The following is a 115,343-nucleotide window of genomic DNA, read 5'->3' as shown; positions in this document are numbered from 1 at the left end:
GGCGTTGGGGTTGGGCAAACTATTCGGCTGGGACATCGGTTTGACCGCTGGGATGCTGGCAGGATCAATGACCTCGACACCGGTTCTGGTGGGAGCAGGAGACACCTTACGCAGTACCATTGGTAATAATCCGGCACTGCAACATGCGCAGGATAACCTGAGTCTCGGTTACGCGCTGACCTATCTTATCGGGCTGGTCAGCCTGATTTTAGGTGCCCGCTACCTACCCAAACTGCAACATCAGGACTTACCGACCAGTGCCCAACAAATCGCTCGCGAGCGTGGGCTGGATACGGACAGCCAGCGCAAAGTGTATCTACCGGTGATCCGTGCCTATCGGGTGGGGCCGGAACTCGTCGCGTGGGCTGATGGTAAAAACTTACGTGAATTAGGTATTTATCGTCAAACCGGTTGCTATATTGAACGCATTCGCCGCAATGGTATTTTGGCCAACCCAGACGGTGATGCGGTGTTACAGGTGGGCGATGAGATATCCCTGGTCGGTTACCCGGATGCCCACTCCCGCCTTGACCCCAGCTTCCGTAATGGCAAAGAAGTCTTTGACCGCGACCTGCTCGATATGCGCATCGTGACGGAAGAAATTGTGGTCAAAAATAGCAATGCTGTAGGCAAACGCCTGAGCCACTTGAAACTTACCGACCACGGCTGTTTCCTTAATCGGGTGATCCGCAGCCAGATTGAAATGCCGATTGATGACAATGTGGTATTGAATAAAGGTGATGTGTTGCAGGTTAGCGGTGATGCACGCCGCGTTAAAAGTGTGGCCGAGAAGATTGGTTTTATCTCAATCCACAGTCAGGTCACTGATTTACTGGCTTTCTGCGCATTCTTTATTTTAGGATTGATGATTGGCCTAATCACCTTCCAGTTCAGTAATTTCAGTTTCGGTATCGGAAATGCCGCAGGCTTATTGTTGGCCGGTATAATGCTGGGGTTCTTGCGTGCCAACCACCCTACCTTTGGCTATATCCCGCAAGGTGCGTTGAATATGGTGAAAGAGTTTGGGTTAATGGTCTTTATGGCCGGTGTCGGGCTGAGTGCCGGGGGCGGAATTAATAGCAGCCTCGGTGCCGTGGGTGGGCAAATGCTAATTTCTGGTCTGATTGTCAGCCTGGTACCTGTCGTTATCTGCTTTATCTTTGGCGCTTATGTATTACGCATGAACCGTGCGCTGCTTTTCGGAGCCATTATGGGTGCTCGTACCTGTGCGCCCGCGATGGATATCATCAGCGATACCGCCCGCAGTAATATTCCCGCACTAGGCTACGCGGGGACCTACGCCATTGCGAACGTTTTACTGACGTTGGCCGGTTCGCTAATTGTTATTATCTGGCCGGGAATACTCGGATAGCGCTTTAACAGAGGAATTCGCGGCAAAGCTAAACATTATTTTAACCTTTTTTCATTTCACCAGAACTTTCTTACTGGGCTGGGGTCTGAATTAGTGCCACTGCTTTTCTTTGATATCCCCATATTGAGGAGCCCGATAGTCCCGCCTTCTTAGGTTCAAGACTATCGGGGTTTTTCTTGCCTGAAATTTGAGTTCGGCTCATCTTTCCCTGTGTTATCTCCCCTTAAGGCTTTCTTAAGACAGAGTTATTACAGTACGCACATTCCCTATTTCCGCTTCAGGTTACACCGTGAAGACCAGCAAAACCGCCAGCCAAACCGATATCGCAACGCCAACATTAAATAATGACTCAACAGCTCTGATAATTAGGACAAACTCCCTTTACTCATTGCCCTTATCCTTCTATTTTTGGCAGGCTTGCGGGCTGATAATCAGTGGATTGCTATTTTTATGGCTATCACGCAATGAGCAACTGGATTGGCTTATCAGTAATTATTGGTTTGATCCCGTCAGCCAAAGCTTCCCGTGGGAACATAATTACTGGTTAGATTTACTCAACCATCGGCTGTTGAAGATAACCCTGATCAGCGCCGCGGTAGCAGGGCTGTTATGGGGTATTTATCGCCGTAATAGTCGTTTGATTACCACTATGTTGCTGTTTGGTATCGGTCCTTTGGTTATCGGTATTTTAAAAGCCACCAGTGCGCATTCATGCCCATGGGACTTAGTTGAGTATGGTGGTAAAGCCCTTGGTTATGTATTGATGGGAACGGCACCGGACGGCGCAGGGCCGGGGCATTGCTTCCCCGGCGGTCATGCCTCCAGCGGTTTTGCCGTTATGGCACTATTTTTCCTGTTTTACCCAGAACGACCACGGTTGGCAACATGGTGCTGGTTGGCCGCTATAAGCCTTGGCATGTTGATGGGGTTGGGTCAAATCATGCGTGGGGCACATTTTCTTACTCATAACCTGTGGGCAGGTTGGTGGGTTTGGCTCAGTCAATTGGCTGTGTTTGGGATAATTAGCGGTTATTACAATCGCGATAAAGGTACAAGTTAATGGAACAAATGAATTATTTTTTCTTTTCCATGATCAATGCGACTCCGGCATCGTCACCGTGGATAATTTCTTTGGCAACATTTATTGCCCGCGACCTGATCATGATTGTTCCCCTTTTGTTGATCGGACTTTGGTTGTGGGGGCCGCAAAACAGCATGGATGCGCAACGAGCGGTGATTGTTAAAGCCGCGATTGCTCTGGCTTTCTCTATGCTGTCAGCCGCCTGTATAGGGATGCTTATTCCGCATGATCGGCCTTTTGTCGTCGGTTTTGGCTATAATTTTTTGAATCACGCCCCTGACAGCTCCTTCCCCAGTGATCATGGCACCGTGGCCTTTACCTTTGCTCTGGCTTTCGTGTTCTGGCACCACTTATGGTCCGGTATCAGTCTGATGATTGCAGCGATTGCCATTGCCTGGTCGCGAATTTACCTCGGCGTTCATTGGCCATTAGATATGGTTGGTGCTTTCCTGCTAGGGATTGTTGGTTGTCTGTTTGCACAATTGCTGTGGAACTTATTCGGTGAAAGTATCGCAACAGGAATGAAGCGCCTTTATCATTTCAGCTTTGCACTACCGATCAGCAAAGGATGGGTGCGAGGCTGATATCTGCATGTAACTTATTTCACATTGCCGATGGCGTCTAAAAGTCGGCAATAGACTTCTTTCTCTCCCCACATTTTAAAATCAAACAATTAACCAACATTATTTTTATAAATCACCTTCTCACCCACTGACAATGTCATAATAATAACAAAATAAGCCATCCAAAGTGTAATTTCGTGCGCGATGATGTTGTAATATTAACTTAATGTTACTATCATAACAATATTACTGACTGACAGATAAACTAAAGGATAGCCATCATGACGATTAATTACGCGAGCTATATTGACCACACCCTACTGGCAATGGACGCCACGGAAGCGCAAATCATCAAGCTGTGTGAAGAAGCAAAGCAAAACCATTTTTACGCCGTATGTGTTAACTCGGGCTATGTTCCGGTTGCCGCTCAACAGTTAGCAGACAGTCAGGTTAAAGTGTGTTCTGTTATTGGTTTCCCTCTGGGCGCGAGCCTGACTGAAGCAAAAGTTTTTGAAGCTCAGGCGGCCATCAACGCAGGCGCGCAAGAAATCGATATGGTGATTAATGTAGGCTGGTTGAAAAGCGGTAAAATCGCCGACGTTAAGGCAGATATTAAGGCAGTACGCGACAATTGTGCCGCTACCCCGCTGAAAGTAATATTAGAAACATGCCTACTCAGCGATGAGCAGATTGTACAAGTGTGTGAAATGTGTCGTGAGCTTGATGTGGCTTTTGTTAAAACATCAACTGGTTTCAGCACTGGCGGCGCGAAAGAAGAACATGTCAAACTGATGCGTGCCACAGTTGGCCCGGTAATGGGCGTTAAAGCCTCTGGTGCAGTACGTGATAGAACCACGGCCGAGACAATGATTAAAGCCGGGGCCACACGAATCGGTACCAGCTCAGGCGTCGCTATCGTTTCAGGCCAACAGGCAACAGCTTCAAGCTACTAACGTCGTGATAGTTTACTGATGATTTTGTAGCCCGGTAACCACCGGGCTTATTTATTGCAATACATTGTATTTTAATAAATTATACGGCATCGTGTTGAAAACAATTTGTCAGGAATCGCTTATGGAAACCCGCCGAGCAGAACGAATCAATAAACTTACTCAGGCTTTGAAGCGTGCCGATAAAATCCACCTGAAAGATGCCGCAAATCTGTTGCGTATCTCTGAAATGACTATCAGACGGGATCTCAGCGCCGAACCCAGTTCGGTTATTTTGTTGGGGGGCTACGTTGTAATGGACCCTAAAAGCAACAATGCCAATAACTATTTTGTTTCCGATCAACAGGCCAAACAGGTTGAAGAAAAGCGGCGTATCGGGCAACTGGCAGCACAACTTATTGCCGAAAATGACACGGTTTTTTTTGATTGTGGTACCACTATCCCCTTGATTATCGAAGAGATAGATGAAGAACTGACATTTACTGCTATTTGTTACTCCCTTAACACTTTTCTGTCTTTACAAGATAAGCCTAACTGCAAAGTTATCTTGTGCGGTGGGGAATTCAAGCCCAATAACTATATCTTTACCCCACTTAGCCAGCACTCTGAATTGGACAACGCCTGTCCGAACATAGCTTTTATCTCAGCAGCGGGCGTCTCCCTGGAATATGGTGCTACCTGTTTTAATTTCGATGAAATATTGCTCAAGCACCGCGCCATTACTCAATCTCAGCATAAGGTTCTGGTCGCTGATCACAGCAAATTTGGCAAAGTCAAACCAGCCAGTATCGGTGTATTGACACTATTTGATACCTTAATCACTGACCGTCAGCCGGATAATGCGTTCACCCATTTCTTTTCGCAACATGACATAAAAGTAAACTACTGACCCTGCCAGTAGCCGATCAGACTTGGCTGAACGCTACAAAAGTGTGCGTATTTGCAGCGTTCAGTGGACTCCCGACACTACGTTAGGCTTATTGTATTTTACCCCTTCCATACTCTTCACCCTTGATACAAATACTAAAAATCCTAGATAAAGACACTGGAAAGATAAATTTTCGCCCTTATTCCCCCGTGAATTATGGATTATATTTATGCAGCGGTTATCATCAATAAATGACCATAAGTAAATTATGGTTAAATATTATTCCTAACATTTAAATTTCAAAATACCATTTCATTGATTAATTAGCGCACAGAAAAACCATTATTTAAGCGAAATTAATTTAACATTTAGCATTATCTTAACGGATTCGAGTAAGCAGATGCGGCAACTTTAATTATCATACAAAATGTATGTAGCAAGAATTCATATGATAAATAAACTAGCTCATGTCATAAGTCACGTATTAGAATATAATATCAGGTCATACCACTGCCGGTTATTTATTATTCCTTCCATTAACTCCAATAGCAAAAGACAACCCAAAAACCCCAACAAAACCATTAAAAATCAATTAATTGACATATATCACCGTTGTTTTATTTATGATTTTCATCAATAAATTGACGAATAAAAATATTTTCACTAGATCCCATGACTCAGTTAAAATATATTGCCACTCCAGAAGTCAGGAGCAACACATCGTCTGTTTATTTATTCATCAGACTCACGGAACTCCTTTTAATTATGTTTGCCATTAGAAATAGATAAAAACATTTACGTAACAAATAGCCATAAATTCGCAACAAGAGATGACAAACGAGTTTATCAAGCATTTGAGAGCAGGATCACGGTAGTTTTCACTACAAATAGCTATCTTGCCGCCAGCAAAAACTAATGCTCGTATTAGAACGACGAAAATATCCGATGCAGAGATTTCACTCTCTAAATATCGGTTAAATTTTGCACTTTAAATTCCAAGTATGAATTTTAAGCGTTAGACAGAAAACTTGGACTTTAGACATAGCAGTATGACTACCGTATTAAAGTAATAACCAGGGCACCATTTTAAAGAATCGTTTTGACTGAATTTTTTACCTGATCGCGCAACTCAATAATGTGTGACAGGTTTCTAACTTTCGGCTCTTAATTTCAAATTAACGTGTTCACAATGGAGATCTTTATGGACACTACTCAAACTGCGGGCACAGTTGCCTCCACGGGAAAAACCTCAGCAAGTGCATGGCGTAAAAGTGACACCATGTGGATGTTGGGTCTGTACGGTACAGCAATCGGCGCAGGGGTTCTCTTCCTGCCGATCAACGCCGGTATCGGTGGCCTGCTGCCACTGATTGTTATGGCTATCATTGCTTTTCCAATGACCTTTTATGCTCACCGTGGCCTGTGCCGCTTTGTGCTGTCTGGTAAAAATGCAGGTGAAGACATTACCGAAGTGGTTGAAGAACACTTTGGTGTCGGCGCGGGTAAACTGATTACTCTGCTTTACTTCTTCGCAATCTACCCTATTTTATTGGTTTATAGTGTCGCTATTACCAATACCGTTGATAGTTTCATTACTCACCAGATGCATCTGCCATCACCACCACGCGCTATTTTGTCCCTGATCCTGATTGTGGGCTTGATGACCATCGTGCGTTTTGGTGAACATGCTATCGTTAAGGCGATGAGTATCCTGGTCTTCCCGTTTGTTGCGGTACTGATGCTGTTGGCTGTGTACCTGATTCCAAACTGGTCTGGCGCAATCTTCGAACATGTATCACTGGATGGTAATGGTACAGGCAGCGGCTTGTGGATGACACTGTGGCTGGTTATTCCGGTAATGGTGTTCTCGTTCAACCACTCCCCTATCATCTCCGCCTTCGCTGTTGCAAAACGTGAAGAATACGGTGTGGATGCTGAGAAAAAATGTTCCCGCATTTTATCTTTCGCTCATATCATGATGGTTGTAACCGTTATGTTCTTCGTTTTCAGTTGCGTACTGAGCTTGTCTCCTGCGGATCTGATGGAAGCGAAAAACCAGAACATCTCTATTCTGTCTTACCTGGCTAACCATTTTAATACCCCGATGATTGCCTACATGGCACCGGTTATTGCCTTTATCGCTATCACCAAATCTTTCCTGGGCCACTACCTGGGTGCGCGTGAAGGCTTCAATGGCATGATGATCAAATCTCTGCGCAGCAAAGGCAAAGAGATCAATCATGATAAACTGAACCGCATTACTGCGCTGTTCATGCTGGTGACCACCTGGATTGTTGCGACAATGAACCCAAGTATTCTGGGGATGATCGAAACACTGGGTGGCCCAATCATCGCGATGCTGTTGTTCCTGATGCCAATGTATGCAATCCACAAAGTCCCTGCGATGCGCAAATACAGCGGTCATGTCAGTAACGTATTCGTCGTAATCATGGGCCTGATTGCCATCTCTGCAATCTTGTTCAGCCTGTTCGGAAAATAATTCTCTGGCTGATGTTATATCCCTAAATAATTCGAGTTGCAGGAAGGCGACAAGCGAGAGACAAATGGGTTGTAACCATGTTGAACCCCGCTTGCACTGATCCACAGAGGTGAGGCCCAAGGATGGGCTGAGTAGTCAACCCACATGCAGCTTGAAGGATGGCGGGTCTAAATCGTTTCAAAAGCCGGTGCGTTCGCTCCGGCTTCCTACCTACGGCAATGTAAGCAATTTTAATAATTAGAACCGTTACGAGGCTAATATATGGTCAGCGTCTTTGACATTTTCAAGATTGGTATTGGTCCTTCCAGCTCTCATACTGTTGGCCCGATGAAGGCCGGTAAGCTGTTTACCGATGATTTAATCGAACAAGGGCATCTTCCTGCCGTCACCCGAATCACTGTGGATGTTTATGGTTCTTTGTCCCTCACCGGTAAAGGCCACCATACTGATATTGCTATCATTATGGGCCTGGCGGGGAACCTGCCCGACACCGTTGATATCGACACAATACCTGCGTTTATCCGTGATGTTGGGCTGCGGGAACGTCTGTTACTGGCTAACGGTCAACACGAAGTTGATTTCCCCGCTCAAGGGGGAATGAATTTCCACACCACCAATCTGCCGCTGCACGAAAATGGCATGACCATCAGTGCACACGCTGGTGATGAATGTATTTTCAGCAAAACCTACTACTCCATCGGCGGCGGGTTTATTGTTGATGAAGAGCACTTTGGTCAGCAGGACAACCAGGCGATTGCCGTTCCTTACCCATTCAGCTTTGCACGAGATTTGCAAAAGCACTGTAAAGACACCGGGTTATCTTTATCCGGTTTAGTGATGCAAAATGAACTGGCGCTGCACAGCAAAGCCGAGATCAGCGCACATTTTGCGGCAATCTGGGCGGTTATGCAGGCCGGCATTGAGCGTGGTATTAACACTGAAGGGCTATTACCTGGCCCGATGAAAGTGCCGCGCCGCGCTGCGGCGTTACGTCGTATGCTGGTTAGTACAGATAAAAATAATTCAGATCCAATGATGGTCGTTGACTGGATCAATATGTATGCCCTGGCAGTTAACGAAGAAAATGCGGCCGGAGGGCGGGTTGTGACCGCACCGACGAACGGCGCATGTGGCATTATTCCGGCGGTTTTATCTTACTACGACAAATTCATTCGTCCGGTAAATGAGAACTCTTACAGCCGCTATTTCCTGGTCGCTGGTGTCATTGGCGCGCTGTATAAGATGAATGCATCTATTTCAGGCGCTGAAGTCGGTTGCCAAGGGGAAGTGGGTGTTGCCTGTTCTATGGCCGCTGCTGGTTTGGCAGAATTGATGGGGGGCAGCCCGGCACAGGTTTGCATCGCAGCAGAAATCGCGATGGAACATAATTTAGGGCTGACTTGCGACCCGGTTGCCGGACAGGTTCAGGTGCCGTGTATCGAACGTAACGCTATTTCTGCGGTACAGGCGGTCAACTCTGCTCGTATGGCACTGCGCCGTACCAGCGAGCCGAGTGTTTGTCTGGATAAAGTCATTGAAACGATGTATGAAACTGGCAAAGACATGAACTCAAAATACCGCGAAACGTCCCGTGGTGGTTTGGCGATCAAGGTCGTTGCCTGCAACTGATTCTCTTTAGTAATCAAATGATAAAAGGGCTACGGTGAAGTAGCCCTTTTGACGTTATTGACAAGTGCCCGCGACGAAGAAAACAGGCAGGCTGTAACGACGCCATAACCCCTTACCTGGGGCTAGAGCCGCGCCATTTCTGGCACGGACGTTTTACTCTTCTGCCTATCCTCACCGTTCAAGATCGAGTCATCGGGGTTTGTCAGCAGCCTTTTGTTTCATTAACCTAGCTAAATAACTGACTGATTTTCATCATCAAAAAATCCCAGATGCGGCTGAAGAACCCACCCTCTTTGACTTCGTTTAATACCACCAAAGGGCGCTGATCAATGGTTTTCCCGTTCAGTTGAAAATCGATAGTCCCGACCACCTGATGCTTCGCCAGCGGCGCACGTAACTCCGCTTGATCCAGCTTATAACTGGCTTTCAGGTTTTTCATCTGCCCTTTCGGGATGGTAATAGCCGCATCTTCAGCCACACCTAAATCAACCTGACCGGTATCACCCAACCAGACTTTCTGTGTGATAAATGGTTTCGTGGTTTTAATCGGCACTACCGTCTCATAGAAACGGAAACCCCAGGTCAGCAGTTTTTCACTTTCATTGAAGCGAATCCGGTCACTCGGCGCACCTAATACCACAGAGATAAGGCGCATCGGCCCATCGGTTGCCGATGCAACCAGATTATGCCCCGCACCAGTGGTAAAGCCGGTTTTCATGCCATCAACGTTGAGATTTGTGCTCCACAACAAGCGGTTACGGTTGATCTGGCGAATTTTGTTAAAGGTAAATTCTTTCTCTTTATGCAGTGCATATTCGTCCGGCACATCACGTATCAGCGCCTGCCCCAACACGGCCATATCGCGCGCGGTGCTGTACTGCCCCGGCGCATCAAGGCCGTGTACCGTCATAAAATGGGTATTCGCCAAACCTAATGCTTTAGCGTAATTATTCATCAAACCAACAAAGCTATCTTGGCTGCCCGCGATATAGTCGGCTAATGCGATGCTGGCATCATTGCCCGACTGAATAACAATACCTTTATTTAAATCAGACAATCGCACCTGATCACCGGGTTTCAAAAACATGAGCGATGAGCCGCGCAGCGCAGGATTACCCGTGGCCCACGCATCCTTACCCACCGTCACTAAATCATCCGGATGCACTTTACCGGCTTTGAGGGCTTGCCCAATAACATAACTGGACATGATTTTCGTCAAACTGGCCGGATCAAGGCGCTGGTCACTATTGCCCTCTGCCAGTATTTTTCCGCTGTTGTAATCCATCAGCACATAGGCTTTGGCATCCACCGGAGGGGCTGTCGGGGCGTCAGCCGCGTGTACCGCAGGCAGTGCCAACAGGAGTAAACCCGCACTGAACGTTAAATTTTTAATCCTGAAAGGGAAAGTATATTTCATCATGAGGTCGCCAGAGTATCCTTGCAAATAATCGGAAATGAGTGGTATTCCCACAACTAGCCACTGTCCAATTAGCGAAAAAGTAACGTTTTTTCACTGATACTGAAGTATTAGCTTAGCCATATTTATGTACCTTTTCTAAATTTATCCCATTGGCGCGGCAATTGGGCAATGTTTTACGTTTTGTTTTGTAAAGAGTGGCAATCTGATTAGTTTTAATGGCTAAGCGGCTAAACGTCTTACCATTTAAACATCCTCACATCTAAGCCGCTAAACGTCTAAAAGAGATTAACATATTCCAAAAAGTAATATACACGGACTATTTGTTATTTTTAGAGTCTAAGTCAGCGGCGTTATTATCCCACAAAGTCTTCGTTAACCAATTAATGCTGCTAAATAATGGCTGGAGCAAATAATGGCTATTCCCCGTTCGGTGCTGGAACTTATCGGCCACACTCCTTTGTTGGAATTGACCCGCTTTGATACCGGCCCATGCCGGTTGTTTGTTAAGCTGGAGAACCAAAACCCCGGCGGTTCGATTAAAGACCGCGTTGCGCTCTCGATGATTGAACAGGCGGAAAAAGAGGGTTTTCTGCAACCCGGCGGCACCATTATTGAAGCCACCGCCGGGAATACCGGGCTTGGGTTGGCGCTGGTTGCCGCACTAAAAGGCTATAAGCTGATATTGGTGATGCCGGATAAAATGAGCCAGGAGAAAATTTTCCATCTGCGCGCATTGGGCGCGCAAGTGCTGCTAACCCGCTCTGATGTAGGTAAAGGCCATCCCGCTTATTATCAGGACTATGCTCTGCGGTTGGCGCAGGAGACTCCGGGTTCTTTCTATATTGATCAGTTCAATAACCCGGCTAACCCCGCAGCTCACCGTACCTCAACCGGCCCGGAACTGTGGCAGCAGATGAGCGCACACATTGATGCCATCGTAGTGGGTGTGGGTTCCAGCGGTACGCTGAGTGGCCTGAGTCACTATTTCTCCGAAGTTTCACCGACAACTGAATTTGTACTGGCCGATCCCGCCGGTTCCATTTTGGCGGATTTCGTCGACAGCAACCACATTGGCGATGCCGGTAGCTGGCTGGTCGAAGGGATTGGTGAGGATTTTATCCCGCCGCTGAGTAACTTCTCGCAAGTCAAAAAGACCTATCGAATTGATGATACTGAGGCTTTCAGCACCGCTCGCACCTTACTGCGGGAAGAAGGTGTGCTGGCCGGGTCATCGACCGGCACCTTGCTGGCTGCGGCATTGCGCTATTGCCGTGAGCAAACTGAGCCTAAACACGTGGTCACTTTTGTTTGTGACAGCGGTAATAAATATCTGTCGAAAATGTTCAATGACTACTGGCTGTTAGAGCAAGGTTTGCTAAGTAAACCGCAACAGGGCGATTTGCGTGATTACATCACCTATAGCCATGAGAATGGCGCGACTATTTCAGTTTCTCCACAGGATACGCTGGCCACCGCTCATGCCCGAATGCGCCTGTATGACATCTCCCAATTGCCGGTACTGGATGGCGAGAGGATCGTTGGATTAATCGATGAATGGGATCTCCTGAACGCAGTGCAAGCCGATGCTTCCCATTTCAAACACCCCGTCAGCCGCGCGATGACACCTCAGGTCAATACATTACAAAAAGAGGCCGATTACTGCTCTCTGCTGGCCACCTTTAATGAGGGGCATGTGGCGGTGGTGCTCGATGGCGAGCGATTCCTCGGCCTGATTACCCGTACTGATGTTTTGAATAGTTGGCGTCAAAAGCTAGCTTAACCTTCTCATATTAAGGATTTTTATCATGGCAAAGTTCGATACCTTAACCGTCCATGCCGGTTATACCCCTGATAGCACCGGTGCAGTGATGCCCGCAATTTACGCGACATCCACTTTCGCACAACCGGCCCCGGCGAACACACCGGGTATGAATATTCCCGCAGTGGTAACCCGACACGTACCGCGTTGGAAAAAGCAGTTGCAGAATTGGAAGGCGGTATTCGTGGTTATGCCTTTGCTTCCGGATTAGCGGCTTGCTCGACCGTTCTGGAACTGCTGGATCAGGGCAGTCATATCATTGCGGTGGATGATTTATACGGTGGAACCTATCGCCTGCTGGAGAAAGTACGCAGCCGCACTGCCGGTTTGCGCGTCACTTATGTCTCCCCTGCGGATACCGCAGCCTTGGAACAGGCCATTTTGCCTGACACCAAAATGATCTGGGTGGAGACGCCAACTAACCCATTGTTAAAATTGGCGGATCTGACGGCGATTGCTGCGATTGCCAAGAAACATCAATTGATTAGTGTGGCAGACAACACCTTTGCCTCGCCGTATATTCAGCGCCCGCTGGACTTAGGATTTGATATCGTGGTGCATTCAGCCACCAAATACCTTAATGGTCACTCCGATGTGGTCGCCGGTGTCGCGGCAGTAGGCAATAACCCTGAACTGGCGGAACAATTAGGCTTTTTGCACAATGCCATTGGTGGGATTTTAGACCCGTTCAGTAGCTTCCTGACATTGCGTGGTTTGCGCACTCTGGCTTTGCGCATGGCACGACATAACCACAGCGCCCAACGCATTGCTGAGTGGCTTGAACAGCAGCCACAAGTGGAAAATGTGTATTATCCGGGGCTGAAAAGTCACCCACAACATGCGCTGGCAGCCAAACAGATGACGGGTTTCGGCGGCATGATTTCAGTACGCTTGAAAGGGGATGATGAGTTTGCTCGCGCAGTCATTAAACGCTCACATTTGTTTACGCTGGCCGAGAGTTTGGGCGGTGTTGAGAGCTTGATTAGTCAGCCCTACAGCATGACTCATGCATCAATCCCGCTGGAAACCCGCTTAAAACACGGCATTACCCCGCAGTTACTGAGGTTATCCGTCGGGATTGAAGATACCGACGACTTGATTGCTGACTTGGCGCAGGCGTTAAACGGCTAAGGTTTAATCAGGCAAGAAAGCATGCGGGCCGGATCTGCCGCCACCCGCAGCGCCTCGACAGCCTGAGCAGTTAAGCTAAAAGAAGAGGCCAAAGCAATCAGCAAAGTCGCACTCCCAGGCCAGAAATACGTACTTTAGTCATTATCGCCATCCTCAAAATAGGTTTTTATTATTTAATATCAACAGGTTGATTAGGAATCTACTGATGGTATAACCACTTCAGGATAAAATTCCGCTGCAACATCCGGATGAGAGCGCAAGCGCCCTTTGAGGTAGTTCAGCCCAACATCGCGGAACAGCGGATTATCAAGGTCGCTCGCCGCGCCACGGGCCGCAGCCGCCAGTTCTGCCGTTAACGGGTACAATGGCACCACCGCATCTAAACGCGCACCGAGGAAGAATGCGATGGATAAGCGGTCAGTCCCCGCCGGTGGGGTTTCAACCCGATGCACCGTTGCGCGCAAATACCCATTACTGGCCAGCTCCAACAATTCACCAATATTGACCACAAAAGTACCGTCCTGCGGAACGGCATCAATCCACTGCCCCTCTTCCACTTCAACCTGTAAACCACGCTGCTTGTCTTGCAGTAAAAAACTGAGAAAACCTGAATCTTTGTGCGCGCCAACGCCCTGCCCGCTTTGTGTGGTTTCGCGCCCCGGATAACGAATCAGCTTGATATGTTCATTAGGTTTATCGCCATATAACTCATCAAAGGCGTTTTCATCCAGACTCAGCGCTTGAGCAAAAGCACGCAGTAGGCGTAAAGCCATCGCAGTCATTTCAAGCTGCCATTGCAATAATGCGGGTTTTAATTCAGGCAGTGCCTCAGGCCATTGATTCGGGCCTTGCAACCGCGCCCAAGTTGGCGTATCCGCCGTTTGTGGTAATGGATGCCTCTCGGCACCGATATCGAACTGTTCACGCCAATCTGGTTGGCCGCGCGTTAATTCGGAAGCGGCACGGTTGTAACCGCGAAAATGTGGAGAATGGAGCATCGCTACCGACTGTTTTTCCTCATCGGGTAGCGCAAAGAACTGCCGTGCTAGCGTTTGTATCTGTTGTAACAGTGTCGAGTCGATACCGTGGCCGGTAAGATAAAAAAAGCCGATATCCCGTGCGGCATCACGTAATGCGAGCAGAAATGCCTGACGTTCAGCATCACTGCCATTGAGTTGGGAAAGGTCTAATCGCGGTAACTGATTAATCGGTGCGGGGTTAGCCGCGAATGGCTTGCTTGATATTTGGTGAGTCATTTTTCACTCCAGAATTTTCAGTTGGTTTTTTTTCTCGCTCAGAACCAATGAAAACTGGACAACCATACAAACGGATAATTAGCATAATCAACTCCTGAGCTATGGGGTGAAAGCAGAGCGACGACAACCCCATTACAGCGTGGGTTGTTAAGCGCGTTATCGAGCAGATACTTAACAATCTATATCCAAACGATATAAATAATTAACACCCAAAGAGCACCCGTCACCAATATCAATCCGTTCTATGTTATTTCTTTCATCATTGACAACCACCGCAAACCAATCATTATCAGTGATAATAAATACAACCATCATCACTCTGTCTTATTTCGTGGCTAATCTGAACCCCTTTCATGTTTGACCTGAAAGTATTAGGTTAATGATTGATGCCCTTTATTCTGTCGGGGAATGTACTATGTTCGGCAAATGCATAACGCAGTTTTACCTTAGTCGTCTGGCTTACCAGGAGGGTCTTAATGGATTTGGCCCTATTTGATTTAGATGAAACGCTGATCAGCGACGATTGCTCGGGTTTATGGATGCGTTGGCTGGTTGATGAAGGGTATGCCCCGATCGAGCTGGCGGAACAAGAACAGCGTTTAATGAAGCAGTATTATCGCGGACAACTGTCAATGTCTTGCTATATGGAGTCGACACTATCGCCTCTGGCGGGGAGAGACACGACAGAAGTCGCAGCGTGGGTTGAGCGCTTTATCGAGCGTGATATTCTGCCGCGAATCTATCCGCAAGCCAGAAAGCAACTGGCCTGGCACCGTAAGCGCGGTGATTATATTGTGATCATTTCAGCCTCAGGCGAGCATCTGGTCACCCCGATTGCCAGGCATTTGGCTGCCAATACCGCGTTATCCATTGGTGTCACCGTAAAAGATAACCGTTATACCGGCCAGATCTATGGCACGCTGACCTACCGGGAAGGCAAAGTTGAGCGACTGAAACAGTGGCTATCCGCCTCGCCTCAGTTAGCCTTTCAGCACACCTACGGTTACAGTGATTCCATCAATGATAGGCCTTTACTGGAATACGTTGATCACGCGGTGGTAATCAACCCCGGCACTGAATTAGTGGATTTAGCTATTTTGCAAGACTGGGACATCTATCATTGGCAACAAAAATAGATAGCCCTAATTTCTAATAAATAGAGAGGCTTACATGTTGACTGTTTGGGGTCGTAATAATTCGACTAATGTCAAAAAAGTGCTTTGGTGTCTGGAAGAGCTGGAAATGGCTTATCAGCGAATTGATGCTGGCGGTCAATACGGGCAGTTAAATGAACCGCATTATCGCGCCTTAAATCCAAACGGCCTGATCCCCTGCCTGCAAGATGACGATTTTATTTTGTGGGAATCCAACACTATCGTGCGTTATCTGGCGGCACAATATGGCCAAAATACGCTTTTTCAGGCAGATATACAGCAACGTGCCGGTGCTGAAAAGTGGATGGATTGGGTGACATCAAGTGTCACCGAGCCATTTAAAACAGTGTTTATTGGCTTGGTACGAACCCCGTCAGAGCAGCAGGATAAAACAAAAATCGCGCAGGGCATTGTGCAGTTAAATCGCTTAATGACCATTGCGGATGAGGCGTTAGCCAGCCAGGCTTATCTTTCCGGCGATAAATTTGGTATTGGCGATATTCCGCCAGGCTGCCTGGCCTATGCCTGGTTTAACCTGCCAATAGAACGCCCACACCTGCCACACTTACAACGCTGGTATCACAATTTGAGCCAAAGAGTGGCATTCCAGAAAGTCATTGATATTGGATTGAGTTAATTAAATAGGGGTGAGCAAACGCAGCTAACCCCTGAAGCTTCAAGTACAAACCCTATTCCCAAGGTCATTGAAATCGCAGCTAACAACCTTGTAGCGTCAAGTACAAACCTACCCCCAACGTCATTGGGGTCACAGGTAGGCAGCAAGTGAGCACATCCCGATGAACTTACTCAAGTAAGTGATTCGGGTAAGTGAGTGCAGCTAACATCCCTGTGACTTCAAGGACGAAGGGGATTAGAAATCGTAGCTGGCACCGACCATATAACGACGCCCATCCAGAACTTTGTCGTTAACGTCGATATCCACACGTTTGTCTAACACGTTATATACCCCTCCCATCAAGCGAACTTCTTTCGTCAGTTGATAGTTCGCACCTAAATCGACAAAAGTATAAGACGGTGTACTCGCGCCCATACTGGTGCGACTGAGGTACTCCGAGGTTTTACCGCGATAGTTGGCGCGTATCCAGGTAGCCAGCTCTTCACTTGCCTGCCAGTTTACTGTGCCATTTATCATGTGTTTAGGCATCTGATTCAGTGGCTGGCCGGCAAACTGCCCACTCTTCTGTTCAGATTCAGTAAAGGTATAGTTAGAGGTCAGTGACCAGTCTTTATTAATTTCCCAGCCAAAGGTCGCCTCGACACCACGGGTAATGGCTTTATCGACATTAGTGCGATCACTGATAAATCGGTAAGAGGTGCCATTAATCATACATTGGCCGGAGGCATTACCGGTGGTATCAGTACAACGACGTACTTCAGTGATTTTATCTTTGAAATCAGTATTAAACAGTGTCACACCGGCATTCAGCCCTTCCTGGTCATCCCAAAGGATACCGATCTCCTCGCTGAGACTTCTTTCTGGTTTCAGGTTGGCATTACCGATAATGATGGCCGGGTCACCTCTTCCCCCACCGGTGATTTGCCCCCAGTTTTCCGTGGCCTGACGCAAATCAGGTGAACGATAACCACCGGACACCCCACCTTTTAACGTCCATTGCTCCGCTAAATGCCAAACACCGTATAGCCGTGGCGTCCAGTGCGTACCATAGTTTTCATCTTGATCCATACGGATGCCGCCGGTCAGGGCGAAATCGTTGGTCATCTGCCATTCGTCTTCAGCAAATAGCGCCCAGCTCCAGCGCGTCAGCTTGGTGAGGTCACTGGCTGAGGCTAACTGATTACCTTGGTCATTCAGCTCTTCATAACGATATTGTCCACCCAAACTGAGGGTATGGTTATCCAGCAAGAAAGAAGTTTGCGTATTGAAAATATTGTCGACACTTTTCATTTCACGCGAGGGATTGCGGGTTTCGTCGCGCTGAACATAACTGGTTGAATTACCAAAATCATAATAACCGTGGTGGGTTATCGCATAATTATTACGATCATATTGCACATCACTGCCAGTACGGTTTGGTGCCACTGAACGCCCGGCTGTTGAATTTCTATCTTGCACATAATGGCCAATATCGAAATCAAATTCGTTTTTATCATCCGGTGTCAGAGTAAAGGTTGCCGCACCATTTCTCAGACGCTGTTCATTATAACCATCGACAATTTTGTCTTCGCTACGATGAGAAAGCAGACCGCTGACTTTTAATCCCAATAAACCATCAATTAATGGACCGGAAGCGTAAGCATTGGTCTGGAATATATCGCCGGAATTTGAATCTTCCTGCAAAGTCGCATCCGCACGCACGGTTCCATGCCACAATTTACCCACTTTGCGGGTAATAACGTTAATTACGCCACCCATGGCATCCGAGCCATATAACGAGGACATCGGGCCGCGCACCACTTCGATGCGTTCTATGGCGGCAAGCGGTGGCAGCCAGCCCTGTTCAATGCCGGAGCCGTCGCTGTTCGGGCGAGTGCCACGGGTATCAATCCGTTTGCCATCCACTAGAATCAAGGTGTATTTCGCTGACATACCGCGAATACTGATATCGCTGTGGCTGCCACCGCCGGTAACCACTACGCCGGGCACATCTTTTAGTGCGTCAGTAATATCGGTATAGGCTTTATTCTCGATTTGCTCGCGAGTAACCACGGAAATAGAGGCGGCGGAATCTTGAATTCGCTGCTGGAAGCCCGATGCGGTGACAACCATAGTATCGGTTGACGTGGTGTTTTTTGTTTCAGTAATATTGGTGTCAGCGGCATAAGCCTGAGATGAGATAATTGCAGCGATGACCCAAGTCGCTGAGTTTGTTTTCCTAAATACCTGATTAACCTTAACCATTACACGTTCTCCGTGAGGTGTAAATTTATTCATAACCCTTTGTGCAGCCGATTTTTGCTTGCAGCAATACCGCCTGTCGGGCAGGTGAAAAATTATTATTTATAAATATCGGCAATAGCTCACTACAGCAGAAATATCGCCTCCGGCGCATCCTGCTTTATTATTATTTTATAAAACCTGCTACTTCTAAAAATATATGCCTTACGTTACATCGCTGATATGACACACAGTAAAATAAGGCATTTAAAAAATTCAGATCGACGGTTCTGTAACCAGCCCATCAATTAAAACTTGAGGTGTCCCTTGTGAGCAGTGCTCAATACGCCCTTTGACACCATAGACTTTGGCCAGACTATGCGGCGTAATCACCTCTTCCGGCAAACCGTTGGCAATCAACGCGCCATTTTGCAACATCAGCACATGGTCGCCATGCCGTAGCGCAATATTGATATCGTGAACCACCACCACCGTAATAATGTTGCGTTTGCGGGTTTCCTGACGCACCAAATCCATTACGTGAAACTGATAATTCAGATCCAGCGCACTGAGGGGCTCGTCCAGCAGTAACAGTGACGGCTGGCGGATCAAAGACTGCGCTAACCCTACCAGTTGCTTCTGCCCGCCAGAGAGCTGGTCCAGATAACGCAGCGCCAGATGCGCAATGCCCAATTGTTCCAACAACGCCATCACTTCCGCTTCACTGCTGGCATTACTGCGCCCGCCCGATGCACGCTGTGCCACAATTATCGACTCCAGCACATGCAGATGTACACCAGCAGGAAGTGATTGTGGCAAATACACCACTTTTTCTGCCCGCTGAGCAAATGGCATCAACATCAGATCACGATCATCCAACCACAATTGCCCTTGCGCGCGGTTTAACCCCGCCAGCGAACGCAACAATGTTGATTTGCCGCTGCCATTCGGCCCAAGTAGCACCGTGATTTTGCCACTAGGCAGCAACGGCACGTGTAAATTCTGAATCACCGGGTGTTTTGGGTAGCCTGCATTAAAATTTTCAATACGTAAGCCTGGAATCATACATTCCCCCGATGGCGCAAAATAATGCTCAGGAAGAATGGCACTCCCACCAGCGAGGTGACGATCCCGACCGGGATAATGATACCGGGAATCAGGTTTTTTGAGGCAATCGAGGCCATAGACAGCACCAACGCGCCAATCAGCGCACTGGCTGGCAGGTAGAAACGGTGGTCTTCGCCAAAAATCATGCGAGCAATATGAGGTGCGACCAGCCCGATAAAACCAATAGGCCCGACAAATGCAACTGCCAGCGCCGATAACATACTGATGCGCAGTAATGTGCCGAGGCGCAAACGGCGCACATCGATACCAAAACTTATCGCACGATCTTCACCAAGACGCAGCGCGGTCAGCTTCCACGAACTCATCATCGACAAGGGTAACATCAGCGCAAAGATGGCCAACATGATGCCCAGCTTGGTCCAGGATGCTCGCGCCAGACTGCCCATCGTCCAGAACACCAAGCCTTGTAACGTGTCTTCACTGGCGATGAATTGCATCATGGAAACCAGCGCATTAAAGGTAAACACCAAAGCAATACCGAACAGCACCACGCCAGAGGTGGCAACCCGCGTCCAGCGAGTGATACCGTCCAGCATCAATGCGGCAAACAAAGCAAAAATGAACGCATTAACCGAGATAAACCATTGGTCTGGCACCCCCGGAATACCTATCCCTGACACAATCGCCAGTGCCGCGCCAAAGGCCGCCGCAGAAGAGACACCAAGTGTAAACGGACTGGCCAGTGGGTTATTCAAGATGGTCTGCATCTCTGCCCCAGCCAGCCCGAGTGATAAACCAATTACCACGGCCATCAGCGCATAGGGTAAACGAATATCCCAAACGATAACCCGGGTGCCGGCATCTGCGCTGACCGGATCAATTAACGTCTGCCACAGCGACGATAACGTTAAACCGGAAGGCCCCATAGTGAAATCCAGCAGCAAGCAGCCAAAGATTGCCAGAATCAATACCCCTAGAATTAACAGGCGGTGGCGCACGATATTTTTATAACGTCCCATGACACTCGCGTCCATTGGCTGCGGAGTGTTGGTCATAGGTTCAGTGGTTATGCTCATTTCTTTGTTACCTGATACCTGTTCATCGCTTACGACGGCGCATGATTGCGGTTTAAAACTCACTATTTCCCGGCTTCAATCCAATAAGTGCCACTGGGTTCCACCGCAAGGAATTGCGCATACAAATCATCCATCGTTTTCTTGGGGTCAAGAGATGCAAATTGTTCTGGATAGAACCATTTGGCAAAGCTTTGAATAGCTAACAGGTTATATGGCGAATTGTAATAATTATGCCAAATCGCATAACTACGGCCATCTTTGACCGCACTGAGGGTATTGATCCCTTTACGATTGAGAATTTTTTGCAGTGAAGCTTGCGCCTGTTCTGGTGTAACTTGCGCGCCCAATGCCACTCCCGGAGCCTTGCTGTCAGGCGCTTTGCCGCCGCTGGCAATATAGATATCGGGATTCGCTGCCAGTACCTTTTCCAGATTGACGGTGCCTAACGCCCCCGGCAGTAGATTTTTAGCCATATTATTGCCACCGGCCTGATCGATAAAATCGCCCATATTGCCTTTTCCAGCGCTACCGCAGCACTCTTCCGATGACCCAGCGTGTAATTCAATAAAGACACTCGGCTGGTTATTTTTCGGGATTTTACTTGTAATATCAGTTACCTGACGAACCTGTTCCTGATAAAACTTGATGTAGTTTTCAGCTTGCTGCTCGCGATGCAGCACTTTACCCAGCACGCGCATACTTGGCAGGGTATTTTTTAGTGGCGAGGTACGAAAATCGACGAACACTACCGGGACACCCGCTTTTTCAAGTTGATTGACCAACTCGCTATTTTTACCGGGGCCATGACCTGATAAACCGAAGATGGCGATATCCAGATTTAGCGTCAAAACCTTTTCCGGGCTAATACTGTCGGCAGTCGTGTTACCAATCAATGGGATATTATCAATCTGCGGGAACTTAGCTTGATAGATTGCGTAGGTTTGCGTATCCAGCTTGCGAAAATCACCCTGCCAGCCAACAATGCGGTCAAACGGCTTTTTACCTTCGAGTAAGGAAACAGCATAAAATAAACGCCCTTCTCCCAGTAAAATTCGATCAACTTTTGCCGGAATCTCGACTGAACGGCCAGCCATGTCAGTGACCGTCACCGCCGAAGCACTAAACCCCGCCATCAAGGTGCTGACGAATAAGGCGCTAATACTTAGCCATTTCGCCATTTTCCCTGACACCATTGCCCGTAACTTAATTGTCCGTAACACAAGTTGCACACCAAACCCCTTATCTTTCTATATAAGATGGTGCTAACAATAAAGCAAATGATAATACTTATCAATAAGATTGCTATAAGTGATTGGATGTAAATCTATGTAAAAGCTTATTTTATAATATTATTTAAACAGTAGGGCTAAATCCGCCCCATTCTCAGATCAATAATGAACAAGATTTAGCGAAATTATTCGCGCATAGCTGCTCAAAAAACCACCAATTCGATAACGTAAAAAAGGGCGATGGCATTATCGCCCTTCTATCACTATAAGGTTACGTTGGCTACGACATCACTTTAGTCAGGAATCTGTACCGACTTTTTCGGTTCCAGGTCATCTTCACTGTCATCACGCCATTTTGGGAATTCCATATCTTTATATTTGATAACCTTAGTGCCACGAGTCAATTTGAAGCCGAACCAAATGATCAGGAACAATGGAATACCAATATAAGTTGCCGTCACACCATACCAATCAATCCTGTCTTGCAGGAAAGCCTGATAGTTCTGCCCCAAGGTAATGATCAAACACAATACAAAGGCAAAAATCGGCCCCACAGGGAAGAAACCAGACTGATAAGGTAAATCATTCAGATCACGGCCCTGCATCATGTAGCCACGGCGGAAACGGTAATGGCTGATGGCAATCCCCAACCAGGCGATAAAGCCGGTCATACCGGAGGTGTTCAGCAACCACAGATAGACGGTTTGGTTACCGAACATTGAACTGAGGAAACACAAACCCGCCACCACGGTGGTCGCATACAATGCATTACGCGGTACGCCACCCTTCGATAACTTAGCGAAAATACGTGGCGCTTTACCTTCGGACGCCAAAGTAAACAGCATCCGCGTGGAGGCATACATGCCTGAGTTACCCGCTGACAATACTGCGGTCAGAATAACCGCATTCATCACTGCCGCCGCAGATAACAGACCGGCATTCTGGAACACCAGCGTGAACGGGCTAACACTGATATCCTTAACGTCATTGCGTAACAGACTTGGGTCGGTATACGGAATAATCAGGCTGATAATCAGAATGGCGAAGATATAGAACAGCAGAATACGCCAGAAGACCTTGCGCACCGCGCGCGGAATATTTTTGCCCGGATCTTTTGATTCCCCGGCAGCAATACCAATAAGCTCGGTGCCCTGGAAAGAGAAGCCGACAATCATCGCCACGCCTATCATGGCGGAGAAGCCCCCGCGAACGGCGCATCACCGATAGTCCAGTTGTGCCAACCTGCGGTTTCACCGCCTTTCATGATACCGCTTATCATCATCACACCCACAATGATAAAGATAATCACCGTAGTCACTTTGATCAGTGAGAACCAATATTCCGCTTCACCAAAACCTTTTACTGAAATGTAGTTCAGCAAGAACATCAGGGCGAGGAACAGCGCACTCCAGATCCAGCCGGGGGCATCCGGGAACCAGTAATTCATTACCAGTTGTGCGGCGACCAGGTCAACGGCAATGGTTACTGCCCAGTTGTACCAGTAGTTCCAGCCGAGGGCGAAGCCGAAGCCTTCCTCAACATATTTGGAACCGTAGGTTGAAAATGAACCGGATACCGGCATAAAGGCCGCCAGCTCACCGAGGCTGGTCATCAGGAAGTAGACCATCAGGCCAATCAATGCATAGGAGAGCAATGCGCCCCCCGGGCCTGCTTGTGATACCGTCGCACCGGAGGCGACAAACAAACCGGTACCAATAGAGCCACCGATGGCAATCATGGCTAAATGCCGCGACTTAAGCTCACGGCGCAAACGCTGTGCGCCCTGCTGCACTGGGATTTTAGTATTCTGCTGAGTCATTCTTACCCTAATCCACCCTTAAAAAAATAAGGCGGGATTGTAACAAATCCCACCGTCCCGGATAGTAACAATGCGCTGATATAAGATACCTTCATGATCCCGACGTAATTATTAGCAAAAACGCCCTATGATCAGCCAAAGCGCAGGGAGGCTAGAGATTCTTCCCGCCATAGCGCACAACGCGGGTATAAAACACCAAAAACAGGAACATCCTCAAGCCTAATACGCTTTTGCTGACACCGCTTAGACCTCTTCCTGACAATAGCTGAGAAAACGCTGCAACGCATTGGAGATGTGCTTTTGTCGGTGATGAATCAGATATAGCGTGCGGGTAAGCGGCGGCATGGGGATTTGTAACTCAATCAATTCACCGCTGGCAAGTTGATCGGCAATGACTCTGCGCGACAAGCAACTGATGCCCATCCCATAGCGCACCGCCCGTTTAATGGCCTCAGAGTTACCCAATTCCATCACCAGTTTGAAATGCGGCAGTTGTGTCAGCAGCAGGTGATCTAACACTTCGCGGGTACCGGAACCACGCTCACGCAGAATCCAGTCAGCACCCGCCAGGTCTGTCAGCGTTAGCGCTTTATGGCACAAAGCACTATCAGGGGCGGCAAACACCACCAATTCATCACGCAGCCAGGCTTGGGTGACTAATTCGGGCATATGGCATGGCCCTTCAATCAAGCCCAGGTCGCCACGAAAATCGGCAACGGCTTCAATCACATCCTGACTGTTGCCGATATTCAGCTCCAGTGGCGTGCCGGGGAAATCATGTCGGTATTTGGCAATCATACCCGGCAGCATGTAATTGCCAATCGTGCTACTGGCCGCAATGCGCAGCGCGCCCAAATCCTGTTGAAAAAGTTGTTCTATCTCAATGGTCTGCTCAAGGAGCGCCAGCGCTTTGGGGTACAGCAGCCGCCCATGTTCATTAGTGACCAGACGCTTACCGACTCTATCAAAAAGTTGCACCCCCAATTGCCCTTCCAAATCTGCCAACGCAGCGCTGACTGCCGATTGTGAAAGCGCAAGCACAACCGAGGCTTGGGTCGTAGAGCCACTTTTCAGTACCTCAGTAAAGACTTCAAGTTGACGCAAGGTTATGTGCATAACGGTCTCTATAGTAAAAAATGGAGGACGCTATCATCACTCTGTTCGTCAGTTAGCGAAGGAATGAGCTGACTTATTAGTAGTGAATACAGTGACTGACGAACGAAATGTATAGCTTTACTGACATAAGACTAACACCTTTGAACAAAATCGGGAGGTTATTGGTATGGGAAATTAAGACGTAATAAGGCATCCATCAGTGAATCCAATTACCACTTATATCGATTAATTATAAATATATAATGAATTTATCTATTAGATTAAATGCCGTTAAACTGGACCTAATCTTTACCGGACACAGGAACACATCACATGGCGACTTATCATACAAAAGAACTGCCCCGCCCACAGCAGTTTACTCTGACCCGCTATATTCCGGGCCTGGCGTTAGCTGGCGTGATAACCGGGTTAGCGCTCAAAGTGGGTGACATGCCGTGGTTTATCGATATGGGGTTGGGAGCACTGACGCTGGCGATCATCTTCGGTATTGTCGTTGGTAACACCCTGTATCCGTGGGTAAAACCAGCCTGTTCCGATGGTGTGGTATTGGCTAAACAGCATTTGTTGCGTTTGGGGATCATTTTGTACGGTTTCCGCCTGACCTTCCAGCAAGTGGCGGATGTGGGAGCCACCGGGATGATTATCGACGTACTGACACTCGGTTCTACCTTTATGCTGGCGTGCTGGCTGGGCAAACGGGTGTTTGGCCTCGACCAGCAAACGGTGATGTTAATTGGTGCTGGTAGCAGTATTTGTGGAGCCGCTGCTATTATGGCCACCGAACCGGTGCTGAAAGCCGATGCCAGCAAAGTGGCCGTCGCCGTCGCAACAGTGGTGATTTTCGGGACATTGGCGATTTTTGTTTATCCGTGGCTGTATCAGCTCAACCTGCATTACCAGTGGTTGCCATTTAGTGAAGAAACCTTCGGTATTTTCGCCGGTTCCACTATTCATGAAGTGGCGCAGGTAGTTGCGGCCGGGCATACCATTGGCCCTGACGCCGAGAATGCCGCCGTTATCACCAAAATGATCAGAGTCATGATGCTGGCACCGTTCTTGCTGTTGCTTTCCGCGTATCTGGGCCGCAGCAGCATGAAAACCAGCGGTCAAAAACATGAGAAAAGTGCCATCACTATTCCGTGGTTTGCGGTGATATTTATTCTGATGGCCGGTTTTAACTCACTAAATCTACTGCCGGCCGCATGGGTCAACCACCTGATTATGCTGGATACTATTTTGTTAGCAATGGCAATGGCGGCGCTGGGGTTAACCACCCACATCGGTTCTATCCGCCAGGCGGGGGTAAAACCACTGTTACTGGCACTGATCCTGTTCATCTGGTTGCTGGTTGGCGGAACCGGTATCAACTTATTGGTGCAGCATATTGCGGCGTAAAGTCGATATCTAACATGGCTAATTATTACTTAAGGGTCGCCACTGCGGCCCTTTTCTTTTCCCGCAGTTTATACTCTAAATAATTCGAGTTGCAGGAAGGCGGCAAGTGAGTGAACCCCGATGAGTTGACGCCAATCATTGATTCGGGTGAGTGAAAGCAGCCAACGCACATGCAGCTTGAAGTATGACAAGTTTATCCCATTCAATCGCGCCGCTATCAGTGCCATAATGGCCGGGATATCAAAGGAGAATGGAATGAAATTTGTCGGTGCACATGTCAGCGCAGCAGGTGGAGTTGATCAGGCTGTGATTCGGGCGCACGAACTTGAGGCCACAGCCTTTGCCCTGTTTACCAAGAATCAACGCCAATGGCGTGCCGCGCCATTGGCGCAAGACGTGATCGAAAAGTTTAAGCAAGCTTGTGAACAATATGGTTATACCTCCGCCCAGATCCTGCCTCACGATAGTTATCTGATTAACCTCGGCCATCCGGTTACTGACGCGCTGGAGAAATCCCGCGAAGCCTTTCTTGATGAGATAATCCGTTGCCAGCAACTGGGGCTATCGTTACTGAATTTCCATCCCGGCAGTCATTTACTGCAAATTGATGAAGAGAAGTGTCTGGCACGCATCGCAGAATCGATCAATATCGCGCTGGATGCCAGTGAAGGAGTGACCGCTGTCATTGAAAATACTGCCGGTCAAGGCAGCAACCTCGGTTTTAAGTTTGAACATCTGGCCGCTATCATTGCGGGCGTGGAAGATAAAAGCCGCGTCGGTGTCTGCATTGATACCTGCCATGCTTTCGCCGCTGGTTATGATTTGCGCACTGAAGAGGATTGTGAGCATACCTTCAAGCAGCTCGGTGATATTGTCGGTTTCCAGTATTTGCGCGGTATGCATCTGAATGATGCCAAAAGTGAATTCAACAGCCGTGTCGATCGCCACCACAGTCTCGGTGAAGGTAATATCGGCAAAACCGTGTTCAGCTATATTATGCGCGATCCGCGTTTCGATAATATTCCGCTGATTCTGGAAACAGTCAATCCAGATATCTGGGCCGAAGAGATAGCCTGGCTGAAGTCGCAAGCCGAATAAGCATAAAAAAAACCGGCACTTAGAGGCCGGTTTTTCTTATTCACTGCGCTATCTGATTAACTGTACGTTCTCACTTATTACGCGGCTTTAGCCACGACCGCATCAGGGCGTTTCAGCATCGCGTACAGGCCACCGGCCAGAACAGTACCGGCAATAATTGCCACCAGATACAACAGCACCGGATGAATTGCCCCTGGGATTAACAGCACAAACAGCCCACCGTGTGGTGCCATCAGTTGCGCGCCAAAGGCCATCGACAGAGCACCGGTTAATGCACCACCGGCGATACAGCACGGCAAGACACGCATTGGGTCACGGGCAGCAAATGGAATCGCCCCTTCAGTAATAAAGCACAAGCCCAGAACCAGCGCCGCTTTGCCCCCTTCCTGCTCGCCTTTGCCGAACTTATGACGCGCCAACAGAGTTGCCAGGCCCATTGCCAGCGGCGGAACCATCCCCGCCGCCATAATAGCCGCCATCGGGGCATAAACTGACGAACTCAACAGCGCCACCCCAAAAGCGTAAGCCGCTTTGTTCACCGGCCCCCCCATATCGGTACACATCATCGCACCGAGGATGGCACCCAGCAGTACCGCGTTCGCTGTACCCATTGATTGCAGCCAGTTAGTCAGGCCAGTCATGATTTGCGCCACCGGTGTACCGACCACATAAATCATCACTAAACCGACGATTAAGCTGGCCACCAGCGGGATAATCAGTATCGGCTTAAGTGCTTCCATACTCTGCGGCAAACGCAGCTTGGTGCTGATCGCTTTGGCGACATAACCGGCCAGGAAACCGGCGATAATCCCACCAAGGAAGCCCGCACCGGTACTCACCGCTAACATACCGCCAATCAAACCCGGCGTCAGGCCCGGACGGTCAGCGATGGAGAAAGCGATAAAACCGGCCAACACCGGCACCATTAGGGCGAAGGCAGAACCGCCACCAATTTGCATCAAGGCCGCAGCCAGTGTGCCTTTGACTTCAAATGCTTTAATCCCGAACACAAAAGAAAGCGCAATACACAAACCACCGGCAACCACCATTGGCAACATGTAAGACACACCGGTCAGCAGGTGACGATAAGGGCCACCGGTTTCAGTTTTTTTCGTGCCGGTGCTGCTGCCAGTTTTTGGCTGATAAACTTCAGCTTCCACCAGTGCTTTATCCAGCTCTTGTACGGTCTTCTTCAGCGCCAGGCCGGTAGTAGTACGATACATCGGCTTGCCAGCGAATTTGTCCAAATCCACTTCAATATCAGCCGCCACAATCACTAAATCTGCCGCAGCCACTTCTTCTGGCGTGATAGCATTGCCCGCGCCAACGGAGCCGCGCGTTTCAACTTTTACCCACCACCCACGTTTTTTCGCTTCACTTTCAATGGCTTCAGCCGCCATAAAGGTGTGAGCCACACCTGTCGGACACGCAGTAATCGCCACAATACGTTTCGGGCCGGCCGCCGGTGTTACCGTCGCAGCCGGAACCGCCGCCTGATAAGGTTTAGCCTGTGCTATCGCCTGAGCGAGGAAGCCTTCAGGGTCACGCACCGCTTTTTCCACATCACCGATATAAAGATTCTTACCGTTCAACGCACTGTCGGCAGGGGCGGATTGCCCGGCGACAATCACCAGCTCTGCATCGGCTGCATTCTCAACCCAGCTCAGTCCCGCTTTTGCCGCCGCAGCACCCAGCATCAGTGTCGCGAGGTGGCCTCTGGCCTGCCCGAGCGAACTGTCTATTATTAGTAGCGTTTTCATTTCGCCTCCGGAGATTAATTAAAGGGTTTCAAATCAACTTTCGCCATCATGGCTGCCAATTGCGGGCGATCCGTAATACCGACATTGCTCTGGCTGACGGCCAGAGCAGCAACGGCTGTTGCCAAACGCAGCGTGTGTTCGCTGGACTCACGCATCAACAAACCATAAATCAAGCCACCCACCATTGAGTCACCCGCGCCCACCGTGCTTACCACTTCACAGGCGGGCGGTTTGGCGAGCCAGGCTCCGGAGGCATTGACCCACAGCGCCCCTTCAGCTCCGAGAGAAATCACCACATGGGCAATCCCCTGATCCCGCAAGGCATGTGCCGCTTCCACCACATCACCCAGTTCGGGTAACGGACGACCCGCCCAGATCTCCAATTCACGGCGATTGGGTTTAACCAACCACGGCGAGGCTTTCAAGCCCGCAACCAAGGCTTCACGGCTACTGTCGAAAATGATGCATGGGCATTGGCTACGCAGACGCTTCATCCAGTCGGTGAAATCATCAGGATTGACGCCCGATGGCAAGCTGCCACTGACTGCAACCATATCGAATTGCCCCAACCAGCTTAGGGAATCATTGACGAAACGATCCCAGTCGGGTTTGGTGACGTCAAAGCCGGAGAAGTTAAAGTCGGTGACTTCCCCCTCTTTTTCGGTCAATTTGACGTTAATGCGGGTACGGCCCGGCACCACCTGAAAACGGTTGGCGATACCTAATTCGCTGAAAAGCAGTTGGAAGCCATCTTGATTATCTTTACCAAGGAAACCGCCGACAGTGACATCAATCCCTAAGTCTTTCAGCACCTTAGCAACATTAATGCCTTTACCCGCAGCGTGCAGACCGGCAGTTTTCACCAGATTCACTTCACCACGTTCAATCTCAGGACAAAACCCCACCAGATCGTAAGCCGGGTTCAGCGTGATAGTTGCGACTCTTCTGCTCATGCTGCCCCCTCGCCCAAACCGGCAGCAATTGCTACACCAATCGCATCCAATGCGGCCTGTGCATCTTCACCGCTGGCGGTAAAGCGCAGGCGATTGCCTTTTTTAACCCCTAAAGCCACAACTTTCATCAGACTACGTCCATTAGCGGGTTTACCGGTGCCGTCCAGATTGGTTACGGTGATTTCACTGGTAAACTGTTTGATTGTATTGACTAAAACCGTCCCTGGGCGCGCATGTAACCCGTGCTCGTTGCGAATCGCAAACTCAGCGCTTAATACTTCATTTTGTTCAACATATTCGCAGGTCAGCAGCGCTAGCAGTGCGGCAGCATCGGCGTTCAGCAAGGCGTCAGCTTTTTTCGCCAATAGCAAGTCGCTGAGATAGTTCAGCACCGAGAGCGGCTGATCATCAGCTACAGATAATGTCAGCAACAGGGCAACTTTCTCCCCGTTATGTTCAAAAGCGCTTGCCGGGCGGCTGACCGTCGCAGCACTGACCAAATTACCTTCGGTGCTGTCACTCAGCCAGATCCCCTGCCCTAAGTTCAGCGGTTGGCGAGTAATCACATCGCTAACAAAACGGGCATCTACAGCGCCTGTTTGTTGTAAGCGGCCCGCATTCAGTGCTTGCAGCGTGATCAGATTGTCAGCAGCAACATCCAGGGCGATAAGTGAAGTGTCGAAATGGAACTCAGCGGACTTTTGCTCGCCCATCAGTAAACTGCGTAGCTCTTCAGCTGACGTGGTTTTTGCCAACTGCGCAGCAACCGCGTCGTCACTTAATACGTGTGTCAGTTGGCGCAGTAATGCCAGGTGCTCGTCAGAACGTGCGGCAATACCGATAACGATATAAGCAGTTTGACCTTCGCCCCAGGCTATCCCCTGCGGGAATTGGAAAACCTGAACGCCCGTGTTCAGCACCAAGTCGCGGGTATCAGTGGTACCATGTGGGATGGCGATGCCGTTGCCCAGGTAAGTGGACGTCTGTTGCTCACGCGCCAACATGCCATCGACATAAGCTGCGGCCACACAACCGGCTTGGGTCAAAGCCGCCGCCACTTGGGTGATAGCGTCATTTTTGCTGTCTGCCTGTGCAGCCAGATGGATATCTTGCGTAGATAACTGGAACATATATCTCCTCTCTTGCTGAATTGAATCGTTTCAGCTCTTATGAGAAAAAAGAGCGTTACCCTTTATCATGTAGTGACGAGATAACGCTGAAACGTTTCAATTAGTGTGTTTCTGACTCAAAACTTATGCAAGTTTTCTGCTTTTATTCTTGATGGATCTTTGAGGTTCCGCACATTTTTATGCTAAACAGGCTTTCGTCAGCCGCCAAAAACGTGATTAGCTGATAGTTGCTGACACATATTTAACAGGAGTCAAACGATGTCTGTCGTGGTCGGGGTTGGAGTCATTATTGTTAATTCGCAAGGTGATATATTACTGGGTAAGCGCTGCGGTCAACATGCGCCTTATTGGTCAATTCCCGGTGGTCATCTGGATGCCGGAGAGTCTTTTGAACACGCAGCCCTGCGTGAGGTTTTTGAGGAAACAGGCTTAATTATCAATCAAGTAGAGGTTGTCGGGCTGTGCAATAATATCGCCACCTGGCGCGAAGAAGGCAAACATACGGTATCAGTTTGTATGTTGACCCAACACCCCGGAGGGCAGCCAGAGCTGAAAGAGCCGGATAAATGTCAGCAATGGCTGTGGTGTCATCCGCGTGATTTACCTGAACCCCATTTTGAAGCCAGCCGCCACGCAATTGATTTATGGCTAAATCAGCAGTTTTACTTCCCCTACGACTAAAAAATAGCGTTATATAACCAAGCATATAACCAGGAAAAATCAGTTGGTTATATGTGCTATCTCACAAAAATTTATCCATTCATCGCATTTATATTCAGCAATTTGAACTAATATTGCTAAATAACCCTATAGAGTTAGTCATCAACAGAAAACCTCCCTACAATAGACCCACTTATTTTATGGGAAATACTTATCGCTGATAGATAAGGCTCTGTTGGCAGATTATCTGGCATTTTATACAGTCGTGCATTTGATTCGTCCGTTTTACCAATAATTATTATATATCTTATGTGGGTGCAATTATGAGCAAAAAACAAACTGGCTTCGTGAAAAGACGCCGGTGGGGATGGTTATGGATTCTGCTGATCGGCATTATTATCGGTGCCGCGCTCCTCGCAGGAACTGCCACTGTCTTCCATAAAACCAGCGATACTGCGTTCTGCGTTTCCTGTCACACCATGCAACAACCGCTTGCTGAATACCAGGGCAGCGTCCACTTCCAAAACAGTAAAGGTATCCGCGCTGAATGTGCTGACTGCCATGTTCCTCATGAGCCATTAGATTATCTATGGACCAAAATCCGGGCAGTGAAAGATATCTACGGCGAAATGGCCGGCACTATCAATACACCAGAAAAATATGAAGCGCATAAACTGGCAATGGCCCAATCGGTCTGGAAGACACTGAAAGAGAACGACTCAGCCACCTGCCGCTCGTGCCACAGCTTTGATGCGATGGATATCACCGCGCAAAGTGCTGAGGCCCGAATTCAGCATCCGGTGGCGATTAAAAAAGGTGAAACCTGTATCGATTGCCATAAAGGTGTCGCTCATATTCTGCCGGACATGAGTGAAGTGACTCAGGCCGGTGCTACTGAATTGGCCACCGCTGCGGCACAAACGCCAGCCACTGCCACCACCTTATATACCATCGCCACTGAGCCGTTCTTTATGAATGCCGGTGACAGCCATAACGCCGGTAATCTGATGCCATCGACCGAAGTGGAAGTGGTGAAACAGCAAGGTGACCAAGTGTTGGTGGATGTGAAAGGCTGGCAGCAAGATGGCGTGGCAGAAGTGTTCTATGCCGCCCAAGGGAAACGTATCCTCAGTGTGTTACTGGGCGAAGAAGCACAAAAAGCACTGAAAACATTAAATACCCAAACTGACCCGGAAACTAATTTGGTTTGGCATCAGGTGGCGCTTCAGGTGTGGTTACCGAAGAAACAACTGGTTAATGATCAACAGAAAATCTGGCGCTATGCCGCTGATATGATGTCTGCCAACTGTACCGGTTGCCACGGTTTGACCGCATTGGATCGCTTTAATGCAAACCAATGGATTGGAGTAATCAAAGGCATGGCACCACGTACCTCCCTGACTCAGGAACAGTTACGCGTGATGACACAATATGTCCAAAAACATGCCAGTGATATGCCGGCCAAGCTGTAAATAAGAGGCGAAAATGACTAAATTCGAACAACAACCGTTACAAATGAGCCGCCGTCGCTTCTTAATGGGCACCAGCGCGCTGGCAGCCCTGCCGTTAGTGGCTGGCTTGTGGCCGAAATCTGCACTGGCTCAAGCCATCAGCCAGGCATTACCGCAGTTTCTGGCATTACGTCAGGCACAGAAAGGTATCCTGACCGGCGCACATTGGGGTGCGTTTGAAGCCATCGTCGAAAATGGCCGCATGATAGGTGTGCAGCCAGTAAAAGATGATCCGTGGCCCAATGATCTGATCACTATGGCTCCCTATCAGGTACATGCGGAGAACCGTATTAAATACCCGATGGTACGAAAAAGCTGGTTGGAAGGCGGCCCCGGCAGCCATACCGAACTACGTGGCCGCGATGAATGGGTGCGCGTCAGTTGGGACAAAGCCACAGAACTGGTGTGTAACGAGATTGTGCGCGTACAGAAAGACCACGGCCCACAAGCGCTGTATGCCGGTTCTTATGGCTGGAAAAGTGTTGGGATGCTGCACAACAGCCGCACTTTGCTGCAACGCTTAATGAACCTGAGTGGTGGGTTCCTCGGTTATGCCGGTGACTATTCAACCGGTGCAGCACAGGTGATCATGACCCACGTTATGGGGTCGATGGAGGTTTACGAGCAGCAGACTGCCTGGCCAAATGTGGTCGAAAACAGCGAGCTGGTGATTCTATGGGGTTGTAACCCGATGATCACGCTGAAAAACAGTTGGAACGTTCCGGATCACGTCGGTCAAACTGGTTTTGAAGCGCTGAAGAACAAAGGCACCAAAGTCATTAGCATTGACCCGGTTCATAATGACAGTGCTAAATTCACTAATGCTCAATGGATTGCGCCGCGCCCATATACTGACAGCGCAATGCTCATTGGGATTGCCCACACCTTATTGACAGAAAAGCTGCACAATCCGGACTTTATCAAAACCTATACCATTGGCTTCGATAAATTCCAGGCTTATCTGTTAGGGGAAACCGACGGTCAGCCTAAAACGGCAGAATGGGCGGCAGATATCAGCGGTGTCGATGCTGATATTATACGCCAACTGGCGCGCGATATGGCGAAGCAGCGCACCATGATCATGGGCGGTTGGGGTATTCAGCGTCAGCATCACGGTGAGCAGCAGCACTGGTTGCTGGTGACGGTTGCCTCTATGCTCGGCCAAATTGGTTTGCCGGGTGGCGGTTTCGGTTTCAGCTATCACTACTCATCAGGCGGTAGCCCAACGGCGAAAGGCGGTATTTTACCGGGGATTTCTGCCGGGAATGCGCCGAAGAACTCGCCATCACCGATTCCGGTGGCGCGCATTGCCGAGTGTCTGGCAAATCCGGGTAAAACCATTGATTTCAATGGCACTAAAGTGACCTATCCCGATGTCAAAATGGTCTATGTGGCGGGCGGGAATACCTTCCACCAGCATCAGGATACCAATAATCTGGTGAAAGCCTGGCAGCATCCAGAAACCATTGTGGTGAATGAGCCTTACTGGACTGCCACCGCTAAACACGCTGATATCGTGTTACCGGCCACCACCAGTTATGAGCGTAACGATCTGGAGATGGGCGGCGATTACTCGCAGCTTTATGTCTTCCCGATGCATCAATGTGTGCCGCCGCAGCATGAATCTCGCAGTGATTTTGATATTTTTGCCGCGATGGCGACCAGGCTTGGGGTCATCGATGCCTTTACCGATGGCAAAGACGAAACCCAGTGGCTGAAATCGATGTATGACGATATGAAGTCGCAGGCACGTACTGCACGCGTCGCCTTGCCGCCATTCGATATGTTCTGGGAATCGAACAACTATATCCGTTTCCCTATCCCGGAAGCGAACAAACAGTGGGTGCGTTTCGCTGATTACCGTGAGAATCCATTGCTCAACCCACTTGGTACGCCATCGGGTAAAATTGAAATCTATTCCGATACCATCGCCAAAATGGAGTATGCCGATTGTCAGGGAATTCCCACCTGGATGCCACCTCATGAATGGTATCGCGGAGCCGAAGCGAAAAAATAATCCGCTGTCGCTGAACACTGCGCACCCAATCAACCGCCTGCATTCGCAATTGGATAACACACCACTGCGCGAAAAGTACGCGGTAGCGGATCGTGAAGCGATTCTGATTAGCCCACAAGATGCCAGTGCGCGTCAGATTGTGAATGGTGATTTAGTGCGGGCATTTAATGATCGCGGACAGATTTTGGTCGGTGCCGTGGTAACGGAAGATGTGCGGCCTGGCGTGGTACGGATAAGCGAAGGGGCATGGTTTGATCCCGCCGAGCCGTCTGTACCGGGTTCAATTTGTAAGAACGGTAATATTAATTGCCTGACTTTCGATATTGGTTCGTCCAGTTTGGCGCAAGGTAACTGTGGGCAGATGGCACAGCTTGAAATTGAAAAGTACACCGGGCCGATGCTGAAAAATACCGCTCACGCAGTTCCTGCTGGGGCTTAGTCTTTAGGTTTAATAACTGAGGGCAATATTATTATCGCCCTCATATTGCTGACAAATTAAACCAAGGGGAATCGTGCCGTTGGGGTCGTAACGGCGTAAGCCGTCGGAGCGCCCCTAGGTGCGGTAAACCCTTGGCTCACCGTGCTTTCTCGCCGAGCCAGTCATCGATTAAGGCGCAGTATCCGCTTCCAGTTTAATCAAATACACCAGCGCCTTTTCGCGCGTGTCAAAACACATTTCCGGCAATGCTTGCAGGCTGGCACAGACCGCCGGGCGGGATGGAGAATGGAAAATACCACAGCGCATATTGTCATCTAAATGCAGGCAACGGGTATTGGCGGGCTTGCCGAATGGCATACCGGGGATCGGGCTGGAAATCGAAGGAGCAATACAGCAGGCACCGCAATCTGAGCGACAGTCCATCAGCAAGCTCCTGTAGGCTGGTGGAATAACAGCGGACAATAGCAACCCCCCTGATGAACTACCAGCACTATCCATGTTCAACAGCTCAATAGCAGACCCAACGCACAGCTTTATTTTTTATAACTCATCATATTTAGTTTATTTTTCAACCTAAAAAACCCATTAGTACGATATTCAATCATAACCGAACGCCGAACCAAGACTAACCACTGACCAAACTATCCACATAAGCATATTCATCTGTTTACAGCATCGCCGCCATCGCGTACCATTAAGCTAGTACAAAAGAACTATTAACCATATTATTAATATCCAAAATAATTTGCGTTACAGTAAGGCGGCAAACGAACGAATCCCGATGAGCTTACAAAAAGTAAGTGATTAGGGTGAGTAAGTACGGCTAACGCAGCTGTAGCGTCAAGGATGAAGGATATTTGGAGCTATAAATGTCGATGGATATATCCCAACCCATTTCACGGCCTTCCATCCTTGGCGGTGCGATGATAGTCGCCGGAACCGCTGTGGGTGCAGGTATGTTCTCAATCCCAATCGTGACGGCGGGGGTGTGGTTTAGCGGTTCAGTGATATTGCTGATTTATACCTGGGCCTGCATGTTACTTTCCGGCCTGATGATTCTGGAGGCGAACCTCAACTACCCGCGCGGAGCCAGCTTCCACACGATGGTACAGGATTTACTTGGCAAAGTATGGAGTTCAATCAACGGGTTATCCATCACCTTTGTGCTCTACATTCTGACTTATGCTTATATCTCTGCGGGCGGTTCAATCATTTCTCATACGCTGCAAAACGTCGCAGGGATAAGTCAGACCAGCGCAGGTTTCATCTTTGCCATTTTAGTGGCATTTATTGTCTGGTTATCCACCCGTGCGGTCGATCGCTTAAGTACGATATTAATCGGTGGCATGGTGATCACCTTTGTTATGTCCGTCGGTGATATGTTCAGCCATGTCGAAGCGCGGGTGCTATTTAACCAGACCAATGGCAATGCCAACTACCTGCCCTATGCGCTCGCCGCATTGCCTTATCTGTTGACGTCATTTGGCTACCACGGCAATGTACCGGGGCTGGTGAAGTACTATCACAAAGACAGCAAAGCGGTGGTGCGCAGCCTGGTATATGGCACACTGATTGCTTTGGCGATTTATGTGCTGTGGCAGTATGCCATTCAGGGCAATATTGCCCGCGATGCATTCAAACAAGTGATTGCTGATGGCGGAAATATTGGCAGCCTGCTGAAACAGATGGATACCGTCTCTGCCAGCAGAGCCACCAGCCAGCTACTGAATGCTTTCTCTTATATGGCACTGGCCAGTTCATTCCTGGGCGTTTCCCTCGGTTTATTCGATTACATTGCTGATTTCTTTAAATTTTCTGATGACCGTAACGGCCGCACCAAATCCGCCTTAGTGACCTTTGTGCCACCGACCATTGGTGCATTACTGTTCCCCAATGGCTTTTTGTATGCTATTGGCTTTGCCGGTCTGGCTGCCACTATCTGGGCGGTTATTGTGCCCGCACTGATGGCGCGGGCCAGCCGTAAACGCTTCCCGCAAGCGACTTATCGGGCACCCGGTGGGCGCTTTATGATTGGCTTTATTATCTTGTTCGGCCTGATCAATGCCGTGGCCCATATTTCTGCATTATTGGGCCTGTTACCGGTGTATGCATAAGGCCGATTTTGTCGTGAAAATCTTACGCTTTTTTGCGCTAACATCTTGCCTGAATCACGCGGCGCGAGTAACTTGTCGCAACTTATCTTTAATCCTGATCGGCAGGTTAATAAATGGCAAGAGCTAACGAAATAAAACGTGGTATGGCAGTCAGCCTCAACGGTAAATTGCTGCTGGTGAAAGACATCGACGTGCAAAGTCCCAGCGCCCGTGGCGCGAGCACCTTGTATAAAATGCGTTTTTCTGATGTGCGTACCGGTTTAAAAGTTGAAGAGCGTTTTAAAGGCGATGAGATCCTCGATACCATCACTCTAACCCGGCGCTCAGTCAACTTCTCTTATATTGATGGCGACGAATACGTCTTTATGGATGATGAAGATTTCACGCCATACAACTTCAAAAAAGAGCAGATCGAAGAAGAACTGCTGTTTATTCCTGAAGGTGGGATGCCGGGGATGCAGGTTCTAACAATGGACGGTCAACTGCTGGCGTTGGAATTGCCGCAGACGGTTGATATGGAAATTGTTGATACCGCACCGAGTATTAAAGGTGCCTCTGCCAGTGCGCGTAACAAACCTGCGGTGATGAGTACAGGCTTATCTATTCAAGTGCCAGAATATATCAGTCCAGGCGAGAAAATCCGCATTCATATTGCGGAACGCCGCTATATGGGTCGTGCAGACTAATACCCTTCATCTTTCAAGTTGTAGGTGTGTTGGCTGCTTTCGCTCACCCGAATCACTTACTTGAGTAAGCTCATCGGGATTAATGAGCCTCATCCTTGAGGCTCACCCTATGGGCTAGCATAAATGCGGTTCAAATCGGTTCCCGACCAATTTGTATCTTGCTGGCCGCCTTCCTACATTTTGAAATCTATTGAGTATAGTTTGGATATACAATAATTAAGGGCCGATTTGCGGCCCTTAATATATTGAAAGATGACGGGTTATTTCAGTTCAGGGAAGAAAGTGCGTTTGAGCGCCAACTCCACACCGCGAACTTCTGCCAACCCTTTCAAGCGGCCAATCGCCGAATAGCCCGGATTAGTTTTCTTATGCAAATCATCCAACATCTGGTGACCGTGGTCAGGACGCATCGGAATCGGCCGCATATCACCGGCTGCCTGACGGCGCTGCTCTTCGGTCAAAATCGCTTTGACCACAGAGTACATATCGACATCACCTTGCAAGTGAGCACCTTCGTGGAAGGTTTTTGGGTTCCCTTCACGACAGGTCGAACGCAGATGGGTGAAGTGAATACGATCGCCAAAAGTCTCGATCATCTTCACCAAGTCATTATCTGCACGGACACCATAAGAGCCGGTACACATGGTGAAACCGTTATGAATACTATCGACCGTTTCTTTCAGCCATTGCATATCTTCAATAGTCGAAACGATGCGCGGCAATCCAAGAATAGGCCGCGGTGGATCATCCGGATGCACCGCCATACGCAAACCAACCTGTTCAGCAACCGGAATGATAGCCCGCAGGAAGTAAGCCATATTCTCACGTAACTGCGCTTTATCGATTCCGTCATACTCAGCCAGGCGCGCACGGAATTGATCCAGCGTATAGCCCTCTTCTGCTCCTGGCAGACCAGCAATAATATTACCGGTTAGCTTGGCAATCTCTGCCTCAGACATGGCATCGAAATAATCTGCCGCCTGCGCTTGTTCTACGGCGGTATAATCATTCACAGCACCTGGGCGTTTTAGAATATGCAGTTCAAAAGTGGCGAAGGCTATTTGATCAAAACGCAGTGCTTTGGAACCATCTGGCAGTTGATACTCCAGATCAGTACGTGTCCAGTCCAGCACCGGCATGAAGTTGTAGCACACAGTGTCAATACCACAGGCTGCAAGATTACGCAGGGTGTGTTTATATCTTTCAATGTGCTGCTGGTAGTTACCGCTATGAGTTTTAATCTCCTCATGAATCGGCACACTTTCCACAACCGACCATACCAATCCTTTAGCCGCTAATTCAGCCTGACGCTGTTCTATCTCGCTGACCGGCCATACTTCGCCATTCGGAATATGGTGTAATGCAGTCACTACTCCGGTCGCTCCGGCCTGACGAACATCATCCAACGACACCGGATCATTCGGGCCATACCAACGCCATGTTTGTTCCATTTATCTTTACCTTCTGCGTAAACTGTTCATGTGCCAGAAATGTTGTTATACCGATTTATAAGAGATATCACTCAGCTTCATCCTTACTCTTTACATGCTGTCTGTCAAAAAGCAAAACTTGATTGGTTGATCCAACTCACGAATATAACCAATATTGGACTTACCAATTTTATTTTCTGTCATATCGCTTTACACTGCAAGCCGATATTCATGGCAACGAACAAAAGAAAATGGTCAGTATTGTGTGGCTCGTTTCCGACAAACAGCCACACAAAACTGGTCTAACAACTTTTTATTTGCCACCTTTTATGTCAATCCCCGCCAGCACCCTGAGTATAAGTGGGGTTAATGATTCTGGAGCCAGGTATGAAAACAATTGCTAACAGCGCCCTTCCTTCAACCGTACAGCGCCCCACTTATGACCGAACGGCGCTGAAAAGCCGCATTGTTCATCTCGGTTTCGGCGCATTTCACCGTGCCCATCAAGCACTGCTCACTGACCGCGTACTAAACCAGCAAGGGGGTGACTGGGGTATTTGTGAAGTTAGTCTGTTTGGCGGCGATGTCCTGATTCAAGATCTTCGTCAACAAGACCATCTATACTCGGTGCTGGAAAAAGGCGCTCAGGGAAATCAGGCGATTATTATCGGTTCAGTCACAGAATCGGTCCACGCCCGCCTTGATGGTGTTATGCAAGTATTAGAGAAATTGGCCGAACCACAAGTGGCTATCGTCTCGCTGACCATCACTGAAAAAGGTTATTGTATCGAACCGGGATCAGGCCAGTTAGACCTGCAAAACGAATTTATCCGCGCAGATTTGGCGGTGCCTGATGCGCCAACCTCCGCCCCAGGCGTACTGGTGGAAGCGCTGCGCTTGCGCCGTTTACGTGGCCTGCCTCCTTTCACCGTGCTGTCTTGCGATAACATTCCAGAAAACGGCCATGTGGTGAGAAATGCAGTCCTCGGTCTGGCTACGGCTCGTGATCCGGAACTGGCCAATTGGATTAAAGATAATGTCACTTTCCCAAATACGATGGTCGATCGCATCGTTCCAGCTGCCACACCAGAGACATTGCACGAAATCGCCGTTGCATTGGGCGTAACTGACACTTGTGGTATTGCCTGCGAACCCTTTATTCAGTGGGTAGTTGAAGATAAATTTGTCGCGGGCCGACCGGATTGGCAAGTGGCGGGGGTGCAATTGGTCGATGATGTACTGCCATTTGAAGAAATGAAGCTGCGCATGTTGAACGGCAGCCACTCCTACCTTTCATATCTGGGATATCTGGCCGGCTATCAACATATTAACGACTGCATGGCCGATGAAAACTATCGCCTGACCGCACGCCGCCTGATGATGGATGAACAAGCGCCGACATTGCGCGTTACCGCGATTGACCTGAATGCCTACGCTGACCGGTTAATTGAACGCTACAGCAATCCGGCATTAAAACACCGCACTTGGCAAATTGCGATGGACGGCAGCCAGAAGTTACCACAGCGTATGCTGGATTCTGTGCGTTGGCATTTACAACATGGCGGAAGTTACCGCTGCCTGGCTTTGGGGATCGCCGGCTGGATGCGATATGTCAGTGGTGTGGATGATAACGGCCAGGCCATTGATATCCGTGATCCAATGGTGGACAGTTTTAAAAAATGCGTTGCAGCCAGTGAAGATGGCATCGCCAGAGTACAGAGTTTGCTGTCCCTGAAATCACTGTTTGGTGAATCCTTGCCACAACAACCCGAATTTGTTCAGGCCGTAACAGAAGCTTATCTCAGCCTTCAGCAGTTTGGTGCGAAAGAAAGTGTTAAGCGTTTGGCACAGCAGGATTAATTGAGTGAGCTTACACCGATAAGTGATTCAGGTGAGTTTGCGCAGCCAACACCCCTGCAACGTCAAGGCCAAAGGGTTTACCCAACGTCATTGGCGTTGCAGGTAGGCGGCAAGTATACGAATCCCGATGAGCTTACACCGATAAGTGATTCGGGTGAGTTTGCGCAGCCAACACCCCTGCAACGTCAAGGCCAAAGGGTAAATTACTCTTCGAGTTGATATGGCGCAGACTCAAACAAATAACCATCAAAGTCTGGATGGTCAGCATCAGACAGTTCTAATAACTTCTGTTTTACATTTTCCAAATGCTGCCACATGGCTTGTTTAGCCGCCTTACTGTCACGGCGTTGCACGGCTTGCAAGATTTTTTGATGATCTTCCAGCCATTGCCAGCGGTAACTGAAATCGAGGGTATGGCTATGAGCGCCCTGCCACATAGCGCTATTTTTCCGCGCTTGCCACGCTTCAGCGACCATATTTGCCAGCACACTATTTTGTGTCGCTTGCGCCAACAAGCAGTGGAAAAGCTCATCTGCACTTTCATCCACCGCACCGGCAGCCAAAGCTGCTTTTTCCTGCTCAATGGCCTGACGCATTTTAATGATATCGGCTTTGGTAGCCTGAATGGCTGCAAAAGCAGCAACTTCACTTTCTAATAACTGACGGGCTTGCAGCAACTCAAACGGGCCAAACCCGCTATCCGTTGATGCGCTATTGGCTGAGGCATCGGGGATATTAACCACATAAACACCAGAGCCTTTACGCACTTCCACCCATTTTTCCAGCTCAAGCATAATCAATGCTTCACGGACCACACTGCGACTCACACTGAAATTCTCAGCAATGTCGCGTTCTGGTGGTAAGCGATCACCCAAGCTGTATTGCCCACTGACAATCGCCACACGCAGTTGATTGCCGACTTCCTGATATAATCTCATTACCTTATTTCCTGCATCAGGCTTGGGGGAATAAAATAGAAATTGGCCTGACCAAAGGGTGTCTAAATGACAATGAGTATATCATGTGGTCAAATAACATTAGGTGATTTGTCACGGTTTATCTCTGCGATAAACCGTGTATAGGTAAATGAAGCATGATATCTCAAAAATTTAGAGGTAGGTGACGGTGAGAATTCCCAAACTGCGCTGTGGATTAAGCCATTCCATACGGGAAGAGGCTAAATTACCCGGCAATTTTGCGGTCAGAGGCATATTGGGTGAAACAGTTTGTCGTTGAGTGACCGTTTCACCATTGCGGTAACAATGGGTAGTAATGGTCTGATTTACTAATGTGCTATCACATGGGCTTTCCACGATAGCGCCAGAAAAGGTGATTGTTCCTGTCACGGACAGGGGACTTTGCGCACTACTTGCAGTAAAGGATAACATTGCTGAAAACGTTATTGCTACGATAAGAAGCACTCGATAACTTTTCATAACCACCTCAACTTTTATAGCTGACATTTTAAATGATAGAGGGTTTCAGAAAAAACAAAGGGAATGACAAAGCGTTATTTGTTGCTCTGTTCGGGCTATAAGCCCTCTGAATACCTCACATAAGTGAATTATAGAGTTTATGCGTGGTTATCTATTAGGCGGCGTTCCTAATACACCTAGGAAATAATCTACATTTGGAGTACTTTTTTGTTAAAAATTAGGTTATTTTAACTTAAACCCTAATTTAATAACAATTACAGGAAAAGCCCCATGATTATGGGAAGTTAAAATAAAGTTTATTTGTGGAGCATAATTATGACAAAAACCAACCTAATTACCGGCTTTCTGGGGTGTGGGAAGACCACAACAATCCGTCATTTATTGGCACAAAAACCGGCACACGAAAAATGGGCTGTTCTGGTTAATGAATTCGGCGAAATTGGTATCGACGGTGCGCTATTAGCAGACAGCGGGGCGGTGTTAAAGGAAATTCCCGGTGGTTGCATGTGTTGTGTTAACGGGCTGCCGATGCAAGTTGGTTTGAATATGCTGCTGCAACAAGCAAAACCTGATCGCCTATTAATTGAACCAACCGGATTAGGCCACCCAAAACAGATCTTATCGTTACTGACATCAGATGTTTACCAACCGTGGCTCACCCTGCAAGCCACTCTGTGTTTGCTGGATGCGCGACAGTTAAGTGAGCCTCGTTATACAGAAAATGAGAATTTCCGTGACCAACTGGCTGCCGCAGATATTATCGTGGCGAATAAGCAAGATACCTACACCGATTCCGACCGAACTGCATTACTGCAATGGCATCACAATCAGCCTAAGTCATGCCAGCTCTATTACGCAGAACAAGGGAAGATTGATGTCGCGCTATTGGATATGCCGCACAGCAATAATGATGAGCTACCCGATGGTGCGCATCATCACAGTGTCACACGACAAAAAGGATTGGCTGCATTAAGTTTGAAAGGCACAGAGCCTTGGCGTCGAGCGCTTAATCAGGGTCAAGGTTATCTTAGCTGTGGCTGGGTATTTAATGCCGATACTATTTTTGATACCGTCCCCTTACTCGAATGGGTGCGGTTAAATCCAGCCGAGCGAGTAAAAGGGGTTATGCGTATTACGGAAGGAACGTTAGTGATTAACCGGCAGGGAGCAGACTTAAAAATAGAAACACGGCAGACACCACCGCTAGATAGCCGAATTGAACTCATCAGTGCGACAGAGACTGATTGGAATACATTGCAGCATAAATTACTGAATATTCGGTTATCTAAATGAGTATAATGTACCCGCTTTATTATTTACCCAATTTGTACATTCATAATTTATAGGTTACCGCATGACCCGTCGTAATTTACCGACAATACTACTGCTCAATATGCTTGGAATTGTCCTGTTTTTATCTTGGTATATTCCTGTGAATCACGGATTTTGGTTTAAAATTGACTCGACAATCTTTTTCTATTTTAACCAACATCTGTTGTCCAGCCCCACATTTCTGCACCTGGTGGCTATCACCAATAATCGTGCTTTTGATGTTATTTCGCTGGTTTGTATGGGGCTGCTTTACGTGTGCTTCTATATAAAGGAAACACCAGTGGGTCGCCGCCGCTTGATAGTTATAGGGTTTGTCATGTTGTTAACTGCGGTGATTCTCAATCAATTGGGCCACATGCTGCCAGTTTCGCATCCCAGTCCTACTTTGGCCTTTGATAACATAAATCGAGTCAGCGAACTTACCGGTATCCCGACAAAAGATGCCTCCAGCGATAGTTTCCCTGGCGACCACGGCATGATGTTGATGATTTTTGCCTGTTTTATGTTGCGCTATTTTTCCTGCGGAGCCTTTGCTATCGCTCTGTTAATCGCCGCTATTTTCTCAATACCACGGGTGATGATTGGCGCGCACTGGTTTACCGATATTGCCGTAGGCTCCCTTTCGGTCGTGTTGGTGGGAATAAGCTGGGTATTACTGACACCTTTAAGCGATAAAATCATTGATGCTATTGACCAACGTTTGCCTAACCCCACGCACCAATAAGTTCTACGATTCGACGGTGAGGTAAGAAGCCCCCTTTTTGCCCCACCCTATTCCTTTACCGTCACCCTCATTTATCACAACAAAATGATTACAAAATAAGCCATGTGGTTTTAATATAAAATTTTACATTATGTTACATCAGAATTTCTTATAATAATCGGACTAAAAGCGCTCGCCTTTTATTAATCATTACGGTATTATTAGAACGTTTGTGTTCAGATTTAGGCCATTCGCCTCTTGCATGATTAATATTGTGCGTTCTAGCACAGTTATTCAGTTAAGTGATTGTCTAATCGGATCGCAATCAATAATCTCGATTCGTTTGGTTTTTTTTGGTAGCGACATCCGTCGTAAGGACAGCAAGGGAAAACATCAACAATGGTCAAGTCTCAACCTATTATGAGATACATTCTGCGGGTAATCCCTGCGGTTGCAGCAGCGGTAATGTTATCCGCGTGTAGTTCACCACAGACTTCGAACACACATAATACACAAACTGAGATGCGTGCAGTTAATGACAAAGATGGGCTTTTACTGCAAGCCTCTCAGGATGAATTCGAAGCGATGGTGCGCAACGTTGACGTCAAGTCGAAGATTTTAGAACAGTATGCAGGGTGGAAAGGTGTTCGTTACCGTTTAGGCGGTAGCACTAAACGCGGTGTTGATTGTTCCGCATTTGTGCAAAATACTTTCCGCGAGCAATTTGGTATGGATTTGCCACGCTCAACATCAGAGCAGCAGGATCTTGGCAAGAAAATCCAGCGTACTAAATTGCGCCCCGGTGACTTAGTGCTGTTCAGAGCTGGTTCGACAGGCCGCCATGTTGGTATCTATTTGGGTAACGATAAGTTTGTTCATGCATCGACCAGTGTCGGCGTGACAATTTCGAACCTAAATGAAGATTACTGGAATAAGCGTTATCGCGATGGCCGCCGAGTGCTAAGCAGCGGTTCACGTAGTTAGTTAAAATATTTATTCCTGTTGTCCGAGATTCCAAACGAAACTATAAAACGCTATCCAGGTAGCGTTTTTTATTATCTTAAATCACCTACCCCACTTTCTATCCAGCTTGTAGGAAATGTCCTTTTTTTCTGAAAATCGAGTAATTCGAGAATTATCTGTGTAGGATAACCAACGCTCAGACAAGAACTTTCTTGTGCTAAAGCGACGTGTGCTAGCGATTCACCTTTATAAAAAGAAGTGACTTGTGTTAATAAGCTGAAAATTTATTTTATTAAGCGTATTTCTAAAATACATTCATAAAAACGATCTCTTGTTTCCACTGTTTTGATGCATATATAAAGCATCTTTAGTTTATATGGGTATACCGTTAGTCCGATGGCCTAATTAGTCCTGTCGGCAAACTGGTAGCGCAATGCGGCTAACTTACTTATACTCATAAACACTTTATCGAACATGCTGGGGAGCGGCGGAACATGGGGTCAAACGGCGCGTTCTCTCGCAATATATTATCCAGACGCCACCTTGTAAAAAAAAGCGTCATCCTCGCACTCAGTTTCTTTATTTTTTTTGTTATTATTACTTTGTCATTACTTTATCGCAGCAGTGAACATAAATTAACGAAACAGAGCGATCATATAATATCCTATTCGTCACAGTTCCTTAATGAACTGACAACAACGATGTCTCAGCTTATCCCGTTGAGTGGTAAGACTTGCGAGCAAGCAAGCGCGGCACTGCATTATCGGGCGGCTTTTACCAATGGCGTCAGAGCTTTCTTATTAGTTAGAGATAGTCTTGTTTATTGCTCATCCGCGACGGGTGAAATGCATATGACAGCCAACGAAATATATTCCAGAATTAACTTATCTCAGCCATTAGATTTTAAAATTCAGCAAGGCACCCCGTTAATGCCGAATAAACCGGCTATCGCAGTATGGTTACGCCAAGCGGGTAGAGGTGATACCGGCGTACTGGCAACGCTGGAATTAACATTACATCCTTATTTATTACTTAATTATGCCGAAAGTGAAGTCAATGGGCTGGCAATCGTTATTAATGAGTTAGCTGTCACCACATTTGACGCTAAAGTGATACCCGTCAGTAAGTTACCTAACCGTGCCTCACGCGAGGTTCAACTGCCTGGTTACCCTATCAAGATTCTGATTTACCATAACAGCTTAACTGCAGATGACATCCGGATGACGCTTTTAGGTGGCCTGCTGCTGGCAGGTTTAGTTGGCATTCTGGCTTATTATATTTTAATCGCCAGCCGAAGCGCTGAAGCAGAGATTTTACGTGGCATCAAGCGAGGTGAATTCTTCGTAGAATATCAGCCAGTATTCCGTTCCCATGACCGTTCAATATCAGGGCTGGAAGCACTGATTCGCTGGGAACATCCAATTGAAGGGCGCATTTCTCCGGATCTTTTTATTCCCTATGCGGAAGCCCAGTATCTGATACAACCGCTGACAAAACATTTATTTGAATTAATCATCAGAGATACAAGTTTAATGACAAACCTGCTTCCTGCGGGAACCAAGCTTGGTTTTAATATATCACCCGTCCATCTTGCTGATGATGAGTTCCAAAAAGATGTCTCTCGAATGTTGCAGCAATTAAATACTGATGTTTTTTCTCCAGTATTTGAGATTACTGAACGAGGTATGGTAGAAGAACAAGTGGCAATTAAACAGTTCGACTGGCTACACTCCCAAGGGATACAAATTGCTGTCGATGACTTTGGCACTGGGCACAGCGCGCTAATCTATTTAGAACGCTTTACTCTGGATTATATTAAGATTGATCGTGCGTTTATCAGTACCATCTGTGTCAATACAGTGGCAGCACCAGTATTGGACTCGGTGTTAATGCTGGCGCATAAACTCAATATTGAAACCGTGGCAGAAGGTGTCGAAACTGAGCAGCAACTTGAGTATTTGGCACAACATGGCGTTAACTATCTGCAAGGATATTTACTCAGCAAGCCATTGTCTGTTGAAGATTTAGTCAGATTTTGCAATAAAAAATGAGTAACAAAAACTAATTGGCATAAAGTTTGCGTTAGTCCCCTGCAAACTGGTAATTTTAATTAAACTAAGTATGAGATTACTATTATCTGCATAATGAGCAGGAGATAACCGCCAATATGTTATTACGACTATTTGCTGCCGCGATGCTTTCCGCCCTGAGTTTTGGCCTTCAGGCAGAGACGATTAAAGAAGGTGTCTCTTTTGCCATTTTGGGCGAACCTAAATACTCATCAGATTTCAGCCACTTTGACTATGTTAATCCAGCGGCTCCCAAAGGGGGCGATATTACACTGGCGACCATCGGTACCTTTGATAATTTCAATCGTTATGCACTACGGGGTAACCCGGCGATCCGCAGCGAAAGGCTATATGACTCCCTATTTGGCACCTCAGATGATGAAATTGGCAGTTACTACCCGTTAATTGCAGAATCAGCGCGTTTTGCCCCCGATTTTCACTGGATTGAAGTGGATATTAACCCCCGCGCACGTTTTCATGATGACACGCCAATGACCGCTCAAGATGTCGCCTTCACCTTTAATAAGTTTATGACCGAAGGTGTGCCACAATTTCGCATTGTGTATAAGGGCGTTCAGGTGAAAGCTATTTCCCGCCTGACGGTGCGTTTTGAATTCCCCGAACCGAATAAAGATAAAATGTTGGGATTGTTTGGTTTACCGGTGATGCCTGCACATTTTTGGAAAAACCATAAACTGAGTGATCCACTCAGTAACCCCCCTGTGGGGAGCGGCCCTTACCGTATTAGTAAATATAAGATGGGCCAGTTTATTACCTATGAACGGGTGAGAAATTACTGGGCCGCCAACCTGCCGGTTAATCGGGGTCAATATAACTTTGATACCATCCGCTACGACTACTATCTGGATGATAAAGTCGCACTGGAAGCGTTTAAAGCCGGTGCTTTTGATTTTCGCGAGGAAACTTCACCCAAAAGTTGGGCGACACAATATGTCGGCGGAAATTTCGCGAAAAACTATATACTCAAACAGGATATTGTTGATAACTCGGCACAAAATACCCGTTGGCTGGCGTTTAATGTCCAACGCCCTATTTTTAGCGATCGACGGGTTCGTCAGGCATTAACTTTGGCTTTCGATTTCGACTGGATGAATAAAGCGTTTTATTTCAACAGTTATCAACGTACCAGCAGCTTCTTCCAAAACACAGACTATGCCGCCAAAGGGTATCCAGACAGTGCTGAACTGGCATGGCTGGCCCCGCTAAAAGACAAAGTACCGGCGCAAGTTTTCACGCAGATTTATCAGCCACCACAAACAGATGGCAGTGGCAACTCACGGGATAACCTATTAAAAGCGCGTGAATTGTTGCGTGAGGCAGGCTGGGAAGTCAAAAATCAACAATTGGTGAACAGCAAGACCGGTAAACCTTTTGTCTTTGAGCTGTTGTTACTCAGCGGCAGCAACTTCCAGTATGTGCAACCGTTCAAACATAACCTGCAACGCTTGGGCATTACCATGAATATTCGCGAGGTTGATAGTTCTCAGTTTGTGAACCGCCTGCGCAGCCGGGATTACGATATGATCCCGACAGTTTACAGTGCTTTCCTCTATCCAAGCCCCAATCTGCAAATCTTTTGGAGCTCGGCATATATAGATTCCAGTTATAACGCATCAGGCATAAAAGATCCGGCGATTGACCAACTGATAGCCCAGATTGTCAGCCATCAGGATCAACCGGAGGCGTTGCTCTCTCTTGGCCGTGCGCTTGACCGGGTATTGACCTGGAATCACCTGATGATCCCGATGTGGTATTCCAACCATGCCCGCTTTGCTTATTGGGATAAATTTTCAATGCCAGCAGACCGCCCCACCTATTCGCTAGGATTTGATAGCTGGTGGTTTGATGTCAATAAGGCAGCTCGCCTGCCATCAGAACGTCACTAAGGGGCTGCTGTGGGCGCATATCTATTACGGCGTTTATTACTGGTTATTCCCACCTTGTGGGCGATTATTACGATTAACTTTTTTATTGTGCAAATTGCACCAGGCGGGCCAGTTGACCAAGCTATCGCCAATATCGAACTGGGTCACTCCAGTGGATTTTCCGCCGGCGGCGGTGATAGTGGTTTGGGGGGGCGAAAGTCGGCCTGAATGCCGCACAAGTGGGTGATAGCAGCTATCGCGGTTCGCGCGGGTTAGACCCGGAGGTCATTGCTGAGATCAAGCAACGTTTTGGTTTTGACAAGCCACTCCATCAGCGCTATTTCGATATGTTATGGCGCTATGCTTGCTTTGATTTTGGTGACAGCCTGTTTCGCGGTGAGTCAGTTATGTCACTGATAAAACATAGCCTGCCGGTCTCTATTTCGCTTGGGCTATGGAGCACGCTGATTATTTATCTGGTTTCCATACCGCTTGGGATAAAAAAAGCGGTGCGCAGTGGTACCGCCTTTGATACCTGGAGCAGCACATTAATCATTATCGGTTATGCCATTCCCTCGTTCTTGTTTGCCATTCTGTTGGTAGTGCTGTTCTCCGGCGGCAGCTATTTTGATCTGTTCCCATTACGCGGGTTGGTGTCCAGCAACTTCGACACCCTGCCGTGGTACGGCAAGATAACCGATTACTTGTGGCACATCACCCTGCCGGTGCTGGCTACGGTCATTGGCGGCTTTGCCACACTGACCATGCTGACCAAAAACTCATTCCTCGATGAGATCCGCAAACAATATGTGGTCACAGCTCGCGCCAAAGGCTTACCCGAAGAGAAGATCCTTTATCGCCATGTGTTCCGCAATGCCATGTTACTGGTGATAGCAGGCTTCCCTGCCACCTTTATCAGCATGTTCTTTACCGGCTCACTGCTGATTGAGGTGATGTTCTCACTGAATGGTTTAGGGCTGCTGGGCTACGATGCGACCTTGCAGCGCGATTATCCGGTGATGTTTGGCACTCTTTATATTTTCACCTTGATTGGTTTGCTGCTCAATATCATCAGCGATATTACCTATACCCTGGTAGACCCACGGATTGATTTTGAGGGCCGCCAATAATGATAAAATTAAGTGCCATTAATCAGGCCCGCTGGGCACGTTTTCGCCATAACAAGCGGGGCTACTGGTCACTGTGGATCTTCCTGGCGCTATTTGTCATCAGCTTATTTGCCGAGTTTATCGCCAATGACAAACCGCTACTGGTGAGCTATCAGGGTAAGATTTATATGCCCTTCATGAGCAATTACAGCGAATCGACCTTTGGCGGTATTCTCACCACCGCAGCGGATTATCAAGACCCGTATGTGATTGGGCGAATTAACGATAATGGTTGGGCTATCTGGGCACCGATTCGTTTTAGCAATAACACTATCAATTTTGCCACCGATGTCCCCTTCCCTTCGCCGCCGAATCGCACCAATCTGTTAGGTACTGACAGCACCGGCGGGGATGTGCTGGCCAAAGTTATCTATGGATTTCGCATTTCGCTGTTATTCGGCCTGACATTAACGCTGTTTTCCAGTGTGATTGGCATCTGCGCGGGTGCAATTCAAGGTTATTACGGCGGGCGGATTGACCTGTGGGGACAGCGTTTTATTGAAGTCTGGTCTGGGATGCCAACACTGTTTTTAGTGATTTTACTCTCCAGTATCGTGCAGCCGAACTTCTGGTGGTTATTGGCCATCACCGTGCTATTTGGCTGGATGGGGTTGGTCGGCGTGGTGCGGGCGGAGTTTCTGCGCACCCGTAATTATGACTATATCCGCGCGGCAAGGGCGATGGGCGTCGGTGACCGGGTGATTATGACGCGGCATATGTTGCCCAATGCGATGGTAGCAACATTGACTTTCCTGCCCTTTATTTTGTGCGGTTCAATAACCACCCTGACCTCACTGGACTTCCTCGGCTTTGGCCTGCCAATGGGTTCACCCTCACTGGGTGGGCTGCTGCTTGAAGGTAAAAATAACCTTCAGGCACCCTGGCTGGGAATAACCGCATTTCTGGTACTCGCGATGCTGTTATCTCTGTTGATTTTTATCGGCGAAGCAGTCCGTGACGCCTTTGACCCAAGTAAGGCGTACTGATATGACGACTTCTCCACTTTTGGATATTCAGAACCTCAGTATTGCATTTCGTCAGGCTGGCGTTGAACGCGAGGTGGTCAGCGAGCTGTCGTTGCAAATCGCAACCGGTGAAACACTGGCATTGGTTGGGGAATCCGGTTCAGGCAAGAGCGTCACGGCGTTGTCGATACTGCGTTTACTCCCCTCACCGCCGGTAATCTATCCAAGCGGTGAAATTCTGTTTGCCGGTCAGTCACTGCTGCACGCCGATGAACCGACGCTGCGTAAAGTGCGCGGCAATCAGATTTCAATGATTTTCCAGGAGCCGATGGTATCGCTAAACCCGCTGCATACTATTGAGAAACAGTTGGCAGAGGTGTTGTCACTGCATCGTGGGATGCGCCAAGAGGCAGCCCGCGCGGAAATTATTCAATGCCTCGACAGAGTTGGTATTCGCAATGCTAAAGGGCGCTTGGGCGACTTCCCCCATCAACTTTCCGGTGGCGAGCGCCAGCGCGTGATGATAGCAATGGCGGTTTTGACGCAACCCAAGCTATTGATTGCCGATGAACCCACCACGGCGCTGGATGTGTCTGTTCAGGCTCAGATTTTGAGTTTGCTGAAAGAGCTAAAGCAAGAGATGGGCATGAGCCTGCTGTTTATCACCCATAACCTCAATATCGTGCGTCGTCTGGCAGATAACGTGGCGGTAATGCGCGAAGGGCGAAAAGTGGAGCAGAATAGCCGTCAGGCGCTGTTTAGCGCACCACAGCACCCCTATACGCGCCAGTTATTAGATGCAGAGCCACAAGGTGATCCGCTGCCCCTCACGCCGGGCCTAAAACCGCTGCTTGAAGTGAAAGGGCTACAGGTTGCGTTTCCCATCAAACGTGGTTTATTGCGACGTACCGTTGATTACCATTATGCGCTAAAAGACTTAAGCTTTACCCTCAATCCAGGTGAAAGCCTCGGGTTGGTCGGTGAATCAGGCTCAGGGAAAAGTACCTCAGGGCTGGCATTACTGCGTTTACTGCCCTCCAAAGGCGAGATTTGGTTTAGCGGACAACCACTGCACAAATTTACCCCCAAGCAGATGCTGCCCTATCGTAGCCGCATTCAGGTGGTGTTCCAGGACCCTTACTCAGCACTAAACCCACGGCTGAACGTTCAGCAGATTATCGCCGAAGGGTTAGAAGTCCATCAAAGACTGAGTGCCGCACACCGCGAACAACGGGTGATTAAGGCAATGGAAGAAGTGGGATTAGACCCGGTTAGCCGTTATCGCTATCCGACCGAGTTCTCTGGCGGACAGCGCCAGCGTATTGCTATTGCCCGCGCGCTTATTCTGCAACCTCAGTTGCTTATTCTCGATGAACCGACCTCTTCACTGGATAAATCGGTACAGGCGCAAATTCTGGCCTTGCTGAAATCCCTTCAGCAACGTCATCAGCTCAGTTACCTGTTTATCAGCCATGACTTACAAGTGGTGCGCTCGCTCTGCCATCAAGTGATTGTACTAAGACAAGGTGAAGTGGTGGAGCAAGGTGACTGCCAGGCGATATTTGCCGCACCGAAGCAGCAATATACTCAGCAGTTATTACAATTTGCCGACTGATCTGGGTGCGATGCGGATATCCAGGCAGGAAAAAACGCCAGCATGAAATGCCGACGGATTTTCAGTAACGGCTCAGAAGGGATAAAGCGCTGTCATGGTTTCGGCAATCGCCACGCCGACATCTTTCAGGCGGCACATAGTCGCACTCTCATCCTTGCAGTGAACAAACAGGCAAGGCTCCCCTTCCCAATCAATAATCGCCGAATCCACTTGGATCTCTTGTAGCGAAAGATTGAGCCGCTGCATGATAATCTGTGCATTATTACCGTCGTGACTGAGTAGTTTCAGCCCCATTAGGTCATTGGTATCGTCTATCGCGGCCAACGGAATCGGCTCAACTTTGACGCCGATAAACCCAGATAACCAACGGTAACTTTGCGGCAGACGATGTACCACCGAAAGTTGGATATTATTCACGTGTCTTTCCTAGTCAAAAATAAAAATTCAAAAGTTACAAAAACACCACAAGGCTCACACTTACTAAAGTTATAGTCGCTAAGTTATCATTGTGCTCAGCTCATATCTTATCAAAACACAACACTCATAACATTTTAGAAACTTATGTCTAACAAATATTTTTACACGCCCTTTTTGAGCATTTTTCAGCCAAAATGCAGCGACTGGATCTGTAGCTTTGGGATTTAGATCCCATTTTTCGTTATATTTAACCCTTTATCGCGCTCATCTCAACCATTTTTATTGCAAATCCATTACCTAACTCATGTCATTATTTTACATTTGAGGAACAAACACACAAGAAAAGAACGGAGTATTATCACCATAATTAATTGATAAATAACTACATTAGTGATCATTAGTCACAATTTAATTGGCATGAATAATAACGAAAAATCAGGTAATAAAACCGTCTGTTTTTTTATATCATTACGCGAAAGTTAACAATATGGTGTCAAATACAACTATGCAACATATAATAATAAACATGATTATTATATTGATGAAACTCAATATTTGCGCTCTTTTCAGGTGCAATTCGGGCGATATCACCCTCGAAAATAAGGATAAATAAGTATTATGAAGGAATTAATAAGGAGGGCAAAAGGAAGGCAATACTCGGTGCTGAAAGGAAACAACGAGGGAGGGAGAACCTGTCCCCTTCCCCGCATTGTGCGTTCAGCATCGACCATTCTAAAAAAGTAGCACTTTTACGACGTGGCACCCTTCGCCGGGCGGCTGGCGTAGAGATACAGTAACATCGCGGCAATAATACAAAATGCCATTGAGCTGACCATCGGCCAGGCGCTGCGCGACGGTGCCATCGAGAGCAATGTCCCGACCACCGCGCCAATCCCAAAGCGTAAGGTGCCCGCCAGAGAAGATGCCGTGCCCGCCATGTGCGGGAAATCATCCAAAATCACCGCCATCGCATTGGAGGTTATCATGGCGATACAGCCAACATAAGCCGCCACCCCCAGCACCAATGCCCAGAACCCCATGCCAGTGGCACACACCACCAGTAACCAAATTCCCATGACAAACTGCACGGTCATACCAAAACGGAACATCTTCAGCGCACCAAACCGGCGAACATTACGGGTATTAATCACCGTCATCAGGAACAAGAAGACAATATTCAGCGCAAAATAGTAACCAAAATGCTGTGGTGAAACCCCGTTTAACTCGATATAAACGAATGGGCCAGCGCTGAGGAATGAGAACATACCGGCAAAGGAGAAGCCACTGGCGAGCATATAACTCAATACCCGCTTGTGGCGGAACAAAGCGCCAAAATTGCCAATCGTGGTGCGCAAATGAAACTTCTGTCGTTTCTCTTTCGGCAAGGTTTCTTTAATAAATAACGCCACCAATACTGCCCCAACCAGCGCAGCACCCGCCATACTCCAGAAGATAGCGTGCCAACTAAACCACACCAACAACGCACCACCGATAATCGGTGCCAGCAGCGGGGCAATCGTCATCACCAAGACCACAAAAGACATCATGCGAGAAAATTCATCTTTGGTGAACATATCTCGCATCAATGCATTGATCACCACACTCGCAGCAGCAGCCGACAAACCATGCAAGAAACGTAAGTTAATCAATTGTTCGATTGATTGCGCCATTGCACAAGCCATACCCGCAAGAGCAAAAGTCAGCGTCCCCCAGAAGATGACCGGCTTACGCCCGATGCTGTCCGCCATTGGGCCATAAAACATCTGCCCAATGGCAAACCCTAGCACATAGGCGCTCAGCGTCATTTGAACGCTGCCACTCTCTACGCCAAACTCTTGGGCAATGATAGGCATACTCGGCAAATACATATCAATTGCCAGCGGCATCAACATCGATAGCAGGCCAAGAATAAAGATAAAGCCAATGTGGGATGTCCGGTTCTTCTCTTGCACTCACTTCACTCCTTCAATACCTTGCCCTGCAAAGCAGGCTGATAAGATGCCTTAACGCCACAGCAGAAAACCCGTTACAGCAGATGTGGCGCGCCTACGCTGGCAATCTCTTCTTCGGTCAACGGACGGTACTCACCGGGTGCCAAATCATCATCAAGTTTGATCTCGCCGATTCGCTCACGGTGCAGTTCCAATACCCGGTTGCCCACGGCCGCAAACATCCGTTTTACCTGATGATAGCGCCCCTCGCTAAGAGTCAAACGTACCAACTGCGGCTCAATAACCTCAAGCCGAGCCGGTTTGGTCAGAGATTCTTCATTGTGTAACTGCACACCATCAGTAAACTGTTGAGCAGTATCGTCAGCGAGTGGGTGCTCGAGCGTCACCAGATAGGTTTTTTCACAATGATGACGCGGAGAGGTGATCCGGTGCGACCACTGACCATCATCCGTCATCAGTACCAGCCCGGTGGTATCAATATCTAACCGACCGGCAGCGTGGAGTTTGTACGCCACTGGCTCATCCAAAAAGTAGAGCACAGTAGGGTGATCCGGGTCTTCCGTTGAGCACACATAGCCCTGCGGTTTGTTCAGCATAAAGTAACGTGGGCCAACCGTTTGTTGTAATGGGTTACCATCAAATCTCACGTCTTGCTCTGGTGTCAGCTTAATGGCACCACTTTTGACCACCTCACCATCAATGGTTACACGTTTAGCCCGCAGCTCGCGCGCGACTAACGCCCGGCTGACACCTAGTTGCTGAGATAAAAACTTGTCCAATCGCATTGAATCTACTTTGCCTGTAATAAAATCGTACCGCTGACGGGCACCATAGCCGCAATCACACCTGCCAACGACGGCAAAATGTTAATAGTACGGTGTGAAATGAATGAAGCAGTAAAGTTGTATAGGAGGAAATCATTTGCTGCCTAACCTACCAGACTGATCAGTATAGCGGTGGTTGCCGCATCATCCTAGGAACAGTTAGTTAAAATGCGGTTATTGGGAAACACGCGTTCCTCTTCTCAGTTGAAATTGCAGCATTAAGGCGCTCGCGCCATCGCCCTCAGGCAGGCATAATAATAGAAAGTTTTTAGCCATAAAGAGAGATAAATATCACTCCTATGGCACAGGAAATTGTTGCAAATGGTGAATGGATTGCAAGTGATCAATCGGTTAAATATCGCGAATGTCTTCATCTGGCAGGCCGCCTGATGGCCTTTACGTTACGTCCTTATCAACAAGAGGCTGTAGAGGCGACCCTCGCCCATTTTCGCCGCCACGCCGAACCCGCTCTGATTGTATTACCTACCGGCGCAGGCAAAAGTCTGGTGATCGCTGAACTGGCAAAATTAGCCCGTGGGCGTGTACTGGTTCTGGCCCACGTCAAAGAATTGGTAGCCCAGAATCATGCCAAATACTGCGCTTACGGCTTAGACGCCGACATCTTCGCCGCCGGGCTGCAACAACGGCAAAGCGCAGGGAAAGTGGTATTTGGCAGCGTGCAGTCCGTGGCACGTAATCTGTCACTGTTTGATAGTGCCTTTTCGCTGTTGATAATCGACGAATGCCACCGTATCAGCGATGACGATGACAGCCAGTATCAGCAAATTATTCAGCATTTACGCACCACCAATCCGCGCTTGCGCTTGCTGGGGCTAACCGCAACACCTTACCGGCTGGGCAAAGGCTGGATTTATCAATTCCACTATCACGGCATAACGCGGGGTGATGAGAAAGCCCTATTCCGTGATTGCATCTATGAATTACCCCTGCGTTATATGATTAAGCACGGCTTTCTGGTGCCACCGGAGCGGCTGGATATGCCCGTCGTGCAATATGATTTTAGCCGGCTGACCAGTAACAGTGACGGTATGTTTCGTGAAGTCGATTTAGACCGCGAACTCAAGCAACAACAACGAATTACCCCACATATTATCAGCCAGGTCATTGAATATGCTGCGAACCGCCGTGGGGTGATGATCTTTGCCGCGACGGTCGAGCACGCGAAAGAAGTGTATGGCTTGTTACCCAAGGGCGAGGCCGCGCTGGTCAGTGCCACAACCCCACCGGCCGAGCGGGATGCGCTGATTAATGCCTTTAAGCAACAACAACTGCGCTATCTGGTGAATGTGGCGGTGCTGACCACCGGTTTTGATGCGCCTCATGTGGACTTAATTGCGATTCTTCGCCCAACAGAGTCCGTCAGTTTGTATCAGCAAATCGTTGGGCGAGGGTTGCGGCTTTATCCAGGCAAAGAAGACTGCCTGATTCTGGATTACGCCGGCAACCCCCACGACCTTTTCACACCGGAGGTTGGCACCAGTAAACCCCACAGCGGCAGCCAGCCGGTACAAGTATTCTGCCCGGATTGCGGCTTCGCCAATATTTTCTGGGGGAAATGCACCGAGTCAGGCGAGATTATTGAACACTATGGTCGCCGCTGCCAGGGCTGGTTTGAGGATGATCAAGGTGCGCGAGCACAGTGTGATTACCGCTTCCGCTTTAAATCTTGTCCGCAGTGCGGCGCAGAGAATGATATTGCAGCCCGCCGCTGTCATCAGTGTCAGGCGGTGCTGGTCGATCCCGATGATATGCTCAAAGCCGCACTGAAATTAAAGGACGCACTGGTACTGCGTTGTGGTGGGATGAACCTGGAAAATGGCAATGATGCCAAAGGTGAGTGGCTGAAAATCACCTATTACGACGAGGATGGCACTAACACCAGTGAGCGTTTTCGGCTCACCACCCCCGCACAGCGCATGGCTTTTGAGCAAATCTTCTTGCGCCCACATCAACGGGCACCGGGTATTACATTGAAATGGTCAACCGCGGCTGATGTTATCGCGCAACAAGTGCTATTGCGTTACCCGGATTTTGTCGTCGCCCGCCGTCGAGGACAATGGTGGCAAATTAGAGAAAAGATATTTGATTATCAGGGCCGTTTCCGGCGAGCCGATTCCCTTGCCTGAGCCGCATTTAGCCTGATAAATTCGCAGTTTCGTTTGCTGTCTGCCCGATATTTCGCTAGAATGTCGCCCGCTTTGCTCTGGGTTTACCTAATCAAAGCCGAGTATCGAACCTGTTGCTGGGTCGCCTGTAGCAGGGTAAATTTTCTTTAAGAGAAAACAAAATGACCACTATCAATGTAGAAGTACGTAACGACCAGGGTAAGGGTGCGAGCCGCCGCCTGCGTGCAGCAAATAAATTTCCGGCAATCATTTACGGTGGTTCAGAAGCAGCAATCTCTATTGCTCTTGACCATGACACCACCAAGAACCTTGAATTGAAACCGGGCTTTTATGATTCCGTACTGACTCTGGTTGTTGACGGTAAAGAAACCAAAGTTAAAGTACAAGCTGTTCAGCGTCACGCTTTCAAGCCAAAACTAACTCATATCGACTTCGTTCGCGTTTAATCGCGTCGCTTTCGATATTCGGGACGCCGAAATAAAAAACGCCGCATCAGCGGCGTTTTTTATTGGCTATTCAAACGATTATGACTTGCCTGAATTGCGCTGTAACTGATCACGCAAATTCGGGGGCGTGCCTCTGATAGTCAGCGTATCGGTCGCTGCATCCCAGAAAATCCGCTCACCCAATAACAACGCATCAAAATTGATACTCAACCCACCGCCACTGCCAGCAAATTTGGTCAACTGACGCAACGTGCCACGATCCGCCGGAAAACGCTCTTCCAATGCATAACCCTGCTCAACTGAGAATTGCTGAAAATCTTTTTCGCCCAACTTTGGCAACTCTTGTGCAAGCTCCTGCAAGGCAATCTCTTCACCGGCCTGCAACTGCTCATTGCAATAGCTATAAACCTGCTGGCGATAAGCCTGACGTTCATTTTTGCCAAGTTCAGCATCCGCGCAGTAATCATCAACCGCCTGCAATAAACCACGGTTTTGCGCTTTGGTGTCCAGACCTTCACTTGCGGCCAGAAAATCCATAAAGAAATCAGATACTTTTCGCCCTACCCGCCCTTTAAGGAAAGTCAGGTAACGAGTGGACTCCGGGTTATTTTCCCATTCAGTTAAATCGATACGAGCCACAATATCAGCGCGATTGATATCGAGATAATGAGTGGAACTCAGATCAAGCTGTTCATTCACTCGCATACTGTTGCAACTGCTCAACACCGAGATCAGTAAATACTCTACCGCCAGATAACGGTACTGACAGAACAGCACCACACCGCCTTCGGCAAATGGGTATTTGGCTAACTCATCGCGCAAACGCCCGGTTGCAGCACGGCTAAAGCTGAGGAAATCTTCATCACCCTTACGGCTTCGCTTCAGCGCATCAGCCAGCTCACTTTGCTCATTAAACAGCCCATAGGCTTTGCTTTTGGCACTGTAAACGCGGTGCAACTCGGCCATCATTTCTTCAACGACAGCATTGGCAGGTAACAGAGAATCGCGCAACACCACATCAAGCGTTTGTTCATCACGTTTGATAAGCTGATGTAAGGCTATCTGGTCAATATCCAGACTCATGATAAATACTCCTTTTGGCTAGGGCCGTATTCAATCACTGATGCCTGAGAGCTGCAACCCAAAAGCTATCTCGGCCCTCAATTAATGGCTAATGATTCTTAATGCTATAAAATAGCGGAAAAGCGCGTCTCTATACGGTAAGATATGGGACTTTGTTAGATGTTGAGCACAATTTTTATGCCACAATCATCCCGTTATAGTGACGAACACGTTGAAAAATTGCTGTCTGAGTTAGTCAGCGTGTTGGAAAAAAACCGTACCCCAACCGATCTTTCTTTGATGGTGTTGGGAAATATGGTAACAAATCTGATCAATACCAGCATTGCCCCAGCGCAACGCAAAGTATTGGCACGTTCTTTCGCTGAAGCTCTTCAGGCTTCGGTACGTGAAGATAAAGCTCATTAATTTATCGGCCAAGACTGCAATCTCAATATGGTGACAAATCGTCAGCGCTATCGTGAAAAAGTCTCCCAGATGATCAGCTGGGGGCACTGGTTCGCCTTGTTTAATATCCTGTTCAGCCTGGTGCTGGGTAGCCGCTATCTGTTTGTCTCCGATTGGCCTTCGTCGCTCGTTGGCCGTATTTATGCCTTAGTCAACTGGCTCGGGCATTTTAGTTTTATTGTTTTCGCTGCTTATTTACTGGTGATATTCCCACTAACCTTTGTGGTGATGTCGCAACGGCTACTGCGCTTTCTATCTGCCGCGTTTGCTACTGCGGGGCTAACCCTGCTCTTGGTCGATACCGAGGTTTTCACCCGTTTCCATTTGCACCTAAATCCTGTGGTGTGGGAGTTAGTGGTTAACCCGGATCAAACTGAGCTGGCACGCGACTGGCAACTGATGTTTATCGCCGTGCCGGTTATTTTTCTGGCCGAGATGCTTTTTGGCACCTGGGCCTGGCAAAAACTGCGCAGCCTCAACCGACAGCGTTTTGTTAAGCCGTTGGTTGTAGTCTTTATTTCGGCCTTTCTTGCCTCACATCTGATTTATATCTGGGCAGATGCGAATTTCTATCGCCCAATCAGTATGCAGCGCGCAAACTTACCGCTCTCATACCCAATGACCGCACGAAAATTCCTTGAAAAACATGGCCTTCTCGATCAACAAGAGTATCAACGTCGGCTGATCGAACAAGGTAATCCGGATGCTTTGGCGGTTGAATATCCGTTAAGTCCGATAACATTTAGTGATAAAGGCAGCGGTTATAACCTGTTGCTAATTGTGGTTGATGGTATCCGAACCGATAGTTTGCCAAAAGACATGCCACAGTTGGCTGAATTTAGCCGCTCAAATATCCAGTTTAATCGCCACTACAGTTCGGGTAACCGTCTGGACACTGGTCTGTTTGGCCTATTCTATGGCATTTCACCAACCTATTTAGATGGGATACTCTCCGCCCGAGAGCCATCTGCGTTTATTAATGCGCTGGGCGCACAGGGATATCAGTTCGGCCTGTTCTCATCCGATGGTTTTGAGTCACCACTCTATCGTCAAGCACTGTTAGCCGACTTCACGCTACCGGCTGCGACAGAGCAAACAGACAGTGAAACCACGGCACAATGGCAACAGTGGCTGGGAAACCTTACCAGCAATGCTCCGTGGTTCTCATACATTAATCTGAGCGGTGCAGCCGAAGCACAAGACCCGGTAAGTGATAAGAAAGTGGCGCTACCTACTGACTTTATTCGTCACTATCAAGCGGGTGCAAAAGATGTGGATCAACAGATTGCCACTATTCTGGAAACGCTGAAACAACGCGGCCAGTTAGATAAAACCGTTGTTATCATCACCGCGGCTCATGGTGTTGAATTTAACGATAGTGGTGATAATAACTGGAGTGCAGGCAGTAATTTTAATCGCCAACAACTCCAGGTGCCTCTGGTCGTTCACTGGCCAGGCACGCCAGCGCAAGCAGTAAATAAGCTGACGAATCATGAAGATATCATGACCACATTGATGCAGCGCTTGTTGCATGTTAAAACTGCGCCAGAAGATTATTCCCAAGGCGAAGACTTGTTTTCCGCGACACGGAACAACAACTGGGTAGCTACCGGTGACAATGGCATGTTGGTTATCACTACGCCAACACAAACAATTGTGTTGGGCAACAACGGTGAGTACCGCACCTACGATGAGCAAGGCCATGAAATTAAAGACGAGAAGCCACAGCTCCCACTGCTGCTACAAGTTCTGACCGATGTAAAACGTTTTATTGCGAACTAGCGTAAAAAAGCGAACCTACCGCGATTAAAAAACCAGCAGTCGTTTGGCTAAGTCTTGCATTTATAACTACAAAATGTAGTATAAATGTCACTGTATCGGCATGTAGCGCAGCCTGGTAGCGCACCGTCATGGGGTGTCGGGGGTCGAAGGTTCAAATCCTTTCATGCCGACCAAATATCCCAAAGAAAACCAACCTGTTAGGGTTGTTTTTTTTGTTTGTGGAATTAGTCGTAGGGGAACTCAGGGGAAACCCAAGGGAAAAACCCCGACATGAAAGAGACTAGGATTATAGCTGATAGACCGGGCCAATAAGCCCGGTTTTGTGTTATTCCGGCGCTACCGGCCAATCAATATCAGGCGCTGTCGATGTGTCATTCAGTCGCCCCATTGCCGCCTTTCCGGGCCACTGTTTGCCTGTAATCTGACAATCTCACCACCCTACCCGCGTTGCCGCTTTCTAGCTGCCTTCATAGTGCCATCCTATTTTCAGAATTTTGCTCACCCTAATTGTTTGGAGTAATCATCTAAATCCAATATTCTTGGACGGGAATTAATGTGGTAATAACAAGGAAACGTTATGGATACGGTTGAAGAGCTAAATGGAACATATTTCTATAAAGGAATGATAAATCTTTCAGCTCCTGAGTTACTATTTTGGGTCATGATTGATGCCATAGAAGAACAATTGGGGGTGCAGGATATGGTTGCCGCTGCATCTCTAATTCTTGGTGGTAATTATATTTCTGTGCCTGGAAAACCGCTGACTGCTACACCAGGTACATCACCTGCATCACTTTTTTTTAGAAAAAATCTGCGCTATACCTTTAAACAACGAGTTCTTCCGACACTTACGCAAAAATCATTTAGCTTGAGAGGGATCAAGATATTTTGGGTGAACAATCTAGGTGCATTTGTTGGTCGTGCTGTCCCTGTTGTTGGGTGGATTATACTAGCTAACGATGTAACACAGATAAGTATTAAAACTGCTACGCGTTACAACAACATTGCACGTATAGAGGATCAATTATGGTAACTGATTCAGATATTGAACAACGAGTTATCGAGCTTTTTAAAAAAGAACTTCCCTTGGTAACAACAGTTACCCTCAAAACAATCCCTGTTGAAGTAGATTCTGTACTGCAAAATAATTTTAGCTTTGAAGACATAAGTGATGCCACAGACGCCTATTTCAGAGCATTTAACGTTACTTATGATAACTTCTATTGGGGTAATTACTTCCCCTGGAAAGGGAAAGGATTCTTTTCTAGTAAAGAGCCAGTCCAAGACAAAAAACCACTAACAATAAAAATGTTTATCGAATCCGCCAAAGCGGGTCGCTGGTTGTACGATTGAAACAGGCCGGACAATTAAGCCCGGCTTTGTATTATTCCGGCGCTACCGGCCAATCAATATCAGGCGCTGTCGATGTGTCTACCTCTTCCAGTAAATCCAGATAATCCAGCCAAGCGTTGTACTGTGCCTTTTCATCATCCTTCAGTCGCCCCATTGCCGCCTTTCCGGGCCATTGTTTACTGTTCATATAAACATTAGCGTCGTCAATGCGTCTTTGTTTTTCTGCCGTTGCGAAAGCAATTTGCTCGTCATGGGGTGTCGGGGGTCGAAGGTTCAAATCCTTTCATGCCGACCAAATATCCCAAAGAAAACCAACCTGTTAGGGTTGGTTTTTTTATTTGTAGGATTTACTGATGGTAAAACGATGGTGAAATCCCGGCGATATCTTTTCGTTATTGGCTCAATACTTCTATTTAGTATAAAGCCTTTAGTTGTCATCATCGGACAACCTGTACCCACAGTACCATCAGCATAAGCATCTGAAGACGTTAATTACCACATCAAATCATCGGGTACTTTAAAATCAGCATATGGATCGTCTTCATCTTGCTCTTCCTGACTAAGTGCACTATTTAATACAATACTGTTCGCATCTCGCTGCGCAATTTTATTAGCTACGCTCGCGGGGATAATGGCGTATTCACTCTCGCCACTGTTATCAACAACCAAGCGAGCAATGGCGAGACGGCCACTGATCAGTTGAGCTTGAGTCAGCTTATCCACAACTATTTTCTTAATTAAATTATTATCTGTGAAGTTAAAACCGATATTACCTTTTGAAATGTCGATTCTGTTCATTTCAATGAGCTGCTTCACCTGAGCTTTGTATTCTTTAGATAAAGCGGCTTGTTTTTGTTGTTCACTTAGCTGTTTATCACGCTCAAGTTGTGCTTTTTTATTTTCTTCCACCGCCTCTCTTGCCTCACGAGCCTGAACTCGTGATTTTTTAGCCGTTCTTTGGGCTTTAGCCACTTTTTTGCTGGTCACTAATCCAGCTTTTAGCATCTGCTCTTGTAAGGTGAGTTTTGTCATCTTCGTTTCTAAACCAGTTGAATAATTTGTGGGATTATACCTGTAATTTTTAAGGCTGTACCAGATTGCAGGGTCTGATCACTGTGTGGCTTAACTAAAATCGGGGTGTACGAATCAACGGGGAGCCTTGGAACGGGGATAGTGATGTTCTCTGCATCTTTATGGGTCAGTCAGATAACCAGGTTCGCCAGTCGGTTTAAAATTCGGTATCATCCGCTCCCACTCTTCATCCGGGTAGCCTGATGTCTAAGATTATCGATACCTTTATTGCCCCGCCGTGCCATGACAAGATCGAGAATCTCTATCAGGACGATCACCTACTAGTTATCAATAAACCCACTGGGCTACTTAGCCTCTCAGGGAAAAATCCGCAAAATCTGGATTCGGTACACCATCGACTGGTACAGATATTCCCCAGTTGTACCCTGGTCCACCGCCTCGATTTCGGTACTTCCGGGCTGATGGTGATTGCCCGCAATAAGGCTATCAATGCCGCTCTCTGCCAACAGTTCAGCCAACGCACCGTGACTAAAGTGTACAGCGCACTGCTCTGCGGACATCTGGATGACAACGAAGGGGTGATAGATGCAGCCATTGCTAAAGACCCGGCACTGTTCCCGCTGATGTCGATTTGTGCAATCCACGGCAAGCCTGCTCGTTCCTACTATCGGGTCGTTGAGCGTTTTTATCATAAATTGGAAGACGGGACATTACTGCCATTGACGCGGGTACAGCTAACCCCGGAAACCGGGCGCACTCATCAACTCCGTATCCACTGTCAGCAGTTGGGCCACCCTATTTTGGGCTGTGACCTGTATGGTGGCCGTCTGCTGCCTGGTACCGAACAGACTCCGCGACTAATGCTGCACGCCAGTGAGCTGCATTTTGTTCATCCCATTAGCGAAGAGTGGATCAAAGCCCATAATGCCAGCCCGTTCTGAAAAGAATCCTATAAAGCAATACGGGTCAAGTCTGACGTCAAACAGATAACTGTGACTAATGCCGCCGCCTTTGCAAAAGTGCTAAATGAACCCATCAGTAACTTTAGCCCTCAGGCATCAGCTTTCCCGAAAACATGATGATCCTGGTTGATCAAGAAAAAGAGCCGATGCCAGGAAACTTTGTGATTGCCAAACTCACGGACGATAACGAGGCGACATTTAAGAAATTAATCGTTGATGCTGGAATTAAGTATTTGAAACCATTGAATCCGGCATACCGTTTGATTGAATTGAATGGTAACTGCAAGATACTCAGCATCGTAGTTGACGCTCGTGGGTTACAGATAGATTAGTCACGCACCTCTATTACTGTAAAATGTGATTGCAGAAAAAATAACTAAATTGCGCTTATAAACAGTCAGATAGCTTTCCATACTGAAATAACCGCCAGTGATTAAACCATAAAATCACCTGCGGTTATTTAAATTTCGCTAAAATCCCGTGCCGACCCCCTTACATTCCATTTCTTTTGTTAAAACAACTTAAAACACGGTTGTTTGCCACCCACGATAACTGTATATTAATACAGCATTTACTTATCAGGAAAAAGCCATGCGAGTTGAATTGATTTATGACAAACGGAATGTTGCCGGCCTTGCCAATGCGGGCGAAATGATTAAGGCAGAATTGACTAAACGCGTGCACCGAGTCTTTCCAAATGCAGAGGTTAAAGTTAAAGCGATGCAAGCCAACGGCATCAATACCGACGCCAATAAACAAGAAAAATCAGTGCTTAATCGTTTAGTTGAAGAGATGTTTGATGAAGCTGATGAATGGCTCGTCAATGTGTTTAACAGTTAGCAGTATGGCATCAGGTTCCGGACAAATACGCCAGGCCAATACCATGAAGAAAATTGTCAGCAGCGTGTGTGATGTCGTCACCATGATGTCGGAGATAACCAACGCGGCGATGAATAAATACGGGGTATACATGAGATCAATAGTACTGTTGCGTAGCTGGATACAATCGTGCAGCAAAATATCGCACTGATGCAAGAGCCAACTACTGCGTCTGCCGCATTACAGGCTCAAGCAACTGATTTAACTGAAACCGTAGACTAATTCAGGAGCGAATCTATCCGTCAAATCATAGAGTTTTGTGTCAGCGGGAGAAGCCAACTCGCTGCCCCCCTACTCCAATAATATCCGAGCACCAATCTTGAGCGGGGTAAACTTATCTGATGCTACCCCTGCGTCACTCAGGGCCTGTTTAAGTTGTTGCGGCGGCTCATCCAGAGATTCATCTGCCAGTTCAAATACCCCCCAATGGATCGGCACCGTCATCGGTTGCTGTAATTGCAGGAACAGTTGGACCGACTGTTGCGGATCCATATGCTGGGCATTCATAAACCAGCGCGGAGCGTAAGCGCCAATCGGCAGCGCGGCGTAATTGAATGGCCCTAACCTCTCACCGATAGTAAGCAGTTGCTGACAATAACCGGTGTCTCCGGTGAAATAGAAGTTAATCTCATCACGTTTTACCACCCAACCAGACCACAGACTCTGATTACGATCCCAAGGTGTACGCATACTCCAGTGGCGGGCAGGTACGCAGTGAAACTCAAAATCAGCGGCAACATGCTTATCCCACCAATCCAATTCATAGATATGACTGGCTCCAACCTGTAATAACCAATTTTTTAATCCCAAAGGAGCCAGAAAGACGATATCGGGAAAGCGGCGTAACAATTGGATAATGGTCGTAGCATCCAAATGGTCGTAGTGGTTATGTGAAATCACCACCACATCAATATTGGGTAATTGTAAAACATCAGCGGACACCGGTGTTTTACGCGCCGGCCCGTAAAAATTAAGGGGTGAAGCACGCCTGGAAAGCACCGGATCAAATAACACCGTCTGCCCGTTAATCCGTAATAATAGCGAAGCGTGGCCCAACCACCATAAGGCATCTTGCTCACCACTGAAATCAGCTTCTTGCCACCAATCGGCAATAAACTGCGGGTAACCCTGCTGAGGCGGTTTTGGTAATGACTGACGTTTTCTCTCTTCGCGCCAGCGTTTCAAATCTTGCGGATGATGAACAACAGGTTCGATATTCTGAAATCCAAACTCGGTATGGTGTGGCTTACTGACATCATAATAGGGGTTTTTCTTCACTATTTTGTATCCTTTATGGCCTGCCAACATTATTTATGGGTGATGCCCACAGCTACTCACTCTGTATAGTGGTGATTCACATTATGAATGACTCGCTCGCTACCCATGATGAAATTTCAAACTGCCGATATTAGCCGTTACTTGCCCATCACCCGTACTGACCTCACTCAGTGCGGTTTCTATTGTATTAAACAAATTGTATCAATCAACAATTGCCTTAAAGCATGATAGCCCTGACGGCCCAACCAACATTTCCCACAATGTAAATTATTTGTCAGCCAGAAGATTTCCGCATGTATTATTTAATTATCCGATTACTATAAGCTCACGCTTCCTATTTTTATTTTTTTGAACATGGATAAACGATTGCTGAAACATCTCCCTGCCCCGCTGCTGGCCGCCGCGTTGCTCACGATCCCCTTGCACAGCCATGCCAATACTGAACTTCTGACCTCACAAATTGTTGATCAATATGCTGAACATATTTTCTATAACAGTGGTGCTATGGGGATGGCGCTGGTTGTTATTGATAATAATCAAGTGGTCAATCGTAGTTTTGGTGAAACCAAGCCCGGTAACAATCTTCGCCCACGACCAGATTCTCTGATCCGCATTGCCTCGATTACCAAGCTGATGACCAGTGAGATCATGGTAAAGTTGGCCGACGATGGCACAGTTAAATTAACTGACCCGCTAATGAAATACGCGCCGAAGGGTGCCAGAGTACCGTCTTATAATGCTAAGCAGCCGATTACTCTGCTAAATCTGGCCAGCCACACCAGTGGGTTGCCGCGCGAGCAACCCGGTGGCCCACAAAAAAGACCGGTATTTATCTGGCCGACCACGGATAACCGGTGGCAATGGCTTAAGCAGGCGAATGTCACCGTTCCACCAGGGGTTAGAGCCGCTTATTCAAATCTGGCTTACGACTTACTGGCAGATGCGTTGTCACGGGCATCCGGCAAGTCATATTCCAGCCTGCTGCGTGATAAAATCACCGCGCCGCTGGGAATGAAAAATACCACCCTCACCCCAACTGCGGAGCAATGTAACCGCCTGATGATCGGTGTTGGCAGCAGCCGCTGTGAAAACACACTCGCCGCGGCGGGGAGTGGCGGGATTTACTCGACACCTGAGGATATGCAACGTTGGATGCAGCAATTCTTATCTTCCGATAACCGTGCACGTAAAAACTCGGCCAAACGTGAACAAACGATGTACTTTCAGCGGCGTGATTTGACCTCGCTGAAAGGGATGGATGTTGCCGGTCAGGCCGATGCGCTGGGGCTGGGCTGGGTTTATATGGCCCCCGCGGCTGAATTACCGGGCATTATGCAAAAAACCGGCGGTGGTGGCGGCTTTATTACCTATATGGCAATGATTCCGGAGAAGAATATTGGTGTTTTTGTGGTGGTAACCCGCACACAATTGACTAAGTTCACCAACATGAGTGACGGCGTGAACAAATTAGTGGCTGAATTAGCAAAGAATGATTGATATCGCAGGACGGCAGTGTAAAAACTGCCACTGTGGTAGCTTGAGCGCAGAAATGCAAAAAACCGTTATCTTATTCAGATAACGGTTTTTTAATTGGTGCCGGCACCAAGAGTCGAACTCGGGACCTACTGATTACAAGTCAGTTGCTCTACCAACTGAGCTATGCCGGCATAATTCTTTGGAAAGTCACTTCATTTCCTTGGCGCGCAATATAGTATAACTCAGAACAAACAATCAAGCGGTATCAACAAATTATTTGCATTTCGCTTCATAAAACAACAGATTGTCGAATAATTAAGCGTAGAAATACACAAAAACAGACTGCCGTTACCAATCGATACCCTTTTGCGCCTTAATTCCGCTATCAAAGGCATGTTTAACAGGCCGCAGCTCACTAACAGTATCGGCAAGATCAATAATATCGCGATGACACGCCCGCCCGGTAATAACCACACTTTGACTCTTCGGCCGGTTTTTTAGTGCGACAATCACTTCATCTAACGCTAAATAGCCGTAAGCGACCATATAAGTCAGCTCATCCAACACGACAAGCTCGTAAGATGGGTCCGACAACATCCGGCAACCCTGTTCCCACACCCGTTTTGCCGCCAAGGTATCCGCCGCTTTATCTTGTGTATCCCAGGTAAAACCGGTCGCCATAATATGAAACGCTACACCGTGGCGTTCCAACAGGTTGCGCTCACCGCTTTCCCATGTTCCTTTAATAAACTGTATTACACCTACCCGCATCCCATGCCCCACGGCTCGGGTTGCTGTGCCAAAAGCAGCCGTAGTTTTCCCTTTGCCATTACCGGTAAATATCATAATGATGCCACTAGCTTGGGCCGCATCTGCAACGCGTGTTTTTACGTGATCTTTAATGCGTTGCTGTCGCTGTTGATACCGTTTTTCGTGCACAGTGAAACCCTCATAAAAAAACTAACTGCTGACAGCCAGCACATGCTTTCATCTGAATCTGGTCAAAAAATGAGTTACCTTTATCATCCACTAAAATAAAAGCGGGAAAATTTACCACTTCCATTTTCCACACCGCTTCCATTCCTAACTCTGGATACTCGATACATTCCAGGCTGTTGATGTACTCCTGCGCCAAAATAGCCGCTGAGCCGCCAATACTGCCCAAATAGAACCCACCATATTTGTGACACGCTTTCGTAACCTGTTGGCTGCGATTGCCTTTTGCCAACATAATTAAGCTGCCACCCTGGGATTGGAAGAGATCCACATAAGAATCCATACGCCCACCCGTTGTTGGCCCCATTGAACCTGACACAAATTCGTCTGGTGTCTTTGCTGGCCCAGCATAATAAACAGGGTGATCTTTCATGTATTGCGGTAATGCCTCCCCCCGCTCTAAACGCTCTTTTAATTTGGCATGAACAATATCCCGCGCCACAATCAGCGGGCCACTAAGTGATACGCGCGTGGACACTGGATGGCGAGAAAGCTGTCGGCGGATTTCATCCATCGGCTGGTTAAGGTCAATATTAATCACCTTACCTTCATTATTCACTCGCAGATGTTGGGGGATATATTGCTCAGGATGGCGTTCTAATTTTTCAAGCCAAATACCTGCTTTATTAATTTTGGCTTTAATATTGCGGTCAGATGAACATGAAATAGCCATACCTATCGGGCAAGAACCCCCGTGGCGTGGCAAACGAATAACCCGAACATCGTGAGCGAAATATTTCCCACCAAACTGAGCACCTAAACCAAACTCACGAGAAGCCTGTAGTAACGCGTTTTCGAGTGCTATATCACGAAATGCCTGACCGTATTCGTTACCCTCAGTTGGCAGATTGTCATAATATTTAGTTGAAGCCAGTTTAGCTGTCTTCAGTGTTAATTCTGCGGAGGTTCCGCCAATGACAAACGCAATGTGATAAGGAGGACACGCTGCCGTTCCTAACCCTCTCATTTTCTCGATTAAAAAGGCTTTGAGCTTTTTGGGTTCCAAAACCGCTTTTGTCTCCTGATACAGTGCAGCTTTATTTGCTGAACCACCGCCTTTATTCACAAACAGGAAGCAATATTGCATTCCGGGGGTTGCAAAAATATCTATTTGGCCGGGAAGATTGGTGCCGGTATTCACTTCGGTATACATATCTAGTGCTGCATTTTGTGAATAGCGCAAATTATCGTGACGGAAGGTGTTATAGATGCCACGAGATAAGGCTTGTGCATCATCGCTATCGGTCCAAACGCGTTGACCTTTTTTCGCCACAACAGTGGATGTGCCGGTATCCTGACAATTAGGCAAGATGCCTCTAGCTGAAATCTCGGCATTACGTAATAGCTGAAGTGCAACATATTTATCATTTTCGCTGGCCTGTGGATCATGCAAAATAGCGGCGATTTGCTGTTGATGCACTGGGCGCAGGAAAAATGAAGCATCATGAAAAGCTTGCTGTGACACCAATGTCAGCGCTTCAGGGGCAACTTTTAGTACTTCTTTACCTTCAATTTCAATCGTAGAAACATACTTATCCGTTAATAGATAATACTCAGTTTCATCTTCTGAAAGCGGAAATAGCTCTTGGTAAAAAAAGTCATTTTTATACATTATTCTCACTCGATTAGTGAAATGATAAATAGCAAGCAGGACTCACCCATCAATTAAGTTGAAAATGGTCTATGGCATATCTTTCAGTATGCCAGATGAGTTACCATATCATTATTGATGGGAGGAAATAAAAAGCAACTGTTCTCTCTGCAACATATAATGCTTATTGGTTAATAAGCCTCTGACAATATAGCCTAAAACAAAATAAGCTCTATTATTAATAATAAAATTACAAGTAATCGCTTCAGCCGTCAGTTAACCCATGTCCTTTTTAGTTCTTCTTCTTTCGACTTTTCATGAACCCAACGACTAAACTTTTGCAAACTCCTTAATCCTCTTTTACCGTCCTTATATGTCAGAACAAAATGGTTTCCAGTGCTCATCGGCAAATCACAAGGAATGACCATATCACCATTTTCCAAATCCTTGTGGATAGCAAAGCGTGGTAATAACGCGACACCAAGGTTGGAACGCACAGCCGAAATCAGCATTGATAAAAGATCAAAACGTGGCCCCATCCGCACCTTTGGATTATTAACACCTGATAATGCAAACCAATCGTACCAGGAATCCAGGCGGGTTGTTTGATGAAGCAAAGTAAATTCATCCATCAATTGTTCCGCGCGCATCACGTCTTTATCATCACGCCACAACATGCGGCTGCAAACAGGAACCAGTTCTTCTTCAAATAGATGCTCGTTCTCTGCCCAAGGACTACTAAAGTCCTCGCGCATAATCGCTGCATCATATTTTAGGTTCAAAAAGTCAGCCGGCGTGGTAAGTGCAATTAAATTGAGCACAATTTCCGGGTGGTTTTCATGAAAGTTACTGAGATTGGGAATAAGCCAGTGTGTACTAAACGTAGGTGTCACCGCCAGTTCCAGAACTTGTTGCGTTGACTGGTAAGACATAATACTTTGTGTATCTTTTTCCAGTTGCTCAAGGGTATCTCTAACCAAACCAAGGTAATAACGGCCTGCGTCATTAAGGAAGATCCGCTTACGAACATGATGGAATAATGACACATTAAGAAGATCTTCCAGTGCCGTAATCTGACGAAAAACAGCACTTTGTGTTAACGCTAACTTCTCCGCCGCTCTGGTATAGCTTTCATATTGTGCGACCGCTTCAAATGTCACTAATAAGTCTGTTTTTGGAATTTTGCACCGCATTGTCACTCACCCATTATTTCATAAAAGCATTGATTAGATAGCCTGCTATAGCGGGATATTTATATTAGAAAGTAATGACGGCTTAAATTTGTTTTTTAACATACAGATATTTATTTATATAGACATAGTTCGCAGCCATTTTTGTGATATACCTCATAATTATCAATAACAAATGTAATATTAAAGGTTAGAATTAGAATAATTAATAAAAACGTAATTAATGACAATGCAAAAAAAATAAAATAACAAATTTCAAACTAAAATTGAACATTATATATACTGAAGAGTTCATTCCGTAAAATGATTAAATAATGGGAGCGAGGTCAAGTATCTAATTATTCTATTGATGGATAATCATGAACCGCCTGAGTCACGCGTTATTTATATAATAATTCCTGGTAATTAACGTTAAAAACCATATGCCATATCAGCTATAAAGGTTGTTCTCATGAGTATAGGAAAAGTGTTGTTAGTGGGCGCAGGTCCAGGAGATGCATCATTAATCACGGTAAAAGGCTTACTTGCCATTCGTGAAGCCCAAGTTCTCGTTCATGACCGCCTGGTTAATCTTGAGCTAATTTTTCAAGCGCCACCAAATTGCCAGATTATTAACGTCGGAAAAACCTCAAACCACCATCCCGTGCCGCAGGAACAGATAAATCAGATCTTGATAGACCATGCCTTAGCCGGCAAAAATGTGGTGCGCCTTAAAGGTGGTGATCCTTACGTATTTGGCCGTGGCGGTGAAGAGGCTGAAAGCCTTTCACGCTATCAAATCCCTTTTGAAGTGGTTCCCGGTATCAGTTCTTCTATTGGCGGGTTGGCCTATGCAGGTATTCCCGTAACCCATCGCAACTATGCTTCCAGCTTTCATGTGATCACCGGACATATGTGCCAAGGAAACGAACCACAAAACTGGGATGTACTGGCCCAGTTGGAAGGCACACTGATAGTTCTGATGGGCATGACACGGCAAGAAGAGATCTGCCAGTTGTTGATCAAAGGAGGAAAATCACCTGATACGCCAGCCGCTGCGGTGATGTATGCCAGCCGTCAGCAACAAGAAATGGCCAAAGGAACACTCAGTACACTAAAAGATGAAATCGCACGAAAAAAACTGCACGCTCCGGCACTGCTGGTCATTGGCAGTGTCGTTAATCTCAGTGATATTCTGGCTTTTACCTCTCACCCAATCGATATCAATCACGAACCACTGTTGCAGGCAATATAATGTGTTGTCAGCGGAAAGTTTGTTATAAGGATGCCTCTCATGGCTGAAGCATGGTGCCCGGCCTCCTGTGGCGAATTGCTCCAAGGGTGGATTTTAGGTGGAGAAAAACTGATCTCCTGCCCGATTAACTGGTACAGCAAAGTTTTAGTGATAGAAGGAAAACCCGGTAAATGTGAGCGGCCCCGAATGCGCCACATGGTGAAGCAAATATTAGTTCATTTTGGCGAGTCACCGTTGCTGGCAGAGCATATCTGCATCAAGTTTGAATCAACCATTCCGGTGGCAAAAGGATTAGCCAGTAGTACCGCGGATATTGCCGCAACAGCTGTCGCCACGGCCCGATTATTAGGGCATTCGCTGAGCGATAAAACACTGGCCAAGCTTTGCGTGGTGCTTGAACCCACCGACAGCACCATATTTAAACACCTCACCCTGTTTGATCACCAAACGGCACAAACTCAGATCCCATTTCCCTGGTTACCTGATATCGACATTGTGCTGCTTGAAAGCCCTAAGCCATTGTTGACAGAAGAATTCCATAAACGATATCGCCACTTATCACTGCTGAACCAAGCCCCCACGTTGGCAAAAGCGATGCAACAGTTTAGATTGGCGAATGAAAGACGTTGCTGCTATAGACTTGGAGAAGCAACGACCTTAAGTGCTATCGCCAGTGAGTCAGACCTGCCTAAACCACAATTTCATCAATTGTTAGATATCGTCGAAGATTGTGGAATTTATGGATTGAATGTGGCCCATAGTGGTAGTGTTATTGGGTTGCTGTTTAACCGACGTCAACATGATCTGGATTATCTGCTTCACGTTTTGCACCGAAAAAAGTTATTTAAATACTATCCGCAGATGCATTTACTCAAAATGATCGCGGGCGGAGTACGTTAATAAATACGTGGTCACCCACATAATTAAGAGTGAGTGTTACGCACATTTATTTTAAAAATACGCAAAACCTCACAAAAATAAAACTCAGTTCATGCCTTACATTAAAAAATGCAAAAAATAACCTAAAAAAAAACGAAATATCATATTTGTTATTATTTTATTTAAAATATGATTTTCATCACATTGATGAAAGATAACAAAACACACCAAGATCACACTTTTACTTTAAACATTTAAATCACCTTAAGTAATATCTATTATTACTTATTGACAAAAACAAATAAACCATAATCAACATGCTGATTTTATTGCAAATAAAATATTGTAAATAAATAATTTCTCTTTATTTTTTATTTTTTTCAAGATGTTCTGACAATAAATCAATTGTATTTGACTTATAGGAGAAGCACATTAAAAACCAATGAAACTCCAATAAATCACCTTAGAATTACATAAGCATATATACATGAATTTTTATTGTTGAATAACTTAACTTCCCGTGGAAATGCCAACGCCAGGCTTACCTTTCCACCCATAAAAATATATGGAACGTAATCTACATAGAGGACAAAACATGCAAAACCCAACAATTGTTATTGGCGTCATTGGTGCTGATTGCCATGCTGTTGGTAATAAGGTGCTCGACCGGGTATTTACCATGCATAACTTCAACGTAATTAATCTCGGTGTCATGGTGAGTCAAGATGAATACATTGACGCAGCCATTGAAACCGGTGCTCAGGCCATTGTCGTCTCCTCTATTTATGGGCACGGCGAGGTAGATTGTATCGGGATGCGGGAGAACTGTATTGAACGCGGAATAGGTGAAATTTTGCTCTATGTCGGTGGAAACCTGGTTATCGGTAAACATGATTTTTCAGAAATCGAAGCCAAATTCAAAGGAATGGGTTTCAACCGTGTTTTCGCACCCGACACTGATCTGGAATTAGTCTGTTCCCTGATGAAACGCGATATTGAGCGTGTTATGCAGGCAGAGGAAACTGCTGAGGGTATGCAATGATCAGCGTTTCTATCGATATCGGCTCCACCTGGACCAAAGGGGCGGTATTCGAGGTAACAGATGACTCTCATATTGAAGTGAGAAACTGTGCATTATCCCCAACGACGCCACACCATTTAGCTGAAGGATTCTTCTCAGTATTGAATAAGATCTTGAATGTTGCTAATGCACGGCCAATGTTGGCCTCGGGTGAAATCAAGATTGATTACTCATCTTCCGCTAAAGGAGGGCTGGCCGTTGCCGCGATAGGATTGGTACCCAATATTACACTTGAGTCCGCGAAGGTCACTGCACACTCAGCCGGAGCCAAAGTATCACAGCATTTCGCCTATAACCTGAATAAGTCTGACGTACGCGCTTTAGAAGCATCCCCCCCCGATATCCTGCTTTTTACTGGTGGTACCGATGGTGGTGACTGCGGTCATGGATTATTGAACGCTAAACTATTGGCTCAATCAAATCTTGAGTGCGCCATTATTTATGCCGGAAACCGTGACCTGCAAGATGATGTGCAGGAGATCCTCGGAGATAAAGATTTAACCATCGTCGATAACGTGTTGCCAAACCTTGATAACCCCAGCCCTTATGGTGCACGTAAAGCCATTTGTGACATTTTCCTGCATAAAATTGTCAAGGGAAAAGGTCTAGATATCATCGTCGATCAAACCGGCGAAGAGCCATTACCCACCCCCTATTCAGTCTTTGAGCTGGTACAGCAAATTCGCCAACATGTACACGATTGGGAAACCTTCATGTTGATCGATATGGGTGGAGCAACTACTGATGTTTACTCCTCTTATAACAATCACTTACAACCTGACACCGTCATACATGGTATCCCTGAGCCGCTGATTAAACGCACCGTTGAAGGTGATTTGGGGATGCGAGTTTCGGCTATCAACGCGGGTGAAACTGGCACTGCGATGATTAATCATTATTTCGCCCACCAGCAGACGAAGATTGATGCTTTTCATCGCTATCTAACACACATCACCGCGCATCCGGGCTATTTACCTCAAACCGATGAGGAAAGCATATTCGATCAATTACTTGCCGGAATCTGTGTCGGGTATGCCTCAGAACGCCATGCTGGCACCAAAACACAGGTCTGCACTTGTGCTGGCAACATTGATCTACAGATTGGGCGCGATTTAACCCTGGTGAAGAAAGTCATTGGCACCGGCGGATGGCTCTCCCGAGCAGACTCATTCGATATCCATAACTGGCTGAAATACCGCAATTTAGATGACAAAAATAGGCAAGTTCTGCTCCCCAGCCAATTTGAATATTACAAAGATACGCAAGGTTTACTTCCCCTGCTCGCTAATGTCGCCCGTCGCTTTCCTAAAGCTGCCGCTCAGACTGGCATTCGAATTTTGAACAAGTGAAAATTGGAGTCATGATGGAACTTCGAAATAAAAAGATTTCTTTAGACGATTTCATGTCTGAACGCTTTCATGTGTTAAAAACCTGGCATACCGGCAAGGAGGTTGAGAATTTTGAAGAGGGTGTGAAGTATCAGCAAACCATTCCTGAGTCAAAAAACTTTGCCAGAGCCTTATTTGAAGCTGACCGTAAAGGCATCACGCTGAGCCAACCGCGTGCAGGGGTCGCGCTCATTGAAGAACATATTGAGCTACTGAAAACACTACAAAAAGATTGCGACCTGTTGCCAACGACCATTGACGCTTATACCCGCCTTAATCGCTATGAAGAAGCGGCTGTGGGCATCCAAAAATCCATTGAAGCGGGCACGTCTAAACTCAACGGATTACCGGTGGTTAATCATGGTGTTAGTTCATGTCGTCGCATCACAGAATCCTTATCTAAGCCACTGCAAATTCGTCATGGCACTCCTGATGCCCGCCTGTTGGCCGAAATTGCGATGGCCAGCGGATTTACCAGCTACGAAGGTGGTGGCATCTCTTATAACATCCCTTATGCCAAGCGCGTGACGCTGGAAAAATCCATTCGTGACTGGCAATACTGCGATCGTTTGATTGGCGTTTATGAAGAACACGGTATTCGTATCAATCGCGAACCATTTGGCCCGCTGACCGGCACCTTGATCCCGCCATTTGTTTCCCATGCGGTTGCCATCATTGAGGGCTTACTGGCACTGGAACAAGGGGTGAAATCCATCACCGTCGGTTACGGCCAGGTGGGTAATATTGTGCAAGATATTGCTGCGATTCAGTCATTACGCGAACTGGCACATGAGTATTTCCGTGCCAATGGCTACGACAATTACGAACTCAGCACGGTATTCCATCAATGGATGGGCGGGTTCCCGGAAGACGAATCCCGTGCTTTTGCGGTTATCTCTTGGGGATCAGCGGTCGCTGGGATGGCGGGTGCCACCAAAGTGATAACCAAAAGTCCCCATGAAGCCTACGGCATCCCCACCGCTGAAGCGAATGGTCAAGGGCTGCGGGCATCAAACCAAATGCTGAACATGGTACGCGACCAAAAATTCCCTCCTTGTGTAGAGGTTGACCGCGAAGTTGCGCTGATTAAACGCGAAGTACGCGCCGTCATGGATAAAGTGCTGGAATTGGGCCAAGGCGATATTGCGCTAGGGACGGTACGGGCCTTTGAAGCCGGCGTGCTTGATGTGCCTTTTGCTCCCGCTACCTGTAACTCCGGCAAGATGATGCCAATCCGTGATAACCACGGCGCAATCCGCGTGTTCGATCCAGGTTCCGTTCCCCTACCTAAAGATGTGCTGGCACTGCACCATGATTTTGTCGCTGAACGCGCTAAAGAAGAGGGCCGAACGCCTTCATTCCAAATGATCATTGACGATATTAACGCCGTATCCCACAGCAAATTAATAGGAAGACCATAATGAAAATTAAACACGCACTGTTCACCGCAGGTAACTCCTCTTTCTACTTCGATGACCAGCAGGCCATTAAAAATGGCGCGAAACTGGATGGATTTATCTATCAAGGCAAACCTGTAACAGAGGGGTTTAGTGCAATTCGTCAGGCGGGAGAATGCATCAACGTCCAGTTAGTGTTAGAAAATGGCGCTGTGGCGGTGGGTGACTGTGCCGCCGTGCAATACTCCGGTGCCGGTGGACGTGACCCCTTATTTATTGCCGCTAATTTCGTTCCTTTCCTCGAGAAATATATTAAGCCACTGCTGGAAGGGCGCGATATCAGCGAGTTTCGCCTCAATGCACGCTTCTTTGATGAAGTAACAATTGATGGCAAACCACTGCATACCGCCATTCGTTATGGTATTTCTCAAGCCTTACTGGATGCAACCGCATTAGCAACTGGCCGTTTGAAAGCAGAAGTGGTGTGTGATGAATGGCATCTGCCGTTGGTTGCCAAACCGATTCCTTTGTTTGGTCAAAGTGGTGACGATCGTTATATCGCCGTCGATAAAATGATCCTTAAAGGTGTGGATGTGCTGCCGCATGGCCTTATCAATAATGTTGATGAAAAACTGGGCCGCAATGGCGAAAAGTTGCGTGAGTATGTCAGTTGGCTAGCTAAACGCGTTAGCGATTTACGCGTCGAACCGAGCTACAAGCCGGATTTACATATCGACGTTTACGGCACCATTGGTTTGATTTTCGACATGGACCCGCTGTTGTGCGCAGAGTACATCGCCAGTTTGCAAGAGCAGGCAGGTGAACTGAATTTATATATCGAAGGGCCGGTTGATGCGGGTAATAAACCAGACCAAATCCGCTTGTTAACCGAAATCACCCGCAATCTGGAGAAACTGGGATCTTCGGTAAAAATCGTGGCCGATGAGTGGTGTAACACCTACCAAGACATCATCGATTTTACTGATGCAGGTAGCTGCCATATGGTGCAGATCAAAACGCCGGATCTGGGCAGTATTCACAACATCGTTGATGCCGTTCTGTACTGCAATAAAAAAGGTATGGAAGCGTATCAAGGCGGTACTTGTAACGAAACTGATATCAGCGCTCGCACCTGCGTACATGTGGCTATCGCCTCGCGGCCAATGCGGATGTTGATCAAGCCAGGAATGGGGTTTGATGAAGGGATGAATATTGTGTTTAACGAGATGACGCGCACCATCGCACAACTGAATGCAAAGGCCAACTGATATGTCTAGAACGTTTAAAATCCTGTCGCCAACGGCCATTCTGGGGTACGGGTTTCCAGAAGAAAGCTTTATGAGGGCGATGGAGGAGTCACCTGATTTAATTGCCGTGGATGCCGGTTCTTCCGATCCCGGCCCTCACTATCTCGGTTCGGGCAAGCCATTTACTGATCGGGCCGGAGTCAAACGAGATTTGCGTTACATGATAACCGCAGGTGTGAAACAGGGCATTCCGGTAGTCATCGGCACGGCAGGAGGTTCAGGGGCCGCGCCGCATTTGGAATGGTGTCGCCAGATCATTTTAGAGATTGCCAAAGAGGAATCGCTTAACTTTACGATGGCGGTGATTCCTGCTGACGTAAGTAAAGATGTGGTTCACGCAGCCCTAGATGCAGGAAAAATTCAGTCACTGGATTTTGTCCCTGAACTGACTCATGAAGCCATTGATGCAACAACATATATTGTTGCACAGATGGGGATTGAGCCTTTTCAGGAAGCATTACGCGCTGGCGCGCAAGTGGTGCTAGGCGGCCGCGCTTATGACCCCGCATGTTTTGCCGCCTTACCTATCATGGTAGGGTTCGATGAAGGTCTGGCGTTACATTGCGGCAAGATTCTGGAGTGCGCTGCCATTGCAGCAACACCAGGATCAGGTTCTGACTGTGCAATGGGTATTCTGGATGAAACCGGTTTTACATTAAAACCTTTAATCAGAAACGCCAGTTCACTGCAACCTCTGCCGCTGCACATACCTTGTATGAGAAATCAGATCCTTACTTCTTGCCCGGCCCCGGTGGAGCACTGAATCTGAAAGCGTGCAGCTTTAAAGATGTGGGCAATGGTCAGGTTCGTGTTAGCGGTTCGGTACATGAGCATACGCCCTACACCGTGAAGCTGGAAGGGGCTCGTCCGGTGGGCTACCGCACACTGAGTATTGCCGGTACGCGTGACTCAATTATGATTGCTGATATCGATAACATCTTGCTGGAAGTGCGCAAAAGTGTGGAAAAAAACCTGAGCATCGAGCCAGACTCAGTACAGCTCAATTTTCATCTGTATGGCAAAAATGGCGTGATGGGGAAAATGGAGCCAGAGCCAGATACCACATCTTATGAATTGGGTATTTTGCTTGATGTTGTGGCCCCTTCTCAAGCGACAGCCGACAGTATTTGCTCACTGGCTCGCTCTACCCTGCTTCATTATGGTTATGCTGGCCGCATTGCAACCGCAGGCAATTTAGCCTTCCCATTCTCACCATCAGACATTAGAGCCGGTCTGGTTTATGAATTCTCCATTTATCATTTAATGGAATATACACCAGAGATTGCCTTTAAGTTCCGCCTGGAGAATGTAACCGCAGAGGGAGTGATGGCATGAAAATATCCATTCTCGACTTGGCTCATGTTGTGAGATCAAAAAATGCTGGGCCATATGAATTAGTGTTGGATATTCTATTTAAAGATAAAGAGATATATTCATCAATTAAACAATCAGGTCAATTTAAAAAGGAACTGATAGCAAAACTTTATAAAATTGATCCCGAACGCGTTCATCGCATTGTTTGGTTTGATCCGGCGAACGCCGTCAAAGTGGTGATGCCGCGCGGCCTGGTATCGGGTGCGGTAGGCGACACTGATGTCTATGGTGCTCAACAACATGCGCCATTATTGAAGATCGAATTCAACATTTAGTTTTCATTCGTTATCGCCGTAGAACATAGATCCTCAAATCATCCGGTGCATTGTGCTGCGTTCGAGCTTCACCCTGCACCTTTTTCAATAAACAGATGAAACACAACATCAGTCTTATTATTAAATAAATTTAGAAAGACGATACCACCCTACTTATAAATGGAATCATTATGAAATCAAAAAATTTGACCACAATGATCATCTTGGGTTTGATAATAGGTATTATTGTCGGGTTTTTAATAAACTCCTTTAGTAACCCTGAATTTGCAAAATCTTACGCATCTGAAATATCTATTTTTACTGATATTTTCCTACGGTTGATCAAAATGATCATTGCCCCGTTGATCATCTCAACATTGGTGGTTGGGATTGCCAAAATGGGTGATGCCAAAACATTAGGGCGCGTCTTCTCCAAAACGCTGTTCCTGTTCATTTGCGCAGCATTCATTTCCATTCTACTCGGTCTCGTGGTGGTTAACCTCCTAAGACCAGGTGATGGCATTAACTTCGTAGCCGCAACCGCCAGTGCTGTGGACGGTGTTGCACCGGTTCCATTCTCCGCGAAGGCCTTTATCTCACATGCCATTCCAACCAGTATTGTTGATGCAATGGCGCGCAATGAAATCCTGCAAATTGTTGTATTCTCCGTCTTCATGGGGGTTAGCCTTTCTGCTATCGGCGAGAAAGCACAACCTATCGTCTCCGTATTAGATTCGCTGGCACACCTGATGTTGAAACTCACAGGTTATGTCATGCTATTTGCGCCGTTGACCGTGTTTGCCGCCATATCCGCGATGATTTCTGAACGTGGTTTAAGCGTATTAGTCAGTGCCGGTATCTTTATGGGCGAGTTCTATATGACCCTTGGCCTGCTATGGCTTATTTTGATCGGCTGCTCAATACTACTCATTGGCCGTTGCACCCTTAGGTTAATAAAAGGTATCAGCGAACCTGCATTGTTAGCCTTTACCACTTCAAGTTCTGAAGCCGCCTTCCCCGGTACATTAGAAAAGCTGGAAGAATTTGGCGTTTCGAACAAAATTGCCAGCTTCGTTTTGCCTATCGGCTACTCCTTCAACCTGGTTGGCTCAATGGCATATTGCTCATTTGCGGTCATATTTATTGCTCAGGCATGTAATATTCATCTGAGCATGGGCGAGCAAATCACCATGTTGTTAATTTTGATGCTGACCTCTAAAGGCATGGCTGGTGTGCCGCGCGCGTCGTTAGTGGTTATCGCAGCCACTCTCAGCCAATTTAATATCCCGGAAGCGGGTTTGATTCTATTAATGGGTGTTGATCCCTTCCTCGATATGGGCCGTTCCGCCACTAACGTGATGAGTAATGCGGTGGGCGCGGCTCTGGTTGGGCGTTGGGAGGGTGAACATTATGGTGAAGGCTGCCGCGGTGTGGCAAAAATTCACACCGAAACGACCCTTGATCAAGAGACCGTAGCCGTTCAAGAAAGTTTTACTCTTGAAGCATCAGCTAAGTAATAGCGCAACCGTATTGGTGTCTTATCAGGAGAACTCAAGGTTTGAGCTTAAGTCAGCTTAGACCTTGCGTTTGGTCATTCAAAATTCTCCTAACGCAGAGATATCCGTTTAATAATTCAAAAAAAAGCAATGAGTCACATAAAACTTCGCGTTAAAAACATTCAGCCCATCGTATAAAACTTGATGTTACTGTTGCATTGGAAAACACCGTTTTTCTGGCACATCACTGATCTCACACAGGGTAAAATAGGCGCATACCTTGGATAGAAAGGTATTGCGGGTCACGTTCTCTCGCAAGTAATATGCCCGATATGACGTGCCCAGCTCGACAGGCGCGCAAAGTTCACCGACGACGTGATGCGTCAGTAAAAACTCAAACTCAGGAGGAATGTTGAATTTTCTTTTCAAAACACCATCGTGGCGCAAGCAAACTCGTGTCGCAAAATAGTTGCCATAGATCATGTCGTAGTCGGTATTTGACTCAAGGGTAATAGCAAAGCACCCTTTTTCGCTCGCGTGCATACAGTAGCAATCAAGCATATCTACCGTGTTCTCTACCGCCTGACGATAAACATTGGGCACCGCGTCCCTACCCGGTTTCAGCGCAAACATGCCTTGAGTACAGAAATTTTGGATCAATCGAGCCGTATTATCAAAAATGTCGATTTCTCTTTTTCTTGTCTGTCTCGCGCTACCAAAGGCTGAAGCGAAAAACTCACCTTCATAAAAATACCTTGCCTGCCCAAGATGAGTTATCAGTTGTTCAGCAAGATTGTGCCGCTGGTCAGTGAAGTTAGATAACTCAAATGCTTTGCTCTTCTCAGCGACCGTCGATGCAAGACAGGCGCACAAATCATTTAAAATTAACGTCGCACTAGCGTTGATCTTGCTGACAATTTGTGCGAAAACCTCACGAGGTAACATGGCCGAACTTAGGCAACCCTCTACTGCCTTGCCAAGCTCTTCGAGTTGTTTGAGATACTTCTCGGCCTTAAATTCCTTAGGTAATTCTCCACTATACTTGAGCAAGTCAAGGCCGAGAGTAAAGAGTTCAAATCTTTCGCTATACCTATCTTCGAGCCGTGCGTCTAGCGTCTCATCTGAAGCGCCTACCATCGAATCAGTCCGATCTAAATCGATCACTACCCCCTCAGCCGTGGCTTTCGCAAAGCTGGCTATCGGATTTCCCAGCAACAAAGGATCAATCGGGAAGTGATCTGAAAACTGGCTGGCAAGCAGTGTTGAATAGTGTATCGGCTCGCTTTGTGTGATAAGCACACTTTGGTAGTAAAAACATACACAGGCTTTTCCCGTGCTAAAAAAATCTTCGCCAAAAAGTATTTCTGCGTGAAAGTCCTTATGAAAAGCCGCATGAGTATTATGCTTAAGGGCAATCATCGCACCTAGCTTTATATCCGGCGTACTGTCACCAAAAATATCTTGATGTAAATCCTTCAGCCGTTGGAACTTGGTTTCTCCGCTCATCAGATTGATAAAGAAATCGATGAAATAATCCAAAAAACTCAGTTGGGGAGTGTAATCTTGTCTGCTGGTTACAAACGTCACAACGTCACTATTGGATGCCATTACTCGCGAAAACATATTTTCTCCAAACAGTTCGGGGGAACTTTATTTGATAAATAAATAGCCGATGTTGTCCACATGGAAATAGTTTTGCGCTTGTAATAAAAACTCGCTGCCGCTGATATTGTTTAAAGAGAACGAGTGCTCGGTATAAACCTTATGCACTTCGTTCCTCAGTTCGCTGGCCGCGTAACTCAGATTGAGAACCAATTCGTTAAATACATGCTTATGCAGCAAAATCTCAAAGTTTCTTGAGGGGGGGAAAGCAAAGCTATAGGCGATATTTTCACCGTTATAAAGAGTAAGCGTTCGATTGGTCGCATCCGAACTTTTTGCTGGCCCCATTTTTAAAAACACACTTACCGGTTCATTTGCCTGTTTTAGCTGCTGATATTGATCTAACAACGCGACAGTGTGGTGTACGCTCTGTTTTAGATGCTCAGGGAGTGTGGGTTCGGTGCACAGCAGTCCCTGCTGTAAGGCTTGGTATGATAGATAAATATCATCCGCCGCAATAATCGCGTTTTCCATGTATTTTATCGCCTCTATAGGCGAATTTTGCGTTTTACAAAAGCGCTCAAACGCGGAAAAATCAAAAGTGTTGTCGCTCGCGCGCATAAAATCGAAGTTTTTTAGTATTACGCAAATGTTTTTAGCCGATTGCTGAGTCTTCTGGCTATCACATTCAACAGTGGCCTGCTGTAGGCAGGTTGTTTCGTTTACTAATTGAGACATAATACCCGAGTAAATCGTCCCAAAAATATCACCGATAGCCTGTCGTGTCCTGCGGGTATAGTCTAACAGTTGCTCAATTCTGTCGGGCTGTTCTGGGCACTCATTATCTGGCGAGCTGATTTCAGGTTCATTACTTTCAACGTCATCGTTCGCGCTGCCTATATCATCAGCAATCAATTTAAGCCGGTAATTCTCACAAGCTGATTTAACGTCAGCAGATAAATTTAATGCGTCATACTTCTGTAAAAATGTATCGAGTAAATTAAATTTAAAATTAAAGAGTGCTGTTTCCAAGTTAATTAATTTTCTGTCGTCATAGCGGCGTTGTGCAATTTCAGATAGCTGTTCCAACCGATCTAATTCTGGCAATACTTCAGAGAATATATGATCGCAAAAATGTGAGATTGCGTATCCTTCACCGATATACTCTACGTTAGGAAGGTATTGTTCTACACGGGTTCCCGGCGCTAATAAAGGCAATGAAAGCTGCTTTAACATGAGGTCTTTATAATAAACCGTCACCTCTCCCGTATCATCAACACAGGTGTGAAAATCTTTTTGGTATTTTGCACTCACCCAGTTGACCAATTCATTTAGCGCAACCAGCTTATCTTGAGGGCTATTATCTTCACCATAAATCGAATTATGTAGACGTGTAAGTTTATGTACGCTGGTTTCAACGCCCACCAGAGAACGGAAAAAATCACAGAATACCTGCCAGTTAGTTAATGAAATTCGATATTCTGTGCTGCTTTTAGTATCAGAAATATGAAAACTCGATACGCTGACACTTGATATTGATATATCTGAACTCATCACTCACTCCTATTATGCTAATCCATTTGGCGTGATTTGAGCGTAAGTGAAGTTCAGTCGGGTTGATGTCAGGTCATCGCCTGATATAGCGGAATAGCCGCAGCGAGAACCACTGATTTATTTATCAGTCTCGGTGTCATAGTCAATCTCTAGCACCAGGCGTAGCAACGCAGCCACGGGTTCAAACTGCGATTCAGGGATCATTTCACCACACTTCACATCGTGAAATAGCTGACGTGCCAAAGCAATATTTTCGACTACCGGAATCGACTCACGTAGCGCCAGGCTTACGATGTGTTCTGCTCTGGCATCCGTGCCCTTCTCTAAAATCGTGGGTACCGGCATCTCAACCGGATCGTAACCAAGACAAACGGCGATATGGGTTGGGTTGCGCACAACCACGGCGGATTGCCTCACATTCTGCGCCAGGCTTCCACTTTGCATTTCACGTTGTAGCTCTCGCCGACGTTTTTTGGTCTGCGGATCACCTTCCATGTCTTTATGCTCCTGCTTCACATCCTCCTTGCTCATACGTTGTTGCTTTAGGGTGTTATGGCTCTGGAAGGCATAATCAAACACGCCGAGTACCACATAAAACGTCAGCAACGCATACCACATCCAGCGTACAAAGGTCGAAAATACCGGAATAGCGCAGGCCGGATCGCAGTAAGGCAGCGCTTGAAACGTCGGAGCGTAATAGCGAAATAAGTAGACGAAAATGAGGCACAGTAAAATAACTTTCAGGCAGGACTTAATCAGCTCAATCAGGCTGCGCAACGAAAAAATCTGCTTTAGGTTACTTACCGGGCTAATCCGCTCTGCTTTGAAGCCCAGCGCTTTGCTTGCCACCATAAAGCCAACCTGAGCCAACACGCTGGCGATGGTGGCCGCCGCCAGCATCCCGCCAAACAGGGCAAACATGAGTCCTCCGGCGCTGAACAGCGCCCGCGTCATGACCCCCACAGCGTAACTAAAAGGTTTATTAATCAGCCCCGCAGCAAGCAACATCAGCCCCGCGACTCGCTGAATCATTGCATTGGCAAAAAAGTAGGAAAAAAGCTAACACCGTAACTAATTGAATCCCAGAAGTGATCTCCATACTTTTGATCACCTGCCCTTCCTGGCGGCTATCACGCTTTTTTTTCTCGGTGGGTTGCTCGGTTTTCTCACTCATGGCTGGCTAACCATCGGCTAACATGCCGATACAACGCTTCACTTTCAAGCTGATAGTGATGAAAGGCATAGGGCAGCGACAACAACAGTAGAAAGAGGGCCAGCGCACTTTTAATCGGCATCGAATAAAAAAAATACGTTCAATTGCTGGGCGGAACGGTTTAGCAGCCCCAACGCTAAATCCGCCAGAACCATACTCAGCACCGCGGGCAGGGAAAAACTCAGGCACAGGCGATACAGCATCTGCCATTCAGTGAGCAGGAAATTAAAAAAAGTGGAATTGAACTGCAACACGTTACCAGGAGGAAAATAGTGATACGAATCATACAGCGCAGAAAGCAGCAGATTGAAACCACCGGTCATAAAGAACAGTGCGCACAAAAACTGACTAAACAGCAGACCAAGAATTGACGTTTGTACCGACATCGCCGGATTGAACACGGTACCCATTGTTGCCCCGCGCAACGTATCAATGAGAAAACCCGCCATGTCCACCGCCCAAAAAGGGATAGCAGCGCAAAAACCCAATAGCAGCCCAATGAGCATTTCGCCGGGAATAAGGTTTAGCCACCCCCACCCCGGATGAATTTCCACCTGAGCGTGGATAAGAGGTAACATCGGTAGCATTACCGCCAGCAATACCCCGTTGCGAATTAGTGGCGATCCCAAATTACCGCTCTGTAGCAGCGGAAAAAGCAGCGTAAGCCCCAGTGGTCTCATCATTGCAACAGCCACCGTCACCAGCCCATCGCTTACCAGATTTGTCATCCGTGGGTGCCTATTTGCAGCAGAACTTGCCGCGTATAGGCTAACAATAACCCTCCCAGCCAATGGTAAGTCACCATCAGCATCAGCGCGACGGCCAGTAGCTTAATCATAAACTGCAAGGTTTGATCCTGAATCTGGGTCAGCGCCTGAAATAGACTGACCGCAATCCCCACCACCGAGGCCACCAGCACGACAGGCAAAGAGGTCATCAGAACCAACCACATCAGCTCGGTGACGAAATGTACAAGGTTGGCATCATTCATACAAAGCTCTGTACCAGTTGGGAAAGGATCAGATCCCATCCACCCGCCAGCAGAAAAATTAGCAGCTTGAAAGGTAATGAGATGGTCATGGGCGATACCATCATCATGCCCATTGCCAGCAGAATATTCGAAACCAGCAGGTCGATGGCAAGAAAAGGCAGGTAGATAAGCAGGCCGATACGAAATGCCTGAGTCAATTGGCTGACGGTAAACGCGGGTAATAGAATTAGCAGTGAATCGGGTTTGACTCGCCGACGGGCATCTTCCGGCCACGTTTTTGCGATCAAATTGCGAAAGTAGCGCGCTTCTTTCTCATCTGAGTTTTTTTGCAGAAATTGACGATATGGGCCTAGCGCATGGCCATCCCAGCCGCTCATCCACACCGGCGTACTGGCATCAGCCACCGGGTGCCATTGGGCTTTCACCGCCAATACCGTTGGTGCCATGATGAACATGGAGAGCACCAGCGCCAAGCCATACAGCGCCATGTTCGGCGGCACCTGTTGAATTCCCAGCGCATTGCGCAAAATAGAAAATACGACCGCCAGCTTGAGGAATGAGGTTCCCATCACCACAGCGAGCGGCAGTAACGAGAGGACAAACAGCAGCGCGATAAGCTGCCAGGGAGAGTCAGGTAAAGACATGGTATTTCCTAATAAGGCGGTGATGAACCAGTTATAACCACCGCCCCACCCCGCGACTATCAGGTGTTTACCGTATCCCCCTGCGTTTGCGCGACCTCTGCGGGGCTGAGATACCAGCGATTGATCCGCACCAGAAAGCTGTCGCCACAGCCGACTAGCTCCCCGGCCCCCAGAACCCGCCCATTCAGCCTCAGTTTCACTTCACCACCAAACTGGGCAGCGACAGGCAACAGATCACCCACACGCAGCGCACGCAGCGCACCTAAAGAGATATCCACCTGCCCGACTTCCACCAACAGTATTTGCGGCAGGTCGTCGATACTCACCGCGAGAGGTGGCGGATTATCCACATCATCCCGTTCTTCCATTAGCAAGCTTTCAACGTCCTGTACCAGTTCACTTATTTGCATATTATTCTCCTGCGCAAAGCTCACCCGCGCCGCAACCCCCGCCGACAGCAACAAAATACATTCACCGGCGCGGAGGTGGCCAAAGGGTTGCATCCGCACGCCGTCACCCATGTTAAGACCTCTTAGCTCGGAGAGCGAAAGAGAGCACCATCCCGCATAGCAGGCAAAAGCAATAGGAGGCAAAACATGTACCGACCGTACTGTGGTTTTGACCAACGGTATGAGAGAGAGAAAATAGGCCGGCGGCCAGCCAAACAGCAGGGCACGAAAACGGTGCTGCTCTATCTGCCAGCTAAAAGTCAGCGCCAGTTGCTGCGGAAAACTGCTACAGTCGCGTGGATAACCGCTTGGGTTCGCCATCACCGCATCGCTGGCAGCCAGCAGCGGTGAAAGCCCCCATTCAGCAACGCCAGCTAATAGCTGCGGGTCAATCGCGTTTGAATCCGAAGAGCCAATCATCGTTTCGCACCACGTTTGCCAATCGCCCTGCGGTAACCAGATGTCGCATTCCGTGCCCTCCAATGTCACCGCGAACGCGACCCCTGGTTGGGCAACCGTCCACTGCTGCGCCACAATATGCAGCGCACCTAAGCTAACGCCTTCTACTGGCAGATACTTAGCCAGCTCCCCTTCACTCGGTGTCATCGTTGACATACTTTATCTCCAGCGTCACCTGATGACCTGCCGCGAGAAGCCCGGCGTTCAGCCAGGCAGAAAAGTGCTTTAAGGTGTTACACGACGCATATTGCGGCACCAAAACGTTGAGATAGGTTTTCCCCTCCAGCACCTCTATCTCGCAGACCAGCCCAGCCGCAGGCCCCCCCAACACTTGATAACGGCTTGTTTGTCGTCGCAACAGCGCCGATTTGTTACCAGAATGGCCTGGCGCAGCGGTAATCTGCCCCATTAGCTGCGTAAACCGGGTTTTACCTGGCTGACGCTGCACTTCTTCATCGCTGTTGTCAGGCTGGGTATGCCACAGGCAGCCCTCGATTCTAATAATATTCATTGTTTAGCAGTCCTCTGATTTTTTCCTTTTTTTTCTATAATGATAATGAGTTCCTGGTGCAGCACATCAAGCCGCTGTTGTAACTGTTTCTGCGTATCCGACAGCGTGCATTGTTGCAGCGCCATGCTGTGAACCTCATGAAATAGGCTGCCCATTTTTTGCTTTTTGTTCCAGCAACTCATTCGCCGGTAAGGTTCCAGACCACGTTAGTAACTGGTTCTGCAACTGAGCTAATTCAGTACGCCGTACCTGACATTGATTCTGCATCACTTCCGTTTGCATATGCTGGCGTGTGAGTTCAGCCATCTGCCGCCGCAATCGATCCTCCCGGCGCTCTTTGATCTTGAGTAAACAGTGCAGCATCAGCTGCCCGTCAGATAACGTAGCTGTGGCAGCAGTTCGTCGATATTGCATGGTTCATTACCCTGTTGTTGCAAGAAATGACAAATGGCGGGATAGCTATCCACCGCGTGATCGGCCTGCGAATCCTCTCCGCGTTTAAACTCCCCCACCCGCACCAATAGCTCGACGTCACGGTATACCGAGAGTTGGCTACGTAGTGCGTTAGCCTGCGCCCGGTGTTCGGCGCTGGTGACCATCGGCATAATGCGACTTAGGCTCGCCAGAACATCAATGGCGGGGAAATGGGCGGATTCGGCCAACCGACGCGAGAGAACGATGTGGCCGTCTAGCAGCGATCTGACCTCATCGGCTAGCGGCTCGTTCATGTCATCTCCCTCCACCAGCACGGTATAAAATGCGGTGATACTGCCGCGTTCCCCCTTGCCTGCCCGCTCCAACAAGCGTGGCAATGCGGCAAAAACGCAAGGAGGGTAACTGCCCGGTACCGCCACTTCGCCGCTGGCAAGCGCAATCTCCCGTGCGGCGCGGGCATAGCGCGTGAGGGAATCCGCAAACAGCAAGACACGCTTGCCTTGGTCGCGGAACGCTTCGGCAATCGTGGTGGCAACAAACAGCGCTCGCATTCGCTCAAGCGCAGGCCGATCAGCCGTTGAAACCACTATCACACAGCGGCGGCGTACCTCTTCGCCCAACGTTTGCTCAATAAATTCACGGACCTCACGGCCTCGCTCACCGATAAGTACCAGCACATTTATCTCACTGTCGGGACTGCGACACAGCATCGACAACAGGGTGCTTTTCCCCACGCCCGCCGCCGCAAAAATACCGATACGCTGCCCTTCACCACACGTTAATAAGCTGTCGATGGCGCGAATGCCCGTCAGCATGGGCCTTTCAATTAACTGTCGCGTCAACGGCGACGGCGGAGGGGCATCGTAGTCACGCCACGGCCCTTGCAGTTCGGGGCCACGATCTAAAGCCTGCCCCATGCCGTCAATCACACGCCCTAGCAGATCTTGTCCCACCGGAACACGGTGCCGCCGTGCCAGCGGCTGAATCTGCTGCCCGCAATACAACCCGGCGGTGCTGATAAACGGCGAAAGGAGCGCGTGAGTACCGTCGATCCCCACGACTTCAGCTAATGCCCCTTGTGGCAGTAAACAGCAAACCTCCCCCATAAAAACGCCGGGAAGATAGGCCGTTAGCAGGGTCGCACCGATGTGCAGCAAGCGTCCGGTTTTGGTATATCCATTGGGTGGTTCATCGAGCGGAGTGAGACTCCTTTCTAATGCACCCAATAACGAGTCGGTTTTACGCTTCATCGAGGGCTAACTCCTCAGCACTAAGATCAATGCTGTGTACCACCTGTACCGCGCAGTTATCCCCCAGTTCTTGCCATGAGAGCACCGAGATACTAAACAGACTCGATTCAATAATTTTACGCAGAAAACGGCGCGTATCGACCGAGGTCACGATACGCAAATCGCCATGCTCACTTAGCGCCGCGTTGATTAAGCCCAATATGCGCGTGCTCTGCGGGAGACTGAGCGCAGCATAAGTGCCCATCGAGGTCTGACGAATCGACTCTCGAATCAGGTTTTCAATACCCTCACCGATACGCAGCGCACGCAGTGGCTCCCCCTGCGGTGTTAATCGATGCAAGATATGACGGCGCAGCGCTATGCGAACGTATTCGGTTAACATCAGTACATCTTTTTCGCGCGGTGCCCATTCGATTAAAGTGCCGAAAATCATACGCAAATCGCGGATCGATACCCCTTCCGCCACCAGACGCTGCAAGGTTTCGGTGATTTTGCTGATCGGTAATTGGCGCTGTAGCTCTTTGACCAATTCGGAATAGCGCTTTTCCATCGCATCCATCAGATAACGCGCTTCCTGCACGCCGATAAATTCAGCCATGTGACGGAGTAATACCCGCCGTAGCAGCGCAGTGATGCGTTGATTGCTCTCCACGACCACTAACCCCATTCCTTGTGCCTTTTTGCCCGCATCCTCTGACAGCCAGGTGATACTCCCCATGCCATCCGGCAGAGGTTGTACGCGGCCCTCTATCTGGTCATCAGACTTGAGGAGCAAACAAGGTTGATCCATCGGTATTGGCAGAGAAAATACCGGTTCTTGATAAATCAACACGCTCATCCCTTGCACTGCGCACTTACCATCGATCACAAGGTTTACCTCAGGCAAAGGCACGCCGTACTGCTCAAATAGCGCCCAGCGAACGGCATCAATATCTCTTGCCAGCGTGTTGGTATTGAGTTCAGGCATCAGTCGCAGCGTTAGCGGGCGGGCGCCGGGTTGCATGGCATCATCGGTCATCTCATCCGCTCTCGCCGTCTCTCCTTGTGGCTGGCGTGTACGACGCCAAATAAACAGAAATGGCAGCGCCGAAAGCACCGCCATCACGAAGAAATCGAGGAAAGGAAATCCCGGTATTACAGCGAATAAAATCAATACGATGGCGGTAAGCATCAGCGCCTGCGGTTGTCTGCCAAGCTGGGTGGTTAATTCGCTGGCAAGATTCTGCTTTTTCTCACCGGGCACTCGGGTCACGATGATACCCGCGCTGAGTGAAATTAAGAGCGAAGGGATCTGGCCACACAGTCCGTCACCGATCGAAAGAACACTGTAGGTCTGTACCGCATCCCCCAGCGACATACCGTATTGCACCACCGCGATAATGATGCCGCCGATAAGGTTAACCAGAACCACGATGATCCCAGCGATAGCATCACCTTTTACAAACTTCATTGCTCCGTCCATCGCACCCAGGAAACGGCTCTCTTGCTGAACATATTGACGCAATTCTCGCGCCTGATTAGCGTCGATGACGCCAGCACGCAAGTCACCATCAATGCTCATCTGTTTGCCAGGCATTCCGTCGAGTGAAAAGCGGGCGCTAACCTCTGCCACGCGCTCGGTGCCTTTGGTTATCACGATAAATTGCACGATGGTGATAATGGTGAAAATGACCACTCCCACCGTTAGATTTCCCCCCACCACAAAATGACCGAAGGCATCAACAATATCCCCCGCATCATGTTGCAGCAGTACCAAACGCGAGGTACTGATGGTTAATGAAAGACGATACAGTGTGGTAATCAACAGCAGCGACGGGAAAACGGACAGATCCAGTGGGTCGTTGATATAGATGGCAATCAGCAGCAAAATCACCGAAAAGGTGATGTTGATGGTGATCAGAATATCCACCATGAACGTTGGCAGCGGCAGGATCATCATCACGATCGCGATGAGCAGCACCACGGCCAGGATGATATCTTGTCGCCCTGAACAGGCAGCCAGCCCCTGCTGAACTCTTTTCATGCTGATCATTGGGGTTTGCATAGCGACTCCAGAAAAGCCTGTTGACGGCGATGTAGCAGTAGCCATAGCTCGGCGGCGCTGTCTGCGGCAGGAGAACAACTCATTACCAGGCCACGACGGAGTTGGAAGAATCGTTGAGGGATACCCGCAAAGCGGGCAGGCTGCCAGCGATGTAGCGCAAGCAGCAACAGATTGCTGTCATAAGAGTCCAGCGGCAGACATTGGCTAATATGCATACGCCCTCTGCGATAATTGAGATAGGTTTCATACGTGGCTGTCTGCCAATACATATCCGTGCTCACGCGGCAGGCGGGCATCTGCGCTAATTGCATAAACAACTGGATATTGCGCTCTGTGACCAGACTTAACGTCATTTATACCTCCACCTCAACATGAGCACAGAGTTCCAGATGCAGAGCAGGGGCGGAATCAGGTGATAGCCTGATCCCCCTTCATCCCACGTAACACAGTGATGACTTGTTCACGTTGTTCTTCATCGTTAAAACAGTGTTCTGGCATCAACAAAAACAGTGCATCCAACTGCTGCAATAGCCGATTAAGCAGGCTGCGAGAGGTCACCAACGGCGTCAACCGCGACATCATCCATTCCTCGAAAACCCAGCTTTCGTTGGTTATATCAATCAGTAAGGGGAGTAGTGACTCCGCAGGCAACTGGCAAATGGCTTCTTCCCGCCGACACTCTTTTTCCAGCCCCAAAAACAGCAGTAAGCGGCGCAGGCGCACCAGCACTGCGGCTAACCGCTGTTGCTGCCCCCCGGCCACGCAAGCAGAAAGCTCAAAAGCCATCAGGCGTAACAACACTCTGACCCGCTGTCGTCGGTCCGGCCATGCCACAATGCGCTGGAACCATTCGGCCAACGAGACAGCCTCTTCATCCATCGCCTGCTGAAACAAGCGGTTAATCTGTGTTAAAACGCCCTTATCTATATGACCAAGCTCTAATATGCCGAATAACGCCACTTCCCAGCCCTCTTGTGCCATTAGCTCGGCGAGCTGCTGGTTCAGCGTTTTTCTTTTTTTGCGCTCGACGCCATCAGCCGTTAGCAAGGAGGCAACACTTAGGATCTGCTGACCGATATTTTGGCTTAATCCCTGCTGCATCAGTTGCGGTGATATTCCGCCTTCCTGTTGCTGCATTCGTTGCACCATTTTCAACAACGCCTGCTGCCTCAGCTCTTGGCGTTCGGTCACATCCGCTTGCTGATAGTCGCGTAGCCGCCCCCCCAGCGCCATGCCCATATCTTCCAGCGTTTCGGTGAGTGCGCTGCCCGAGGCTTCTTGCAGCTCCTGCAACGCCATATCCATCGGTGAAACCGTGTTTTCAGCGTGTACATTAAGCGGGTGAAGCGCCGTTTCACTGTTTATCGCGTGTGTGGTATCCGCTATTCTCATCAAGATCTCCGGTTTCAGGGGGCACGGTGCGCAGCCAGGTGAGTAACTGCTGAAAATGGTTACTCAGTGAGAATGCGACAGAGAGTTGAGGCGAGGCTAAAACCGCGCGATCGCGCGTAAAGTCAGCTTCAGGAACCAGGGTGAATCGCGCACCAAACTCAGCGAGCATGGCTTCCTGCATTGAAGGATGAATATGCAGTGTTAACGCGCCTTCGCAGGCCATCTGCTCGGCCTGCCGGGCTAATCGTCCACACAACGTCTTCTCGATAGGTTGCTGGTCGAACCATGCGCTGAGTACCTGCTCAAGGCTGCGCTGAATGCGTGCTGATACCGCCTTGACCACCTGCTTTTCTCGCGCTTCGTCCTGCAACAATGCGGTCACATGGGTTTGGAGCCACTGTGCTTCGCAGCGGCTGAGTGTTTCCTGCCGAATACGATCCTGCGCCTGCCGCATCTGTGTCTGCATCTGGCGCTGTGTCTTATGGGCCTCGCGGATGATTCCCTCCGCTTTTCGTCGCGCCGCATTGATGATGACAGCGGCCTCTTTCTCCGCGCTGTTCAGCACCTTAGCCTGCCGATACTGCGCTTCAAGCAGCATCGCAGGAATAATGCCCGTGGCCGGTGGCTGCCAGTCAAACTCGGTTAACGGTATTCGGCATCGGGACATAGCGCTTGCTCCAGTAAATTCATCGCCAGCATGGGCACCTGCGGCCACAGCGCCCGTTCGCACGGTGGCAACATAATCAGCACCGCATACAAAACCGGATCATCTTGCGCTGCACGATGCAGCACAGCGGTACCGATTTTTATCGCGTTAGTGATGAGGTCTATCGGTGAAAACAGCGCCCGACATTTGCCGCAGCTTAGGCCAAACAGCAGCCAAATTAGACCATCATCAAGCCAACGCAGGATGGTCTGCCGATAGTCAGGTAAAAGTAGATAATCGCTGCATCCCAGTTTGAGCAGTCCAATAGCCAGTGCGAATGCGGTCATTTTGGGTGCCAGCCGTACCATTCGCTGTTGCCGCGTGTTGAGCCGCGTCGGTAGCCGTGGCGTTCCTCGCCGCGCCCGCAACGCCTGATTCAGGTAGCTGTCTAACTGCGGTTGCTGACCATATTGCCAGCCGGGTTTAGGCATGAAGCCCAGCGCGGCTAACCAGCTCCGATGGGCATAACGCCCAGGTAGCCAGAGATAACGGTGCAGTTGTAACACCGCCTCTTGCGGTAAATTTGGTACTAGCGCCGTTTGCGCCACGTCATCAGTGCCAGCACGATGAACGCCAAAATCGCCACCATTAATATCGGTATCAAAAGCCAGCGATGTAAGGTTAGCCACTGTATCGCCCTCAACTGGGGTGCCTGGTCAACATTCACCACGCTCGACATTCTGAATTCCGCCGGCTGCATCAGAATACTGATTTGATCTTGCTGCACTCCGGGGATCGATTTCTCAACCAGATTTTTTATCTGTACGCGTAATGCCACCAGGTTGACCTGCGCCCAGAACTTAATAAATACCGCCACCGATGTCTGTCCCGTCGCGCCCTCTTCATCGGGACCAGACGAGGCAATAGTGACATCCACATGCACTACACCGTCCATTTGACTGAGCATGTTTTCGATGCGTTGCTCTTTTAGAAATAAAATCTTTTGCTGCTCTTCTGCCGGAGAGACAACTAACTGGTTAGGCGGAAACATGGTGTCAGCGGAGATATAGCTGCGGCGTGGAAATCCGTTTAATCTCAGCAGCTCAACCGCATTGATGAACTGCGCTTTTTCAACTCGCAGCGTGACGCCACCTGCTACAAGTTGCTTATCAGCGTCAATATTGTGCTGCATCAGGATTGCCAACATTTGGTTGGCATCCTCCTCAGGCAGCGCACTGTAAAGATCCACACGGCACCCTGTGAGCAACAGGGCCAGTGCGGATATCAGCACACAGCGCGCCCATTTCATGTCATGTTCGCCAGTTTGTTAACCGATTGGGATACCGCACCGGCAATCTTAGCCCCCAGATCCACGCCTACCGTGGTGCTGAGAATATTGGCTTGCTGCACTAACATTTGCGACGGCGATAATGCTCCGACGTCGCCCTGTGGCGTGCCTGCATATAACAATTTGTTGAATGCCGTCACTTTCTCGCTGCTTGCGACGCTTAACGCGGGTGCGTTGAGTGTTTTGGCGCTGGCGGCTAAATCTGTGGCTGCGCTGCTGTTAATCATACTCATGGGCTGACTCCCCGGTGATCAGGTGAAATAGTTTCTCAGTGATTCGGCCTCAGGCAGATTGACGTCGGCCAATGTCTGACGCGCCCGCTCCGGCTCATCCAGCCCGGCAAGCAGCACCGCCAAACAAACCGCCTGCATATCCTTGTCGGCCACCAGTTGAGGTAAGGCTGGCAACATAGCGCGTACTTGCCGTTGCAGGCCGTGATTGATGCCCGCGAAGGCGACTTCAACCAGTAATTGACGCTCACTCGTGGTTAACAAGATCATATTTTGGCAATGATCCCACTGAGCATGTCTTTGATAGTTTTAATCATCGCGCTCTCGTAGTTAATAAAGGTGGAATATTGCTGCACGGCGAATTGTGCTTTGAGCATGGCTTCAGGGTTAGTGAGATCCTCGCCATTCATTTTGTCTTCTACTGCTTGCCCTGCCTGATGTGCCAAACGCGATAGCGTATCGACCAGTTGCTCAACGTTCATAATGACCTCCGGTAAGCGAACCTTAACAACCAAACACGACGGTTCGCTCAGTGAATTATGGTCGTCTGCGTTAAGTTACCTATCAGGTGTAAACCTGAATCATCTGGTGGCACCGTTGACGTCCTCATTGGGAAACAGGCGTGCCAGCAGGCGAAAGAAGGGAACACTGACCTGTAGCCCAGTCACAGGAAGGCCTGTCGCGCCATAGCGCATAAATGCCAGCGCACTGTAGCTCGCAATGCTTATCTGACGAAAAATAGGCACGTTTAGCCCCAGAGTGGTGCACCAAAATGGCTGGCCGACGACGACCACGGTAAGCAACGCGCGCGCGCCTAGCGAGACTGACGAACCCAAGTCCTGACTTTTCTGTTGTTCAAAAAAGCATCGAGCAATGAAATAGACCGCGTTGGCAATGCTGTCATGCTCCATCGGCAAACCGTGGCGCTGGTGGTGAATTAGACAAGCTATATCCGCAATGGCTATTGCCAACCCAATCCCTGCCAGTATGAGTAACGGCGCAGCGCCCCCGCTGACCACCGTCAGCACGATACCGGCACTACAGCACAAAAGCTGTCCACCGAGCACCACCGCTTGCCAGCTAAACAGCGCGGCAGGAAAGGTGCTAATAACCCGTCTGGCCAGACTCGCCAACATCTTTTTCTGACCAGCGTTACAGTTGGCAGTCGCAGCCTCAACGGGTTGTGCATATTGCGGTTCAGGGAGTACGGGAACCGGCAGTTTCTCTCCCTCGCCATGCCACATTTGCCGTACATCTGTGTCATCAACAATACCCTGTCGGCTGCGCGTGATATCTAGCATTAGATGTGACTCTGAAACCTCTGTGGTTGAGCTATATGGCGCTGATAACAGTTGATGATCCCAGTGATCCACTCCTGAATTTTCTCGTCACTGACCTTACTTTCATCTTCTTCAGTCGGTACAGCGGTGTTGACGGTGGTAACGACCGTTTTCTGCCGACGTTCAACCCGCGCTGTGTGTATATCTAACATTGCCCCGACCACGGTCAGCGACGCTGTTGCCCCAGCCGAGATATCACCCAGGATTTCGGCAATACTGCCCGATAAATGTGCGGCGGGCAAAAGCTGGGGGAAAAGTGCTGCCGAGAGCGCCACACCGGCTCGGATTACAAACGAAGTGCCGTCGGCTATATTCTCAGAATGCTGCGAGGAGCAACCACAACGCTGCATCAGCTCTTTGACGGCCAAAACAATACAGTCGTTGTTAGTGACCAATGGCTCACGATCATTGCGCACCTGAATCATATTATACAAGGCGCAACCGGCGTCTCCGGCAGCAATGATCATTGCCGCCCCCGCAACGACGGCAATGGGTATTCCCGCGCCCCCAGAAAGCACTGCGGCCGCCACCGCCATGCCAAAAGAGATTGCCGACATACTGAAACGCACTAAACGCTGAATGAAATAAAAGGTGTGCGCCCTGCGCTCTAGCCGGCGACTTTCGCTGATCGGGTTCTCTGTTGATGTTATCTGGCTGCCCGGAGCCATCAGCGTAGGTGCGAGAACCCTGGTGCCAACGGTTTCAGGAGCATAAAGAAAGCCATCAACATAGTGGGATTGCAGGCATCCCGGACTAGTATTGAGCATTATCGGCCTCCAAAATGAAGCAATACCCGCTAAGCCAGCAATTGGCTCAACATCAACTCAACATTAGCGCGTACACTGCTATAAAGAGGGTCGTCATAGCTCATGGTCAGCGCCGTTTGCAATGCTTCTCTCGCTAACGACCGCTCTCCCAGCGCGTTTAGGCACACTCCCATCTGATAGACAGGTTCTGGGTGGCAGGCGTCAAGCATCAGCGCATAACCATAGTAATTCATCGCCATTGCATACTCTTTTTGCATCATCAACGCGCCTGCCAGTGCCACATGAGCACGCCAGCTCCACGGTTGTGACATCACCAACCAGCCGAAATCAATCAGAGCACGGTCATAGCGCCCCTCTTGCCAGGCGGCATATCCTTGGGCATAAACCGTCTCAGGATCGAGCGCCATTGCTTCTTTAACGACGGCGCTTTGGTAGCAATGTTGCTCATGCTCATTTGATGTTGTTTTCATAGGGTGTCTCCTAAAATACCGTGCTCGATTGCCGGGGCGATAGACCACTATCAGAGCCATTTTCGTCGATTGAGTAGCCTGGCGAACGGTATTTCTAGCCAGTTATCGCCATCAATAAGTACCGCCATCGCGCCCAGGCGGTGTAACAACCGCACCAGTCGCCGGCGCTGGGCGGCCACATGCGGATCAAAAACCTCGGTGATGACCAACATTCTGACGCTGTTGAGCCAGGGAGTACGGTGGAATAAACGGCACAATATCCCCCACAGCCGAATCAGCGATGACAGTTGTGGTACGCTCTCTGGCGCACGGTTAAAACTGCACAGAATGAGGTTATTTGCGTCAAGCCGATAAACTAACCGGTAGGGATAAAGCTCGACCTGCTGCCCTATCAGCCCCCCACAGCCTGCTAAAAACGCAGGTTGTGGATGCAGCCCCTCATAACGTAGTTGACGCGTTATCTCATCCATTAATCCCCCTACGGCATTAGTGCGAAATCGCGCGCAATACTTGACTGAATACCTCAACGAGGCTGCGCCCCATATCCATCATTTGTTGCATGATCTCTCGCGCCTTCATCAGAGTGTCATCAAGGGTTTTCGCATACGATTGTGCCCCTTTATTTTGTAGATCAGCGATGGCTTTTTCAGCGTCGGCCTCGCGGGTTTTACTCGCTGAAACCCAATTCGCAATCCCATTCGCCGCCTGTCCAGCCGCATTCCCCACTGACATCCCTGCCTCACCAAAAGGCGCACCGGCAAGGGTTAAAACACCGGCAAACAACCCGCCTATCGCCGCCGACTTGGCCGCCTCATAGCTATCATCAATGGCTTTAAAACTTTGTTTGAGCGTATTTATCTCTAGCCCCCAGCCCAGCTCCTGCTTCTTCTGATTATAGAACTGCATGGTATCGCGCAACTGTTTGGCGAGCATGAGCAGCTTGCTCCAGATTTCATCAAACATGGCGAAAAATGAGTCTGGATTTATCGACGCGCTACCGCCGCCATGAATTGCGTCGCTGCCGCCAATCTGCACCGGCTGGCGGCCCTCGCTGGCGAACGATTTTAGGCTCGTTTGTGCGTTGCTCAACGGCCATTTATCCACAATTACGGCGTTGACTCCCATCAGCAATTCACCGTTCGCATCTTCAGTACCCATAGGTTGGCATCGCGCCAATCCTGTGATATTAAGCTCACTCATACATTCTCCTTAGGCTCTGGACCCGGCAATACTCTCCAGCGCCGTACCACTGTTATTGATGATGTCTAAACCGCGGTTGATCGCATCTGCGGCGTTTTGGTAGGACTCATTAAGCTGTTTTTGCTGTGTTTTCTTGTGGTCTTCAGTCCAGTTCTGCGTAAAATCAATCAAACCTTGCTGAACAATCAGTTTTTCAATGATTTTTTGCAGTTCAGCGGTTCTATTGGCAATGATCGCCCCTGATATTTTCTCTGCACCGCTTGCTGTGGCACGCGTCACCCACAGCGCTTTGCTGGTACCGTCTCGGATCACCGTGGTAATGATGCTTCTGCGTAACTTCTGCAAAATGGCATCACGCAGTTTTTCAGCAACGACCTCCTCCCCTTTTTTGAGCAGCCCTTTAGCTGCATCCTCAATAGCTGCGGTCACCAGTTTCGCCACACCTTCACGGGTGAAACTCTTGCCGATGCTACGAACCATATTAGCTTCGGATTCAAGCTCATGCGCTGCGGCTTCGATCGCCATATCGCCGACCTCGACCATCTCTCGCTCAACCGCCATACCAAAATCCTTACCCAATACGCGGCTCACTTCTTGCCCTGCTTTTTCAGCTAACACTTTTAGTTCGTCTTCCGCGCCTTTGGCAACGGCTTCTACCAACTGTTTACCTACGCCGGACTCTAATACTTCTTCGGTGACCTTCGTCACGGCACGCGCAGCACTGATACCACGGCCAATCTGCATAACATCCAACGCAAGTGCTACGCCTTCACAGACGTTCTGTACGACACCAGCATCCTTGATGACTTCGCTACAGGTTTCTTTATCCGCGCCCAATAACAGCGCGGTTTCGGCCCCCGCTTTTACCATTCCAGCCATTCCGGCAGAAAAATAAGCCGCACCATCGGCTACCGCCAATGGGTCGGCGGTAAGAACCCCTTCAGCCATTTTCAGTACGCCGACGATGGCCTCAACACCACCAATAATCCAGTCAAACAACGCATTCGTTATCCCTGCTTTGCGTGCCTGATCAGACTGTTCAATCGCCGTATTGATCTGCTTTTGATACTCCGCTACCTGCTTATTACGCAGCTCCGCTTGCACCTCTGTTGCCCGTTCCAACTGTTTACAGATTGAGCTACCGTTATTGGCGGAAACATTGAGCACCAACTGCGTCATCATCATCGATAACATCATTGGGTCCATTTCCATCACGTCACGTATTGTCGGTTTGCGCACGCCAGTTGGCCCTGCGCTAAGTAACTGTTGCAATGCGGTTTCGGCCTGCATTAGAGTGACATGAGGCACCGCCTCCTGACGCTGGCGGTCATCGTCGAAAATACTTTTTACATCGTAGCCAAGTGCGCCACTCGCCACACTGGCGGTCTGGGGCTTAAGGGTTATGCCGTGAAGCTCGGTGTTAGCGCGGGGAACGCCGTCCATCAGTATCCGACTCATCTTTTTCTCCTGTTTTAGCCAAACCCACCAGTGCGCGTTGACGGATATTTGCCTGTTCCATCACCTCTTTTTCACACGCTTCACCGCACACAAACAACGCGGTACGAAAGGCTTTGGCTGCCAAAGGCCGATTGCCGCAGGCGAGGTAACATTCACCGGCGGCACAAGGCACTTGTGCTGCTGAAATCCGAATTTGCGCTGCACGCCCGTAGGCATAGATAGCATCGACCCAAGCGCTATCCGCCTGACAGCACGCGCCGAGTTCAAACCAGTAATCAAATGACCAGGCATCGTAAAGGGTGAGCACCTTGAATAATCGCGCTGCTGCACCATATTCACCAACACCCGCTAGCTGTTTGGCATAGCGAAATAGCACATCCAGCTCAGCACTCACCTCTTTATCCAGCAACATGCGCAGCGCGCCGCCTTGCTGGAAAAACTGCACTATGGCCTGCGTTTCTTTGGCGTTCATTGGCATACTCATCAGTACATTTTCTGTGCGATCATGCTCAATAAATCGCCCCATTTACTGAGTAATCCCGTCATCTGCGTGATAACTGCATTGATCTCCTGGGTCATTTTCTGAATGCTTAATTGGCCTTGAGTCATTAAATCCGTGTCGCGATTCGCGCTGTTGTCGAGTGCTGCCTTGATAGCCTGGAGAGAGCCTTTGTCTAACCCCTCAGATCCTCCATGTTTGCTGATATAGTCATCAATGGTCATACCGTCGACCAAAATACCGTTGTCGCGCATGTATTTGACGACATCATCCGGTACTTTCTCTTTAGTTTTATCGTCACCTTTAGCTGCCTCAGCAATCACCTCATCCATGCGGTTTGACATATTTTGCGTATTACGCGCACGCTCAGTACTGCTCTTGATCGCGCCATAAAGATCGTTAGCTATTTTTTGTAATACCAACTCAAGATCCTCAAGTACCGAATAACCGAATGCGAAAATATTATCTTGATCGTTATTATGTCCAAAGTAGTCGTTATCATCACTAACCCGAGGTGTCGTGTGATAATTAGCTACACCCGACGTTTCACGTCTGGCAGTCTTATTGACTGCGCCATAATCATACCCGTCCTGTTTTTCAGTGCTATAATTCCCCACATCAGGAATTTCGGAATCGGATATATTATTAATAGGAATAGGGATATGTACGCTAATAATATTATCCTCAGTTAGTTCGCTGAATTTGAAACTGCGTGATTTATTCTCGATTTCAATTTTTTCAGTGCCACGCTTAACGTTTTCATATCCTGCCGGGCATGGTGATCCATCCCGTCTATCCCCTCCGGGAAGAGCTGATTAAGCTGATTAAGTTTCCTTTTTGCCTGCGGGTCAGTTGGCGCATTGGCCACTAATGCTGCGATTGACTGCTTTAGCTCGGTAAATTGTGAAAAGTATTTTTGTAGACGCGAATATTCTCGCTCTATTCTTCTTTTCTCCGCTTCGAAAGTTGTTTTCATAGCGCTACCTCATCGTAATCGTCATGTTAACTCATGGGATTTAACATTATTTCCCTGACCGGACTTATAACTGGATAGTTATCATTAAAAATTATTCAGTGATATTTATTCGGTGATTATGATATCGAAAGTAAATCACGTTGATAATATCTTCGGCCTGAATGACCGCTTCCAACAATAAGGTGAACTGCTGATATTGCTCTGGGCTAGTTGGCCCCTGCATCGCAATTATCAGCCGATGGTATACAGCGGCTAATGCCATTAAGCGTTCTTTGGTTTGTTCATCTGAATCGCGTAGGCTATCTTCTAAATCAGTTAGCGTTGGCATGATATTCTCCACTCAAAAATTAAAGGGATAGTTAATCAATGACCCTTGGTATTTGAGCGCCACCGCATGGTCGTTTAGGGCGACCACCTCGCTGCCATCAGGGAGCTGGCTGCCTATTCTTAACCGCTCCCTGTCTTCCAATACCAGGTAGATCCCCTGCCGACCATGCACTATCGCGGCAATAGGCGATGGAAATCGTTGGCTGCCCTCGCTTGAGGCTGAAACATTCTGGTAGCTCAGTGCGATACCGGGATACTGTTCGCGGATGTGGTCAAACAGCTGATTAAAGATTTGCTGCTGCGGCGCATTAAGCACGCCACTCATCACAAACGCCTGACCTACCGGCGTGACACTAACGCTTCCTGCCAATCCATTTTGTATTAATGCATCAATAATGGCCTTACCCTGAGCCTCGTGGGGATTGTTAATTTGCCAATGTGTTAACCCCGGCAGTTCAGCCAGCAACGGTTGAATTGCCGCCCAGCGTTTTCCCATCGTGATATCAGCCCTGATCCGCACCTCCCCTGGCGCGAAGCTGGTCACCTGCGCATCGGCATACCCAGCCTGGGTGAGCACATCACGCACGTCTCTGATTAATTGGTCGGTGCATACCACATTGTCGCGGTACAATACCCCCCATGACTCGAGTTTTAAGCGTGCCGTTTGCAGCGATGCGCTGTTTTGACAGTAACCTGATAGTTGCAGCGTGCCATCCTGACCCCAACTGACCTTGGTTTGCGTCAGCCCTGTTTGTCGCAGCAGCACGTTAACCCGTGTCGCGATACTCTGCGGTGGTACGGCAGTATTGCTTATCCAAAACACCACGCCAGAAACCCCCACCAGCAGCACCAATACCAGCGCCATCAGCCACAAAAAAACGGGCGAGCCGGAACGCAGTTGATAGGTTGATAAATTAGCGTTTTGGTTGCCGAAAGCCATTGCCAGCCCGAAAGTCTGCAATATCCCTTCTGCGGGTAAAGGTGACCCGCGTTTGTGTCGGCGGCCATTCACCCGCACGATGGCATTTCCTGCATCAATAAACAGTTGCCCATTCATCGCTGACAGTATGACTTTGCCTTCATTATCAAGCGGTATACAAAGATCGCAGCCTCGTTCCCCCACCGAGAGCTGACCATCAGACAGCCACACCTCACGCCCATGAAGAACGCCGCCGAGGAGCCGAATTTTCCACTCGCTATCCATGATTATTTTCGCTGTTAGCGGCGACCGTGGCCTTAATTAAGAACAAGCGAATGACGCTATTGGTTTGATTAATATCACTGCGGAACAGATGGCCAATAATGGGGATATCCCCCAGCAGTGGGATCTTATTTTGCACCTGCACCTGTTTATCTTGTTTAAATCCGCCCAACAGCAGGCTTTGCCCCGCTTGTAGCGTGGCCTGCGAAGCTATTTCGGAGTTTTGTACCTGTGGTAGTGGCTCGCTTTGACTGATCGGCGCATTTTGCTGGCCGTCCTGAATATTGAGGCTCAGCATGATGTTTTGCTTACCTTTATCCTCCAGCAAACGGGGGGTTACCCGCAACAACGATCCGGTGGTGATCGATTCCAATTTAGCCACTTTGTCGCCCTCAAGCTTGGTGTAAAAAGTGATATTTTTATCCAATACCGCCTGAATGTTATTCAGCGTAACCACCGACGGCTGCGATAAAATGTATGCATGAGAGTTTTTCTCCAGTGCGACCAGACGCGCCATAAAACTGGGTGTATTACTGATAACAGTGGAAAAGCCGCCTCCGGTATTACTATCGGGACCATTAAAAGAGAGCGTACCGCCGCCCATAGAAACCGCGGCACTCCAGTCAATGCCAAGTTGACTGATATCCCCAGCATCGACGTCGATAATCGTCACTGAGATTTCAATCATCTGTGGGCGTTGATCGAGTTCACTGATGAGCTTGCGGTAGCCTGCCATATTGACCGAGCGGTCACGCACGATGACCGCATTTTGGCGTGGATCAGCCGAAAACATCGGTAGCCCCTGTGTCGCGGGGGAACTGGTGTTGGTGGTGGGGGCGCTACCACGGTTCATATCACGCAGCACACTGACGATTCCTGGTACCACGACCGTCTGGTCTCGGTACTGGTAGCGATCATCAACGGCGGTGGCATATTTAAGGGGATAGACGGTTAAACTCACCGCATCGTCTTGTCGCTTGGTTATTTCACCGTCCAACATTGAGGCTAGTTGCGTGATGCGTGACAGGCAGGCGGGAACACCACTGATATCTAGCGCGTTGACACTGGGAATGCTGCGCACCTCGCAGCTATTACGCGCCGGTACGTCACGTTTTTGCAAATAGCGAATGAAAGAGCTGGCAGGCAGCGCGTTTAGCGTAATGACACGGTGTGTCACTTGTGACGACGGGTAAATAAACAACGTGTTACCATCCAGATAAGTCGCCAGATTATATTGTGTTGAAATTCTATTTAAAATATCGACCGGTGGCGCACTTGCGATCACCCCACTAAATACATCAGTGATCGAGGGATCAATAATGACCTGCGTATCGTAGTTTTCCGCAAGATTTTGTAAAACCGCCGATAGCGGAATTTTTCGCGCCCGTAACGAAAAATCGTTTCCTTTCCAGGTTAATGTTTGGCTATGTGTCATGATACTGAAAAACATCGCTGGAAGAATTATTGCTTTATTTAACTTCATCGTTCCCTCGCCTATCATAACGTTGATAACAAGAGAGTCTGCTCGCTAAATATCTCGTTAAAGCTAAATGTTTCTCAATTTCTGCGGCCATTATTTCAGCAGTCATATTTTTGTCATAATAACAACATAACCCCCCCCCTTCCGATGACAACTGCAATGAGTAATCATGGATACCTGGGCAGCCTGCCAGCAGTAACGTGATATATCTCACAGCTTCCTGAGGGAAGTTTTCGAGAGTGTCAATAAAAATAGCCAGAACGAAAGAATGCGTACATAAATATCCACGCGCCGCCCGGCCCTCAGTTTTCATCAATACCGTTCCATCTGCGCTTGAAATATGTACGTCACCCAATAGAGGGATTTTTTTTAATTTTATTAAGCATCGATACGACCTCCTAAATAGCAAAGTCATACTCAGTGGAAAACCCTTAGGCGTACATCAGTAAAAGACCTGATTACCATTTACCACAGGCTTGTCATTATATCCCCTTACAAATTAATTAAATAATTACCTCAGTATTTATTACTATTTTTATACTTAGCTAATCTTATTTAATTCATCATACAGACTGCGGCATTTCATTTAGGGGCTTTTTCTAAGGATAAAAACAATGAAAACACAGCATTCCTTAGTGGGTAAACTAACGCTTTTTATCTCAATTGGCCTGCTAACCATTTGGCTTATCACTATATTCTCTACCACTTATGTTTCATTAAACCAAAACCGTCAGCGCTTGCTCGAAGATTTATCGCATATCTCGAATCTAAGAGTGGGATTGAGCAATCATCGATTTGAGGGGGCTGAACGTGATGCTCAGGCACTGGCACACAGCTATGGTCTTTATCATTACGTTCCGGTAGACGCTGCATTGGCCGCAAAGAGCGAAAGCCGCTATTTCCCTATTGATTCAAGCATATGTACTCCGCAAGATAAACAAGCTCAAGACCTAAGCTTTATCCAGGTTTATGGCACCGCAGGTCAAACCTACTACCTCGATAGCTTTATTCTCGATCGGCGCTTTGGCCTCTCCCTGCTACCACCGCGCGAACACTCGGCTGACTATTTCACCCGCCGCCAGACCGAACTGGGGCAGCTTCCGTTGCGGGCAACCCATGACAATCTGTTTTGGGGGAAACCAGAGTACATTGCGGGTACTGGCTGGAGCATCTCGATCGCAGCGGCTGGCCCTCATGAAGTGCTTACTGGGCTAACGGTAAAATTAAACGATTTACTCTCTTACGGTAACCCCGTTTCAGATAGCGACATCAGCCTTTGGCTAGATCAACACAATCAGATCCTGCCCTTCTCCCACCTGCCAGCACATGAAGCCAAAGACCTTCAGACGTTGTTGCTCAAGACCACGCTACGCGATGGATGGCAGCAAATTCCCGGTTACCTTGTGCTGCGCAGCCAACTGAAAGGCCCCGGCTGGCAGCAGGTGATTTTGTACCCGACTCGCGGCGTGATAAAACGGATGCTGGGCATTGTGGTAAGCCAGTTACCTTTTGCACTCACCACGCTGTTGCTGCTGGCAATTATGCTGTTCTGGCTACTGCATCGTTATCTGGCGCGTCCGCTGTGGGATTTTGTCGATATCATCGCCAAAACAGGGCCAAACTCACTATCTGCACGATTGCCAGAAAACCGTCAGGATGAATTAGGTAGTATTGCCCACGCTTATAATTTACTGCTCGATACCCTACGTACCCAGTACGACAACTTGGAAAACACCGTTGCTGAACGCACGCGAGAACTCACCCTTGCCAAACAGCAGGCTGAACAGGCCAACAAGCGCAAAAGCAGCCATCTGACCACCATTAGCCATGAATTACGCACACCACTTAGCGGCGTTCTGGGCGCGCTGGAACTGTTACAGATGACACCGATGAGTGATAAACAGTCTCGGCTGGCAAATACCGCCAGCCAATGTACGCTCTCCTTACTCGGCATTATCAATAACTTACTCGATTTTTCGCGGATCGAATCGGGGCAACTCTCATTGCACGTTGAGGAAACGCCCCTGTTGCCGTTGCTGGATCAAGCAATGCATACCATTCAAGGGCTGGGGCAAACTAAAGGTCTGGCGCTAAAAACATTTGTGGGCCACAAAGTACCACTGCACCTTGAGGTCGACGGTATGCGTTTGCGGCAAATTCTGGTAAACCTGTTGGGAAATGCGCTTAAATTCACTGAAAATGGCGGTATTTGTCTCACTGTTAAGCGCTGTAATGATCGGCTGATTTTTGCCGTCAGCGACAGCGGGCACGGCATCTCGCTCGCCGATCAAAAAGCAGTTTTTGAACCCTTCTTCCAAAGCCAGGGACATATTCAGGGCACCGGGCTGGGGCTGACTATTGCCTCTAATTTGGCGAAAATGATGGGCGGCTGGCTGGAGCTGCATAGCTCTTCCGGCCTGGGTACCTGTATCTCATTTCTTCTTCCTTTGGGGCCTCATCGTGAACCGACACCATTGAGTGGGGAGGTTGCCGCACCGTTGGCCCTGCATCGCCAATTATCAGCGTGGGGAATTTGTTGTGAGATAGCACAGCAGGAAAACGCATTTTCAGCTGAAGACCTGTGCTTCCTGCCAGGAAAGCTACGTGAAACAGCGGTTCATGCCCTCTCCGGTGAAATAGATAATGAGGCCGAACTTCTGCCAGTTCAGCCCTGGCGGTTACGCATTCTGTTGGTGGATGACGCTGCCATCAACCGGGACATTATTGGCATGATGCTGGCGTCTCTTGAACAGGATGTCACCGTCGCCGCCAACGCGAAAGAAGCGTTAATTCAAGGCCAACAGCAGCGCTTTGATTTGGTGCTGATGGACATTCGAATGCCGACGATGGACGGGATGGAGTGTGCTCAACGGTGGCGAAATGATGTAAATAACCAAGATCCCGCCTGCATGATTATGGCGCTGTCTGCCAACACCGCACCGGAGGAGATTGCCCGCTGCAAACGGGCAGGAATGCAGCACTACCTAACCAAACCGGTCACGCTGGCACAGTTAGCCGATGGGATCAGCATCGCTGCGGAATATCAACTTCAGCGCGATATTCCGCTGCAAGAGCAAGACTGCCTGCTTGGTCGTGCGTTGCTGCTGATTGATGACGTCGGAATGCGACAAAAGATCCACCGTGCCCTGCATACGCTGCTAGGAGAACTTGAACAACATCTGAACAATAAGGAGCAAACCTCCGCGCTGCTGCACACCTTAAAAGGCTGCCTTGGCCAGGCAGGGCTTAGCCCGCTAGTGTGCAGCGTGATTGATATGGAAAACCGAGTACAACACGGGCTGCCATTAGCGGTGGAAGAGGTCACCGAGCTACGCCATGCGTTAGATTTGTCTTTGGGTGCTTAGGCCGGCCTTCGCAACGGCCGCTTTTTATTAAGAGGAAGTTAACATGCACGATCATAAAATTCTGTTGGTCGACGATCACGAGCTGATCATCAACGGCATTATCAGCCTGCTCTCTCCTTACCCGCGCTTTCGTATTATCGCGCATATTGATGATGGCCTTGAGGTCTACAATGCCTGTCGCATTCATCAACCCGACATTGTGGTGCTTGATCTCGGGTTGCCCGGTATTAACGGATTAGACCTTATTCCACAACTGCGCTGTCGCTGGCCGCAAATGGCCATTTTGGCTTACACCGCGCATATGGAGGAGTTTATGGCCATACGAACACTGGCGGCAGGCGCGATGGGATATGTATTGAAAAATAGCAGTCGCCAGGTGCTGTTCGCTGCACTGCAAACTGTCGCGGTGAATAAGCGTTATGTCGATCCTGCGCTCAACCGCGAAGCGATTAATCTGGCGCTGAGTGTCAATAATGAAAGCGCAGAAATACTCACGCCGCGCGAACGCCAGATCCTAAGGCTCATCGCCGATGGCTATACCAACCGGCTGATTGGTGAACGGTTATGTATCAGCGTAAAAACCGTAGAAACCCATAGGCTAAATATCATGAGAAAACTGAACGTACATAAAGTCACCGAGTTGCTCAACTGCTCGCGTCGGTTAGGTTTGACAGATTAAGGCGTTATGCCGTCAGTCTTGTTGCAGGGAGGGAGCGTATCCATTTTTCACCCGATAGTTCCCTATTGGGCATTTTCATAGCATGAGTTCTTTATCCATGTGCAGTTGGAGAACATCATGAGTATGACTATTATCGACCACGGGCCAAGCATCACCGAAACACAATTGCATTCCATGTTAACCGGCGATTTAAAAGGTGCGACTAAGCTGGAAGGCTGGGACGCATTCAAAAACTTCTTTATCAAATTGCTGAATCATTTGCCTGGCATGAGTTTGGTGGATAAAGAAGATCAATTGCGTGAGATTTACGACAAAATTTACGGTGCGGGCAAAACCGCACAATCCGTCGACGATCCTGGTTCCATAGAAACAACCTGGAATGCCCTCGAAAATCTGTTCCAATTGATGGATGGTGATAAATCGCGCCAGATGACGCTAGCCATCAATTACGCATCTAGTCACAACGAGAGCAGCCATTCAAGTCACATGCAGAATGCGGACTTAATCAAATTAACCCTCACCATTGATGCGCACCAAATCCCCGACATTGCGTGCTCAAATACCCCACTCAATACAGGCATCCTCGCCAGTATTGTATCGACTTACATGATTGACCACGTTGATAGCGAGGGGAAAACTCATGCGGGAACATTCCAATTGAACCCCGAGGTTCTTGAGGCCAACGGTAATAGAGTTGCTTTTGATTCTGTCGCCAAATTAGCCAATCAACACAGCATAAGCGTTGTCAAAGAACTTAACTTGTGCCATGAGTTCTTGCACACCAACATGTATAACAATACCGAGTTCGACAAGCAACTCGAACAGGTATATCAATGTCAGCAGCTTGTTGCCAATCTGCAAGCACTAAGGTCGCCGCCAGATACGCCAGTAACCGCAAATGATAAATGCATTGATAATGCGCTTGATAAGCTAAACCAACGGAGAGATAAGCAACAAAGCCTCTTCGAGAAGATAAATCATACTTTTGTCAACGCAGTGGTGGAAAAATGGAGTGAAAAGCTAGAGCAGGTAGCACTGCAGCCACTGAACAAAACAGAAATCAATACTGAGATGAGCTACCTGGAAGCGGCCCTCCCCGGAACCCAAACATTATTTAGTGAAACTGACCGTAAACGCATTGCAGACGTTCGCCCACAATTGCGGCTGGCTCACATGATGGCCGATTTGCAAGCACGAATTAAAGATTCTTCGGAATTTCCGGTGGAACTTTTTCTCAGTATCAGAGACATAATGGTGCAGGAGGACAACGGGCCGTTGTCAGTAGCACTAGACAACTGTTGGGAACAGATCAAACAGCAGCACCTATTCTCAACGGGTAGTTACAGTGTTACCGCCGATGCGCAGCAGCCCACCAACAAAGTCATCAGGCAGCGTGAAATCATGGAGCAAATTGAGAACAGGCTCAACCACTATGAAAGTGGAAATAAATTCGCCATTAAAGAAGATATCGAGCGACTTACCACACTAAATAGCAACTTGAACCTTTGTCTAAAGCGGGACAACTTCCAGGATAGAATCAATGCATTAGCTAAAAAAGGTGATGAGTTAATAGATATCGGCGAAAAATGTAAGTTGGTAAAAGACGACATTGACAAAGCGGTCTATCACCCTCAAATGGCCGCAGCATTGGCTGAACTAGAAGCTCGCGCTAGCCAGTTGTCGGAGGGCACAGCGAAAGAACATGTGATGGCCGCTCTCAAGACGGCCAAAGCTGATTTGGAAGTGTCGAAGAAGCAAGATACGGTGTTTACTCAAGCACGAGAACTGCTGGCAAATATAAGGAAACCGGATGCATGGGAAGATGCGCTAACCCAGCTGAGTAATGGCCCCAGCGAGCTTATAAAATTGCCGGCAAGCCCCCGAGCCGAGGCTGTTACAACTCATTTTAAAGAGGATCTAGGTACTGCACTCAACCTGTTGCAATCTCGGATAGCAGACTGTCCTGAGGATAATCAAGAGGCCCGATTGTATCGGAAGCAAATGGAAAAAGATTACACCACATTGAGAGACACTATTCGCACGCTAAAGTTAGATAAAAATGACGCCTTAGAAGTGCAGTTAAGCAAGATCAAACATGATAATGGATTTAAAGACTCTTCCATTTTCAGTAAATTCAAATAATGAATCAGTAGAGTGACGATATAACGCTAAAATGCCATAAGCAAAAAACCCAGTCTTTTTACAAAGACTGGGGTTATAATTTGGCGGAAGGATAGTCCGCTAAAAATAGTTCCAATACGGGACAATGAGTTCCATTTTTAAATTATAAAACAAAAGGTTATATAAAAACACTTCAATTCAGTACAAATGAAAACAACCCGACCTAATCATTAATGGCATCCTCAATAGCATACTGGAATTTTTAGGGATTCACTGATGGCTACTCTCACCGGTACCAAAGGTCATGGTGAATAGACCCGGGTTTCATAGA

The 115,343-nt window shown here is 48.2% G+C and carries 99 protein-coding genes, 2 tRNA genes and 11 pseudogenes (1 of these 112 running past the window's edge); 51 read left to right on the top strand and 61 right to left on the bottom strand.

Going from position 1 to position 115,343, the window contains the following annotated elements:
• From YALDO0001_RS05300 to YALDO0001_RS05270, 7 genes are all read left to right on the top strand, one after another.
• On the top strand, window positions 1–1,372 hold the 3' portion of the coding sequence (locus YALDO0001_RS05300; protein ID WP_004700635.1) for an aspartate:alanine antiporter. Its footprint begins 317 nt before the window's first position; 1,372 of the gene's 1,689 nt are visible here — the last part of the coding sequence; its start codon lies beyond the left edge, outside the window; its stop codon occupies window positions 1,370–1,372.
• A 388-nt stretch (window positions 1,373–1,760) separates the two neighbouring features.
• Window positions 1,761–2,432 (top strand): phosphatase PAP2 family protein, encoded by a 672-nt coding sequence (locus tag YALDO0001_RS05295; RefSeq protein ID WP_042839457.1) that lies wholly within the window; start codon window positions 1,761–1,763, stop codon window positions 2,430–2,432.
• Window positions 2,432–3,037, top strand: coding sequence for an undecaprenyl-diphosphate phosphatase (gene ybjG, locus YALDO0001_RS05290; protein WP_042839447.1), 606 nt, complete (start codon window positions 2,432–2,434; stop codon window positions 3,035–3,037). Before YALDO0001_RS05295 ends, ybjG begins: the two co-directional genes overlap by 1 nt.
• A gap of 260 nt (window positions 3,038–3,297) precedes the next feature.
• On the top strand, window positions 3,298–3,969 hold the full coding sequence (gene deoC, locus YALDO0001_RS05285) for a deoxyribose-phosphate aldolase (protein WP_004700633.1): 672 nt from the start codon (window positions 3,298–3,300) through the stop codon (window positions 3,967–3,969).
• 121 nt (window positions 3,970–4,090) lie between these two features.
• Complete coding sequence (gene deoR / locus YALDO0001_RS05280) at window positions 4,091–4,855, top strand: DNA-binding transcriptional repressor DeoR (protein ID WP_004700632.1); 765 nt, start codon at window positions 4,091–4,093, stop codon at window positions 4,853–4,855.
• 1,180 nt (window positions 4,856–6,035) lie between these two features.
• A complete protein-coding gene (locus tag YALDO0001_RS05275; RefSeq protein WP_042546331.1) occupies window positions 6,036–7,334 on the top strand; it encodes an HAAAP family serine/threonine permease in 1,299 nt (432 codons plus the stop codon).
• Window positions 7,335–7,595: 261 nt separating this feature from the next.
• Window positions 7,596–8,963: an L-serine ammonia-lyase gene (locus YALDO0001_RS05270; protein WP_004700623.1), complete on the top strand. Its 1,368-nt coding sequence runs from the start codon at window positions 7,596–7,598 to the stop codon at window positions 8,961–8,963.
• Between the two features lie 226 nt (window positions 8,964–9,189).
• Here the strand turns inward: YALDO0001_RS05270 and YALDO0001_RS05265 are convergent, their stop codons facing one another.
• A complete protein-coding gene (locus tag YALDO0001_RS05265) occupies window positions 9,190–10,383 on the bottom strand; it encodes a serine hydrolase (protein ID WP_004700621.1) in 1,194 nt (397 codons plus the stop codon).
• 412 nt (window positions 10,384–10,795) lie between these two features.
• Here YALDO0001_RS05265 and YALDO0001_RS05260 point away from each other — a divergent pair, with 412 nt between their 5' ends.
• Together YALDO0001_RS05260 and YALDO0001_RS05255 are read left to right on the top strand one after the other, a co-directional pair.
• On the top strand, window positions 10,796–12,163 hold the full coding sequence (locus YALDO0001_RS05260) for a pyridoxal-phosphate dependent enzyme (RefSeq protein ID WP_004700620.1): 1,368 nt from the start codon (window positions 10,796–10,798) through the stop codon (window positions 12,161–12,163).
• 25 nt (window positions 12,164–12,188) lie between these two features.
• Window positions 12,189–13,333 (top strand): annotated as a pseudogene (locus YALDO0001_RS05255) (trans-sulfuration enzyme family protein).
• Window positions 13,334–13,362: 29 nt separating this feature from the next.
• On the opposite strand, the pseudogene YALDO0001_RS22515 reads toward YALDO0001_RS05255, so the two are convergent.
• The 3 genes and pseudogenes from YALDO0001_RS22515 to YALDO0001_RS22190 all read right to left on the bottom strand — a co-directional run.
• Window positions 13,363–13,475 (bottom strand): annotated as a pseudogene (locus tag YALDO0001_RS22515) (MetQ/NlpA family ABC transporter substrate-binding protein); the annotation flags it as partial.
• Between the two features lie 49 nt (window positions 13,476–13,524).
• Window positions 13,525–14,589, bottom strand: coding sequence for an isopenicillin N synthase family dioxygenase (locus YALDO0001_RS05250; protein ID WP_004700618.1), 1,065 nt, complete (start codon window positions 14,587–14,589; stop codon window positions 13,525–13,527).
• On the bottom strand, window positions 14,552–14,674 hold the full coding sequence (locus YALDO0001_RS22190; RefSeq protein ID WP_261006253.1) for a hypothetical protein: 123 nt from the start codon (window positions 14,672–14,674) through the stop codon (window positions 14,552–14,554). Before YALDO0001_RS22190 ends, YALDO0001_RS05250 begins: the two co-directional genes overlap by 38 nt.
• Window positions 14,675–15,065: 391 nt before the next feature.
• On the opposite strand from YALDO0001_RS22190, the gene YALDO0001_RS05245 reads away from it, so the two are divergent.
• Window positions 15,066–15,725, top strand: a complete 660-nt coding sequence (locus tag YALDO0001_RS05245; protein WP_004700614.1) for an HAD family hydrolase — start codon at window positions 15,066–15,068, stop codon at window positions 15,723–15,725.
• Between the two features lie 34 nt (window positions 15,726–15,759).
• Window positions 15,760–16,380 carry a glutathione S-transferase gene (locus YALDO0001_RS05240; protein WP_042839446.1) on the top strand — a complete coding sequence of 207 codons (621 nt, stop codon included), beginning with the start codon at window positions 15,760–15,762 and terminating at the stop codon, window positions 16,378–16,380.
• Window positions 16,381–16,614: 234 nt separating this feature from the next.
• On the opposite strand, the gene YALDO0001_RS05235 is transcribed toward YALDO0001_RS05240, so the two are convergent.
• The 6 genes and pseudogenes from YALDO0001_RS05235 to yieE form a co-directional block, all read right to left on the bottom strand.
• Window positions 16,615–18,624 (bottom strand): ligand-gated channel protein, encoded by a 2,010-nt coding sequence (locus tag YALDO0001_RS05235; RefSeq protein ID WP_004700610.1) that lies wholly within the window; start codon window positions 18,622–18,624, stop codon window positions 16,615–16,617.
• Window positions 18,625–18,876: 252 nt separating this feature from the next.
• On the bottom strand, window positions 18,877–19,665 hold the full coding sequence (locus YALDO0001_RS05230; protein ID WP_042839445.1) for an ABC transporter ATP-binding protein: 789 nt from the start codon (window positions 19,663–19,665) through the stop codon (window positions 18,877–18,879).
• Entirely contained in the window at window positions 19,662–20,744 is a 1,083-nt protein-coding gene (locus tag YALDO0001_RS05225) for a FecCD family ABC transporter permease (protein ID WP_042839456.1), read from the bottom strand. The genes YALDO0001_RS05230 and YALDO0001_RS05225 overlap by 4 nt, the downstream gene beginning before the upstream one ends.
• A 62-nt stretch (window positions 20,745–20,806) precedes the next feature.
• Entirely contained in the window at window positions 20,807–21,937 is a 1,131-nt protein-coding gene (locus tag YALDO0001_RS05220; protein WP_042839455.1) for an ABC transporter substrate-binding protein, read from the bottom strand.
• A 329-nt stretch (window positions 21,938–22,266) separates the two neighbouring features.
• A pseudogene (locus tag YALDO0001_RS05215) lies at window positions 22,267–23,792 on the bottom strand (amino acid permease).
• A 243-nt stretch (window positions 23,793–24,035) separates the two neighbouring features.
• Window positions 24,036–24,908, bottom strand: a complete 873-nt coding sequence (yieE, locus tag YALDO0001_RS05210) for a DNA-binding transcriptional regulator YeiE (RefSeq protein WP_004700602.1) — start codon at window positions 24,906–24,908, stop codon at window positions 24,036–24,038.
• A 312-nt stretch (window positions 24,909–25,220) separates the two neighbouring features.
• Between yieE and YALDO0001_RS05205 the strand changes: the two genes are divergently transcribed.
• Both YALDO0001_RS05205 and nfo read left to right on the top strand, forming a co-directional pair.
• Window positions 25,221–26,303 carry a YeiH family protein gene (locus tag YALDO0001_RS05205; RefSeq protein ID WP_004700600.1) on the top strand — a complete coding sequence of 361 codons (1,083 nt, stop codon included), beginning with the start codon at window positions 25,221–25,223 and terminating at the stop codon, window positions 26,301–26,303.
• Window positions 26,304–26,558: 255 nt separating this feature from the next.
• Window positions 26,559–27,401 carry a deoxyribonuclease IV gene (gene nfo, locus YALDO0001_RS05200; protein ID WP_004700596.1) on the top strand — a complete coding sequence of 281 codons (843 nt, stop codon included), beginning with the start codon at window positions 26,559–26,561 and terminating at the stop codon, window positions 27,399–27,401.
• A 77-nt stretch (window positions 27,402–27,478) separates the two neighbouring features.
• Here nfo and fruA read toward each other — a convergent pair whose 3' ends face one another.
• Genes fruA through fruB form a run of 3 tightly spaced genes read right to left on the bottom strand, consistent with a single transcriptional unit; the run spans window position 27,479 to window position 31,244 of the window.
• Window positions 27,479–29,161: a PTS fructose transporter subunit IIBC gene (gene fruA / locus YALDO0001_RS05195; RefSeq protein WP_004700594.1), complete on the bottom strand. Its 1,683-nt coding sequence runs from the start codon at window positions 29,159–29,161 to the stop codon at window positions 27,479–27,481.
• Window positions 29,162–29,175: 14 nt separating this feature from the next.
• Window positions 29,176–30,114 (bottom strand): 1-phosphofructokinase, encoded by a 939-nt coding sequence (gene fruK, locus YALDO0001_RS05190; protein WP_042546346.1) that lies wholly within the window; start codon window positions 30,112–30,114, stop codon window positions 29,176–29,178.
• A complete protein-coding gene (gene fruB, locus YALDO0001_RS05185) occupies window positions 30,111–31,244 on the bottom strand; it encodes a fused PTS fructose transporter subunit IIA/HPr protein (RefSeq protein ID WP_004700590.1) in 1,134 nt (377 codons plus the stop codon). The genes fruK and fruB overlap by 4 nt, the downstream gene beginning before the upstream one ends.
• 258 nt (window positions 31,245–31,502) lie before the next feature.
• Here fruB and YALDO0001_RS05180 point away from each other — a divergent pair, with 258 nt between their 5' ends.
• The 3 genes and pseudogenes from YALDO0001_RS05180 (at window position 31,503) to torA (ending at window position 35,871) form a co-directional block, all read left to right on the top strand.
• A complete protein-coding gene (locus YALDO0001_RS05180) occupies window positions 31,503–31,925 on the top strand; it encodes a nucleotide triphosphate diphosphatase NUDT15 (protein ID WP_004700588.1) in 423 nt (140 codons plus the stop codon).
• A gap of 302 nt (window positions 31,926–32,227) precedes the next feature.
• Window positions 32,228–33,376, top strand: coding sequence for a NapC/NirT family cytochrome c (locus tag YALDO0001_RS05175; protein ID WP_042839444.1), 1,149 nt, complete (start codon window positions 32,228–32,230; stop codon window positions 33,374–33,376).
• Window positions 33,377–33,389: 13 nt separating this feature from the next.
• Window positions 33,390–35,871 (top strand): annotated as a pseudogene (gene torA, locus YALDO0001_RS05170) (trimethylamine-N-oxide reductase TorA).
• Between the two features lie 168 nt (window positions 35,872–36,039).
• On the opposite strand, the gene YALDO0001_RS05165 reads toward torA, so the two are convergent.
• Window positions 36,040–36,294 (bottom strand): YkgJ family cysteine cluster protein, encoded by a 255-nt coding sequence (locus YALDO0001_RS05165; protein ID WP_004700573.1) that lies wholly within the window; start codon window positions 36,292–36,294, stop codon window positions 36,040–36,042.
• 446 nt (window positions 36,295–36,740) lie between these two features.
• Here YALDO0001_RS05165 and mtr point away from each other — a divergent pair, with 446 nt between their 5' ends.
• Window positions 36,741–37,985 carry a tryptophan permease gene (mtr, locus tag YALDO0001_RS05160; protein ID WP_004700571.1) on the top strand — a complete coding sequence of 415 codons (1,245 nt, stop codon included), beginning with the start codon at window positions 36,741–36,743 and terminating at the stop codon, window positions 37,983–37,985.
• 113 nt (window positions 37,986–38,098) lie between these two features.
• Complete coding sequence (gene yeiP / locus YALDO0001_RS05155) at window positions 38,099–38,671, top strand: elongation factor P-like protein YeiP (RefSeq protein ID WP_004700569.1); 573 nt, start codon at window positions 38,099–38,101, stop codon at window positions 38,669–38,671.
• Window positions 38,672–38,931: 260 nt separating this feature from the next.
• Here the strand turns inward: yeiP and uxuA are convergent, their stop codons facing one another.
• Window positions 38,932–40,122: a mannonate dehydratase gene (gene uxuA, locus YALDO0001_RS05150; protein WP_004700568.1), complete on the bottom strand. Its 1,191-nt coding sequence runs from the start codon at window positions 40,120–40,122 to the stop codon at window positions 38,932–38,934.
• 366 nt (window positions 40,123–40,488) lie between these two features.
• Here uxuA and YALDO0001_RS05145 point away from each other — a divergent pair, with 366 nt between their 5' ends.
• Window positions 40,489–41,961: a mannitol dehydrogenase family protein gene (locus YALDO0001_RS05145; protein ID WP_042839443.1), complete on the top strand. Its 1,473-nt coding sequence runs from the start codon at window positions 40,489–40,491 to the stop codon at window positions 41,959–41,961.
• Window positions 41,962–42,164: 203 nt separating this feature from the next.
• On the opposite strand, the gene YALDO0001_RS05140 is transcribed toward YALDO0001_RS05145, so the two are convergent.
• Both YALDO0001_RS05140 and YALDO0001_RS05135 read right to left on the bottom strand, forming a co-directional pair.
• On the bottom strand, window positions 42,165–42,899 hold the full coding sequence (locus tag YALDO0001_RS05140; protein ID WP_004700565.1) for a GntR family transcriptional regulator: 735 nt from the start codon (window positions 42,897–42,899) through the stop codon (window positions 42,165–42,167).
• 171 nt (window positions 42,900–43,070) lie between these two features.
• Window positions 43,071–43,397, bottom strand: a complete 327-nt coding sequence (locus YALDO0001_RS05135; RefSeq protein WP_042546355.1) for a YmdA family protein — start codon at window positions 43,395–43,397, stop codon at window positions 43,071–43,073.
• A gap of 315 nt (window positions 43,398–43,712) precedes the next feature.
• On the opposite strand from YALDO0001_RS05135, the gene YALDO0001_RS05130 reads away from it, so the two are divergent.
• The 8 genes and pseudogenes from YALDO0001_RS05130 to yejF all read left to right on the top strand — a co-directional run bounded on the left by YALDO0001_RS05130 (window position 43,713) and on the right by yejF (window position 54,099).
• Entirely contained in the window at window positions 43,713–44,690 is a 978-nt protein-coding gene (locus YALDO0001_RS05130) for a CobW family GTP-binding protein (RefSeq protein ID WP_004700560.1), read from the top strand.
• Between the two features lie 61 nt (window positions 44,691–44,751).
• Complete coding sequence (locus YALDO0001_RS05125; RefSeq protein WP_004700558.1) at window positions 44,752–45,453, top strand: phosphatase PAP2 family protein; 702 nt, start codon at window positions 44,752–44,754, stop codon at window positions 45,451–45,453.
• Between the two features lie 378 nt (window positions 45,454–45,831).
• Window positions 45,832–46,416, top strand: coding sequence for a bifunctional murein DD-endopeptidase/murein LD-carboxypeptidase (mepS, locus tag YALDO0001_RS05120; RefSeq protein WP_042839442.1), 585 nt, complete (start codon window positions 45,832–45,834; stop codon window positions 46,414–46,416).
• Between the two features lie 473 nt (window positions 46,417–46,889).
• A complete protein-coding gene (locus YALDO0001_RS05115; RefSeq protein ID WP_004700555.1) occupies window positions 46,890–48,446 on the top strand; it encodes a cyclic di-GMP phosphodiesterase in 1,557 nt (518 codons plus the stop codon).
• Between the two features lie 116 nt (window positions 48,447–48,562).
• On the top strand, window positions 48,563–50,371 hold the full coding sequence (locus YALDO0001_RS05110) for an extracellular solute-binding protein (RefSeq protein ID WP_004700554.1): 1,809 nt from the start codon (window positions 48,563–48,565) through the stop codon (window positions 50,369–50,371).
• A gap of 9 nt (window positions 50,372–50,380) precedes the next feature.
• Window positions 50,381–51,480: pseudogene (locus YALDO0001_RS05105) on the top strand (microcin C ABC transporter permease YejB).
• Complete coding sequence (locus tag YALDO0001_RS05100) at window positions 51,480–52,505, top strand: ABC transporter permease (protein WP_004700549.1); 1,026 nt, start codon at window positions 51,480–51,482, stop codon at window positions 52,503–52,505. Before YALDO0001_RS05105 ends, YALDO0001_RS05100 begins: the two are co-directional and overlap by 1 nt.
• A 1-nt stretch (window position 52,506) precedes the next feature.
• Window positions 52,507–54,099, top strand: a complete 1,593-nt coding sequence (gene yejF, locus YALDO0001_RS05095; protein WP_042839441.1) for a microcin C ABC transporter ATP-binding protein YejF — start codon at window positions 52,507–52,509, stop codon at window positions 54,097–54,099.
• Between the two features lie 72 nt (window positions 54,100–54,171).
• Here yejF and YALDO0001_RS05090 read toward each other — a convergent pair whose 3' ends face one another.
• The 3 genes from YALDO0001_RS05090 to rsuA form a co-directional block, all read right to left on the bottom strand.
• Window positions 54,172–54,516 carry a YejG family protein gene (locus tag YALDO0001_RS05090; protein WP_004700546.1) on the bottom strand — a complete coding sequence of 115 codons (345 nt, stop codon included), beginning with the start codon at window positions 54,514–54,516 and terminating at the stop codon, window positions 54,172–54,174.
• A 749-nt stretch (window positions 54,517–55,265) separates the two neighbouring features.
• Window positions 55,266–56,468: a Bcr/CflA family multidrug efflux MFS transporter gene (locus YALDO0001_RS05085; RefSeq protein ID WP_004700544.1), complete on the bottom strand. Its 1,203-nt coding sequence runs from the start codon at window positions 56,466–56,468 to the stop codon at window positions 55,266–55,268.
• 74 nt (window positions 56,469–56,542) lie between these two features.
• Window positions 56,543–57,253: a 16S rRNA pseudouridine(516) synthase RsuA gene (rsuA, locus tag YALDO0001_RS05080; protein WP_004700543.1), complete on the bottom strand. Its 711-nt coding sequence runs from the start codon at window positions 57,251–57,253 to the stop codon at window positions 56,543–56,545.
• 428 nt (window positions 57,254–57,681) lie between these two features.
• On the opposite strand from rsuA, the gene radD reads away from it, so the two are divergent.
• Both radD and rplY read left to right on the top strand, forming a co-directional pair.
• Window positions 57,682–59,439 carry a DNA repair helicase RadD gene (gene radD, locus YALDO0001_RS05075; RefSeq protein WP_042839454.1) on the top strand — a complete coding sequence of 586 codons (1,758 nt, stop codon included), beginning with the start codon at window positions 57,682–57,684 and terminating at the stop codon, window positions 59,437–59,439.
• A gap of 161 nt (window positions 59,440–59,600) precedes the next feature.
• Window positions 59,601–59,885, top strand: coding sequence for a 50S ribosomal protein L25 (gene rplY, locus YALDO0001_RS05070; protein ID WP_004700538.1), 285 nt, complete (start codon window positions 59,601–59,603; stop codon window positions 59,883–59,885).
• Between the two features lie 78 nt (window positions 59,886–59,963).
• Here the strand turns inward: rplY and yejK are convergent, their stop codons facing one another.
• Entirely contained in the window at window positions 59,964–60,968 is a 1,005-nt protein-coding gene (gene yejK / locus YALDO0001_RS05065; protein ID WP_004700536.1) for a nucleoid-associated protein YejK, read from the bottom strand.
• A 177-nt stretch (window positions 60,969–61,145) separates the two neighbouring features.
• Between yejK and YALDO0001_RS05060 the strand changes: the two genes are divergently transcribed.
• The 5 genes from YALDO0001_RS05060 to YALDO0001_RS05040 all read left to right on the top strand — a co-directional run bounded on the left by YALDO0001_RS05060 (window position 61,146) and on the right by YALDO0001_RS05040 (window position 64,547).
• Complete coding sequence (locus tag YALDO0001_RS05060; RefSeq protein ID WP_004700534.1) at window positions 61,146–61,373, top strand: YejL family protein; 228 nt, start codon at window positions 61,146–61,148, stop codon at window positions 61,371–61,373.
• 27 nt (window positions 61,374–61,400) lie between these two features.
• A complete protein-coding gene (gene yejM, locus YALDO0001_RS05055; protein WP_004700533.1) occupies window positions 61,401–63,194 on the top strand; it encodes an LPS biosynthesis-modulating metalloenzyme YejM in 1,794 nt (597 codons plus the stop codon).
• Between the two features lie 96 nt (window positions 63,195–63,290).
• Window positions 63,291–63,367: transfer RNA gene (locus YALDO0001_RS05050), tRNA-Pro, on the top strand.
• A 404-nt stretch (window positions 63,368–63,771) separates the two neighbouring features.
• Window positions 63,772–64,227: an STM2901 family protein gene (locus YALDO0001_RS05045; RefSeq protein ID WP_004700530.1), complete on the top strand. Its 456-nt coding sequence runs from the start codon at window positions 63,772–63,774 to the stop codon at window positions 64,225–64,227.
• Window positions 64,221–64,547, top strand: coding sequence for a DUF1493 family protein (locus YALDO0001_RS05040; RefSeq protein WP_042839440.1), 327 nt, complete (start codon window positions 64,221–64,223; stop codon window positions 64,545–64,547). The genes YALDO0001_RS05045 and YALDO0001_RS05040 overlap by 7 nt, the downstream gene beginning before the upstream one ends.
• Window positions 64,548–64,578: 31 nt before the next feature.
• On the opposite strand, the pseudogene YALDO0001_RS05035 reads toward YALDO0001_RS05040, so the two are convergent.
• Window positions 64,579–64,812 (bottom strand): annotated as a pseudogene (locus tag YALDO0001_RS05035) (tail fiber assembly protein); the annotation flags it as partial.
• Window positions 64,813–65,039: 227 nt separating this feature from the next.
• Window positions 65,040–65,579 (bottom strand): DUF2058 domain-containing protein, encoded by a 540-nt coding sequence (locus tag YALDO0001_RS05030; protein ID WP_004700524.1) that lies wholly within the window; start codon window positions 65,577–65,579, stop codon window positions 65,040–65,042.
• A 242-nt stretch (window positions 65,580–65,821) separates the two neighbouring features.
• On the opposite strand from YALDO0001_RS05030, the gene YALDO0001_RS05025 reads away from it, so the two are divergent.
• The 4 genes and pseudogenes from YALDO0001_RS05025 to YALDO0001_RS20000 all read left to right on the top strand — a co-directional run.
• Window positions 65,822–66,520, top strand: coding sequence for an RluA family pseudouridine synthase (locus YALDO0001_RS05025; protein ID WP_004700523.1), 699 nt, complete (start codon window positions 65,822–65,824; stop codon window positions 66,518–66,520).
• Window positions 66,521–66,627: 107 nt separating this feature from the next.
• A pseudogene (locus YALDO0001_RS05020) lies at window positions 66,628–66,873 on the top strand (LexA family protein); the annotation flags it as partial.
• Between the two features lie 259 nt (window positions 66,874–67,132).
• Window positions 67,133–67,381, top strand: coding sequence for a DinI-like family protein (locus YALDO0001_RS05015; RefSeq protein ID WP_004700520.1), 249 nt, complete (start codon window positions 67,133–67,135; stop codon window positions 67,379–67,381).
• Window positions 67,374–67,642 (top strand): annotated as a pseudogene (locus tag YALDO0001_RS20000) (methyl-accepting chemotaxis protein); the annotation flags it as partial. The gene YALDO0001_RS05015 and the pseudogene YALDO0001_RS20000, both read left to right, overlap by 8 nt.
• A 69-nt stretch (window positions 67,643–67,711) precedes the next feature.
• On the opposite strand, the gene YALDO0001_RS05010 reads toward YALDO0001_RS20000, so the two are convergent.
• Window positions 67,712–68,728 carry an MBL fold metallo-hydrolase gene (locus YALDO0001_RS05010; protein WP_004700517.1) on the bottom strand — a complete coding sequence of 339 codons (1,017 nt, stop codon included), beginning with the start codon at window positions 68,726–68,728 and terminating at the stop codon, window positions 67,712–67,714.
• Window positions 68,729–69,052: 324 nt separating this feature from the next.
• Here YALDO0001_RS05010 and ampH point away from each other — a divergent pair, with 324 nt between their 5' ends.
• Window positions 69,053–70,195 (top strand): D-alanyl-D-alanine-carboxypeptidase/endopeptidase AmpH, encoded by a 1,143-nt coding sequence (ampH, locus tag YALDO0001_RS05005; RefSeq protein ID WP_004700514.1) that lies wholly within the window; start codon window positions 69,053–69,055, stop codon window positions 70,193–70,195.
• Between the two features lie 94 nt (window positions 70,196–70,289).
• Here ampH and YALDO0001_RS05000 read toward each other — a convergent pair.
• From YALDO0001_RS05000 to YALDO0001_RS04985, 4 genes are all read right to left on the bottom strand, one after another.
• A tRNA-Thr gene (locus tag YALDO0001_RS05000) sits at window positions 70,290–70,365 on the bottom strand.
• A 157-nt stretch (window positions 70,366–70,522) separates the two neighbouring features.
• Window positions 70,523–71,113, bottom strand: a complete 591-nt coding sequence (gene cobO / locus YALDO0001_RS04995) for a cob(I)yrinic acid a,c-diamide adenosyltransferase (RefSeq protein ID WP_004700512.1) — start codon at window positions 71,111–71,113, stop codon at window positions 70,523–70,525.
• Window positions 71,114–71,123: 10 nt separating this feature from the next.
• Window positions 71,124–72,782 carry a fumarate hydratase gene (locus tag YALDO0001_RS04990; protein ID WP_004700510.1) on the bottom strand — a complete coding sequence of 553 codons (1,659 nt, stop codon included), beginning with the start codon at window positions 72,780–72,782 and terminating at the stop codon, window positions 71,124–71,126.
• A gap of 251 nt (window positions 72,783–73,033) precedes the next feature.
• Entirely contained in the window at window positions 73,034–73,954 is a 921-nt protein-coding gene (locus tag YALDO0001_RS04985; protein WP_042546376.1) for a LysR substrate-binding domain-containing protein, read from the bottom strand.
• Window positions 73,955–74,402: 448 nt separating this feature from the next.
• Here YALDO0001_RS04985 and cobA point away from each other — a divergent pair, with 448 nt between their 5' ends.
• From cobA to YALDO0001_RS04940, 9 genes and pseudogenes are all read left to right on the top strand, one after another.
• A complete protein-coding gene (gene cobA, locus YALDO0001_RS04980; protein WP_004700506.1) occupies window positions 74,403–75,185 on the top strand; it encodes a uroporphyrinogen-III C-methyltransferase in 783 nt (260 codons plus the stop codon).
• A 39-nt stretch (window positions 75,186–75,224) separates the two neighbouring features.
• On the top strand, window positions 75,225–76,085 hold the full coding sequence (locus tag YALDO0001_RS04975) for a GHMP family kinase ATP-binding protein (RefSeq protein ID WP_004700504.1): 861 nt from the start codon (window positions 75,225–75,227) through the stop codon (window positions 76,083–76,085).
• Window positions 76,086–76,659: 574 nt separating this feature from the next.
• On the top strand, window positions 76,660–77,106 hold the full coding sequence (gene glmS, locus YALDO0001_RS04970) for a methylaspartate mutase subunit S (RefSeq protein WP_004700500.1): 447 nt from the start codon (window positions 76,660–76,662) through the stop codon (window positions 77,104–77,106).
• Window positions 77,103–78,494, top strand: coding sequence for a methylaspartate mutase accessory protein GlmL (gene glmL, locus YALDO0001_RS04965; RefSeq protein ID WP_042839438.1), 1,392 nt, complete (start codon window positions 77,103–77,105; stop codon window positions 78,492–78,494). Before glmS ends, glmL begins: the two co-directional genes overlap by 4 nt.
• 14 nt (window positions 78,495–78,508) lie before the next feature.
• Window positions 78,509–79,954: a methylaspartate mutase subunit E gene (locus tag YALDO0001_RS04960; RefSeq protein WP_042546380.1), complete on the top strand. Its 1,446-nt coding sequence runs from the start codon at window positions 78,509–78,511 to the stop codon at window positions 79,952–79,954.
• Complete coding sequence (locus tag YALDO0001_RS04955) at window positions 79,954–81,198, top strand: methylaspartate ammonia-lyase (protein WP_042839437.1); 1,245 nt, start codon at window positions 79,954–79,956, stop codon at window positions 81,196–81,198. The genes YALDO0001_RS04960 and YALDO0001_RS04955 overlap by 1 nt, the downstream gene beginning before the upstream one ends.
• Window position 81,199: 1 nt before the next feature.
• Window positions 81,200–82,572, top strand: a pseudogene (locus YALDO0001_RS04950) (acyclic terpene utilization AtuA family protein).
• Window positions 82,569–82,886, top strand: coding sequence for a DUF4387 domain-containing protein (locus YALDO0001_RS04945; protein ID WP_042546383.1), 318 nt, complete (start codon window positions 82,569–82,571; stop codon window positions 82,884–82,886). The pseudogene YALDO0001_RS04950 and the gene YALDO0001_RS04945 overlap by 4 nt, the downstream one beginning before the upstream one ends.
• Before the next feature lie 170 nt (window positions 82,887–83,056).
• Window positions 83,057–84,382, top strand: coding sequence for a dicarboxylate/amino acid:cation symporter (locus YALDO0001_RS04940; RefSeq protein WP_042839436.1), 1,326 nt, complete (start codon window positions 83,057–83,059; stop codon window positions 84,380–84,382).
• Window positions 84,383–84,568: 186 nt separating this feature from the next.
• On the opposite strand, the gene YALDO0001_RS04935 is transcribed toward YALDO0001_RS04940, so the two are convergent.
• From YALDO0001_RS04935 to YALDO0001_RS04780, 33 genes and pseudogenes are all read right to left on the bottom strand, one after another.
• Window positions 84,569–85,984, bottom strand: coding sequence for a hypothetical protein (locus YALDO0001_RS04935; RefSeq protein WP_004700488.1), 1,416 nt, complete (start codon window positions 85,982–85,984; stop codon window positions 84,569–84,571).
• 27 nt (window positions 85,985–86,011) lie between these two features.
• A complete protein-coding gene (locus YALDO0001_RS04930; protein ID WP_004700486.1) occupies window positions 86,012–87,517 on the bottom strand; it encodes a hypothetical protein in 1,506 nt (501 codons plus the stop codon).
• A 117-nt stretch (window positions 87,518–87,634) separates the two neighbouring features.
• Window positions 87,635–88,691 (bottom strand): annotated as a pseudogene (locus YALDO0001_RS04925) (EscU/YscU/HrcU family type III secretion system export apparatus switch protein).
• A pseudogene (locus tag YALDO0001_RS04920) lies at window positions 88,684–89,458 on the bottom strand (EscT/YscT/HrcT family type III secretion system export apparatus protein). The pseudogenes YALDO0001_RS04925 and YALDO0001_RS04920 overlap by 8 nt, the downstream one beginning before the upstream one ends.
• Window positions 89,455–89,721 carry an EscS/YscS/HrcS family type III secretion system export apparatus protein gene (locus YALDO0001_RS04915; RefSeq protein WP_042839435.1) on the bottom strand — a complete coding sequence of 89 codons (267 nt, stop codon included), beginning with the start codon at window positions 89,719–89,721 and terminating at the stop codon, window positions 89,455–89,457. Before YALDO0001_RS04915 ends, YALDO0001_RS04920 begins: the two are co-directional and overlap by 4 nt.
• Window positions 89,718–90,365 (bottom strand): type III secretion system export apparatus subunit SctR, encoded by a 648-nt coding sequence (gene sctR, locus YALDO0001_RS04910; protein ID WP_004700475.1) that lies wholly within the window; start codon window positions 90,363–90,365, stop codon window positions 89,718–89,720. The genes YALDO0001_RS04915 and sctR overlap by 4 nt, the downstream gene beginning before the upstream one ends.
• A gap of 59 nt (window positions 90,366–90,424) precedes the next feature.
• Complete coding sequence (locus YALDO0001_RS04905; RefSeq protein WP_042839434.1) at window positions 90,425–91,429, bottom strand: YscQ/HrcQ family type III secretion apparatus protein; 1,005 nt, start codon at window positions 91,427–91,429, stop codon at window positions 90,425–90,427.
• Window positions 91,407–91,784, bottom strand: a complete 378-nt coding sequence (locus tag YALDO0001_RS04900; RefSeq protein ID WP_042546391.1) for a Secretion system apparatus protein ssaP — start codon at window positions 91,782–91,784, stop codon at window positions 91,407–91,409. The genes YALDO0001_RS04905 and YALDO0001_RS04900 overlap by 23 nt, the downstream gene beginning before the upstream one ends.
• The gene (locus tag YALDO0001_RS22185) at window positions 91,781–91,909 is read right to left on the bottom strand and encodes a hypothetical protein (protein ID WP_004700468.1); all 129 of its coding nucleotides are present in this window, start codon (window positions 91,907–91,909) and stop codon (window positions 91,781–91,783) included. The genes YALDO0001_RS04900 and YALDO0001_RS22185 overlap by 4 nt, the downstream gene beginning before the upstream one ends.
• 10 nt (window positions 91,910–91,919) lie before the next feature.
• Window positions 91,920–92,090: a hypothetical protein gene (locus YALDO0001_RS21770; protein ID WP_252830386.1), complete on the bottom strand. Its 171-nt coding sequence runs from the start codon at window positions 92,088–92,090 to the stop codon at window positions 91,920–91,922.
• A 56-nt stretch (window positions 92,091–92,146) separates the two neighbouring features.
• Complete coding sequence (locus tag YALDO0001_RS04890) at window positions 92,147–93,469, bottom strand: EscN/YscN/HrcN family type III secretion system ATPase (RefSeq protein ID WP_042839433.1); 1,323 nt, start codon at window positions 93,467–93,469, stop codon at window positions 92,147–92,149.
• Window positions 93,459–95,513, bottom strand: coding sequence for an EscV/YscV/HrcV family type III secretion system export apparatus protein (locus YALDO0001_RS04885; protein WP_042839431.1), 2,055 nt, complete (start codon window positions 95,511–95,513; stop codon window positions 93,459–93,461). Before YALDO0001_RS04885 ends, YALDO0001_RS04890 begins: the two co-directional genes overlap by 11 nt.
• A complete protein-coding gene (locus tag YALDO0001_RS04880; protein ID WP_004700462.1) occupies window positions 95,498–95,866 on the bottom strand; it encodes a type III secretion system protein SsaM in 369 nt (122 codons plus the stop codon). Before YALDO0001_RS04880 ends, YALDO0001_RS04885 begins: the two co-directional genes overlap by 16 nt.
• Before the next feature lie 55 nt (window positions 95,867–95,921).
• Window positions 95,922–96,905, bottom strand: a complete 984-nt coding sequence (locus YALDO0001_RS04875) for a TyeA family type III secretion system gatekeeper subunit (protein ID WP_042839430.1) — start codon at window positions 96,903–96,905, stop codon at window positions 95,922–95,924.
• Window positions 96,868–97,572, bottom strand: coding sequence for a type III secretion system stator protein SctL (gene sctL / locus YALDO0001_RS04870; RefSeq protein ID WP_042839429.1), 705 nt, complete (start codon window positions 97,570–97,572; stop codon window positions 96,868–96,870). The genes YALDO0001_RS04875 and sctL overlap by 38 nt, the downstream gene beginning before the upstream one ends.
• Window positions 97,548–98,240 (bottom strand): type III secretion system domain-containing protein, encoded by a 693-nt coding sequence (locus tag YALDO0001_RS04865; RefSeq protein WP_231583224.1) that lies wholly within the window; start codon window positions 98,238–98,240, stop codon window positions 97,548–97,550. The genes sctL and YALDO0001_RS04865 overlap by 25 nt, the downstream gene beginning before the upstream one ends.
• A complete protein-coding gene (gene ssaJ / locus YALDO0001_RS04860) occupies window positions 98,141–98,860 on the bottom strand; it encodes an EscJ/YscJ/HrcJ family type III secretion inner membrane ring protein SsaJ (RefSeq protein ID WP_042546398.1) in 720 nt (239 codons plus the stop codon). Before ssaJ ends, YALDO0001_RS04865 begins: the two co-directional genes overlap by 100 nt.
• Window positions 98,857–99,132: a type III secretion system inner rod subunit SctI gene (gene sctI / locus YALDO0001_RS04855; RefSeq protein WP_042839428.1), complete on the bottom strand. Its 276-nt coding sequence runs from the start codon at window positions 99,130–99,132 to the stop codon at window positions 98,857–98,859. The genes ssaJ and sctI overlap by 4 nt, the downstream gene beginning before the upstream one ends.
• An 18-nt stretch (window positions 99,133–99,150) precedes the next feature.
• Window positions 99,151–99,399, bottom strand: coding sequence for an EscG/YscG/SsaH family type III secretion system needle protein co-chaperone (locus tag YALDO0001_RS04850; protein WP_042546400.1), 249 nt, complete (start codon window positions 99,397–99,399; stop codon window positions 99,151–99,153).
• Window positions 99,396–99,611, bottom strand: coding sequence for a type III secretion system needle filament subunit SctF (gene sctF, locus YALDO0001_RS04845; protein ID WP_004700450.1), 216 nt, complete (start codon window positions 99,609–99,611; stop codon window positions 99,396–99,398). Before sctF ends, YALDO0001_RS04850 begins: the two co-directional genes overlap by 4 nt.
• 99 nt (window positions 99,612–99,710) lie before the next feature.
• A complete protein-coding gene (locus YALDO0001_RS04840; RefSeq protein ID WP_004700448.1) occupies window positions 99,711–100,430 on the bottom strand; it encodes a hypothetical protein in 720 nt (239 codons plus the stop codon).
• Window positions 100,430–101,236: a hypothetical protein gene (locus YALDO0001_RS19665; protein WP_050773547.1), complete on the bottom strand. Its 807-nt coding sequence runs from the start codon at window positions 101,234–101,236 to the stop codon at window positions 100,430–100,432. The genes YALDO0001_RS04840 and YALDO0001_RS19665 overlap by 1 nt, the downstream gene beginning before the upstream one ends.
• Before the next feature lie 29 nt (window positions 101,237–101,265).
• A complete protein-coding gene (locus YALDO0001_RS04830; protein ID WP_004700446.1) occupies window positions 101,266–101,706 on the bottom strand; it encodes a SycD/LcrH family type III secretion system chaperone in 441 nt (146 codons plus the stop codon).
• Between the two features lie 50 nt (window positions 101,707–101,756).
• Window positions 101,757–102,176 carry a type III secretion system effector protein SseE gene (gene sseE / locus YALDO0001_RS04825; RefSeq protein WP_004700445.1) on the bottom strand — a complete coding sequence of 140 codons (420 nt, stop codon included), beginning with the start codon at window positions 102,174–102,176 and terminating at the stop codon, window positions 101,757–101,759.
• Between the two features lie 16 nt (window positions 102,177–102,192).
• Window positions 102,193–102,906: a type III secretion system translocon protein SseD gene (gene sseD, locus YALDO0001_RS04820; RefSeq protein ID WP_231583223.1), complete on the bottom strand. Its 714-nt coding sequence runs from the start codon at window positions 102,904–102,906 to the stop codon at window positions 102,193–102,195.
• A 9-nt stretch (window positions 102,907–102,915) separates the two neighbouring features.
• Window positions 102,916–104,364 carry a type III secretion system translocon subunit SseC family protein gene (sctE, locus tag YALDO0001_RS04815; protein WP_231585785.1) on the bottom strand — a complete coding sequence of 483 codons (1,449 nt, stop codon included), beginning with the start codon at window positions 104,362–104,364 and terminating at the stop codon, window positions 102,916–102,918.
• Window positions 104,327–104,848, bottom strand: a complete 522-nt coding sequence (sscA, locus tag YALDO0001_RS04810) for a CesD/SycD/LcrH family type III secretion system chaperone SscA (protein WP_231585784.1) — start codon at window positions 104,846–104,848, stop codon at window positions 104,327–104,329. The genes sctE and sscA overlap by 38 nt, the downstream gene beginning before the upstream one ends.
• Window positions 104,848–105,480, bottom strand: a complete 633-nt coding sequence (gene sseB / locus YALDO0001_RS04805) for a type III secretion system translocon protein SseB (protein ID WP_004700441.1) — start codon at window positions 105,478–105,480, stop codon at window positions 104,848–104,850. The genes sscA and sseB overlap by 1 nt, the downstream gene beginning before the upstream one ends.
• A gap of 71 nt (window positions 105,481–105,551) precedes the next feature.
• Window positions 105,552–105,839, bottom strand: a complete 288-nt coding sequence (locus YALDO0001_RS04800) for a hypothetical protein (RefSeq protein ID WP_042546406.1) — start codon at window positions 105,837–105,839, stop codon at window positions 105,552–105,554.
• A gap of 91 nt (window positions 105,840–105,930) precedes the next feature.
• Window positions 105,931–106,167, bottom strand: coding sequence for an EscE/YscE/SsaE family type III secretion system needle protein co-chaperone (locus tag YALDO0001_RS04795; protein ID WP_042839427.1), 237 nt, complete (start codon window positions 106,165–106,167; stop codon window positions 105,931–105,933).
• Window positions 106,168–106,179: 12 nt separating this feature from the next.
• The gene (sctD, locus tag YALDO0001_RS04790) at window positions 106,180–107,370 is read right to left on the bottom strand and encodes a type III secretion system inner membrane ring subunit SctD (protein WP_042839426.1); all 1,191 of its coding nucleotides are present in this window, start codon (window positions 107,368–107,370) and stop codon (window positions 106,180–106,182) included.
• Complete coding sequence (locus tag YALDO0001_RS04785; protein ID WP_042839425.1) at window positions 107,363–108,850, bottom strand: EscC/YscC/HrcC family type III secretion system outer membrane ring protein; 1,488 nt, start codon at window positions 108,848–108,850, stop codon at window positions 107,363–107,365. Before YALDO0001_RS04785 ends, sctD begins: the two co-directional genes overlap by 8 nt.
• Window positions 108,837–109,160 carry a hypothetical protein gene (locus tag YALDO0001_RS04780; RefSeq protein ID WP_004700434.1) on the bottom strand — a complete coding sequence of 108 codons (324 nt, stop codon included), beginning with the start codon at window positions 109,158–109,160 and terminating at the stop codon, window positions 108,837–108,839. The genes YALDO0001_RS04785 and YALDO0001_RS04780 overlap by 14 nt, the downstream gene beginning before the upstream one ends.
• 301 nt (window positions 109,161–109,461) lie before the next feature.
• On the opposite strand from YALDO0001_RS04780, the gene YALDO0001_RS04775 reads away from it, so the two are divergent.
• The 3 genes from YALDO0001_RS04775 (at window position 109,462) to YALDO0001_RS04765 (ending at window position 115,033) form a co-directional block, all read left to right on the top strand.
• Complete coding sequence (locus tag YALDO0001_RS04775; protein WP_042839424.1) at window positions 109,462–112,212, top strand: two component system sensor kinase; 2,751 nt, start codon at window positions 109,462–109,464, stop codon at window positions 112,210–112,212.
• Window positions 112,213–112,255: 43 nt separating this feature from the next.
• Complete coding sequence (locus YALDO0001_RS04770) at window positions 112,256–112,891, top strand: two component system response regulator (protein WP_004700430.1); 636 nt, start codon at window positions 112,256–112,258, stop codon at window positions 112,889–112,891.
• A 117-nt stretch (window positions 112,892–113,008) separates the two neighbouring features.
• Window positions 113,009–115,033, top strand: coding sequence for a hypothetical protein (locus YALDO0001_RS04765; protein ID WP_042839423.1), 2,025 nt, complete (start codon window positions 113,009–113,011; stop codon window positions 115,031–115,033).
• Window positions 115,034–115,343: the final 310 nt, after the last annotated feature.

This window comes from Yersinia aldovae ATCC 35236 (assembly GCF_000173735.1).
GTDB classification, from domain to species: Bacteria; Pseudomonadota; Gammaproteobacteria; order Enterobacterales; family Enterobacteriaceae; genus Yersinia; species Yersinia aldovae.
This window is presented reverse-complemented; position numbering and strand designations above follow the sequence as displayed.

Coding starts and splice junctions, on each gene's coding strand:
- YALDO0001_RS05125 (WP_004700558.1), top strand. CDS start 44,752: ATGACCCGTCGTAATTTACCGACAATACTACTGCTCAATATGCTTGGA.
- sctI (WP_042839428.1), bottom strand. CDS start 99,132: ATGAGTATGATTAACAGCAGCGCAGCCACAGATTTAGCCGCCAGCGCC.
- YALDO0001_RS05015 (WP_004700520.1), top strand. CDS start 67,133: ATGCGAGTTGAATTGATTTATGACAAACGGAATGTTGCCGGCCTTGCC.
- YALDO0001_RS05010 (WP_004700517.1), bottom strand. CDS start 68,728: ATGTTGGCAGGCCATAAAGGATACAAAATAGTGAAGAAAAACCCCTAT.
- YALDO0001_RS05270 (WP_004700623.1), top strand. CDS start 7,596: ATGGTCAGCGTCTTTGACATTTTCAAGATTGGTATTGGTCCTTCCAGC.
- sctD (WP_042839426.1), bottom strand. CDS start 107,370: ATGGATAGCGAGTGGAAAATTCGGCTCCTCGGCGGCGTTCTTCATGGG.
- sctL (WP_042839429.1), bottom strand. CDS start 97,572: ATGTCCCGATGCCGAATACCGTTAACCGAGTTTGACTGGCAGCCACCG.
- YALDO0001_RS04800 (WP_042546406.1), bottom strand. CDS start 105,839: ATGAAAACAACTTTCGAAGCGGAGAAAAGAAGAATAGAGCGAGAATAT.
- radD (WP_042839454.1), top strand. CDS start 57,682: ATGGCCTTTACGTTACGTCCTTATCAACAAGAGGCTGTAGAGGCGACC.
- fruK (WP_042546346.1), bottom strand. CDS start 30,114: ATGAGCAGAAGAGTCGCAACTATCACGCTGAACCCGGCTTACGATCTG.
- YALDO0001_RS05245 (WP_004700614.1), top strand. CDS start 15,066: ATGGATTTGGCCCTATTTGATTTAGATGAAACGCTGATCAGCGACGAT.
- YALDO0001_RS04935 (WP_004700488.1), bottom strand. CDS start 85,984: ATGTTTTCGCGAGTAATGGCATCCAATAGTGACGTTGTGACGTTTGTA.
- uxuA (WP_004700568.1), bottom strand. CDS start 40,122: ATGGAACAAACATGGCGTTGGTATGGCCCGAATGATCCGGTGTCGTTG.
- ybjG (WP_042839447.1), top strand. CDS start 2,432: ATGGAACAAATGAATTATTTTTTCTTTTCCATGATCAATGCGACTCCG.
- YALDO0001_RS04775 (WP_042839424.1), top strand. CDS start 109,462: ATGAAAACACAGCATTCCTTAGTGGGTAAACTAACGCTTTTTATCTCA.
- YALDO0001_RS05040 (WP_042839440.1), top strand. CDS start 64,221: ATGGTAACTGATTCAGATATTGAACAACGAGTTATCGAGCTTTTTAAA.
- sseE (WP_004700445.1), bottom strand. CDS start 102,176: ATGGATGAGATAACGCGTCAACTACGTTATGAGGGGCTGCATCCACAA.
- YALDO0001_RS04985 (WP_042546376.1), bottom strand. CDS start 73,954: ATGCGGTGCAAAATTCCAAAAACAGACTTATTAGTGACATTTGAAGCG.
- glmS (WP_004700500.1), top strand. CDS start 76,660: ATGCAAAACCCAACAATTGTTATTGGCGTCATTGGTGCTGATTGCCAT.
- YALDO0001_RS05145 (WP_042839443.1), top strand. CDS start 40,489: ATGAAAACAATTGCTAACAGCGCCCTTCCTTCAACCGTACAGCGCCCC.
- YALDO0001_RS05180 (WP_004700588.1), top strand. CDS start 31,503: ATGTCTGTCGTGGTCGGGGTTGGAGTCATTATTGTTAATTCGCAAGGT.
- YALDO0001_RS05220 (WP_042839455.1), bottom strand. CDS start 21,937: ATGGTGTCAGGGAAAATGGCGAAATGGCTAAGTATTAGCGCCTTATTC.
- nfo (WP_004700596.1), top strand. CDS start 26,559: ATGAAATTTGTCGGTGCACATGTCAGCGCAGCAGGTGGAGTTGATCAG.
- YALDO0001_RS04840 (WP_004700448.1), bottom strand. CDS start 100,430: ATGCTAGATATCACGCGCAGCCGACAGGGTATTGTTGATGACACAGAT.
- YALDO0001_RS04765 (WP_042839423.1), top strand. CDS start 113,009: ATGAGTATGACTATTATCGACCACGGGCCAAGCATCACCGAAACACAA.
- YALDO0001_RS04960 (WP_042546380.1), top strand. CDS start 78,509: ATGGAACTTCGAAATAAAAAGATTTCTTTAGACGATTTCATGTCTGAA.
- YALDO0001_RS04975 (WP_004700504.1), top strand. CDS start 75,225: ATGGCTGAAGCATGGTGCCCGGCCTCCTGTGGCGAATTGCTCCAAGGG.
- YALDO0001_RS05165 (WP_004700573.1), bottom strand. CDS start 36,294: ATGGACTGTCGCTCAGATTGCGGTGCCTGCTGTATTGCTCCTTCGATT.
- YALDO0001_RS04940 (WP_042839436.1), top strand. CDS start 83,057: ATGAAATCAAAAAATTTGACCACAATGATCATCTTGGGTTTGATAATA.
- deoR (WP_004700632.1), top strand. CDS start 4,091: ATGGAAACCCGCCGAGCAGAACGAATCAATAAACTTACTCAGGCTTTG.
- YALDO0001_RS04880 (WP_004700462.1), bottom strand. CDS start 95,866: ATGACGTTAAGTCTGGTCACAGAGCGCAATATCCAGTTGTTTATGCAA.
- yejM (WP_004700533.1), top strand. CDS start 61,401: ATGGTGACAAATCGTCAGCGCTATCGTGAAAAAGTCTCCCAGATGATC.
- YALDO0001_RS04945 (WP_042546383.1), top strand. CDS start 82,569: ATGAAAATATCCATTCTCGACTTGGCTCATGTTGTGAGATCAAAAAAT.
- YALDO0001_RS04990 (WP_004700510.1), bottom strand. CDS start 72,782: ATGTATAAAAATGACTTTTTTTACCAAGAGCTATTTCCGCTTTCAGAA.
- sscA (WP_231585784.1), bottom strand. CDS start 104,848: ATGAGTATGCCAATGAACGCCAAAGAAACGCAGGCCATAGTGCAGTTT.
- YALDO0001_RS05275 (WP_042546331.1), top strand. CDS start 6,036: ATGGACACTACTCAAACTGCGGGCACAGTTGCCTCCACGGGAAAAACC.
- YALDO0001_RS04890 (WP_042839433.1), bottom strand. CDS start 93,469: ATGAAGCGTAAAACCGACTCGTTATTGGGTGCATTAGAAAGGAGTCTC.
- ampH (WP_004700514.1), top strand. CDS start 69,053: ATGGATAAACGATTGCTGAAACATCTCCCTGCCCCGCTGCTGGCCGCC.
- YALDO0001_RS04785 (WP_042839425.1), bottom strand. CDS start 108,850: ATGAAGTTAAATAAAGCAATAATTCTTCCAGCGATGTTTTTCAGTATC.
- deoC (WP_004700633.1), top strand. CDS start 3,298: ATGACGATTAATTACGCGAGCTATATTGACCACACCCTACTGGCAATG.
- YALDO0001_RS04885 (WP_042839431.1), bottom strand. CDS start 95,513: ATGCAAACCCCAATGATCAGCATGAAAAGAGTTCAGCAGGGGCTGGCT.
- YALDO0001_RS05205 (WP_004700600.1), top strand. CDS start 25,221: ATGGCGACTTATCATACAAAAGAACTGCCCCGCCCACAGCAGTTTACT.
- YALDO0001_RS05225 (WP_042839456.1), bottom strand. CDS start 20,744: ATGAGCATAACCACTGAACCTATGACCAACACTCCGCAGCCAATGGAC.
- YALDO0001_RS05230 (WP_042839445.1), bottom strand. CDS start 19,665: ATGATTCCAGGCTTACGTATTGAAAATTTTAATGCAGGCTACCCAAAA.
- YALDO0001_RS04905 (WP_042839434.1), bottom strand. CDS start 91,429: ATGTCAACGATGACACCGAGTGAAGGGGAGCTGGCTAAGTATCTGCCA.
- YALDO0001_RS05115 (WP_004700555.1), top strand. CDS start 46,890: ATGGGGTCAAACGGCGCGTTCTCTCGCAATATATTATCCAGACGCCAC.
- glmL (WP_042839438.1), top strand. CDS start 77,103: ATGATCAGCGTTTCTATCGATATCGGCTCCACCTGGACCAAAGGGGCG.
- sctE (WP_231585785.1), bottom strand. CDS start 104,364: ATGAGTCGGATACTGATGGACGGCGTTCCCCGCGCTAACACCGAGCTT.
- YALDO0001_RS05240 (WP_042839446.1), top strand. CDS start 15,760: ATGTTGACTGTTTGGGGTCGTAATAATTCGACTAATGTCAAAAAAGTG.
- YALDO0001_RS05110 (WP_004700554.1), top strand. CDS start 48,563: ATGTTATTACGACTATTTGCTGCCGCGATGCTTTCCGCCCTGAGTTTT.
- yejK (WP_004700536.1), bottom strand. CDS start 60,968: ATGAGTCTGGATATTGACCAGATAGCCTTACATCAGCTTATCAAACGT.
- yieE (WP_004700602.1), bottom strand. CDS start 24,908: ATGCACATAACCTTGCGTCAACTTGAAGTCTTTACTGAGGTACTGAAA.
- rplY (WP_004700538.1), top strand. CDS start 59,601: ATGACCACTATCAATGTAGAAGTACGTAACGACCAGGGTAAGGGTGCG.
- fruA (WP_004700594.1), bottom strand. CDS start 29,161: ATGAAAACGCTACTAATAATAGACAGTTCGCTCGGGCAGGCCAGAGGC.
- mtr (WP_004700571.1), top strand. CDS start 36,741: ATGTCGATGGATATATCCCAACCCATTTCACGGCCTTCCATCCTTGGC.
- yeiP (WP_004700569.1), top strand. CDS start 38,099: ATGGCAAGAGCTAACGAAATAAAACGTGGTATGGCAGTCAGCCTCAAC.
- YALDO0001_RS05135 (WP_042546355.1), bottom strand. CDS start 43,397: ATGAAAAGTTATCGAGTGCTTCTTATCGTAGCAATAACGTTTTCAGCA.
- YALDO0001_RS05025 (WP_004700523.1), top strand. CDS start 65,822: ATGTCTAAGATTATCGATACCTTTATTGCCCCGCCGTGCCATGACAAG.
- YALDO0001_RS04955 (WP_042839437.1), top strand. CDS start 79,954: ATGAAAATTAAACACGCACTGTTCACCGCAGGTAACTCCTCTTTCTAC.
- YALDO0001_RS05235 (WP_004700610.1), bottom strand. CDS start 18,624: ATGGTTAAGGTTAATCAGGTATTTAGGAAAACAAACTCAGCGACTTGG.
- YALDO0001_RS19665 (WP_050773547.1), bottom strand. CDS start 101,236: ATGCTCAATACTAGTCCGGGATGCCTGCAATCCCACTATGTTGATGGC.
- YALDO0001_RS22185 (WP_004700468.1), bottom strand. CDS start 91,909: ATGGCGCTGCAACAATGCACGCTGTCGGATACGCAGAAACAGTTACAA.
- YALDO0001_RS04850 (WP_042546400.1), bottom strand. CDS start 99,399: ATGATCTTGTTAACCACGAGTGAGCGTCAATTACTGGTTGAAGTCGCC.
- YALDO0001_RS04875 (WP_042839430.1), bottom strand. CDS start 96,905: ATGAGAATAGCGGATACCACACACGCGATAAACAGTGAAACGGCGCTT.
- YALDO0001_RS04770 (WP_004700430.1), top strand. CDS start 112,256: ATGCACGATCATAAAATTCTGTTGGTCGACGATCACGAGCTGATCATC.
- YALDO0001_RS05060 (WP_004700534.1), top strand. CDS start 61,146: ATGCCACAATCATCCCGTTATAGTGACGAACACGTTGAAAAATTGCTG.
- YALDO0001_RS05140 (WP_004700565.1), bottom strand. CDS start 42,899: ATGAGATTATATCAGGAAGTCGGCAATCAACTGCGTGTGGCGATTGTC.
- YALDO0001_RS04915 (WP_042839435.1), bottom strand. CDS start 89,721: ATGAATGATGCCAACCTTGTACATTTCGTCACCGAGCTGATGTGGTTG.
- YALDO0001_RS05030 (WP_004700524.1), bottom strand. CDS start 65,579: ATGACAAAACTCACCTTACAAGAGCAGATGCTAAAAGCTGGATTAGTG.
- sseD (WP_231583223.1), bottom strand. CDS start 102,906: ATGAGTGAGCTTAATATCACAGGATTGGCGCGATGCCAACCTATGGGT.
- sctR (WP_004700475.1), bottom strand. CDS start 90,365: ATGTCTTTACCTGACTCTCCCTGGCAGCTTATCGCGCTGCTGTTTGTC.
- YALDO0001_RS05260 (WP_004700620.1), top strand. CDS start 10,796: ATGGCTATTCCCCGTTCGGTGCTGGAACTTATCGGCCACACTCCTTTG.
- YALDO0001_RS05130 (WP_004700560.1), top strand. CDS start 43,713: ATGACAAAAACCAACCTAATTACCGGCTTTCTGGGGTGTGGGAAGACC.
- ssaJ (WP_042546398.1), bottom strand. CDS start 98,860: ATGAAATGGGCGCGCTGTGTGCTGATATCCGCACTGGCCCTGTTGCTC.
- YALDO0001_RS22190 (WP_261006253.1), bottom strand. CDS start 14,674: ATGCTAATTATCCGTTTGTATGGTTGTCCAGTTTTCATTGGTTCTGAG.
- cobA (WP_004700506.1), top strand. CDS start 74,403: ATGAGTATAGGAAAAGTGTTGTTAGTGGGCGCAGGTCCAGGAGATGCA.
- YALDO0001_RS04830 (WP_004700446.1), bottom strand. CDS start 101,706: ATGAAAACAACATCAAATGAGCATGAGCAACATTGCTACCAAAGCGCC.
- fruB (WP_004700590.1), bottom strand. CDS start 31,244: ATGTTCCAGTTATCTACGCAAGATATCCATCTGGCTGCACAGGCAGAC.
- YALDO0001_RS04930 (WP_004700486.1), bottom strand. CDS start 87,517: ATGAGTTCAGATATATCAATATCAAGTGTCAGCGTATCGAGTTTTCAT.
- YALDO0001_RS05250 (WP_004700618.1), bottom strand. CDS start 14,589: ATGACTCACCAAATATCAAGCAAGCCATTCGCGGCTAACCCCGCACCG.
- YALDO0001_RS05045 (WP_004700530.1), top strand. CDS start 63,772: ATGGATACGGTTGAAGAGCTAAATGGAACATATTTCTATAAAGGAATG.
- YALDO0001_RS04795 (WP_042839427.1), bottom strand. CDS start 106,167: ATGCCAACGCTAACTGATTTAGAAGATAGCCTACGCGATTCAGATGAA.
- mepS (WP_042839442.1), top strand. CDS start 45,832: ATGGTCAAGTCTCAACCTATTATGAGATACATTCTGCGGGTAATCCCT.
- YALDO0001_RS05100 (WP_004700549.1), top strand. CDS start 51,480: ATGATAAAATTAAGTGCCATTAATCAGGCCCGCTGGGCACGTTTTCGC.
- yejF (WP_042839441.1), top strand. CDS start 52,507: ATGACGACTTCTCCACTTTTGGATATTCAGAACCTCAGTATTGCATTT.
- YALDO0001_RS21770 (WP_252830386.1), bottom strand. CDS start 92,090: ATGGCTGAACTCACACGCCAGCATATGCAAACGGAAGTGATGCAGAAT.
- YALDO0001_RS05265 (WP_004700621.1), bottom strand. CDS start 10,383: ATGATGAAATATACTTTCCCTTTCAGGATTAAAAATTTAACGTTCAGT.
- rsuA (WP_004700543.1), bottom strand. CDS start 57,253: ATGCGATTGGACAAGTTTTTATCTCAGCAACTAGGTGTCAGCCGGGCG.
- YALDO0001_RS04780 (WP_004700434.1), bottom strand. CDS start 109,160: ATGAAAACTGAGGGCCGGGCGGCGCGTGGATATTTATGTACGCATTCT.
- YALDO0001_RS04900 (WP_042546391.1), bottom strand. CDS start 91,784: ATGAATATTATTAGAATCGAGGGCTGCCTGTGGCATACCCAGCCTGAC.
- sctF (WP_004700450.1), bottom strand. CDS start 99,611: ATGAACGTTGAGCAACTGGTCGATACGCTATCGCGTTTGGCACATCAG.
- YALDO0001_RS05175 (WP_042839444.1), top strand. CDS start 32,228: ATGAGCAAAAAACAAACTGGCTTCGTGAAAAGACGCCGGTGGGGATGG.